105 protein-coding genes and 6 pseudogenes (1 of these 111 running past the window's edge) are annotated in these 115,343 nt (G+C 38.7%); 20 read left to right on the top strand and 91 right to left on the bottom strand.

Annotation, left to right across the window (positions count from 1 at the left end; translation table 11 throughout):
• On the top strand, window positions 1-528 hold the 3' portion of the coding sequence (locus tag HMPREF2984_RS08985; RefSeq protein ID WP_049533592.1) for a lactonase family protein. It extends 486 nt beyond the left edge of the window; the window shows 528 of its 1,014 coding nt (coding positions 487-1,014); the start codon falls outside the window, past its left edge; it ends in the stop codon at window positions 526-528.
• A 216-nt stretch (window positions 529-744) separates the two neighbouring features.
• Here the strand turns inward: HMPREF2984_RS08985 and ezrA are convergent, their stop codons facing one another.
• The 7 genes from ezrA to HMPREF2984_RS08950 form a co-directional block, all read right to left on the bottom strand.
• Window positions 745-2,469 carry a septation ring formation regulator EzrA gene (gene ezrA / locus HMPREF2984_RS08980; protein ID WP_070671176.1) on the bottom strand — a complete coding sequence of 575 codons (1,725 nt, stop codon included), beginning with the start codon at window positions 2,467-2,469 and terminating at the stop codon, window positions 745-747.
• Window positions 2,470-2,556: 87 nt separating this feature from the next.
• Window positions 2,557-4,503, bottom strand: coding sequence for a DNA topoisomerase (ATP-hydrolyzing) subunit B (gene gyrB, locus HMPREF2984_RS08975; RefSeq protein WP_003025329.1), 1,947 nt, complete (start codon window positions 4,501-4,503; stop codon window positions 2,557-2,559).
• Between the two features lie 12 nt (window positions 4,504-4,515).
• The gene (locus tag HMPREF2984_RS08970; protein WP_070671174.1) at window positions 4,516-5,079 is read right to left on the bottom strand and encodes an HAD-IA family hydrolase; all 564 of its coding nucleotides are present in this window, start codon (window positions 5,077-5,079) and stop codon (window positions 4,516-4,518) included.
• A 128-nt stretch (window positions 5,080-5,207) separates the two neighbouring features.
• Entirely contained in the window at window positions 5,208-5,756 is a 549-nt protein-coding gene (locus HMPREF2984_RS08965; RefSeq protein WP_057489594.1) for a DJ-1 family glyoxalase III, read from the bottom strand.
• Window positions 5,757-5,768: 12 nt separating this feature from the next.
• Window positions 5,769-7,001 carry an FtsW/RodA/SpoVE family cell cycle protein gene (locus tag HMPREF2984_RS08960; RefSeq protein WP_049533594.1) on the bottom strand — a complete coding sequence of 411 codons (1,233 nt, stop codon included), beginning with the start codon at window positions 6,999-7,001 and terminating at the stop codon, window positions 5,769-5,771.
• 47 nt (window positions 7,002-7,048) lie between these two features.
• Window positions 7,049-8,029 (bottom strand): YeiH family protein, encoded by a 981-nt coding sequence (locus HMPREF2984_RS08955; RefSeq protein WP_049533595.1) that lies wholly within the window; start codon window positions 8,027-8,029, stop codon window positions 7,049-7,051.
• Window positions 8,030-8,150: 121 nt separating this feature from the next.
• The gene (locus HMPREF2984_RS08950) at window positions 8,151-10,610 is read right to left on the bottom strand and encodes a bifunctional DnaQ family exonuclease/ATP-dependent helicase (protein WP_057489593.1); all 2,460 of its coding nucleotides are present in this window, start codon (window positions 10,608-10,610) and stop codon (window positions 8,151-8,153) included.
• A gap of 136 nt (window positions 10,611-10,746) precedes the next feature.
• Between HMPREF2984_RS08950 and HMPREF2984_RS08945 the strand changes: the two genes are divergently transcribed.
• Window positions 10,747-11,382: an MBL fold metallo-hydrolase gene (locus tag HMPREF2984_RS08945; RefSeq protein WP_003040025.1), complete on the top strand. Its 636-nt coding sequence runs from the start codon at window positions 10,747-10,749 to the stop codon at window positions 11,380-11,382.
• A gap of 92 nt (window positions 11,383-11,474) precedes the next feature.
• On the opposite strand, the gene ftsX is transcribed toward HMPREF2984_RS08945, so the two are convergent.
• The 4 genes from ftsX to HMPREF2984_RS08925 form a co-directional block, all read right to left on the bottom strand.
• The gene (gene ftsX / locus HMPREF2984_RS08940; protein WP_003039950.1) at window positions 11,475-12,401 is read right to left on the bottom strand and encodes a permease-like cell division protein FtsX; all 927 of its coding nucleotides are present in this window, start codon (window positions 12,399-12,401) and stop codon (window positions 11,475-11,477) included.
• The gene (gene ftsE / locus HMPREF2984_RS08935; protein ID WP_003025346.1) at window positions 12,394-13,086 is read right to left on the bottom strand and encodes a cell division ATP-binding protein FtsE; all 693 of its coding nucleotides are present in this window, start codon (window positions 13,084-13,086) and stop codon (window positions 12,394-12,396) included. Before ftsE ends, ftsX begins: the two co-directional genes overlap by 8 nt.
• Before the next feature lie 104 nt (window positions 13,087-13,190).
• Window positions 13,191-14,286 (bottom strand): peptide chain release factor 2 gene (gene prfB, locus HMPREF2984_RS08930; protein WP_100069422.1). Its coding sequence is split into 2 segments (ribosomal slippage): window positions 13,191-14,213 and window positions 14,215-14,286, totalling 1,095 coding nucleotides; the frame shifts between segments, so codons are not numbered across the junction.
• Between the two features lie 204 nt (window positions 14,287-14,490).
• Complete coding sequence (locus HMPREF2984_RS08925) at window positions 14,491-15,294, bottom strand: Cof-type HAD-IIB family hydrolase (protein ID WP_070671172.1); 804 nt, start codon at window positions 15,292-15,294, stop codon at window positions 14,491-14,493.
• A gap of 112 nt (window positions 15,295-15,406) precedes the next feature.
• On the opposite strand from HMPREF2984_RS08925, the gene HMPREF2984_RS08920 reads away from it, so the two are divergent.
• A complete protein-coding gene (locus tag HMPREF2984_RS08920) occupies window positions 15,407-16,264 on the top strand; it encodes a metallophosphoesterase (RefSeq protein WP_003040433.1) in 858 nt (285 codons plus the stop codon).
• Here the strand turns inward: HMPREF2984_RS08920 and HMPREF2984_RS08915 are convergent.
• From HMPREF2984_RS08915 to HMPREF2984_RS09810, 3 genes and pseudogenes are all read right to left on the bottom strand, one after another.
• A complete protein-coding gene (locus HMPREF2984_RS08915) occupies window positions 16,261-17,052 on the bottom strand; it encodes a DUF2785 domain-containing protein (protein ID WP_180363205.1) in 792 nt (263 codons plus the stop codon). The genes HMPREF2984_RS08920 and HMPREF2984_RS08915 overlap by 4 nt on opposite strands.
• A gap of 10 nt (window positions 17,053-17,062) precedes the next feature.
• Window positions 17,063-17,212 carry a hypothetical protein gene (locus HMPREF2984_RS09815; RefSeq protein WP_003028119.1) on the bottom strand — a complete coding sequence of 50 codons (150 nt, stop codon included), beginning with the start codon at window positions 17,210-17,212 and terminating at the stop codon, window positions 17,063-17,065.
• Window positions 17,213-17,386: pseudogene (locus HMPREF2984_RS09810) on the bottom strand (winged helix-turn-helix transcriptional regulator); the annotation flags it as partial.
• A gap of 196 nt (window positions 17,387-17,582) precedes the next feature.
• Between HMPREF2984_RS09810 and HMPREF2984_RS08910 the strand changes: the two are divergent.
• Window positions 17,583-17,873 (top strand): hypothetical protein, encoded by a 291-nt coding sequence (locus HMPREF2984_RS08910; RefSeq protein WP_003040284.1) that lies wholly within the window; start codon window positions 17,583-17,585, stop codon window positions 17,871-17,873.
• Window positions 17,874-17,958: 85 nt separating this feature from the next.
• Here HMPREF2984_RS08910 and HMPREF2984_RS08905 read toward each other — a convergent pair whose 3' ends face one another.
• Together HMPREF2984_RS08905 and HMPREF2984_RS08900 are read right to left on the bottom strand one after the other, a co-directional pair.
• Window positions 17,959-20,652, bottom strand: coding sequence for a cation-translocating P-type ATPase (locus HMPREF2984_RS08905; protein WP_059220552.1), 2,694 nt, complete (start codon window positions 20,650-20,652; stop codon window positions 17,959-17,961).
• A 367-nt stretch (window positions 20,653-21,019) separates the two neighbouring features.
• Window positions 21,020-21,406, bottom strand: coding sequence for a YwiB family protein (locus tag HMPREF2984_RS08900; protein ID WP_059220551.1), 387 nt, complete (start codon window positions 21,404-21,406; stop codon window positions 21,020-21,022).
• A 208-nt stretch (window positions 21,407-21,614) separates the two neighbouring features.
• On the opposite strand from HMPREF2984_RS08900, the gene HMPREF2984_RS08895 reads away from it, so the two are divergent.
• The 5 genes from HMPREF2984_RS08895 to HMPREF2984_RS08875 all read left to right on the top strand — a co-directional run bounded on the left by HMPREF2984_RS08895 (window position 21,615) and on the right by HMPREF2984_RS08875 (window position 26,665).
• Window positions 21,615-22,934, top strand: coding sequence for an HD domain-containing protein (locus HMPREF2984_RS08895; RefSeq protein WP_059220549.1), 1,320 nt, complete (start codon window positions 21,615-21,617; stop codon window positions 22,932-22,934).
• Window positions 22,924-23,733, top strand: a complete 810-nt coding sequence (gene yidA / locus HMPREF2984_RS08890; RefSeq protein WP_059220547.1) for a sugar-phosphatase — start codon at window positions 22,924-22,926, stop codon at window positions 23,731-23,733. The genes HMPREF2984_RS08895 and yidA overlap by 11 nt, the downstream gene beginning before the upstream one ends.
• On the top strand, window positions 23,733-24,947 hold the full coding sequence (locus HMPREF2984_RS08885; protein ID WP_059220546.1) for an aminoacyltransferase: 1,215 nt from the start codon (window positions 23,733-23,735) through the stop codon (window positions 24,945-24,947). The genes yidA and HMPREF2984_RS08885 overlap by 1 nt, the downstream gene beginning before the upstream one ends.
• 12 nt (window positions 24,948-24,959) lie before the next feature.
• Window positions 24,960-26,198 (top strand): aminoacyltransferase, encoded by a 1,239-nt coding sequence (locus tag HMPREF2984_RS08880; RefSeq protein WP_049533602.1) that lies wholly within the window; start codon window positions 24,960-24,962, stop codon window positions 26,196-26,198.
• A gap of 62 nt (window positions 26,199-26,260) precedes the next feature.
• The gene (locus HMPREF2984_RS08875; protein ID WP_049533603.1) at window positions 26,261-26,665 is read left to right on the top strand and encodes an ABC transporter ATP-binding protein; all 405 of its coding nucleotides are present in this window, start codon (window positions 26,261-26,263) and stop codon (window positions 26,663-26,665) included.
• Between the two features lie 91 nt (window positions 26,666-26,756).
• Here HMPREF2984_RS08875 and HMPREF2984_RS08870 read toward each other — a convergent pair whose 3' ends face one another.
• From HMPREF2984_RS08870 to HMPREF2984_RS08785, 17 genes are all read right to left on the bottom strand, one after another.
• Window positions 26,757-27,935, bottom strand: coding sequence for a TPM domain-containing protein (locus tag HMPREF2984_RS08870; protein WP_049533604.1), 1,179 nt, complete (start codon window positions 27,933-27,935; stop codon window positions 26,757-26,759).
• Window positions 27,936-27,952: 17 nt separating this feature from the next.
• Window positions 27,953-29,038, bottom strand: a complete 1,086-nt coding sequence (locus tag HMPREF2984_RS08865; protein WP_059220544.1) for a TFIIB-type zinc ribbon-containing protein — start codon at window positions 29,036-29,038, stop codon at window positions 27,953-27,955.
• A gap of 49 nt (window positions 29,039-29,087) precedes the next feature.
• The gene (locus HMPREF2984_RS08860) at window positions 29,088-30,422 is read right to left on the bottom strand and encodes an SPFH domain-containing protein (protein ID WP_070671170.1); all 1,335 of its coding nucleotides are present in this window, start codon (window positions 30,420-30,422) and stop codon (window positions 29,088-29,090) included.
• 452 nt (window positions 30,423-30,874) lie between these two features.
• On the bottom strand, window positions 30,875-33,493 hold the full coding sequence (gene alaS / locus HMPREF2984_RS08855) for an alanine--tRNA ligase (RefSeq protein WP_070671168.1): 2,619 nt from the start codon (window positions 33,491-33,493) through the stop codon (window positions 30,875-30,877).
• A 54-nt stretch (window positions 33,494-33,547) separates the two neighbouring features.
• The gene (locus HMPREF2984_RS08850; protein ID WP_180363947.1) at window positions 33,548-34,117 is read right to left on the bottom strand and encodes an LURP-one-related/scramblase family protein; all 570 of its coding nucleotides are present in this window, start codon (window positions 34,115-34,117) and stop codon (window positions 33,548-33,550) included.
• Window positions 34,118-34,254: 137 nt separating this feature from the next.
• Window positions 34,255-35,193, bottom strand: coding sequence for a peptidylprolyl isomerase PrsA (gene prsA, locus HMPREF2984_RS08840; protein WP_070671163.1), 939 nt, complete (start codon window positions 35,191-35,193; stop codon window positions 34,255-34,257).
• Between the two features lie 106 nt (window positions 35,194-35,299).
• Entirely contained in the window at window positions 35,300-35,983 is a 684-nt protein-coding gene (locus HMPREF2984_RS08835; RefSeq protein WP_070671162.1) for an O-methyltransferase, read from the bottom strand.
• Between the two features lies 1 nt (window position 35,984).
• Window positions 35,985-37,787: an oligoendopeptidase F gene (gene pepF, locus HMPREF2984_RS08830; protein ID WP_070671160.1), complete on the bottom strand. Its 1,803-nt coding sequence runs from the start codon at window positions 37,785-37,787 to the stop codon at window positions 35,985-35,987.
• On the bottom strand, window positions 37,739-38,770 hold the full coding sequence (locus HMPREF2984_RS08825; protein WP_070671158.1) for a competence protein CoiA: 1,032 nt from the start codon (window positions 38,768-38,770) through the stop codon (window positions 37,739-37,741). Before HMPREF2984_RS08825 ends, pepF begins: the two co-directional genes overlap by 49 nt.
• An 88-nt stretch (window positions 38,771-38,858) precedes the next feature.
• Complete coding sequence (gene celB, locus HMPREF2984_RS08820; RefSeq protein WP_070671155.1) at window positions 38,859-40,202, bottom strand: PTS cellobiose transporter subunit IIC; 1,344 nt, start codon at window positions 40,200-40,202, stop codon at window positions 38,859-38,861.
• Between the two features lie 39 nt (window positions 40,203-40,241).
• Window positions 40,242-40,748 carry a hypothetical protein gene (locus HMPREF2984_RS08815; RefSeq protein WP_070671153.1) on the bottom strand — a complete coding sequence of 169 codons (507 nt, stop codon included), beginning with the start codon at window positions 40,746-40,748 and terminating at the stop codon, window positions 40,242-40,244.
• Between the two features lie 23 nt (window positions 40,749-40,771).
• Complete coding sequence (locus tag HMPREF2984_RS08810) at window positions 40,772-41,089, bottom strand: PTS cellobiose transporter subunit IIA (RefSeq protein WP_003040460.1); 318 nt, start codon at window positions 41,087-41,089, stop codon at window positions 40,772-40,774.
• Window positions 41,090-41,101: 12 nt separating this feature from the next.
• Entirely contained in the window at window positions 41,102-43,093 is a 1,992-nt protein-coding gene (locus tag HMPREF2984_RS08805; RefSeq protein ID WP_070671151.1) for a BglG family transcription antiterminator, read from the bottom strand.
• A 60-nt stretch (window positions 43,094-43,153) separates the two neighbouring features.
• Window positions 43,154-43,468, bottom strand: a complete 315-nt coding sequence (locus tag HMPREF2984_RS08800; RefSeq protein WP_049513735.1) for a PTS cellobiose transporter subunit IIB — start codon at window positions 43,466-43,468, stop codon at window positions 43,154-43,156.
• 114 nt (window positions 43,469-43,582) lie between these two features.
• Window positions 43,583-43,822, bottom strand: coding sequence for a SemiSWEET transporter (locus tag HMPREF2984_RS08795; protein ID WP_070671149.1), 240 nt, complete (start codon window positions 43,820-43,822; stop codon window positions 43,583-43,585).
• A gap of 67 nt (window positions 43,823-43,889) precedes the next feature.
• Window positions 43,890-44,129, bottom strand: coding sequence for a hypothetical protein (locus tag HMPREF2984_RS08790; RefSeq protein ID WP_003040324.1), 240 nt, complete (start codon window positions 44,127-44,129; stop codon window positions 43,890-43,892).
• A gap of 13 nt (window positions 44,130-44,142) precedes the next feature.
• Window positions 44,143-45,579 (bottom strand): 6-phospho-beta-glucosidase, encoded by a 1,437-nt coding sequence (locus tag HMPREF2984_RS08785; protein ID WP_070671147.1) that lies wholly within the window; start codon window positions 45,577-45,579, stop codon window positions 44,143-44,145.
• A gap of 150 nt (window positions 45,580-45,729) precedes the next feature.
• On the opposite strand from HMPREF2984_RS08785, the gene HMPREF2984_RS08780 reads away from it, so the two are divergent.
• Window positions 45,730-46,143 carry a hypothetical protein gene (locus tag HMPREF2984_RS08780; RefSeq protein WP_180363946.1) on the top strand — a complete coding sequence of 138 codons (414 nt, stop codon included), beginning with the start codon at window positions 45,730-45,732 and terminating at the stop codon, window positions 46,141-46,143.
• A gap of 251 nt (window positions 46,144-46,394) precedes the next feature.
• Here HMPREF2984_RS08780 and HMPREF2984_RS08775 read toward each other — a convergent pair whose 3' ends face one another.
• The 3 genes from HMPREF2984_RS08775 to HMPREF2984_RS08765 all read right to left on the bottom strand — a co-directional run bounded on the left by HMPREF2984_RS08775 (window position 46,395) and on the right by HMPREF2984_RS08765 (window position 49,838).
• Window positions 46,395-47,564 carry an MFS transporter gene (locus HMPREF2984_RS08775; RefSeq protein ID WP_070671143.1) on the bottom strand — a complete coding sequence of 390 codons (1,170 nt, stop codon included), beginning with the start codon at window positions 47,562-47,564 and terminating at the stop codon, window positions 46,395-46,397.
• 76 nt (window positions 47,565-47,640) lie between these two features.
• Window positions 47,641-49,014: a DUF1958 domain-containing protein gene (locus HMPREF2984_RS08770; protein WP_059220530.1), complete on the bottom strand. Its 1,374-nt coding sequence runs from the start codon at window positions 49,012-49,014 to the stop codon at window positions 47,641-47,643.
• 116 nt (window positions 49,015-49,130) lie between these two features.
• The gene (locus tag HMPREF2984_RS08765; RefSeq protein ID WP_070671141.1) at window positions 49,131-49,838 is read right to left on the bottom strand and encodes a glucosamine-6-phosphate deaminase; all 708 of its coding nucleotides are present in this window, start codon (window positions 49,836-49,838) and stop codon (window positions 49,131-49,133) included.
• A gap of 306 nt (window positions 49,839-50,144) precedes the next feature.
• On the opposite strand from HMPREF2984_RS08765, the gene queA reads away from it, so the two are divergent.
• Both queA and HMPREF2984_RS08755 read left to right on the top strand, forming a co-directional pair.
• A complete protein-coding gene (queA, locus tag HMPREF2984_RS08760; protein ID WP_070671139.1) occupies window positions 50,145-51,173 on the top strand; it encodes a tRNA preQ1(34) S-adenosylmethionine ribosyltransferase-isomerase QueA in 1,029 nt (342 codons plus the stop codon).
• Window positions 51,174-51,183: 10 nt separating this feature from the next.
• A complete protein-coding gene (locus HMPREF2984_RS08755) occupies window positions 51,184-51,657 on the top strand; it encodes an arginine repressor (protein ID WP_003037450.1) in 474 nt (157 codons plus the stop codon).
• A gap of 142 nt (window positions 51,658-51,799) precedes the next feature.
• On the opposite strand, the gene HMPREF2984_RS08750 is transcribed toward HMPREF2984_RS08755, so the two are convergent.
• The 10 genes and pseudogenes from HMPREF2984_RS08750 to HMPREF2984_RS08705 form a co-directional block, all read right to left on the bottom strand.
• Window positions 51,800-53,134: a dipeptidase gene (locus tag HMPREF2984_RS08750; protein ID WP_049533616.1), complete on the bottom strand. Its 1,335-nt coding sequence runs from the start codon at window positions 53,132-53,134 to the stop codon at window positions 51,800-51,802.
• Window positions 53,135-53,158: 24 nt separating this feature from the next.
• Window positions 53,159-54,661, bottom strand: coding sequence for a YfcC family protein (locus tag HMPREF2984_RS08745; RefSeq protein WP_021001459.1), 1,503 nt, complete (start codon window positions 54,659-54,661; stop codon window positions 53,159-53,161).
• 237 nt (window positions 54,662-54,898) lie between these two features.
• Window positions 54,899-55,846, bottom strand: a complete 948-nt coding sequence (arcC, locus tag HMPREF2984_RS08740) for a carbamate kinase (RefSeq protein WP_070671138.1) — start codon at window positions 55,844-55,846, stop codon at window positions 54,899-54,901.
• A gap of 153 nt (window positions 55,847-55,999) precedes the next feature.
• Entirely contained in the window at window positions 56,000-57,016 is a 1,017-nt protein-coding gene (gene argF / locus HMPREF2984_RS08735; protein WP_003025410.1) for an ornithine carbamoyltransferase, read from the bottom strand.
• A 23-nt stretch (window positions 57,017-57,039) separates the two neighbouring features.
• Entirely contained in the window at window positions 57,040-58,269 is a 1,230-nt protein-coding gene (arcA, locus tag HMPREF2984_RS08730; protein WP_059220525.1) for an arginine deiminase, read from the bottom strand.
• Between the two features lie 308 nt (window positions 58,270-58,577).
• On the bottom strand, window positions 58,578-59,264 hold the full coding sequence (locus HMPREF2984_RS08725) for a Crp/Fnr family transcriptional regulator (RefSeq protein ID WP_003040250.1): 687 nt from the start codon (window positions 59,262-59,264) through the stop codon (window positions 58,578-58,580).
• 136 nt (window positions 59,265-59,400) lie between these two features.
• Entirely contained in the window at window positions 59,401-60,456 is a 1,056-nt protein-coding gene (locus tag HMPREF2984_RS08720) for a serine hydrolase (RefSeq protein WP_083312554.1), read from the bottom strand.
• Between the two features lie 214 nt (window positions 60,457-60,670).
• Window positions 60,671-60,999 (bottom strand): annotated as a pseudogene (locus HMPREF2984_RS08715) (hypothetical protein).
• A gap of 51 nt (window positions 61,000-61,050) precedes the next feature.
• Window positions 61,051-61,302: a hypothetical protein gene (locus HMPREF2984_RS08710; protein ID WP_022525199.1), complete on the bottom strand. Its 252-nt coding sequence runs from the start codon at window positions 61,300-61,302 to the stop codon at window positions 61,051-61,053.
• Between the two features lie 181 nt (window positions 61,303-61,483).
• Entirely contained in the window at window positions 61,484-61,768 is a 285-nt protein-coding gene (locus HMPREF2984_RS08705; RefSeq protein WP_070671136.1) for a bacteriocin immunity protein, read from the bottom strand.
• A 244-nt stretch (window positions 61,769-62,012) separates the two neighbouring features.
• On the opposite strand from HMPREF2984_RS08705, the gene HMPREF2984_RS08700 reads away from it, so the two are divergent.
• Together HMPREF2984_RS08700 and HMPREF2984_RS08695 are read left to right on the top strand one after the other, a co-directional pair.
• Window positions 62,013-64,166 (top strand): peptide cleavage/export ABC transporter, encoded by a 2,154-nt coding sequence (locus HMPREF2984_RS08700; RefSeq protein ID WP_142350458.1) that lies wholly within the window; start codon window positions 62,013-62,015, stop codon window positions 64,164-64,166.
• 10 nt (window positions 64,167-64,176) lie between these two features.
• Window positions 64,177-65,538, top strand: a complete 1,362-nt coding sequence (locus tag HMPREF2984_RS08695; protein WP_070671132.1) for a bacteriocin secretion accessory protein — start codon at window positions 64,177-64,179, stop codon at window positions 65,536-65,538.
• A gap of 273 nt (window positions 65,539-65,811) precedes the next feature.
• Here the strand turns inward: HMPREF2984_RS08695 and HMPREF2984_RS08690 are convergent, their stop codons facing one another.
• From HMPREF2984_RS08690 to rplK, 10 genes are all read right to left on the bottom strand, one after another.
• Window positions 65,812-66,417: a superoxide dismutase gene (locus HMPREF2984_RS08690; RefSeq protein ID WP_022525198.1), complete on the bottom strand. Its 606-nt coding sequence runs from the start codon at window positions 66,415-66,417 to the stop codon at window positions 65,812-65,814.
• A 70-nt stretch (window positions 66,418-66,487) separates the two neighbouring features.
• Window positions 66,488-67,525 (bottom strand): DNA polymerase III subunit delta, encoded by a 1,038-nt coding sequence (holA, locus tag HMPREF2984_RS08685; protein WP_070671130.1) that lies wholly within the window; start codon window positions 67,523-67,525, stop codon window positions 66,488-66,490.
• A gap of 81 nt (window positions 67,526-67,606) precedes the next feature.
• The gene (cvfB, locus tag HMPREF2984_RS08680) at window positions 67,607-68,461 is read right to left on the bottom strand and encodes an RNA-binding virulence regulatory protein CvfB (protein ID WP_003028203.1); all 855 of its coding nucleotides are present in this window, start codon (window positions 68,459-68,461) and stop codon (window positions 67,607-67,609) included.
• Between the two features lie 351 nt (window positions 68,462-68,812).
• Window positions 68,813-69,370 (bottom strand): ribosome recycling factor, encoded by a 558-nt coding sequence (gene frr / locus HMPREF2984_RS08675; protein ID WP_003028205.1) that lies wholly within the window; start codon window positions 69,368-69,370, stop codon window positions 68,813-68,815.
• A gap of 3 nt (window positions 69,371-69,373) precedes the next feature.
• Window positions 69,374-70,114 carry a UMP kinase gene (gene pyrH / locus HMPREF2984_RS08670; protein WP_003025453.1) on the bottom strand — a complete coding sequence of 247 codons (741 nt, stop codon included), beginning with the start codon at window positions 70,112-70,114 and terminating at the stop codon, window positions 69,374-69,376.
• 170 nt (window positions 70,115-70,284) lie between these two features.
• The gene (gene icd, locus HMPREF2984_RS08665) at window positions 70,285-71,472 is read right to left on the bottom strand and encodes an NADP-dependent isocitrate dehydrogenase (RefSeq protein WP_059220514.1); all 1,188 of its coding nucleotides are present in this window, start codon (window positions 71,470-71,472) and stop codon (window positions 70,285-70,287) included.
• 1 nt (window position 71,473) lies between these two features.
• Complete coding sequence (locus HMPREF2984_RS08660) at window positions 71,474-72,592, bottom strand: citrate synthase (protein WP_049533621.1); 1,119 nt, start codon at window positions 72,590-72,592, stop codon at window positions 71,474-71,476.
• The gene (acnA, locus tag HMPREF2984_RS08655; RefSeq protein WP_070671128.1) at window positions 72,589-75,258 is read right to left on the bottom strand and encodes an aconitate hydratase AcnA; all 2,670 of its coding nucleotides are present in this window, start codon (window positions 75,256-75,258) and stop codon (window positions 72,589-72,591) included. Before acnA ends, HMPREF2984_RS08660 begins: the two co-directional genes overlap by 4 nt.
• Before the next feature lie 233 nt (window positions 75,259-75,491).
• The gene (gene rplA, locus HMPREF2984_RS08650) at window positions 75,492-76,181 is read right to left on the bottom strand and encodes a 50S ribosomal protein L1 (RefSeq protein ID WP_003032116.1); all 690 of its coding nucleotides are present in this window, start codon (window positions 76,179-76,181) and stop codon (window positions 75,492-75,494) included.
• An 89-nt stretch (window positions 76,182-76,270) separates the two neighbouring features.
• Complete coding sequence (gene rplK / locus HMPREF2984_RS08645) at window positions 76,271-76,696, bottom strand: 50S ribosomal protein L11 (protein WP_003025466.1); 426 nt, start codon at window positions 76,694-76,696, stop codon at window positions 76,271-76,273.
• A gap of 161 nt (window positions 76,697-76,857) precedes the next feature.
• Here rplK and HMPREF2984_RS08640 point away from each other — a divergent pair, with 161 nt between their 5' ends.
• A complete protein-coding gene (locus HMPREF2984_RS08640; RefSeq protein ID WP_070671126.1) occupies window positions 76,858-77,211 on the top strand; it encodes a DUF3397 family protein in 354 nt (117 codons plus the stop codon).
• 44 nt (window positions 77,212-77,255) lie between these two features.
• Here the strand turns inward: HMPREF2984_RS08640 and HMPREF2984_RS08635 are convergent, their stop codons facing one another.
• The 4 genes from HMPREF2984_RS08635 to HMPREF2984_RS08620 all read right to left on the bottom strand — a co-directional run bounded on the left by HMPREF2984_RS08635 (window position 77,256) and on the right by HMPREF2984_RS08620 (window position 82,978).
• A complete protein-coding gene (locus HMPREF2984_RS08635) occupies window positions 77,256-79,607 on the bottom strand; it encodes an HAD-IC family P-type ATPase (RefSeq protein WP_070671124.1) in 2,352 nt (783 codons plus the stop codon).
• Window positions 79,608-79,954: 347 nt separating this feature from the next.
• Complete coding sequence (locus HMPREF2984_RS08630) at window positions 79,955-82,252, bottom strand: DNA translocase FtsK (RefSeq protein WP_059220506.1); 2,298 nt, start codon at window positions 82,250-82,252, stop codon at window positions 79,955-79,957.
• An 85-nt stretch (window positions 82,253-82,337) separates the two neighbouring features.
• A complete protein-coding gene (locus HMPREF2984_RS08625; protein ID WP_070671122.1) occupies window positions 82,338-82,547 on the bottom strand; it encodes a PspC domain-containing protein in 210 nt (69 codons plus the stop codon).
• A 119-nt stretch (window positions 82,548-82,666) separates the two neighbouring features.
• Window positions 82,667-82,978 (bottom strand): DUF2798 domain-containing protein, encoded by a 312-nt coding sequence (locus HMPREF2984_RS08620; protein WP_257362734.1) that lies wholly within the window; start codon window positions 82,976-82,978, stop codon window positions 82,667-82,669.
• A 359-nt stretch (window positions 82,979-83,337) separates the two neighbouring features.
• Between HMPREF2984_RS08620 and HMPREF2984_RS08615 the strand changes: the two genes are divergently transcribed.
• Window positions 83,338-84,141, top strand: coding sequence for a peptidylprolyl isomerase (locus tag HMPREF2984_RS08615; RefSeq protein WP_070671120.1), 804 nt, complete (start codon window positions 83,338-83,340; stop codon window positions 84,139-84,141).
• Between the two features lie 189 nt (window positions 84,142-84,330).
• Here HMPREF2984_RS08615 and HMPREF2984_RS08610 read toward each other — a convergent pair whose 3' ends face one another.
• The 9 genes from HMPREF2984_RS08610 to HMPREF2984_RS08565 form a co-directional block, all read right to left on the bottom strand.
• Window positions 84,331-85,872, bottom strand: coding sequence for an ABC-F family ATP-binding cassette domain-containing protein (locus HMPREF2984_RS08610; RefSeq protein ID WP_070671117.1), 1,542 nt, complete (start codon window positions 85,870-85,872; stop codon window positions 84,331-84,333).
• Window positions 85,873-86,194: 322 nt separating this feature from the next.
• Window positions 86,195-86,887: a 5'-methylthioadenosine/adenosylhomocysteine nucleosidase gene (locus HMPREF2984_RS08605; RefSeq protein ID WP_049533628.1), complete on the bottom strand. Its 693-nt coding sequence runs from the start codon at window positions 86,885-86,887 to the stop codon at window positions 86,195-86,197.
• Between the two features lie 51 nt (window positions 86,888-86,938).
• The gene (gene macP / locus HMPREF2984_RS08600; RefSeq protein ID WP_003039966.1) at window positions 86,939-87,247 is read right to left on the bottom strand and encodes a cell wall synthase accessory phosphoprotein MacP; all 309 of its coding nucleotides are present in this window, start codon (window positions 87,245-87,247) and stop codon (window positions 86,939-86,941) included.
• 10 nt (window positions 87,248-87,257) lie between these two features.
• On the bottom strand, window positions 87,258-87,809 hold the full coding sequence (locus tag HMPREF2984_RS08595) for an NUDIX hydrolase (RefSeq protein WP_049533629.1): 552 nt from the start codon (window positions 87,807-87,809) through the stop codon (window positions 87,258-87,260).
• An 8-nt stretch (window positions 87,810-87,817) separates the two neighbouring features.
• Window positions 87,818-89,197, bottom strand: coding sequence for a bifunctional UDP-N-acetylglucosamine diphosphorylase/glucosamine-1-phosphate N-acetyltransferase GlmU (gene glmU, locus HMPREF2984_RS08590; protein ID WP_070671115.1), 1,380 nt, complete (start codon window positions 89,195-89,197; stop codon window positions 87,818-87,820).
• A gap of 447 nt (window positions 89,198-89,644) precedes the next feature.
• Window positions 89,645-90,088, bottom strand: coding sequence for an ASCH domain-containing protein (locus HMPREF2984_RS08580; protein WP_049533631.1), 444 nt, complete (start codon window positions 90,086-90,088; stop codon window positions 89,645-89,647).
• Window positions 90,063-90,854, bottom strand: coding sequence for a GNAT family N-acetyltransferase (locus HMPREF2984_RS08575; RefSeq protein ID WP_059220491.1), 792 nt, complete (start codon window positions 90,852-90,854; stop codon window positions 90,063-90,065). Before HMPREF2984_RS08575 ends, HMPREF2984_RS08580 begins: the two co-directional genes overlap by 26 nt.
• A gap of 13 nt (window positions 90,855-90,867) precedes the next feature.
• Window positions 90,868-91,566 carry a 3-oxoacyl-ACP reductase gene (locus HMPREF2984_RS08570; protein WP_070671114.1) on the bottom strand — a complete coding sequence of 233 codons (699 nt, stop codon included), beginning with the start codon at window positions 91,564-91,566 and terminating at the stop codon, window positions 90,868-90,870.
• Entirely contained in the window at window positions 91,559-91,795 is a 237-nt protein-coding gene (locus HMPREF2984_RS08565) for a DUF2829 domain-containing protein (protein ID WP_059220488.1), read from the bottom strand. Before HMPREF2984_RS08565 ends, HMPREF2984_RS08570 begins: the two co-directional genes overlap by 8 nt.
• A 191-nt stretch (window positions 91,796-91,986) precedes the next feature.
• Between HMPREF2984_RS08565 and HMPREF2984_RS08560 the strand changes: the two genes are divergently transcribed.
• Window positions 91,987-92,190, top strand: coding sequence for a cold-shock protein (locus tag HMPREF2984_RS08560; protein ID WP_059220486.1), 204 nt, complete (start codon window positions 91,987-91,989; stop codon window positions 92,188-92,190).
• 144 nt (window positions 92,191-92,334) lie between these two features.
• Here the strand turns inward: HMPREF2984_RS08560 and HMPREF2984_RS08555 are convergent.
• The 16 genes and pseudogenes from HMPREF2984_RS08555 to HMPREF2984_RS08480 all read right to left on the bottom strand — a co-directional run bounded on the left by HMPREF2984_RS08555 (window position 92,335) and on the right by HMPREF2984_RS08480 (window position 107,533).
• A pseudogene (locus HMPREF2984_RS08555) lies at window positions 92,335-92,967 on the bottom strand (RpiB/LacA/LacB family sugar-phosphate isomerase).
• Window positions 92,964-93,424: pseudogene (locus HMPREF2984_RS08550) on the bottom strand (GNAT family N-acetyltransferase). The pseudogenes HMPREF2984_RS08555 and HMPREF2984_RS08550 overlap by 4 nt, the downstream one beginning before the upstream one ends.
• Before the next feature lie 12 nt (window positions 93,425-93,436).
• Window positions 93,437-93,865: a GNAT family N-acetyltransferase gene (locus HMPREF2984_RS08545; RefSeq protein ID WP_070671112.1), complete on the bottom strand. Its 429-nt coding sequence runs from the start codon at window positions 93,863-93,865 to the stop codon at window positions 93,437-93,439.
• A 59-nt stretch (window positions 93,866-93,924) separates the two neighbouring features.
• On the bottom strand, window positions 93,925-94,473 hold the full coding sequence (locus tag HMPREF2984_RS08540; protein WP_257362733.1) for a S41 family peptidase: 549 nt from the start codon (window positions 94,471-94,473) through the stop codon (window positions 93,925-93,927).
• 80 nt (window positions 94,474-94,553) lie between these two features.
• A complete protein-coding gene (locus HMPREF2984_RS08535) occupies window positions 94,554-95,942 on the bottom strand; it encodes an APC family permease (RefSeq protein ID WP_070671110.1) in 1,389 nt (462 codons plus the stop codon).
• Window positions 95,943-96,113: 171 nt separating this feature from the next.
• Entirely contained in the window at window positions 96,114-98,102 is a 1,989-nt protein-coding gene (locus HMPREF2984_RS08530; RefSeq protein ID WP_070671108.1) for an ABC transporter permease, read from the bottom strand.
• Window positions 98,095-98,862, bottom strand: a complete 768-nt coding sequence (locus HMPREF2984_RS08525; RefSeq protein ID WP_070671106.1) for an ABC transporter ATP-binding protein — start codon at window positions 98,860-98,862, stop codon at window positions 98,095-98,097. The genes HMPREF2984_RS08530 and HMPREF2984_RS08525 overlap by 8 nt, the downstream gene beginning before the upstream one ends.
• Window positions 98,863-99,292: 430 nt before the next feature.
• Window positions 99,293-99,685 carry a DUF3021 domain-containing protein gene (locus HMPREF2984_RS08520; protein WP_070671104.1) on the bottom strand — a complete coding sequence of 131 codons (393 nt, stop codon included), beginning with the start codon at window positions 99,683-99,685 and terminating at the stop codon, window positions 99,293-99,295.
• A gap of 12 nt (window positions 99,686-99,697) precedes the next feature.
• Window positions 99,698-100,135, bottom strand: coding sequence for a LytTR family DNA-binding domain-containing protein (locus HMPREF2984_RS08515; RefSeq protein WP_003030752.1), 438 nt, complete (start codon window positions 100,133-100,135; stop codon window positions 99,698-99,700).
• A 43-nt stretch (window positions 100,136-100,178) separates the two neighbouring features.
• On the bottom strand, window positions 100,179-101,042 hold the full coding sequence (locus HMPREF2984_RS08510; protein WP_070671102.1) for an ABC transporter permease: 864 nt from the start codon (window positions 101,040-101,042) through the stop codon (window positions 100,179-100,181).
• Window position 101,043: 1 nt separating this feature from the next.
• The gene (locus HMPREF2984_RS08505; RefSeq protein WP_070671100.1) at window positions 101,044-101,910 is read right to left on the bottom strand and encodes an ABC transporter ATP-binding protein; all 867 of its coding nucleotides are present in this window, start codon (window positions 101,908-101,910) and stop codon (window positions 101,044-101,046) included.
• A gap of 152 nt (window positions 101,911-102,062) precedes the next feature.
• Window positions 102,063-104,039: an FtsX-like permease family protein gene (locus HMPREF2984_RS08500; RefSeq protein ID WP_070671098.1), complete on the bottom strand. Its 1,977-nt coding sequence runs from the start codon at window positions 104,037-104,039 to the stop codon at window positions 102,063-102,065.
• Window positions 104,020-104,799: an ABC transporter ATP-binding protein gene (locus HMPREF2984_RS08495; RefSeq protein WP_022524390.1), complete on the bottom strand. Its 780-nt coding sequence runs from the start codon at window positions 104,797-104,799 to the stop codon at window positions 104,020-104,022. Before HMPREF2984_RS08495 ends, HMPREF2984_RS08500 begins: the two co-directional genes overlap by 20 nt.
• Window positions 104,800-105,001: 202 nt before the next feature.
• Window positions 105,002-105,760 carry a TraX family protein gene (locus tag HMPREF2984_RS08490; RefSeq protein WP_070671095.1) on the bottom strand — a complete coding sequence of 253 codons (759 nt, stop codon included), beginning with the start codon at window positions 105,758-105,760 and terminating at the stop codon, window positions 105,002-105,004.
• A 122-nt stretch (window positions 105,761-105,882) separates the two neighbouring features.
• On the bottom strand, window positions 105,883-106,863 hold the full coding sequence (locus HMPREF2984_RS08485; protein ID WP_070671093.1) for a sensor histidine kinase: 981 nt from the start codon (window positions 106,861-106,863) through the stop codon (window positions 105,883-105,885).
• Window positions 106,847-107,533, bottom strand: coding sequence for a response regulator transcription factor (locus tag HMPREF2984_RS08480; RefSeq protein ID WP_070671091.1), 687 nt, complete (start codon window positions 107,531-107,533; stop codon window positions 106,847-106,849). Before HMPREF2984_RS08480 ends, HMPREF2984_RS08485 begins: the two co-directional genes overlap by 17 nt.
• A gap of 93 nt (window positions 107,534-107,626) precedes the next feature.
• Here HMPREF2984_RS08480 and HMPREF2984_RS08475 point away from each other — a divergent pair, with 93 nt between their 5' ends.
• Entirely contained in the window at window positions 107,627-108,808 is a 1,182-nt protein-coding gene (locus tag HMPREF2984_RS08475) for a DUF2974 domain-containing protein (RefSeq protein ID WP_070671089.1), read from the top strand.
• A gap of 437 nt (window positions 108,809-109,245) precedes the next feature.
• Here the strand turns inward: HMPREF2984_RS08475 and metG are convergent, their stop codons facing one another.
• On the bottom strand, window positions 109,246-111,240 hold the full coding sequence (metG, locus tag HMPREF2984_RS08470; protein WP_049533658.1) for a methionine--tRNA ligase: 1,995 nt from the start codon (window positions 111,238-111,240) through the stop codon (window positions 109,246-109,248).
• A gap of 241 nt (window positions 111,241-111,481) precedes the next feature.
• On the opposite strand from metG, the gene HMPREF2984_RS08465 reads away from it, so the two are divergent.
• Window positions 111,482-111,742 carry a SemiSWEET family transporter gene (locus tag HMPREF2984_RS08465; RefSeq protein WP_003028309.1) on the top strand — a complete coding sequence of 87 codons (261 nt, stop codon included), beginning with the start codon at window positions 111,482-111,484 and terminating at the stop codon, window positions 111,740-111,742.
• Between the two features lie 362 nt (window positions 111,743-112,104).
• On the opposite strand, the gene HMPREF2984_RS08460 is transcribed toward HMPREF2984_RS08465, so the two are convergent.
• The 5 genes and pseudogenes from HMPREF2984_RS08460 to HMPREF2984_RS08440 all read right to left on the bottom strand — a co-directional run.
• Complete coding sequence (locus HMPREF2984_RS08460) at window positions 112,105-112,737, bottom strand: DUF421 domain-containing protein (RefSeq protein WP_003028311.1); 633 nt, start codon at window positions 112,735-112,737, stop codon at window positions 112,105-112,107.
• On the bottom strand, window positions 112,734-113,189 hold the full coding sequence (locus HMPREF2984_RS08455; protein WP_003028312.1) for a DUF3290 family protein: 456 nt from the start codon (window positions 113,187-113,189) through the stop codon (window positions 112,734-112,736). The genes HMPREF2984_RS08460 and HMPREF2984_RS08455 overlap by 4 nt, the downstream gene beginning before the upstream one ends.
• 189 nt (window positions 113,190-113,378) lie before the next feature.
• A complete protein-coding gene (locus HMPREF2984_RS08450) occupies window positions 113,379-114,014 on the bottom strand; it encodes an SdpI family protein (RefSeq protein ID WP_049533666.1) in 636 nt (211 codons plus the stop codon).
• Window positions 114,001-114,282 carry an autorepressor SdpR family transcription factor gene (locus HMPREF2984_RS08445; protein ID WP_049533669.1) on the bottom strand — a complete coding sequence of 94 codons (282 nt, stop codon included), beginning with the start codon at window positions 114,280-114,282 and terminating at the stop codon, window positions 114,001-114,003. The genes HMPREF2984_RS08450 and HMPREF2984_RS08445 overlap by 14 nt, the downstream gene beginning before the upstream one ends.
• Window positions 114,269-114,619 (bottom strand): annotated as a pseudogene (locus HMPREF2984_RS08440) (CPBP family glutamic-type intramembrane protease); the annotation flags it as partial. The pseudogene HMPREF2984_RS08440 and the gene HMPREF2984_RS08445, both read right to left, overlap by 14 nt.
• On the opposite strand from HMPREF2984_RS08440, the pseudogene HMPREF2984_RS09525 reads away from it, so the two are divergent.
• A pseudogene (locus HMPREF2984_RS09525) lies at window positions 114,602-115,272 on the top strand (transposase); the annotation flags it as partial. The pseudogenes HMPREF2984_RS08440 and HMPREF2984_RS09525 overlap by 18 nt on opposite strands.
• Window positions 115,273-115,343 lie beyond the last annotated feature (71 nt).

Here is a 115,343-nt window from a genome sequence, read left to right as displayed (position 1 = left end):
ACATATGAAATTAGTGATTATGGACGCCTAAATCGATTAGAGACTTATCATGCGACATCTGGCGCTGGTCCACGTCATATTGTGTTCCACCCTCACTACAAAATTGCTTATCTTATTTGTGAATTAAACTCTACTATTGAAGTTTTAATTTACGATGGAGATGGTCAATTTGAACGCCTGCAAACCATCTCCACTTTACCAGAAGACTTTTCAGAATTTAATGGAACAGCTGCTATTCGCCTATCTGCTGACGGTCGCTTCCTTTATGGCTCCAACCGCGGACATAATTCAATCGCTGTTTACAAAGTAGCAGGAGATGGAACACTTGAACTTGTAGAATTCGTACCAACTAATGGAAAAAATCCACGTGATTTTAATATTACACCAGATCAACAGTATATTATCGCAGCCCATCAAGACTCAGACAATGCGACTGTCTTCAAACGTGACCCAGAAACAGGAAAATTAACAGAATTATCACATGATTTCTTTGTTCCAGAAGGTGTTTGTGTTGCTTTTACTCATTAATCTCTTCTTAAGAGACTAATCCCAATCGCCTATGGTTGGGATTTTTTGTTGTCTATATGTCATCTTCCCAGATTCTATTCATTTGCAAGTAATTGTATTAGGGAGCACGACCGTCTGCTTTAGTCGCCAATTTTATACCGAACATCACGATACTGACGAAAAGAACATAATAAAAAGAGGCAAGGAAATGAAACCTTGTCTCTTTATTGTTTTAATTTAAAATCGGATATTTTCTCGCGTTTTTTCATACGATGTAACAAAACGATTGGTTACACCAGGTTCTACTACATCCAATGCTTGCGAGATCTCCTCAAACGATGCTTGATAATCAAACTCATTTTCAAAAATCTCTAGTGCACGGTTGAAGGCAGTTTGAACTCCTTCATCAAATGAACGATAGCGATTTGAATATTGTAACAATTGCTCTGTCAAAGTAGCATTTTCAACAATCCGGTAAGTCTCATTTTCCAGTTCATTCATATCATTTGTCAAAATCTCTAACATACGATTTACTGATTCAATATTGACACGATACTGTTCCAATTCTGCTACTAAAGCTTCTGTGTTATCACTTGCAGTAAAGAAAGTGGTCAGGAAGCTCCGTGGAATACCCGGCAAATTGCGTTTTTCCATATAACGCTTAATCGTATGCAATTTGTTGATATAAATATTAACTTTTTGCCGAGCATTGGCATCATCTTTTTCAATTTTAGCCAATTTTTCACTCAACACTAACTGCTCATCTTCAATTTCTTTCACACGTTTTTGAATGGTTTCAAGATTTTCTTGAAGAACAGAATAAGCTTGTTTTCTTTCTGAAGAATCTTCAATCGCTTCTAAAACAACATCATCTAAGCTAGAAAGTTCACTTTGAAGTCGACGAACATGATTCGTATCGCTTTCTGTCAAGAGATACAATTTTGAAAGGCGGGCAATCTCTGTTAAAAGATTTTGATTGTTTTCTTTTGTATGACCTAAATAACCTGGTAAACTATTAACTAATTTGACAACTACTTTATGTGACTTGATTTCACGATTAAACATGTCATATAAAGCATCCATTTCTTCTTGGATTTGCGTATTTTCATATTGTGCATTGTCCAATTCTAAACTGGCAATGTTTTCACTGTTGCGTTTCAAACTAGTATGCAGCTGTTGGAAGCGAGATTCAATATCAGTTTCAATAAAATGATAACCGGATTCCAGTAATTTGCGATGACCAGACTCCAAATCTTCCAACTGTTCTGGTAACTTTTGATCTAATTCTGATACAAGCTCTGGGATTTTTTCAACAATATGCGTTAAAGCAAGGATGTGATCTTCTGTTTTATCCAAAATTTCCGCTGCTTCAACAGGGTCTCCTGATGAGTTTAAAGTTACAAATTGAGAGAATTCAGATTGAATTTTTTCTAATTGCTTTTCAATCTCAGGAAGCGCTGAGCCATAACTTTCTGTATCATTTGCCACAGACACTTGTAACTTTTCAAATAAATCCAAAGCATGCAAGACACGACCGCTATTTTTAGACTCTTGTTTTTCTAATTCAGCAAGTGCATTGCGAATAGCAGTAATATCTTCTTCAATCAAGTCAATTTGGCTCTCAATTTTATCAATACCATGCTTTGCTTTTAGAAACCGAAACGAATTATTGTAACCTTCCGTTTCAAAGAGGTTATTTTCGATGTCTGCAAAAGAATTTAAAGAAAGGTCAACCCATTTTTGATTCCATTCACGAAAAGCCACTTGACTTTGTCCAATCAAATGCATGTTTTTAACCGCTTCGACTTCATCGTTTACAGGAAGATTATAAAGTTCTTCTTTGCGATCTTCTAACTTAGCAAGCAAGGCATCATTTCTTTTTCTTAATAAGACAGCAGTTATGTAAGCAACAATCAAGAGAACTGCTATCACTATAATTAGTACGATTAGTCCGTTAGACATGTAAAACTCCTTCAAAATATTACTTGAAAATAATCATGATTATTATATCATAATTTTCTTGGTAAATGTGAATTTTTTCAGATTTTTTTAAACGTCCAATGTACTATATACGGCGTTCTCTTCGATAAATTCACGGCGAGGTTCTACACGGTCACCCATTAGCATATCAAAAATCTTGTCCGCTTCTGCTGCATCATCGACTGAGACACGCGCCATTAAGCGATGTTCTGGGTTCATCGTTGTTTCCCAAAGTTGGTGGTCGTCCATTTCTCCCAAGCCTTTGTAACGTTGAATACTTGGTTTAGAACGCCCTTCAGAATAACGCTCCAATGCCAACTGTAGCTCTTCTTCTTGATTGGCTCCGGGCTGGATGTATTCTTTCACTTCACTGCCGACTTTCACACCATAAATAGGCGGTTGAGCAATATAGACATAACCTGCTTCCAAAACAGGCTTCATATAACGATAAATCAACGTCAAAAGAAGGGTTCGGATATGCGCACCATCAACATCGGCATCGGTCATAATGACTAATTTTTGATAACGAGCTTTGCTCACATCAAAATCCGCTCCAAAGCCTGTTCCCATTGCGGTAAAGAGACTACGAATTTCTTCATTGGCTAAAATTTTATCCATGCTAGCTTTTTCAACATTTAAAATCTTACCGCGAATTGGCAAAATAGCCTGAAACTCCCGATTTCGACCAGACTTGGCTGAACCACCAGCTGAATCTCCTTCCACGATAAACAATTCTGTTTCGTGTGGATCATTAGAGGAGCAATCTGCCAATTTACCTGGTAAGTTTGAAATTTCAAGACCTGATTTCTTGCGAGTCACTTCACGTGCACGCTTGGCTGCAATCCGAGCCTTGGACGCCAAAATTCCCTTTTCTACTATCTTCTTAGCAACCGCAGGATTTTCCAAAAGGAAATCTGAGAAAGCTTCGCTAAAGAGACGATTAGTAATTTTAACAACTTCACTATTTCCAAGTTTCGTCTTTGTTTGTCCTTCAAACTGTGGGTTAGGATGTTTTACAGAGATAACAGCTGTTAATCCTTCACGGACATCTTCACCAGTCAGGTTGTCTTCATTTTCTTTCAGAAGCTTATTTTTCTTGGCATAGTCATTGATGACACGTGTGAGCGCTGTACGAAAACCTTGTTCATGCGTCCCACCTTCATGAGTGTGGATATTATTTGCAAAACTCATGACTGTTTCGTGATAGCCTGTTGTGTACTGCATGGCTACTTCAACAGTAATATCATCCATTTCTCCGTCTGTATAAATCGGATTTTCAAAGATAACATCTTTATTTTCGTTGATATATTGGACGTAGCTGGCAATCCCGCCTTCATAATGGTAATCTTTTGTTTGCTCCAAACCTTCCCGTTTATCGGTAATAGAAATTCGCAGACCACGATTCAAAAATGCTAGTTCTTGCACCCGTTTATTTAATTTTTCAAAATCAAATTCAACCGTTTCTGTGAAGATTTCTGGGTCTGGTGTAAAATGAACAGTTGTTCCTGTGCGATCGGTCTCGCCAATAATCTCCAGATCCGCTACGACGTGCCCGCGACGGTATTCTTGAAAATGAATCTGACCGTTCTTGTAAACCCGAACATCAAGTTGAGTAGAAAGAGCATTAACCACGGAAGATCCGACACCATGCAATCCTCCAGATACCTTGTACCCGCCACCACCGAATTTTCCTCCAGCATGAAGAATGGTAAAGACAGTTTCTACCGCAGGACGACCTGTTTTTTCTTGAATATCTACAGGGATTCCACGACCGTCATCAACAACGGTAATCGAATTGTCTTTCTCAATAAATACTTGAATATGTGTTGCAAAACCAGCTAATGCCTCATCAATTGAGTTATCTACAATTTCCCAAACAAGATGATGCAGTCCTTCTTTTGAAGTTGAGCCAATATACATCCCTGGACGCATTCGGACAGCTTCCAAACCTTCTAAAACCTGAATTTGACTGGCATCATAATCCTGTGCTTGCAGTTCTTTATTTTCTTCTGACATACGATTCCTTTTCTATATTTTTATAAATTTCTTGAGATTTTCCATATCATCAAAGAGATAAGTTGCAAAGCCAGCTGATTGACCCGCTTCTGTGTCAATTGAGCGATCTCCGATGACTAACCCATTCTCAATCTGATACTTATCTTTTAAATACAGCATTGACTCAGGATTTGGCTTTCTCTTAAAACCACGATTAGAAGTCACCACTTCTGTAAAGTAGCCTGAAATCCCTGTTTTATCAAGAATCTCTAAAACCTGATCATTCCGATGAGAAATCAGAAAATTACGCCCTCCTTGTACAACGATATTTCTGAGCAAGTCTGCAGCACCTTCAAACAATACTGAATGAGCTAACTCTCTCGCTTCATTTTCTTTATAAGTTTGTAAAAAATGAGGGGTATTGGGCGCAAATTGAGCAATTGCATAAGGAGTTGAAATCTTTAGCGCCTTGTAAACATCATCATGGGCAGCTTGAATCCCAAAACCAGCTAACGTTTCTACAAATGCAGCCGTTGACGTCTCGTAATTATTGAGGAGAGTCCCCCCTAAATCCCAAATATAATCTTGATAATCCATACCTTTTATTATAACATATTTTTGTAAAAAATGGCTGTTAAAACAGATAGGAAAGCCTATTTTAGACATGAATTTTCATAAAAAAACTTACTTGGATCATTCCAAATAAGTTTTAGTATCATAGATAATCAATCACCATAAACATCATTGTAAAGCATCGCCGTTGCAAGCTGCTCACTGTCTCCGCCTAACTGATGAACCAACTCATAAGCAAAAGCTAGAGCAGTTGCAGGTCCTCGGCTAGTAATCACTTTCCCGTCAACAACGACGGTTTGCTTGATATAAATGCCAGAATCAATATCTGACTCGATACCATCGTAACAGGTAAACTGTTTGTCCTTTAAAATACCTGCACGATTGAGTGCAATCGGTGCTGCGCAAATGGCAGCTATCCACTTGCCTTCTTCCTGCATCTTTTGTAGAGCTGATATCAAACGATCATCATCTCGCAAATTGGTCGCACCAGGCATTCCTCCCGGCAGTACCACTAAGTCATAATCCTCTAACTTTCCAGCCCAAACCTTATCTGCTTGAACTGAAATACCATGAGAACCTGTTACCGCTTTTTCAAATCCAATCATGTCACATAGGATTCCTGCACGGCGAAGAACATCTACAACCGTCAATGCTTCAATTTCTTCAAAGCCATTGGCTAACATAACAGCTACTTTTGTCATTTTTCTTCTCCTTTATTTTAATCGTTTTAAAACCACTTTTTTACGTCTTTGAGGATAGCGTATCTTTTTTTCATCTGTGAGATTATTTTGATAGCTCATCGAAAGCAAGAGCCCGACCCCGATTAAATTACTAATAATGGAAGATCCGCCTTGGGAGATGAATGGAAGTGGAATCCCTGTCAAAGGCAAAATCCCTGTTACTGCTCCGATATTTTCAAAAATATGGAAGAGTAGCATCATGATGAAACCAGTAGAAATATAGGTATAAAATTGATTATTTGATTTCAGCGTAATTTTTAGCATACGATAGATCAAGAGCAAATACAAGGCAATCACAACTGTTGCGCCGACAAAGCCAAAATCTTCTGCAATAACCGTAAAAATCATATCGCTTTCACGCACAGGAACCAATAGATTGGATACATTAAACCCTTGTCCCCAGAGACCACCACTACCAATTGCTATTTGACCTTGTGCCTGTTGATAAGTAGTGGTTTGAGCGTAGTCAAACGGATTCAGCCAAGCCAAAATACGGTTGATCTGATAGGTTGGCATCCCAATTTGGTGCAAAAAAGCTCGCCCGTCTTTTGAAATGAAGATAAGTAAAAAGCCACCGCCTACAACCAGAATGGTCAAAACAACTGGTACAATAATTTTCCAAGACACACCTGATAAGAGGACAATTCCTGAAAAGATTGCGATAAAGACTAATGCAGTCCCTAGGTCGCTCTGCAATGCCAATAAAATCAGAACGGGTAAGGTATAAAGGGCTAACTCAAAAATCAGGAAGAAGTCCAATTTAACCGTTCGCTCTCTATCTTTATAACGCTGTAAAAAATTAACAACAACTCGTGACAACATCAGAATATAAGAAATTTTCATAAATTCAGATGGTTGAAACAAGGTCACATGTCCTATAGTCACCCAGTTTTTTGCTCCTGTTGAAGCGACTAATTCTGAACTATAAAAAATAAGTGGTAGCACCATCAATGCCAATCCGAACACATATAAGTATGGCGTGATTTGCCAAAGAAATTTTGTATTGAATAGCATGATAACCAGACTGATAACTGTCCCTAGAGCAATCCAGGCAATCTGCTGCCCTACAATTGGCCAAACGTTTTTTGGATAATCATGACTAACAGCAATATAAATGGCCATAACGCCAATGAAAAGCAAACAAAATACTGGTAATATTAAACTATAATCCACTCGCGAATCAATCGAGCGTTTTTGATAAGGCATATCTCCTCCAACATACGTAATAAATGTCAGTCACTTTTAAAGCACTTTTATGAGAAAAAGTATTGAATGATTAAGCTAGATACAGCAACCGCGAACCAAGCAAAGGCTCCTGTCAATAGTGGCGCTGCACCTGCTTTTCTAAATTGCCCAAAGGATACTCTCGCACCAATTCCAGCAAGAGCCATTGCCATGAGCCATTGTGACAAGAACTTCGTTGCAGGAACGAGCGAACTTGGAAAAATCCCAACACTAGTAACAATAGACGCCATGACAAACCACAAAATAAACCAAGGAAAAATTTTCTTTAAATTAACTTTTTGATGACTGCTTTTTGAGCGTACATATCGGACTCCTGCAAAGATAAGACAGGCTGGTACAATCATTAAAGCACGGCTAAGCTTCACAATCGTTGCTAAATCTCCTGCTGACTGACTGTAAGTATAACCCGCTGCTACAACAGATGATGTATCATTGATAGCTGTTCCTGCCCAAGTTCCAAATGTCGCATCATTCATATGCATCAAATGTCCCAAAAATGGGAAAATAAAGACCGCTAAAATGTTAAAGAAGAAAATTGTGGAAATAGATAAAGCAATCTCTTCATCTTTTGCTTCTAAAATCGGTGAAGCTGCTGCAATGGCAGAACCACCACAAATAGCCGTTCCAAATCCAATTAAAGTGGTTAGAACTTTACCCATTCCCAGCAGACGTCCTACCACATAAGCTGAAATAAAAGCAATCAGTATAGTTAAAATGCTAATTTTTAAAGAGGAGATGCCTGTAGCAGAGACACGGCCAATGGACATGCTGAACCCCAGCAAAATAATGGAATATTGCAGTAATTTCTTACCTGAATAAGCTAGACCAGCATGATAAGTCTTCTTTATATGAAAAAGATTATTAGCTAGAATTCCCAAAAGAATGGCAAAAACACTAGAGCCAATCAAGGGGAATAAATTTCCCAAAACCGTTGCTACTGCTGCTAGTACAAATGCAAATCTAAGTCCTGGAAGATATTTTTGATACATATTGAACCTTCTTTCTTTGTGTTTCTATTATAACAAAATTTAAAACTAGCAGCAGAGGAAATTACCATTTTTAGCAAAAAACTCAGTTTGCATTTTAACTGAGTCTTCTACTCTGCTGACGTTAAAGAGATTTCTTCCTCAAAAATTGCTCAATTTCTGTTGGAATTTTTTTCATACTGGTGACAGATATTGGAGCAATTTTTTCCAAGGCTGTCTGAATTTGCTGTCCATAACGTTTGGTTAACATGCGATTGTCTAAAATAACGACTGCCGACTGCTGCTCTTGGTGTCGAATTGTACGTCCTAAAGCTTGTTTCATGCGTAAAATCGCAACAGGCAAGCTATAATCATAAAAAGGATTCTTGCCTTCTTGCCGCAATTTGCGGTTGAGTTTTTGCGTAAAGAAATCGCTCGGATTATCAAATGGAATTCGTGTAATGACTTCAATCATTTGCTTCTGACTAGAGAAATCTGTTCCCTCCCAAAAACTGCCCGCCCCTAGTAAAATACTCGTTTCCCCTCTGTCAAAACGTCGTTTAATATTAGCCGCTTCACCATTCTTATACTGGGCTAAGTGTGGCAAGCGCAAACGTTCCGAAACAGCTAACAACAACGCTTTCGATGTGAATAAAACGAGAATTGGAACTTCCTGAGTAGCTAATTTATGAACCCATTTGACAATCAATTCTGCATAAGTGTCCACATCCAAGTCTACAACATTTGGAAAATTCTTATCCAACCATATTTTCTGCTGATGTTTCTGCTTTTGTGGTAACTGATAAAATGGCGCATTTTCAAAACCAAGTAAATGCGCTAAATGCACTTTTTTACTGATTTCAAGCGTGGCTGAAACGAATAAGACTTGAACTTCTTCAGGCAGCAAAGCTCGAAAATCTAGCACTTCTAGGCAAGCGGCTTCCAACATCGTCACTCGATAATCATCGAACTGCTCTTCTTTTAACCAGAACTGGTCATATTTTGTGGCAAAAATAGTGCGTAAATCAGCAAGAGTGCTTTGATCTAACTCTGATAAATCTTGTCGAAGTTTGGAACAAGTTTCTTTCGTTAGCTCATTCTTCTTGTAACATTGGAATTGTTCCATCGCATGAGTCAATTCAAATTGAATATCCTCTATTAACCGACGTTGCAAAATGGTACCTGTTGTTTCAAGTTCCGATTGAATTTGTTGCAAGCATTTTGTCATATTGAGGGATTTTCGAGAGAGATTTTCCAAAGCCAAAAACAACTTCTGAGCTTCATCCACAATCAAAAGCCGATTCTCCAGAATGGATTTATCATCTTCTAACCGCGTCAAAAAATAAGCATGATTGGTCACTAATACACGACTGCGTTTGGACTTTTCTTGACCTTTTTGCCAAAAATCTGCACCATAAAAGAGGGATTTTTTGCTCAATTTTCCATCATGAAGCACCTGTTGAAAATAGGTCTGATAGCGATGTCGTTGACCAATTTCATCCAAATCACCAGATTCTGTTTCTGTGAGCCAAACTAAAAGCAACATCTTGCAACGATTGACCAAACGATTGTCATCTACCCGCTGCAAACTGTCATAAAAGAAGTCAAGCTTCAAATAATTGGCAGGGCTTTTCAAGCTATGAACAGAAAGATGAAAGATTTCTTCTAACTTTTGTCCTTCATTTGCCACAATCTGGTCCTGCAACACTTTCGTAGGAACTGTTACCAGAATTTGCTTGCTCGTTTGAGCCAAAGCAGGAAGCAAGTAACCATAGGTCTTGCCTAAACCTGTCTGAGCTTGTAAAAAACTTGGTTGCTGACTTTTCAAAGCCTGTTCCACATCATGTGCAAACTCATCTTGTTCTTTTCGCTCCTCTAAATCCAGCAAATTGATGTTGTGAGTGAAATTTTTGGACAATTTCCTCGCTTTTTGGATTTTTTGACTTTTTCGAAGAAAAATTCCCTGCCACTTCATCAAATCACGGCAAGTTATGTCCGACATTTGGTTAAAAGCATCTTCTATCGCTAAGCGTGATTCGTAAATCAAACTATCCGAAAATTTCAACAAATACTCTACCAATTCTTTTGGAAGTTTTTGAATTTTTTCTTGTATTTTTAAAAATAATGTAGCCGTTGCTGAGGCATCTGCAAGCGCTGTATGCGCATGTTTCAAAGGAATGTCTAACTGTTCACATAATATTCCTAGATTGTATTTTTCAAACGTTGGGAAAAAGACTTGCGCAAGCTCTACTGTATCTACCCTCGGAGTCACTAATTCAAATCCTTCCCAAAAGAGGGCTTCTGCTAATAAATTAGCATCAAATTTCACATTATGAGCCACAAAAATGGCATCCTCAATCAACTCATAAATCTCACGAGCTACTTGAGAAAAGTCTGGCGCCCTTCTCAATCGCTTGTCTGTCAATCCTGTTAATTGGCAAATATGAGAATCCAGCTTCTCATGAGGATTCACATCGGTTTCATAAGTTTTAACAATCTGACCATTTTCAATCAGCACAATCCCGACTTGAATAATCTTGGCGTTGCTGCTGGCACTCGTTGCCTCTAAATCCACCACAGCATATTTTCTTTTTTCTTGTGTCATATTAGAAAAATTATACCATAAATCCAACTATTTCGTATCACGTTTTATTCCTTATTTTCCCTTGATAAATAACTTAATATTTCTTTTATGTCATTTTTCATATTTTTTGCTAAACTATGAAGTGAAAGGAGTTCTCATGATAACGATTCATAAAACTTTAAACGCTCAAGCATACGAAAATACTTATTATTTAGAAAATGAGCATCATCTTATCGTAGTTGATCCAGGTAGTGACTGGGATAAAATTGTAGCAAAAATCCAAGAAATCAATAAGCCAATTACAGCTATTTTGCTGACCCATACTCATTACGATCATATTATGAGTGTTGATTTAGTTCGTCAACATTTTGGACATCCACCTGTCTATGTCTCTGAAAGTGAAGCAACTTGGCTTTACACTCCGGAGTATAATCTATCTGGACTAGCTCGCCACCAAGATATTGATAACATCATTCTCCAGCCTGCCGATGTCTTTTTTGACTATCATAGTCCTTACAGTCTAGATGATTTTTATTTTTACGTCGTACCAACACCAGGACATTCAATCGGTGGTGTTTCAATCATCTTTCCTAACGAGCACTTTATTTTAACTGGCGATGCTTTATTCTGCGAATCAATTGGTCGAACGGACCTCTATACTGGAAATATAGAACAACTCATTTCTAGCATCAAAAACGAGTTGCTGACCTTGCCTGATTATGATGTTTACCCTGGTCATGGTCCTCAAACCACCATTGTTCATGAAAAAATGTTTAATCCATTTTTGCATTAAAAAAGCCCTAAATGAACTGCATCTCAAAAGTTAGATTTTTCTGTCTAACTTTCGGATCAGGGTTCAATAGGGTTTTTATTATCACTTCTTTTTTAAATTTTCAAGAATCGTCTCATTGAGAGAACCGAACCAAATGCTCCGATGATAATTCCTACTACAAAAAGGAAGGAAATCATCAATGGAATAAAGGTTTTGGGTACAATCATTGAAAGATTTTGACTAGCAAGAGATGGATTAAATGACTTATAGGCCATTTCGTAAATAAAATAGACCAAGCCAGCTGGAACAACTGCTCCAAGCAAGCCAATCCAAGCTCCTTCTAACAAGAACGGACCTCGAATGTAACTGTTTTTTGCTCCCACCAGACGCATAATTTGAATTTCACGACTGCGCGAAATAATCGTAATCCGAATAGTATTTGAAATCAAGAAAACAGCAATAAAGACTAAGAGGAGCGCTCCTACAATTCCCCACGTACGGATAAAATTAGCTAACGCAAAAATACGTTTTGTATTGGCTCCACCGTACTCTACTTCAGAGACCCCTTCCACTTTCTTCGCATTGTTTGCTACAGAGGTAACGTATTTGGGGTCAGTTGTATCGACAATATAAGCGTCATGCAGGGGATTGGCATCTCCTTCAAAGAGTTTCCAATCTTTACCCATGACTTCTGTTAGTTTCTTTAATTGTTCTTGCTTGCTAGAAAATGTTACTGATTTCACATTTGACATTTTGTTGAGGGCATCATATACCTTATGGTAGTCCTCATTTTTGACTGTTTGACCTTCTTTTGTAATGGTCTCTTCATTGTCCGCTGTATCTGGTCGCATATAGACCATAACCCGCACATTATTTTCAATATCTGTTGCTAGCTTCGCCGTGTTTAAAATGACTGACACAAAGATTGCGACTAACCCTAGTGTAATCATCACGGAGCTGATTGCAGCAACTGTCATCCAACCATTTCGCTTCAAACTTTTGAGCGATTCAAGCAAGTGACTTAAAAATCTACTATTCATCGTATCCGTATTCTCCTTTTGCTTCATCACGCACCACACGACCATTTTCGATGGCAATAACGCGGTGACGCAAAGTATTTACAATTTGGCTATTGTGGGTCGCCATTAGAACAGTCGTCCCTTGCAGGTTAATTCGCTCCAGTAGATTCATGATTTCCCACGAATTATCTGGATCCAAATTTCCTGTCGGCTCATCGGCAATCAAAACTTTAGGATTGTTCACAATCGCACGTGCAATAGCAATCCGTTGTTGCTCACCACCTGATAACTCATTTGGAAAAGAGCGAACTTTATGTTTCAAACCAACCAAATCCAGCACTTCCATAACACGCTTTTTAATATTGCGACGACGCTCACCAATAACTTCCATGGCGTAAGCGATATTTTCATACACCGTCTTTTTGGGTAGCAATTTATAATCTTGGAAAACGACGCCAACATTACGACGCAACATTGGAATATCACGTTTTTTAATTTTAGCAAGATTAAAGCCAGCAACTTGCAGACTTCCCTTATCAACTTTCACTTCACGATACAATAATCGAATAAAAGTTGATTTCCCAGCTCCAGAAGGTCCTACAATGTAGGTGAATTCTCCTGGCTCTACTTCAATGGACACACCACGCAGGGCTGTTGTCCCGTTGTCATATTTTTTGACAACATCTCTCATTTCAATAATTGACATTTATTGTTAAGAGTTCCTTTCGTAAGATAGTTGAGGGAGTGGGAGAAGTGACCATGATTGCATTGCAATTATAGTTGTCTATGCCACTCTCGTAAATTTAATATTTAGTTTAACCGCCATTTCAAGTAGGCATCGATGAAGCCATCAATATCTCCATCCATGACTTTGTCGACCTGTGCGACTTCAAAGCCTGTCCGATGATCTTTGACCATCGTGTAAGGAGTAAAGACATAAGAGCGAATTTGACTTCCCCAAGAAATTTCTTTTTTGTCTCCCTTTAAGGAATCCACTTCAGCTGCTTTCTTTTCTTGCTCCATTTGGTAGAGTTTCGCTTGAAGCAATTTCATTGCCCGATCACGGTTTCCATATTGTGTGCGGTCAACAGTGGATTGTGTCACAATTCCCGTTGGTATGTGGGTTAAACGAACACCAGTTGAAACTTTGTTGACATTTTGTCCGCCGGCACCACCGGAACGGAAAGTATCCATCTTGATGTCTTCGTCTCGCACCTCAATTTCAATCGTGTCATCCAACTCCGGCATGACTTCCACTGAAGTAAAAGAAGTGTGACGACGTTTAGCTGAGTCAAATGGCGAAATGCGTACCAATCGATGAACTCCCATTTCAGACTTCAACAAACCATAGGCATGAGGACCCTCAAAAGACAAGGTAACAGACTTAATCCCCGCTTCATCTCCCGCTTGATAGTCCAATACTTCAACCTTGAAACCATGAGCATTGCCAAAGCGTGTATACATCCGCAGCAACATATCCCCCCAGTCTTGAGCTTCTGTTCCACCAGAGCCTGGATGAATTTCAAGGATAGCATTGTTATTATCATAAGGTTCCGACAAGAGGAGTGTCATTTCATAGCTGGTCATTTTTGTTTCCAACTCTGCTAATTTTTCTTCCAACTCTTCCTGTACAGAATCATCCTCCGCTAAAAAATCAAGCAAAATCTCTGATTCGTCAAATAAATCAGCCATTTGCTGGAAGTTATCATAGGTTTGCTTGAGTTCGTTTAATTCTTGAGATGTTTTTTGCGCCGCAATATTATCATCCCAAAAATCAGGTTCTGTCATCTTATTTTCTAAGATTGCAATTTCTTCTTCCAGGCCTTCTAAGTCAAAGAGACCCCCTGAAAGAAGCTAATTTTTCACGATTTGCGTCAATTTTTTGACGAATTTCTGAAATATCCATACTTACCTCTTTTCACATATCATTTTATTATATCACAAGTCAGTATTTTTTTCTAATTTCTGACAGAGTCCAATAATAGTTATTGTATAAAATTTCTAATTCTGAATCAAGAAATTTCGTTCTTTGTTACATGATTGTTAGATAGGTTGCCGTCTGGCTAAAAATATTAAGAGGTTAGATACGTCAAAATGACATTCATGATAGTCACCTCTTTACAACCTTTCGCTCTAGAATTTCTAAAACGCCTGATTCTTGATCGCTTAGTGCTTGATACATTGCTGTTTTCTTGACCTTTTCAGGAGTATTTGCCATCGCATAGCTGTGACCTACATAAGCTAGCATTTCTAGGTCATTTCCACCGTCGCCAAAAGCCATCATCTCCTGTGGTGAAATATCAAAATGCCGATTAAGGAATTCAAGAGCAGAGCCTTTATGAACACCTCTTTGAATAATATTAATTGAACCGTGTCCGCTTGAAACTGCCTGAACGAGTTGACCAGTAGCTTGATTCAACTTTTCAAGAAGTTGGTTTGTTTTTTCTTCTGGCACCAATAAGGCTAATTTGACAAAATCATCTTCTGGCAAATCCTGAAAATTAGAAATTTCTTTCAATGCATGGTAATAAATTGCAATTTCTTCTTTGTACTGTTTGGGTGCTGACTTGAGCAAATAAGCAGAATGAAGTCCGCAAAGAGTTGTTGCATTTTCTAAGTCTCCTGACACAAGCACATCTAAAACTTTTTCAAGCTCTGTTCTAGCAATTTTTGCTTCTCGTAATAGCTTATCACCCTCAAAAATTAGTGCTTCATTTTCTGAAACAATGATCAACTCCTCCTGATGTTTTGGAAAAAATGAAGCCAGTTGAGCATACTGATTGCCTGAAATGACGACCACTTTTATGTCTTTGTCTTGCAATGCTCTATAAATTTTCTCAAAGCACTCCACATCATAGGTATTGTCAGAGCGAAGAAATGTACCGTCTATGTCAAATGCTACTAATTTTATCATCTGCAGACCTCCACTTACTTCTATTTTACACCAAAAGGCTTAAACTTTCCTACGATTTCTGACGAAAATGTTTATTTCTTTCATTCTACCTTAATTATGCTACACTAGGAGCATGACAAATTTAGCATTTATGAGCGATCTTCATTTGGATTCAAACCAATTTACCGATGAAGACATCACCATTTTGATTGATTTACTAAAAAAGAAAAAAGTTGACCACATTCACTTTGCAGGGGATCTGTCTAATGATTTTGAACACATTAGTTTGCCTTTTTTACAAAAACTCAAAAAATCCTTCTCCGTTTCTTACAATTTAGGCAATCATGACATGCTAGGAATGACTGAAGACGACATTCAACAGCACAATTTCAATGTACAATCATTTGGACCGACTCAGTTTATTAGCCTAGCAGGTTGGTATGACTATGGCTTCGTTCCTGAAAAAACACTTGAAGAACACAAACGAACCAAGCAATTTTTCTGGTTTGATAGACGATTGAACCGCAACACTGATGACCCTATACTCACTCAACAGACCCTAGAACAACTTGAGAGAATTTTGGCTTCTCTGAATGGTCCTATTATCCTAGCTATGCATTTTGTTCCTCACAAAGATTTTCTTTACAATCACCCTTATTTTCAGCGCTTTAATGCTTTTCTGGGCAGTCAAGCCTTTCATAATCTCTTTGTCAAATATGGTGTGAAAGATGTTATCTTTGGTCATCTTCACCACCGCCACTCCGCTCGAATGATTGACGGTGTCTGCTATCATACAAGACCTCTTGGTTACATCCGCGAATGGCAGTTGACCCAACAATTCTTCGAGGATTATCCTCAATACAAAATATCTCAAATGTACCGTCTCCACAAACGCTATAATGCAGTAAAAAACTTATCTCTTTTCCAATCATATAAGAAAAAGCACCTCCAAAAAGAACTAGAAGATGCACTTATCATTTTTGATATTTAGTACGAAAACAACTGAATAGCTTCTCTTAGCTCGTCTGAGAGAGCTTTTTCTTTGTCTAACTGAAGATAAACTTCTAACAAGCATGAACGAGCATTAGAAAATTGTAAGAAGTCTGTTGAATTTTTTAGTGGAAAGTCAAGTGAAGTTAACCAAGCTGCAACTCTGGTTTGTGAGAGTCTATCATTTAAAACAGCCTGATAGATGACTCGTGCCAAACGCCAGTCCTCATCACTGATAAAACGCCAATTCACTCTTTTAAAAATCTTTTCTAATACTTGTAGAACTTCATTTACTCGTGTTATAGGAAAATCTGGGTGACAAATAATCTCAACTAAAAGATCTGCACCATGAGCAAAGGCATGAACCCAACCATATTCTTCAGAATAGCCAGTCCTATCATTTTCATACAGCAAATAAGACATTCCTTGTTCAAATAGAGCCATTCTTTGCTGACTAGAAAGTCTTTTAAAATAAAGTGAATTTTTCTTAGCATCCGCATTTAGCAAATTAGCTAATAATAAAGCCGTAAAAGATCGAGTCAGAGTCGCTTGACCAATCTCTTCTTTTTTATACAAGAGTCCTTGTCGTTTTAGAGCCTCAATCGCTACAAAATCAAACTGTTCCTTTGTAAATAGTTGCTCTTGTATGGCTCTAGCTAGAGTAACAAAAATTAACTCATCTCGTATTTTATAATCAGGATGACCGATATAATCTAACATCCAAAGAATTTCTTCCCTTTCATAACGCACTTGATTATCAAGTAACTTCTGCTGTAAACTATCTTTTATTCTTACCATTTTATTCCTCGGCTAAGATGAAGAACTCACCATCCTGTTTAGGAAACTGTCCACAAATACTATTATTAATATCATCAGGCGCTAAATACTTTTTTGACCATTGACATATCATTTCAAAAATTGGTATCACAGGCTCTGCTTTTTCTGTCAACTAATAAGTAACGCGCATAGGGATTTTATTATATTGTCGTCTTTCCACCATATTATTTTGCATTAATTCTTTCAAAGTTCTAGAGAGAACAGTATCTGTAATATCTAGCATTTCTGCTTTTAGTTCATTATAGCGCAATGAACCTTTGATAAAAAGAATACAAATAATGCGCGAATTCCATTTTCCTCAAAAGATATCTAACCCATACTCTAATGGACAGCGGAGTTTTCTTTCGATTTTTCGTTGATACATATCTGCCTCCTTACAAAATAGTTAGTTACTCACTAATTTGGTAACGTATTGCATTTAAAATAGCACTATTTTATAATAAATTCAAATAAAATGAAAGGAGACAAGGAGACTTAATACTATGTCTCAAGTTAAAGCACATTTACAAATCACTCTAGATATTTCGGATGAAAACCGTCCCGCCGCAGCGAAAGTTTATAATGACTATCGCAAACCATTTCTAGATACTATCGAAGGTGCTGTGAGCAAGAACTTACTTATTCGCACAGAAGATGTGCAAGTTTTACATGGTTTTGACTCTGTTGAGCACGCTCAAAATTATCTACAAAGTGATATGTTCAAAAATGATGTTTTTGTTGGACTTCAACCACTTTGGAAACAAGATCCAGATGTTCGTATTTATGGCTTGTAATAAGGACTTAAAATTGTCGTATTCACGGCAATTTTTTATTATAGTTTGACAATTAAAAAAGCCACCCAAAGATGACTTTTCTGTCTTAAATGGCATTTTTATCCATTCCTAATTTACGTTGAACAAATTTAACAATTTCCACGATGATAATCATGGAGAAACTTCCAATGAGAACGGCTGCCCATTGTGAAAAGTCTAATTTTGTTACATGGAAAATTCCTTCTAGTGGCTCAACCAAAATGGTAGAAGCCAATAAAATGAATGAAACAAGAATAGACCAGTTGAAAGTTTTAGATTTGAACGGCCCAACTGTTAGAAGTGATTGATAAACAGATTTTACATTAAAGGCATGGAAAAGCTGGATTAGTCCAAGCGTTGCAAAGGACATGGTCAACGCATCCGCATGAATGGCTCTCATGTCACCAACATGGACAGGATTCATCAAAGCATAAGCATAAACACCGAGTACCAAAGCACCTTGCAAAAGCCCTTGATAAATAATCGAACTCATGACGCCACCTGAGAAGAAGCTAGACTTACGACCACGCGGTTTATGAGTCATCACACCTGGCTCAGCAGGTTCAACCCCCAGAGCAATAGCTGGGAAAGTATCTGTCACAAGGTTAATCCAGAGAAGATGAACCGGCTGCAGCACATCCCAGCCAAAAAGAGTTGCAAGGAAAATCGTCAACACTTCTGCTGTATTGGCTGAAAGCAAGTATTGAATGGTCTTTTGAATGTTAGAGAAGACTTTCCGTCCTTCCTCAACAGCCACGATAATCGTTGCAAAATTATCATCAGCCAAAATCATGTCAGAAGCACCTTTCGACACTTCTGTACCTGTAATCCCCATTCCGATACCGATGTCGGCTGTCTTCAAGGCTGGTGCATCATTTACACCGTCACCTGTCATAGCAACCACCTTACCTTGACGTTGCCATGCTTTAACAATCCGCACCTTATGCTCAGGAGATACACGCGCATAGACAGAATATTGACCAACAACTTTTTCAAACTCTTCGTCTGACAATTCGTTAAGCTCAGCACCAGTCATGACATGGTCTTTACTATCATCATTGATAATTCCAAGGCGTTTAGCAATAGCCTCCGCTGTGTCTTGGTGGTCACCTGTAATCATAATTGGACGAATACCTGCTTCTTTAGCCACTCGAACAGCTTCAGCAGCTTCTGGGCGTTCAGGGTCAATCATCCCAATCATACCTGTGAAAATTAAATCATTTTCAAGATTTTCAGATGTTAAGTTTTCTGGAATTTCATCAATAATTTTATAGGCACCAGCTAAAACACGCAAAGCCTGATGGGCCATACCTGAGTTATTTTCCTTAATTAACTGAGTCGTTGCCTCATCAATCGGCGCAATATCGCTTGCCTTGTCACGAGCCACACAACGTTTTAAAAGTTGATCTGGCGCACCTTTTACAGCAACCAAGAATTTACCATCTGGCAAAGGATGAATGGTTGACATAAGCTTACGATCAGAATCAAATGGCAATTCTGCGACACGAGGATATTTCTCTAAGAAAGCTTTAACATCATACCCTTTATCAAGTGCATACTGAACAAAGGCTGTTTCTGTTGGGTCACCAATGAGTTTCCCGTCTTGGTCAATTTTAGTATCATTAGCAAGTACAACGGAACGTAGCAACGGTAAGTCGAGTCCAAGGTCAATATCTTGTTTTGCTTCATGCAAACTGCCGTCATAAAAGACTTTTTCAACCGTCATCTTGTTCATGGTCAAGGTCCCCGTCTTATCAGAAGCAATAATTTCAGTCGAGCCAAGCGTCTCAACTGCAGGGAGCTTTCTAACAATGGAATTTCTCTTCGCCAAAACTTGTGTGCCAAGTGCCAATACAATGGTCACAATAGCAGGAAGTCCTTCTGGAATCGCTGCTACAGCAAGTGCGACTGATGTCATCAATTCGCCCAGCGGGTCTTTTCCTTGAACGAATACGCCGACCACAAAAGTGATTGCTGCAATGATTAAAATCGCATAGGTCAGCACTTTTGAAAGACCATTTAGATTTTGCTTGAGTGGGGTATCTGTTTCATCAGCATTTTGGAGCATACCAGCAATATGACCGACCTCTGTAAACATACCTGTATTGACAACGACACCCATTCCACGTCCATACGTGACGTTTGAATTTTGGAAAGCCATATTGATGCGGTCGCCAATACCTGCATCAGCAGCTACATCAACAGTCAAATGTTTTTCAACTGGAACGGATTCACCAGTCAGAGCCGCTTCTTCAATTTTTAAAGAATTTGCCTCTAAAAGACGCATGTCGGCAGGAACCACGTCCCCCGCTTCAAGCATAACGATGTCTCCAGGGACTAGTTCTTTTGAGTCTATTTCTGTCACATGTCCGTCACGCAGCACACGCGCAGCTGGACTAGACATGGATTTGAGCGCTTCAATCGCTTCTTCTGCCTTTCCTTCTTGGTAAACTCCAAAAATAGCGTTAATGATGACAACGGCTAAAATAATAATGGCATCCGCAATATCTTCACCACCTGAAGTCACAACCGAAAGAATAGCCGCAATCAGCAAAATAAGAATCATCAAATCCTTAAATTGCTCGATAAATTTCATCAGAAGAGATTTTTTCTCTCCCTCATCCAGTTCATTGCGTCCGTATTCATTTAAACGCTTAGCGGCTTCATTGCTTGATAAACCTTGCTCAGAAGTTTCTAAATTTTTTAAAACTTCCTCCGAACCTTGCGTATAAAACGCTTGGCGTTTTTGTTCTTTTGACAAACTATTTCCTCCTTTGATCCCTTTTTGACAAACAAAAAGAGACCTGTTTATTGCAACAAGTCTCGCTGTTTCATACAAGGCCGGAAATTGCTTTCGTATTGACGACCTTGTAACGGATATCCCGCTAGCTACTCCCTTGAGTGTTTTTATTATACCAAATTCTTCAATTTTTTCAAGCAAAAAAAGTTCAATTTCTATCTATTTTGCCGAACAGATAACAAGACGCAATAAATAAAATAATCGCTATGACGATTGTTCCTGCTAGGTCAAAGAACCTATCGCCTCTCGTTATAAAAAAACAAATAAATCTACTGAGAATGAAAATAGCCGCGGTCACTAAACTAGGAAGGATTCTTTTCATATCTTTCTATCTCCACGAAATTTCCATTTGATAATCCGCAAAAGTTCGCTCGCCGTCAGGCGTTCTCAATTGATAATGAAGTTCAAGTGTCTGCTTTTTCAAATCAACTTGGTAATGGCTTGTTTTCGTGATAAATTGCTGCATGCCTATTGGTGTCGGAATCCCAACCAAAGCTTCTCCCTCTTTGATAAATCGCATCAAGGATTTAGGAGTGGAGAAGCGTGTCATGACCAGTTCTTCATCATGAAACTTCAGCACAACCTTCTCTCCTTCTTCATTTTTAAACAATAAATAATGATAAGCGCCTTTTTGAGTCCAATCTACATCGTAACTTTGGTCAATTTGCTCTACTTGCTCATCTATTTGAATTCGATTTTGGATTCTAAGTTTCACTCTTCAAATTTCCTCGTCTTCCTATTTCTTTTTTCATTTTAGCAGAAAATCAAAAATATTTCTCCCATTTTTTCTTATACTTTTATTTTACCATAGCTCTGAATGGGAGAATTTTTGAATTAAAACAGCAAGTTTGAATCGCTATTTTAAGAGTTTATAGACTACTTTGTTATTTGGACTGCTAGACGAGATGTGGTATAATAGAGCCATGATTGAAAAAGTATTTCGTGATCCCGTCCACAATTACATTCATGTGGATCACCAAGTCATCTATGATTTAATAAACACCAAAGAATTTCAACGACTGCGCCGCATTAAACAGTTAGGAACTTCCGGCTATACTTTTCACGGAGGCGAGCACAGCCGTTTTTCGCATTGCCTCGGAGCATATGAAATTTCAAGACGAATCACAAAGATATTTGACGAAAAATATCCAGAGGTTTGGGATCGTCATGAAAGCTTACTTGTCATGGCAACAGCGCTCTTGCACGATGTAGGTCACGGTGCTTATTCACATACTTTCGAGCGTCTCTTTGATACTGACCACGAGGAAATTACACGCCAGATTATCACAAACCCTGAAACAGAGATTAACCAAGTTCTCATTCAAGTTTCGCCTGATTTTCCGGAAAAAGTAGCCAGCATTATCAATCACACCTATCCAAACAAACAGGTGGTGCAGCTCATTTCCAGTCAGATTGATGTCGATCGCATGGACTATCTCTTGCGAGATTCCTACTACACAGGCGCTTCTTATGGGCAATTTGATTTAACACGGATTTTGCGCGTTATTTGTCCTGTTGAAAATGGTATCGCTTTCAAACGCAATGGTATGCATGCCGTGGAAGACTATGTCGTCAGTCGCTACCAGATGTATATGCAGGTTTATTTTCACCCTGCTAGTCGGGCAATGGAAGTGCTCTTGCAAAACTTGCTCAAGCGAGCGAAATTTCTCTACGCAAAACAGAAAGACTATTTTGCGCTCTCTTCTCCCAACCTTATTCCTTTCTTTGAAAAAAGAGTGACTTTAAAAGATTATCTTGCTTTGGATGACGGCGTGATGAATACTTATTTCCAGGTCTGGATGACAAGCCCTGATACGATTTTATCTGACTTGGCACAGCGTTTCATCAACCGCAAAGTCTTTAAATCCATTATTTTTTCAAAAGAAAATGAGAAATATCTGAATGTTATGCGGGATTTGGTTGCAGAAGTCGGTTTTGATCCTGACTACTATACCGCTATTCACCGCAATTTTGATCTGCCTTATGATTTTTATCGTCCAGATGTCGAAAAACCACGCACTCAGATTGAAATTATCCAAAAGGATGGTAGCCTCGCTGAGTTATCCACTTTATCCCCTATCGTCGAAACATTAGCAGGTACAAGGCATGGCGACAACCGTTTCTATTTTCCAAAAGAAATGCTAAAAGAAGCTGGACTTTTTAGTGAAAATAGTAAGACTTTCTTGTCGTATATCAAAAACGATCAATTTATTTATGGAGAATCACACGAACATGAACATTAAACTAATTGCCGTTGACATTGACGGAACTTTATTAAACAACAAAAGAGAAGTCACATCAGAAGTTTTTTCTGCTGTACAAGATGCCAAAGCTGCTGGAGTAAAGATTGTCATTGCAACCGGACGTCCCATTCCAGGAGTGAGAAATTTGCTCGAAGAATTACATCTAAATGAGCCAGGTAATTATGTCATTACCTTCAATGGCGGGCTGGTTCAAGATACAGTCACTGGGGAAGAATACATCAAAGAACCTTTGTCCTATGAAGATTATCTGGATATCGAATGCCTCAGTCGCAAGCTAGGGGTTCACATGCACGCTATCACTAAAGACGGTATTTATACTGCTAACCGTAACATTGGAAAATACACCGTTTATGAAGCTGGGCTGGTCAATATGCCAGTCTACTACCGCACTCCAGAAGAAATGGTAGATAAAGAAATTGTCAAAATCATGTATATTGACGAACCAGAAATTTTGGATCAAGCAATCGCCAAACTTCCAAAAGAATTGTACGACAAGTACACACTCGTGAAATCTGCACCTTTTTACTTAGAAATTGTCAAAAAAAATGTCAACAAAGGAGCTGCAGTCGTGCATCTGGCAGAAAAATTAGGATTGACAAAAGAAGAAACTATGGCGATTGGTGACGAAGAAAATGATCGTTCTATGCTAGAAGTCGTGGGAAATCCTGTTGTAATGGAAAATGGAACCGATGAACTGAAAAAAATCGCCAAATACATTACCAAATCAAACGATGAATCCGGCGTTGCATACGCTATTAGAGAGTGGGTTTTAAACTAATGTACACTTATAAAATCGGAATTTCTGCTCAAGAACACGATGATTTTGTTAAGGCAAGTTCTCAAACCAACTTGCTTCAAAGCGCTTCTTGGGCAAAGGTCAAAGATAATTGGGACAATGAACGAATTGGCTTTTACAAAAATGACCAATTAGTGGCTTCTGCTAGCATTCTCATCAAGCCTCTACCGCTCGGTATGACTATGCTTTATATTCCTCGCGGTCCTATTATGGATTATCATGATCAGGAATTACTGCAATTTGTCCTGAATTCCTTGAAACAATTTGCTAAAACTAAAAAAGCTCTTTTTATCAAGTTTGATCCGAGTCTTTTCCTCGTGCAGGCTCAAATTGGAGAAGACAGAAAAGAACAGCAAGAAACACTTGACGTGATTCAAAATCTCCAGAAAGCTGGAGCGATTTGGGTGGGACGGACAGAATCACTTGATGAAACGATTCAACCACGTTTTCAAGCAAATATTTATAAGGACAATTTCAGCGAAGAACTTTTATCGAAGAGCACACGTCAAGCCATTCGCACCGCACGCAACAAAGGTATTCAAGTCCAATTTGGTGGCAAAGAGCTTTTGGATGATTTCTCTGCTTTAATGAAAAAAACAGAGAATCGGAAAAGCATTCATCTACGCGGGCAGGATTACTATCAAAAACTGCTGGATACTTATCCTGAGCATTCCTATATCACACTTGCAAGCATTGACTTAAACGAGCGTCTGGAAAGTCTCCAAGCTCAAAAAGTTAAGGCTGAAAAAGAAGCCAGCAAGTTCACTGAAAAAACTAAGCCCGGTAAAATTGAAAATAACAAGCAAGAACAAAAACGACTGCAAGAAGAAATGAATTTCTTGTCAGAAAAAATAGCACAGGGAACAACCAATGTTCCTCTCTCTGGAACATTGGTTCTAGAATATGGAGCTACCTCTGAAAATATCTATGCTGGAATGGATGAAGAGTACCGCCGCTACCAGCCAGCTCTCCTCACTTGGTATGAAACAGCAAAGCACGCCTTCGACCGTGGAGCGGACTGGCAAAACATGGGCGGTGTTGAAAATGATTTAGACGGCGGACTTTATCACTTTAAGTCCAAGTTCAATCCAACTATTGAAGAGTTTGTCGGAGAGTTTAACTTGCCAACCAATCCACTCTATCATCTCTCTAACCTTGCTTATACTTTGAGAAAGAAATTCCGCAGCAAACACTAAGAAAGGAATCGTATGACATTCAGACAACTTAGTCAGGAAGAATTTGTAAACCATAGCGCGTCTTGCGCTCAACGTTCTTTTATGCAAACAGTAGAAATGGAAAAGCTCTTAGCGAAACGCGGTTTTACTTGCCAATATGTCGGTCACACAAATGAACTTGATGAAGTGACTGTTTCAGCTGTGCTCTACAGTATGCCCATGACAGGCGGACTTCACATGGAAATCAATTGCGGTCCTGTTTCAACAAATCCTCACGACCTGCAACACTTTTACCGTGAACTCAAGACCTATGCCAAAGAAAATGGTGCTTTAGAGCTAGTTGTCAAACCTTATGAAACTTATCAAACATTTGACAGCAATGGACAGCCTACTTCGCTCGAAAAAACAGAATTGATAAAAGATTTGACAGACTTAGGTTATGAATTTGATGGCTTGCAGACAGGTTATCCAGGTGGCGAACCTGATTGGCACTATGTCAAAGATCTGGCAGGTCTTACCGAAAAAGACCTCATCAAATCCTTCAGCAAAAATGGCAAATCAACCGTCAAAAAAGCGAATACTTTCGGCATTCAACTAAAAAAATTGAAGAGAGACGAATTAAATATTTTCAAGGAAATCACTTCTGCCACCTCCGAACGTCGTGAATATAGCGATAAATCATTAGATTATTATCAAGATTTCTATGATGCTTTTGGCAATCAAGCGGACTTCATGATTGCAACGCTTAATTTTCAAGATTATTTGCAACATCTGCAACATGATCAAGAAAAACTAAAACAAAAAATTCAAAAATTAAAAGCGGATTTAGAAAAAAATCCTCAGTCAGAGAAAAAACACAATCAACTGCGTGAATTCTCTAGCCAATTTGAAAGTTTTGAAACACGCAAAGCCGAAGCGCAAGAATTGATAGATAAATATGGAACAGAAGACCAAGTTCTTGCAGGCAGCCTTTTCCTGTACACACCACAAGAGGCAACTTACCTCTTTAGTGGTTCCTATCCTGAATTTAACAAATTTTATGCTCCAGCGCTTCTCCAAGAATACGTCATGAAAGAAGCTATCAAGCGAGGTATTCCTTTTTATAATTTTCTTGGTATTACTGGAATTTTCGACGGGTCTGACGGCGTTCTCCGTTTCAAACAAAACTTCAATGGTTACATTGTTCGTAAAATGGGCACTTTCCGCTATTATCCACAGCCATTAAAATTTAAAATTCTCAGTTTGATTAAAAAACTGCTACGGCGCGCTTAAAACTCTCAAACAGCTTTTTGAGAGTTTTTAAATATTCGTATTTTAGATAGGACTTATCAAATATGCTGAAACGATTTATTTCAAAAAAACTACTAGCGATTTACTTTCTGTTTATCGTGCCGACATGGATTGATTCAGTTTTAAACCCAACGCTCGTTCGGATGATTATTGATAATTTTCAAACGAAAAATCTAAAAATTCTCTGGCAAATCTTGATGTTGGGAATTCTTGGAAATATGCTGATTGTCTTAGGTTTGGCAGGCAAACGCTATTTCTATGCAAAAATCATTGCAGACTTCAATACGAATATAAAAGGAAAGATGTTTGCTACTTTTTTGTATAAAAGTCAACTGTCAAATGAAGATATTCTTTCTGACTTGGAAAATGATGTAAAGCAAATTGATAGTTTTTACCATTCCTCGTTGAATTCCCCTAGAAATAAAATTATTGTGGACAACATCGTTTGAAAATTTTAAAATTCGCCCCGTTGTAAAATAAAGTGTAATAAAAAGGCCAGCATAACTATCCTGACCTTTTTAAACTTCCACTATTATCCATCTAAAAACTTCCGCCACTACCCCCGTGACTTCTGTCTGAGGAAGATGTATGTGTACTACTACCCCCAGAATCACTGGAGCTGCTAGGCTCCGGTTTTGCTTTCTTATCTACATTTGAGTAGAGGAAGAATTCTTGAGCATTGGTAATCTGGAGACTATTTTTCTTGATGTAATCAGCGGCTCCGGTTTTATAATAAACAGATTTGAGCTGACCTTTCATTCCTGTTACGATGAGAAAGGCGAGACCAAAGCCGATAGCCAATGCTCCTGGAATCCAGTACCAACTTAAGGGCTCCTTAGGGAGATTTTTTACATCATAAGGCTGTCCTTTTCGTGCTTGAGTGAGGAAATCATCACACTGCTCAGCGTAGGTTGTAAAAGCAGCATTGTAGTCACCATCTTTTAAATCAGGTAAGAACTGCTTTGATAGGTAGTCTAAGCCAGCATCGGTAAAAGCAGTGATGCCGTAGCCCGTCGTTGAAATATGCCACTTCCGTTCTGCCATACTGATTAAGAAAAGCACCCCATCGTGGTTTTTTCCTTGACCGTAGCCATTGTAGTCGAAGTAGTCATCTGCGAAGTCTTGGGCGCTCTTTCCTTCCAGACTCTTGACGGTCACAACAACGACATCGCATTTTTGGCGCTGACTAATGTCTTTGAGCTTTGCTAACAGGGCCTTTTCTTGCTTTGGCTTCAGCAAATCAGCATCATCTACAAGTAATTTATTAGCTGATGTATCTAGCAATTTGACTACCTTATTGAGATAATATCGAACACCACTATAGTTGTTTTTCCCACTATCAAAAGCTTGCCAAAGTATGTCATCACTCTTTGCGCCTAGCTTTTCTTTAGCGTTTCCAGCATAATATAGGATCCATTCATTTTTTTCTTTATCAACAGCAAGGAGAATACCTTCAGCTGTGCCTGCAGATTCTTGATAAACCTTTTCAGCATAGGCCAAAATACCACCTTCACCTACTGATTTTGCTGCCAAAAAGTAAACTTTAAAATGATATTGTTCTTCAATAGCTTTAGCCGCTTTGTTAATCTCTGTTATTTCCTTGCTTGAAAAGGCTGAGACTTCATCACGAATATAGTTGGTTTCTTCTGCACAGACAGTCCCAATCATGAGAAAGGAGAGAAGAAGAGTTGTCAGTAAAATTATGAATTTCTTCAACATAATCTTATCCTCCCTTCTTACAGTAAGTGAATCATCCATACAGCCGCATAACTAACTAAACTTGCCGCCACGCCCAGTCCAATTAGCCAACGTCTATAAGCTTGCTTGTCTAAGGGCAAATCTCCGACGAATTTACCAGTCTGACCATTCATCGCAAAGACAAACTTTTTGCCCTTCCAAGTCGTATTTAAGAGCCAAACTGGATAGAGAACATACTTAGTTGAACCATTTATCAAGCGAATATTCGAAGATTCTGGGGTAACAGTAGAAAACCCCGTAACTGTGTCTTCAAAGGCTTCCTCCGTGCTTTGCTTGACACGGTTGTTAGCATGAGTAATGCTCTCCTCGGCTCCGACATCATATTTATCTGCTAGGTATCCTGCTAGGTAAGCTGTCTGAAAATCAACAGCTTCTGAAAAATCAAAGGGTTCAATGGATTCCATTAATTGATCATCCAATTTACTTGAACCGTCTACTGGGATATGTTCAAACGCTAACTGACCGGAACGAATAACTGAAAAATAGCTTGTTTCGGTATAGTCATACTCACTATCACTCCATGTTCTAATCCTGCTTGCTTTATAATGAACATCCGCATCTGCTTCTGTGTCAAAAAGCCAGAATGGAACATAAACCCCCTTTACTTCATCAATATGATTTTGGTCTTTAAAAACTTTTGGCAAGAGACGTTTCCCCATGAGATGCTTATTCAGACTCGCCTTTGCTGCCTTTTTATCTAATTTGAATGGAATCACATAATCTGGCTTTAAATCACCAGCAAAACGTCCCATCATAACGACAGGATTATCGCAGAATGGACAGGAAGTGGCTGCTGTTGACTCGTCAGCAACAATTTCACCACCACAAGATTTACAGACATAAACTGACAGTTGATCAATCTCGCCTGTATCCCATTCACCACCAGCTTGCGTACTCCAAGTCATATTTTCATCGGTCTGGGTTTTTAATTGTTCATCCAATTCCTTCAAACTTGACATATCCAATTCGGAATCACAATAAGGACACTTCATTTTCTGAATTGAACTATTAAATTCAAGAGCACCACCACAATTTGGACATTTATATTCTTGTAAATCAGCCATGATGATCTCCTTTCTACTGTCATCGAACTATGAGATAGTTAGAAAAGTTTTAAACAAGGTCATTTTCATCAAAGATATTGCCACATTCAGGGCAGAATTTAGGTGGATTATAAGCATCTTCTGGTTGCCAGCCACAATTGCTGCAACGGTATTGACGGCGGGTTTCTGGTTTCGGTTGACCACAGTTTGAACAGAATTTACCATTATTGATAGTCCCACAAGTACAAGTCCAGCTGTCACTCACAGGTTTTGGTGAACCGCATTCAGGACAGAATTTACCTGAAGCTTCATGTCCATTTGGACAAGTCCATTTATCCGTAGTAGTTTGGGTTTGAGAGGCTGCACTCGCTGTTTGCGTTTGCTGACTAGCGGCCTGCTCTTGTCCCATCGCAAAAAGATTTTGAGCATTCATACCGCCTGCGCCCGCTGCCATTCCTACTCCCATAAAGCCAGTCATCGCACCACCTGGATTTTCAGCCGCTGCTTTCATAGCATCTGCCTGCGCACCAACTAAGGTAGCCGCTGCCATGGTTGGATCCTTCATAATAGCCACACGTTGAGCCTGCTTAATCATTTCAGCATCTTCGTCTGGAAGAGTTACTGAACCAAGAGCTACACTAATGACTTTCAAGCCACGCAGTTCTCCCCATTTGCTAGAGAGCGCTTCATTCATGGCATTTTCAAGTTCTGTATTGTGGCTAACGATTTGATTTGGTCGCAATTCTAAATCAGACAATGCAGCGAATGCTGGTTGAAGAGCACTGATAAATTCTGTTTTCAGTTGTGATTCTAACTCTTCACGCAAATATTCTTTTTCCACATTGCCACAGACATTGGTATAGAAAAGAAGTGGGTCTGCAATCTTATAAGAATAAACACCAGAGCAACGGACAGAAACATCTACATCTAAGCCGATTTTTGAATCCACCACACGAAATGGAATTGGGTTTGGTGTGCCAAACTTATTATCAATCAGCTCTTTTGTATTGAAATAGTAAACACGTTGATCTTTGCCTGTATCACCACCATAAGTGAAACGTTTTCCAATTTGTTTAAAAGTTTCCTTAATGGAATTGCCTAAATTACCTGTAAAAATACTAGGCTCGCTAGACGTGTCATAAGTGAATTGACCAGGCTCGGCACAGACTTCAACAATTTTTCCCTGCTCGACAATCATCATACACTGACCGTCTGCAACAGCAATTCCAGAACCATTCGAAATAATGTTGTCGCTGCCCTTCGTATTAGATGAACGTCCAGATACTTGCTTTTGTCCTTTGACCACCATGACAGACTTGTCCATGGCATCACAGTAAAAGAATTCTTTCCATTGATCAGCCAATACGCCGCCTACGGCACCAATTCCTGCTTTAATGAGTCCCATAAGAATCTCCTTTCTCTCTTTAAAAAACATGTTTCCTCTACCTTAAACTGTACTACTAAACGACATCATCTCCTTTGTCATAAATTTGTGAATTTTTACAAAAAATCATACGCTAACTAGCAATATCTGTCTTTTTATCGCAACACGATTAGCTGTATGAAAGCGCTTTATCTTCAAAACCATTTTACCATATTTTTATAAAATTGTAACTATCAAAAATATAAGTGAATCGTAAGGAAATTGGAATAACTATCTTTTTCAGTCAAAAAATCTTTATAAAACACCACAACCTAATCGTACAAATAAAAAAACGAATAATTCCGATGTTCTGACTAACAGAATATCGAAACTGTTCGTTTTTTGTATGATTTTTATGCAACTCTCTTAGAATTCATTTTTTGAAATCCTTGTAGAGCCAAGCACAGATCTATCTCGCTTAAAGTAATATGACATTACAATTTTTCAGGAACAGCTGCAAGTAATTCTTGAATAGCTGCTTGGTTGCTTCCTCCAGCCATAGCCATATCTGGTTTACCACCACCACGACCATTTACGATTGGAGCAAGTTCCTTGATTAAATTGCCAGCGTGAATATCTTTTGTCTTGCTAGCCACAAGGACATTCACTTTTTCACCAATAGCTGCCACAAGGACAAGAACATCTGAATAGTCTTTTTGTTTCCAAGTGTCTGCAAAAGTGCGTAGAGCACCTGCATCAGACACAGAAACTTGGCTGGCAATAAAGCTGTGTCCATTAGCTTCCTGAACATTCTTGAAGACTTCACCTGAAGCAGCGGCTGCTGCTTTTTCTTTCAGTTCAGCATTTTCTTTTTGCAATTGACGAAGTTGTTCTTGCAAAGCCTCAACTTTACGCGAAACTTCTTTCATTTGCGGAACTTTCAAAGTTGTTGCGATATCTTTCAAAGCATCTTCTTCTTCACGGTAAGCTTCAAACGCTTCTTTGCTCGTCACGGCGAGGATACGACGAGTTCCTGAGCCAATTCCTTCTTCCTTGACAATCTTGAAAAGACCAATTTCAGAAGTATTCTTCATGTGAGTACCACCACACAGCTCAATAGAATAATCTCCAATTGTCACCACACGAACTTCTTTGCCATATTTTTCACCGAAGAGAGCCATTGCTCCCATTTCTTTAGCCGTATCAATGTCTGTTTCAATCGTTTTGATGTCAATGGCTTCCCAGATTTTTTCATTGACTTCTTGCTCAATGCGACGTAGTTCTTCTGCTGTAACTGCTTGGAAATGAGTGAAGTCAAAGCGAAGAAATTCTACTTCATTAAGAGAGCCTGCTTGCGTTGCGTGTTTACCTAAAACATTGTGAAGAGCCGCATGAAGTAAGTGTGTCGCTGTGTGATTTTTCATAACACGGTGACGACGATTGTGGTCAATTTCAAGCTTATATTCTTGGTTTAGCGTGAGTGGTGCTACCACTTCTACCGTATGGAGCGGTTGTCCATTTGGGGCTTTTTGAACATCTACAACTTGGGCAATGAGTTGACCTTCAGAGTCAAAAATGTGTCCATGGTCTGCCACTTGTCCCCCCATTTCAGCATAAAATGGTGTCTCTGAAAAAACAAGGTAAGCCTTCCCAGTTGAAACTTCTTCAACTTCTTCGTCAGCTGCCACAATCGCAACCAACTTCGCAGATAAAGCCTCTTTTTCATAGTTAAAGTGGCTTTCAGCTGTAATGTTTTGCAAGGTTTCATTTTGCATGCCCATAGAGCCACCTTTAACAACACTAGCCCGTGCGCGTTCTTGCTGCTCTTTCATAGCAACTTCAAAGCCTTCGCGGTCTACTGTCATACCAGCTTCTTCAGCAATTTCTTCGGTCAATTCTACTGGGAAACCATAGGTGTCGTACAGTTTAAAGACATCCGTTCCTGAAATAACAGACTGTCCTTTTGCCTTTAACTCTTCTACAATGCTTTGTGCAAAGTGTTGACCTGAATGAAGCGTGCGAGCAAAGGATTCTTCTTCACTTTTGATGATTTTTTCGATAAAATCTTGCTTTTCAAGCACTTCTGGATAATAGCTTTCCATAATCTTTCCAACAGTTGGAACGAGTTTATAAAGGAAAGGCTCATTGATCCCTAATTTTTGACCATGCATCGAAGCACGACGGAGCAAACGACGCAGAACATAGCCCCGTCCTTCATTTCCTGGAAGAGCACCATCCCCAATAGCAAACGACAACGAACGGATATGGTCTGCAATGACCTTGAAGCTCATATTATCTCCGTCTGGATTATAATTCTTACCGGATAATTTTTCTACTTCGCGGATAATTGGCATAAAGAGGTCTGTTTCAAAATTTGTTTTTGCCCCTTGGATGACAGCCACTAAACGCTCTAAGCCTGCACCCGTATCAATATTTTTGTGAGGCAACTCCTTGTATTCACTTCGTGGAACAGCTGGATCAGCATTGAATTGAGACAAAACAATATTCCAAATTTCAATGTAACGATCATTTTCAATATCTTCTGCAAGTAAACGAAGTCCTTGATGTTCAGGATCAAATGCTTCCCCGCGGTCAAAGAAGATTTCTGTATCGGGCCCAGAAGGTCCTGCACCAATTTCCCAGAAATTGTCCTCAATTGGAATCAAATGACTTGGATCGACACCAACTGAAATCCAACAATTGTAAGAATCATGATCGTCCGGATAATAAGTCATATAGAGCTTATCTTTCGGGAAATCAAACCATTCAGGGCTAGTTAAAAGTTCAAAGGCCCACTCAATTGCTTCATCACGGAAATAATCACCAATAGAAAAATTTCCTAACATTTCAAACATGGTATGGTGCCGCGCTGTTTTTCCGACATTTTCAATATCGTTCGTCCGAATCGCTTTCTGCGCATTGGTAATCCGTGGATTTTCTGGAATAATAGTCCCATCAAAATACTTCTTTAACGTTGCAACCCCAGAATTAATCCACAGCAAGGTCGGGTCATTGACTGGTACTAGACTAACAGACGGTTCGACAGCATGACCTTTTGAAGCCCAAAAATCTAGCCACATTTGGCGTACTTGAGCACTTGATAATTGTTTCATTTTCTTCTCCTTAAAACATTTCTCTAACTGATTTTTCTATTGCCCATGTGAGTTTTAAGAACTACTTTCAAAAGCTTCTACATAGTCAATAGCCACACACAATGAAATCACTAAATCCGCGTAGGCATCTTCATAAACCACAACTTGATAAGTGGACATCAGGTGCAAGAGCTCTTTTGAAATCTCTGCAATCACTTGCCCCTGCGCATCCAGCAGACGAAATTCCAAATCCCAGATATTCCCTTCGATGCGCAGACCTAAGTTATCAAATTCATATTTATCTCGTAAAAAAGTAAGCTTTTTACGGATATAAAAACTCGAACCATTGCGCAATTGAATTTCAAATTGAGGTAAGAAGGTTAGCACAGTCTTTTGAATTTGGCTGACTACTTCACCCTTGTCATCATAAATCGTAAAGGTTTTGGGAATTTTTAAAAAGCTCCCCTCCACTTGATACTCAATGTTTCCACGATCGTCTTTGATGTCAAACTTCTCACCACCAAAGCGAAATTTTTGTTTTACAAGATAGGTCTTCATGACGATTCCTCGCAAAAAGACAAGTCCACTAGACGAAGGGCGAAAAACCGCGGTACCACCTTCATTCAATGAACTTGTCATTCTCATTATGTATGCAATTTTTTCTCTGAGTAGCATGATTTTAGCTCTCACATGGCTTGCAGCACCGCCAATTCTCTGGGCTAAGAGATCAAAAATCAATTCTCAATAGATTTATTATACTCGCTTATGAGCATTTCGTCAACTTATTTTGATGAAGATGACGAGTTAGATGTTGATTTGTTATCTGACTTAACATATTGTGAGAATAGACTTTGGAAAGCTTGATCTTTCACTTTAATATTGGCTGCTTGTAATTCTTTGGCAACAATTTTTTGGATAAAGGTTTGATCATTTTGCTTTTGTGTCAAGATAACATTTTTCAGTTGTTTCTTGTAGTCTTTCCAATTCGCTGATTTTTCAGACTTACTATTTAGTTTCACAATATAATAACTTGAAGAATAAGTTGATGATTTAACGGTGATAACATCCGAAATACCGTTTGCTTCAAGGGCAAAAGCCGCTTTTTTAACAGCATCTGGGATATCTGTCGAAGCTGAGTCAAACTTCACTTCCCCACCCTTATCTTTGGTCTTGGTATCCGTAGAATTTTCCTTAGCAATTTGTCCGAAATCAGCACCTTCAGCTTTGGCTTTCTCCAGCACTTCCTTTGCCTTGTCTTGACTGTCAACTTTGATGATTTGAGCAGTCACTTCTGGTGTATAAGATTCGTATGCTTTTTTATAATTTGCATCTGTCAATTCTTTTTCAGCTGCTTTTTTGACAGCATATTCGACCAATTTATTGGTTCTGATTTGTTCACGATAAGTATCTTCCGTCAATCCTGCTCTTGCCAATACTTGTTGGAAAGCAGTTCCGTAAGTGCTCTTACTCTTATTGAACGTTTCATTGACTTCTTTTTCTGTAACATGTTTACCATAGCTCTTTTCAAAAACTTCTTGAATGGTCATATTGAGAAGTACTTGTTGAGCGGCTGCATTATTTTTCACTTTGTTATAGAAATCATTGACAGTGATTGTATTTCCTTTCATTGTGATAATATCTTTACCACCAGCTTGCGAGCACGCCGCTAATGTTACAACTGACAAAAGCGTAATAGCTCCTGCTAGAATTTTTTTCTTCATTATGAAAACTCCTTTTTTTAATTCACTTTCTTATTGTACCATAAAATAGATTTAATATCTTAAATTTTCCTAAAAACTTTGAAAGTTTAGGAAAATATTAAGAATCTCATTCTTTTCTAATCATTAGAATGCCGTCACCAAGAGGCAACAAAGTTGCAGTCAAGTCAGGTTGATCTAGTGTTTTATCAAATAATTGGTGCAACCCTCGATAAATCGTTCGTTGACCTCGACGCACTTCCTTAATGTCTTTCACTATATCACCACCCTGAAAAACATCATCTATGATGATAATCCCTCCTGAAGCAAGGCGCTTCAGAACTTCCGGCAGAAAGACAACGTATTTGGACTTAGCAGAGTCCATAAAGACAAAGTCATAGCAATCTTTCAAACTAGGAAGAATATCCATTGCGTCACCTTCCAGCAATGTAATTTGCTTGCGCTTATCAAACTTAGCAAAGTTCGCTTTAGCAAGAGCAATCATTTCTGGATTGCGATCAATCGTTGTAATTTGAGCCTGCGGTGCATGTTCTGCTATTAAAAGAGCTGAAAAGCCAATGGCTGTTCCAATTTCCAAAATCTTTTCTGGCTGTAAAGTTTCTAATAGAAAACGAAAATAGGCAACTGTTTCATGAGGAATAATGGGAATATTTTCTGCATGAGCAAAAGTTTCGAGCTCTTTTAAAGAGCCCGAAACTTGTTTTTGCCGTGTCCGCATAAAATCGACGATTTCTTTTTTGACAACGGGACGACGCATATTGTGATTAGCATTTTTACTATAGGATTTGACCATTTTATGCCAGTCCTAACTTTTCTACGAGTGCTTCAAATTCATCAAGACGACGCTCAAAGACTGCAAAGGCAGCATTGAGATAGTCTTCTTTTTCCATATCTACACCAGCTTTTTTAATGACATTTAGCGGATAATCAGAATTTCCTGCTTTCAAGTAGTTGAGATACTTCTCTTTATCTTCTTGCGTTCCGTTAACAATCTTATCAGCTAAGGCAGAAGCAGCTGAGAAACCGGTTGAGTATTGGAAAACATAGTAATCATAGTAGAAATGCGGAATCCGTGCCCATTCGTATTGAATTTGTGGGTTGTCCTCTTTCGTCAAACCATAATATTTTTCATTCAAATCTGCGTACAAATCATTCAAAAATTCACTCGTCAAGACTTGACCTTCTTGGTCAGCTTTGTGAATGGCATGTTCAAACTCGGCAAATTGAGTTTGGCGGAAAACAGTTCCACGGAAACCGTCCAAGAAATGATTCAGAATCGCAAAGCGGGTTTGATCGTCATCTACTTCTTCCAATAATTTCTCCGTAAGGATATTTTCGTTGGTCGTAGAAGCAATCTCAGCTAAGAAAATAGAATAATCTCCGTAAACGTACGGCTGATTTTCACGAGTGTAGCTGGAATGCATGCTGTGACCTGTTTCATGAACCAACGTGAAAAGATTGTCCAACGTATCTTGCCAGTTGAGTAACATAAAAGCATTGGTATCGTAAGAACCACCAGAATAAGCCCCAGAACGCTTGCCTTGGTTTTCATAAACATCAATCCAACGATCTGAAAAGGCTTCTTTTACTCGACCTAGATAATCTTCTCCAAGGATAGCTAAGACTTCTTCTGCTTTCGTCAAGGCTTTCTTATAAGTAAATTTATAATCTGCTTCTGATAATGGTGTGTAGAGGTCGTACATTTTCAAATCAGAAAGACCTAAAATCTTTGCACGTAGCGCAATATAGCGATGTAAGAGTGGCAAATGTTTGTTGACCGCAGACACTAAGCTATCATAAACACTTTCTGGAATAAAGTTAGCAGACAAAGCAGCTTCACGCGCAGAAGAAAAATTACGAACTTTGGCATTGTAATTATGAACTTTAACATTCGTTTGGAGTGTCTTAGCATAAGTGTGTTGGTATTGCTCATAGACGCTGTAAAGCGCTTCATAAGCTTCCTTGCGGACTGTACGATTTTTCGACTCCACTAGACTGATGTAATTTCCGTGCGTCAATTGCACTTCATTTCCTTCTTCGTCGTGTACGGTTGGAAAGACAATATCGGCATTATCCAAGATTCCAAAAGTATCACCCGCAGCACTAAAAATTTCACTAGCTCCTGCCAACAATTCTTCCTCACGTTGAGAAAGGATGTGAGGTTTCTTTTGCAGTAGCTTATCAAAGAAATGCTGATAGATTTGCAATTCGGGCTTTTCAGCTAAGAAAGTCTGATATTGCTCGTCTGTGATTGCCATAAATTCTGGTTCATAGAAAGCAAATGCCTGTCCGAATTCACTATAAATAGCCATACCCTTGGCTTGGTATTCTTGATATTTTGCCACGCACGTATCTTGGTCATTTTTCATGTGAGCATAGGAATAGAGCTTTTCTATGCGACGCATTAAGTCCAATTGGATTTCTGTTGTTTTTAAAAGGCTATCAGCCGAATCCAAAAGATGACCTGCTAAGCTGCTGGCTTCTTTTAATTCTTTTGAAACTTGACTTAACTCTGCCTCAAAAGCTTCATCTGTTGGGAAAATCGTTGTTAGGTCCCAAGTGTATTTTTCTTCAATTTCATTTCTTTGTTTTGCCATAAAATTTCCTCCGTCCTTCCTATTCTATCATAAATATTGCCAAAAATCTTTGCATAAAAAGCTGGGGGATAGAGAATTTGGAGATTTTTATTTTTTTCTTTTTCATAATAAGCTGAAAATTGCTGATAATAAGGCGTGAGATCCTGAAAAATCTGGCAGAAAGTGCTGGAACGAACAGGTTGAACCTGCGGATAAAAGTCATTAGCTGTTTTGGTTAATAAATTATCACCCGCTTGGTACAATTCTGCTTGCAATTTCATCCATTTGGGCTGCTGATAGTAGAGCTGCTGACGCACATAACGGCAAATATTTTTATCTTCTTTTGCCAGAAAACTCGTCATCTCCTGCTTGCAGAATGGCTGAAGAAAGATGTCTAAAAGATTTCCTTTGCCAAAAGTAAAAATTTTTTCCTTATACTGCGCCTTGCCATGCAAATCTTCATGAATCAAGTATTTAAGCCTCAAAAGCTGTTTTTGTTCGTCCAATTCCCACAGATGAAAGCCCATATTTTGACTAAAATAGAGAAAATCCTTTTGTAAATTGGTCAAGGCATTTTTCAGCCAAAGTTTCTTTCCCAAGAGCCAAAGAACGCGATAGCCATACTGACGATAACTGTCCGTACGCTCTTTTAAGCGTTTTTGACTAAGCGAACTGCATTGAACTTCAAGTGCAATTTGTTTTTCAACTAACAAATCTGCGATTTGCTGCAATTCTGGTAAATAAGCTTCCACTTGAATCGCATGACTAGACTTTCTAGCCCAAGTAAACAAAGTAGCTTTCAGATTTAAGTGTTCTGCACTTTCATTTTCCGTAGAAAAATGGCAGTTTTTCAAGGAAATATGGGCAAAATGTGCTCGTATCACCTTGCCATTCTTAAATCGTACCGCTTCCTTGCAAACCGGACAGAGAAATCTATCTAGCGGATTTATCATATCTTCCACAGCATTTAGTAGTTTCCCATCTTCTTGACAAGCTATTAACATAGATTATTTTCTCCTTTTACTGAAATTATTCGCAAAAAAGAGAAACTTCCGAAAAAGTTTCTCAAATCTTTTATAAGGGGAAACAAATTTATTGAATCGCTTCAGCACTATTCATTTCTTCTTTGTACAACTTAGTATCATACATCTTAATAAATGGATACCAAATTACAAAGGCAGCCAGAGCACAGATAAGTGCAACTACAAAGGCACCAATATTACCACCTGAACCAACGTAAGCTCCAATACCAATAGGTGTTGGCCATGGTGTTTGGGCAATCGCTTTACCAGCTAGTCCAAGTTGAACAGACCAGTAACCAATGGAAGCAGAGACGATTGGAGCCAAAATAAACGGAATGGTTAACATTGGATTATACACAATTGGTAGACCAAAGATAAGGGGTTCGTTGATGTTGAAAATAGCTGGCCCCATTGAAGCTTTGCCCAGCATGCGCAGCTGATCTGATTTTGCACGGAAAGCGATGTAGAAGCAAAGCAGTAAAGTCGCACCAGAACCACCGATCGTTACATAAGAGTTGGTAAATTCACCTGCATAGGCAATGAATTTGCCGTCAACGTTTTGTGCCATATTAGCAAGCAAAATTGGATTAACCAGTCCCATAACGATATTCGCACCATGAATACCGACAATCCAAAGAGCATGAACCAATAAGTAAATCACAACAATACCTAGCCATGTGTTAGTGATATGACTAACAAAGGCAAACGGAATTGCAATAACTTTATAAATATCCGTACCAAATAGGATAAAGATACCGTTAATGACAAGTACTGCAAATGCAATGACAAATCCTGGAATGAGAGCTGTAAATGAACGAGCAACTCCTTCTGGAACAGCTTCGGGCATCTTGATGACCCAATTCTTCTTCACACAAAGGCGATATAGTTGTACAGCGAGAATGGACATCAGAATCGCAGTAAACATACCTGATGTAGACAGACGTGTCAAACTATCTCCGCCAACAGTCCAGCCACCAATTGTTGTTTTTCCTGTAACGGCTGAAATCACTCCTTTTGAATAAGTTAATTCAGGAATGGTCAAAAAGTAAGCAAATACCGCTAACAGACCACCATTTAGTGGATTGAGATTGAGCCCCTCTTCTTCGACATAAATTTTTGTGTATTCATATCCAATAACAACAGCAAAGTAGAGAGACAAAATCCCCATTGTACACTTATAAGCTAGCAAGTAGAGAGCTTGAATCTTATCAAATGAATTTGCCCACAAATCAACAATAAATTGAAGATTAAAGGCCTGCGGTATAACACTAAGAACCAAGAAGGCAGACCCTACGATTGTAAAGGGAATGCTGGCCATCCCGGCAGCAACAATAGCACGAACAGGACGCCAAGTAGAGACTTTCCCCATTGGTCCCATGAGGTACTTTTCTAGAAATTCAAACAATTTATTCATAATTTATCCTCCTATGATGTTTGAAATATGGTTTCTAAACTAACGTTGAACAGTTGCAATATATTCTTGAATGCGCTTATATTGCTTGTCTGTATGGTGATGAATTCGACTTAATTTTCTTAGCATGAGAATAGCTAAAAGTAGCCCCAATGAAAGTACAACAGTTAAAACGGTTACAGTGGTTGTACTAATCGAAAAAAATGGAAAGAGAAAATGATACTGTCCCGCAAAAACAAGCAGCAGTAGCAAAACATTTGCTAAGGCAGAAACATTGTAAAAGAACCGCGTTAATGTCGCTTCTTTTTGATGAACGGTGTACATTCGTGTTTGTTCCCACATTGCTAACGCTGCAAGAATCGTTAGCAACAAAGGCAACAGCAAAACTAAGCCAGCATTAGAAAGATACAACATGAGCATCCAATACAGATTGGCAAAGAAGAAAAAGGCTGTTACATAACGAACTGAAAAGTAGCGTGTATAGTACATATTTTTAATTGCTGTTTCTTTTCGTCTTGCTTCTAGTTCTTGTTTCTCTTTTTCAGTCATATCTACTCCTCCCACCTCTTCTTTTACTTTTCAACCTTCCGATAAAGGCTGAGCATTTCAAGTGCCACTTCACGCAGTGTCATAGTTGTCATCAAATGATCCTGAGCATGCACCATAATGATTTCAATTTTGATTTCTGTTCCACTTGCGTATTCTTGCAGCAAGTTTGTTTGTGCATGATGTGCTTCCAATAGCTCTGTATTGGCAGCTTCTAACTTTTCAGCCGCTTCATCATAGTGTCCTTCTCGCATATCAGCGAAAGCTTCGTGAACCGTTGTCCTTGCTGAACCACTGTGCAAGATAATTTCAAAAGCGGCCACCTGTAATTCTTCCTGATTCATAGACAATCTCCTTTACTTTATTTTTAAAAATAACTGTTTAAACTCTGCAAATGACTGACAATCCAAGATCTGTTTTTGCAAGTCAGGCTGCTCTAACAAATCCACAATCTTAGATGTCAACGTCGCCATTCCTTCATTCCCATAGATAGCTGGCGATGGAAGAAAGATGAGCCGAATATGAGGATTTTCTTCATTCCACTGAAGACCGTTTTTTACAATAGCGACACCGATTTTATGATGTTTAGCAATCGGTTTAATCGGATGCGGCACCGCGATTTGCTCTGAGAAAATAACCGAACTCATTTTTTCACGCTGCTCCATTAAATCCTGCATACAAGAAACAAAATCCTGCTCTTCACCTTGTCCCATTTGGATCAGTAACTCTTGTAAGATGACCTCTTTTGTCGCATCTTGAGTAAGAACAAAACAAGCGGAGGAGAAATAGTCATCAAAGATTTTTTCTTCATTTTGATCCACCATTACTGCTGTTTCTGGTATCAAAGAACTTTCTACAGGTTTCAGCTGAGCCATTTTATGTTTTATCTCTTTTAGCTCTTCTGAATTTAAAAAGATGCTGACTGTAAAAACAGGAACACTGAAGACCAGATTGGATAAATCAATAGATGAAATGATAAAATCAATATTTTTCAGACGTTCATCACTCAACTCATAATAGCCAATTACATCCACAATGTGGACTAAGTTACCCAGCTCATTATCAATGCGATTTTTCAGCATTTGCGCTGATCCGTAGCCCGTTGCACAAATCACCAAGATATTAAACTTTTGCTTTTCCTTTAACCGCTCCAAGGCAGCCATGAAATGCAGGGCGATGTAGGAAACTTCATCATCAGACAAGTTTTCCTTAGAAAAAATTGGCATGGCCTGCAAGAGCTCTCTTGTCATCGCTAAAACAGATGAATACTGCTGCTGAATGTCCTTTAAAAGAGGATTTTCCAGCACTACATGATTTTGCAAACGTACAAGTAAGGTAACTAAATGCGTGACAACTCCCTCAACTAACTGGAAGTCATGTTGAAATTGATAATCCTTGACATGCTCGACCTGCTCTAATGCTTCTAGTAACTGCCTGCGGATTTCTTGGTTTATATCCTTCTTTGCATATTGATTATCTTGGCAAGAAGCTTTAGAAATCAAGTGCAAGGTGATATAGTCCACTTCCTCCTTTGGAAATTCCAGTCCTGTCGCCAGATACACTCTATGTAAAATTTTCTCCGCAATTTTTCGCTCTACCAGATAATTTTCTTGATTCCAATTTTCAATTTGATTGATTTGAAAACCTTCTGCAATTCGTTTAAAAGAAAGAGCGATGTGAATCACCAAGTTTTGAATGACAAAATCTGATAACTTTAAGTATCCTTCGCGACATTCATCTAGCACAATAATCGTCAATTCTTCTAAACTGATTTGCTGACCAGGAACTTCAATCGTGATGTAATTATGCAAACTTTGAAAGAAATTATCACGGAAAAAATAATCCATGATAAATCGACGCTTGTTGCGCTCACTTCCCTTTACATAAACACCTCGATTAGCTTTACTTTCGATTTGTAAGTCATACTTTGCCAAGTCTTTTCTGATTTTCTTAAAATCCGCTGACAAAGTTGACCGACTGACAAATAATTCTTCTGCCAAGTTGTCAAAATAAAGCTTCTCTTGCTCAAAAAGCAATTTGTTTAAAATGTAATTGTAACGATCTTCTATATTTTCAGTCTTAGCAGCATTTACCTCGGTCAATAGTTCAGCCTGTATAAAATCTTGACAAAGGGCTTTATCTTGCAGTTCTAATTTATAGCCATAACCTTGCTTAGCAATAATTTTCCAGCCTGTTTCATGAGGATTCCAGTCCATCAAGGATTTCAGATAAGTTCTTATCGTACGATCAGAGCAAGACAGCTGACTGGCTAACTCCTTACTCGTCATATAGTGATTTTTGTTCTCCAATAAGGATTGCAGAATCAATTTTTCTTTCTGATGTAGCAATACAGTTCTCCTTCCACATCTGTCTGTAAGAACTATTTTATCCTTTTTTGCGCTGAAACTTTAAATCTTTTCCAAGATGAGATTTGCCATTTTTTCAATTCCCATTGGAATTGGAATATAAGCTTGTGGTGGAATTTGTACAATAGGCTTTCCAACCTTTGCACCTGCTTCTTCAAATTGTTTAAAATACATCTTTGTTTGCGGGCTGATGAGATAGAGGTCATATTCGGCAGCAGCAATCGCTTTGCCGCCTTCTGTCGCACTAACAGCATCTACTTCAATATCATGCCCCTTCCCCTTTAAAAATTCCGTTGTTTTCTTTGCCATCAAAGAAGATGACATACCTGCTGCACAGATAATCAATGCTTTAGCCATAAGATTTTCTCCTTATAAATAAAATTTATTTTATAAACTCATTATAGATGAAAACGATTACAATATCCATCTCATTTTTTTCCGTAGTGAAACGGAAAAATTTCCCTTTTGCTTTTACTTGTATTTCAGTTTATAGTAGAGAATAGTCCCTGATAAAACCAAAGACACGCTATTTGCCATAATCAAAGGCAAATCGTCAATCACCAAACCATGGAACAGCCACAAAGCAATTCCAACAACCTGCATCAGATACATGCCAAGCGCAATAGACTCTGTATCCTTGGTTTTAATGACTTTTATTACCTGCGGTAAAAAAGCAAAAGTAGTTAATATCGCTGCTATACTTCCAATCATATATGTTCCCCTTTCATAAAAACGAGGCTAGGAAAATCTAACCTCGCTCTTTTATTATCTACGCAGTCTAAAAAAGATTTGTCAGCCCTGGAAATTTGGATAAAACCAGAACATCTTTCTTTTCCAAACCGTAAGCAGACATTATCAACTCTTGAATCTTCACATCATTGATGTCACTGTCTACGACAAAACCGTCTGCATTTTTCAACTTAATGGTTAAATGCTGGGTGATAGCTGGATTGGCAGCCAAGTCTGGCACAGCGACTCCTTTAGAAAATTTGATGACATAGGTTATTCTTTTACTCATGATAATCTCCGATTTAGTCTACTGCTGCTCCATTTGAAGCTATCACTTCCTTATACCAAGCAAAAGATTTCTTAGGCGAACGCTCATAGGTTCCATTTCCCTCATCGTCCTTGTCTACATAGATGAAACCGTAACGTTTGCGCATTTCACCGGTACCTGCAGACACCAAGTCGATACAGCCCCAAGGTGTATAACCCATGAGGTCAACCCCGTCTTCTACCACAGCCTTTTTCATTTCCCGTATATGGGCGCCCAAATAGTCAATCCGGTAATCATCATGCACCATACCGTCTGCTTCCACTTTGTCAATGGCACCAAAACCATTTTCTACGATAAAGAGCGGCAGGTGATAATGATCGGTGAACCAGTTGAGAGCACAGCGCAGACCTTCTGGGTCAATCTGCCAGTCCCATTCTGAAGCCTGAACATAAGTATTCTTGACCAGGTCCTCGGTTTCCACATAGTCAAAGTAGGGATTGTTTTCCCGGTGGGAATCAATGGCAAAGGACATATAGTAGCTAAAGCCGATGTAATCAACAGTTCCAGCCAGCAAATCTTCCTGATCCTGCTCGGTAAAATCAACCTTTATACCTTTTCTTTCCCAATATTTAAGAATATGTTCTGGATAGAGACCGAAAACATGGACATCTGCAAAATAATAACGCTTTTGCATGGCTTTCATAGCCATGAGGACATCCTTAGGATTGCAAGTAGCTGGATAAATCGGACACATGGCAATCATACAGCCAATTTGGAAGTCGGGATTGATTTCATGACCGATTTTAACTGCTCGTGCAGAAGCCACCAATTCGTAGTGAGCTGCCTGATACATGATGGCCTCCCGGTCATCTCCTTCTTTGTAGACAATCCCGGAATTGGTGAAAGGAGCAAAATCTTCTTGGTAGTTGGCTTGATTGTTGATTTCATTGAAGGTCATCCAGTATTTGACCTTGTCCTTATAGCGCTTGAAGACGACTTCTGCAAAGCGGACGAAGAAATCAATAACCTTGCGGTTCTTCCAACCACCATACTCGGTTACCAAATGATAAGGCATTTCAAAGTGAGATAGAGTAATGACCGGTTCAATCCCATATTTGAGGCATTCATCAAAAAGATCATCGTAGAACTGCAGACCGGCTTCGTTGGGCTCTTCTTCGTCTCCCTTAGGAAAAATCCGCGTCCAAGCGATAGAAGTTCGGAAGCACTTGAAGCCCATTTCTGCAAAGAGAGCAATGTCCCCCTTATAACGATGATAAAAATCAATTGCTTCATGATTTGGGTAATATTTGCCCGGCAACACTCCTGCCGTAATTTCACGCGGAACCCCGTGGCGAGCTGCTGTCATCACATCAGCCACACTAATGCCCTTGCCACCTTCTTGCCAACCACCTTCCAGTTGATGAGCTGCAACTGCTCCGCCCCAGAGAAATCCGTCTTTAAATGTTGACATGTCTAAAATCCTCCTGATTTTGATATTTTTATTATACTCCTAAGAAAACGCTTTTAAAATTCATATTTTTGCCACAGCAATGCGGAAAAATGATAGAAATAGATTCAAAGTTTGTGAAAGTGCCTGCTTTTCTACTCATTTATTTCTATAATGAAGAAAAAGAATATAAAATCTACATCATGTTTCTCTATCCAAGAAAGGGCGTCTCATTCAGCTATGATTACAAATTTCTTCAATGTTTACAAAAAATCTTTGAGTTATATACCTATTATTGCTATAACTTGTTCGATAATAGCCTTTTTAGTATACTTTTTGCCCATTGATTCACGCCCGCTTTCTCTCTCCCTCTTTACTTTTCCTTTTAGCTTACCTCTTTTCTTTCAGAAAAAGAAAGTTTCTACTTTTATCTTTGCTGGTTTTATAGACGGTGTTTTAAAAACAGGACTTTTTCTACTTGGTATTAAGCCTTTTAATATTGCACTTTCATTTTTAGCCGTTTATGGATGTATCAGCCTGATTGCCTGTGTGTGCCTCTTTCTATTTAGGAAAAAAACAAAAGAGTAAAACAGAACTAAAATTTGAAAATTTTTAATTCTGTCTCACCCGTAAAGTTACTTAATAATCTCTTAGACTGTCAAAGTGGGGAATGACGCAAACGACGTTTTTGTCAAAAGTGCTTTTTCGAGCTTAAAAAGCAAACAACGTTAAGACTTGCTTCATGAGCCTTATCCGGCAACTAATTTGTCATTGCTTTATTATACAATATGCCATGAAGCTGGAGACTTTCGTCCCAGCTTTTTTACACGTCTCTTGCTTTAGCCAAATAAGTTTTGATTCTTTCGCTCTGGAATTTTTAAAAACGCTACAAGAATAATAACAGCAATCATAACACCAGCTAAGAAAAAGCTCATCATTTCATAGCCAGACTGGTCTATCAAATCGCCTGCAATATTTTGAATAAGAATGGTTCCCAAATTTCGGGCTGTTTGAACAAGTGCAATGGCTGTCACCAGATATTTCTCATCTACTAAGTTAGCAACAATCTTCAGGGTCACCATAATCAGCAACATGCCTGTGGCGTGCTTGGACATCAAAGTCAAGAGAATCTTGGAGGTAAGCCCCAAATCCAACCCATAAATTACATACTGTAAAAGCAAAATTCCCAAAGGAATGTAGAGCAATTTTTTAATTGGAATCTTATCCATAAAAAGATAAGAAAAGAAAATTAAGGGCGACTCACAAATCACAGAAATAGCTACCACAGTTGTTGCCATATTGACACTTAAACCGCTGTGCTCTAACATAGAAGGAATATAAGTATGCCCTGTATTTCCCACTCCAGAATAGAGCGCTACAATAACGAGGTAAAACAAATATGTTTTATTTTTAAAAATCTGTCCAATATAGGAATCATTTTTCGTTTGTTTAGTCTTTTTGCGAGGTTGATCGTGTTTCGGATCAATCCCTAGTACTCCAAAAATGCTCACACACATCATGCCGATAAACACAATGAAAATCGCTTGAGGAGAGATGAATTTATAAATCAAGCCTGCCAATTGCGAACCCATTGCATAACCAAAAGTGCCCCAGATACGGATTTTCCCATAAGTATAAGGACTTTGAGCCGCCAGCACATCCATAACAGGGTTGACACCATTTACCAACATTAAAACAACACTATACCAAATCGTCAGCAGTAAAAGATTATTGGCTTGCATAAAAAAGATTGCCCCCAAAATAATCAGAAGGAAACTATAAATGGTTACTCTTTTAATGCCAATCATATCATTTAAAACACCCATAATAGGCTGCACAATCATAGAAGAAAAGAACGAAGCAGAAACAACAAATGAAACTTGACTAGCTGAGTACCCCTTATCCAACATATAAACAGAAATTAAAGTTGAAAACAATGAGTACGATAAAAAATAAAAATTATACATTAAAAAATAAGCGAAATAGCTATTCTGAAATTTCCTAAACATGATTTTCCTTCTCCCTAAAAAGGTGACAAAGCCCGATTGGATAAATCAATCGAGCTTTCTATTCTGCAATGAGTGATTAACGTTTCTGACGACGAGATAGTTGTGTATCGTTAGTTGTACGCTGTTTTCTTCTTTGCTTACGTTTTGTTGCTTCAAAAACGACAATGAGCAAAAGAATGAGCAACGGAACTGCGACCAGAATGTGATAATCTAAAAAGAATCGCTTCAAACTTTTTCCACTAGACTTTGCTGTTGCAGTTTTTACAGTTGACTTAGCTGTACTGTTCTTAGTTGTTCTTCCTTTTTCTGTAACATGTTCTCCGTTTGAAATGAGCGAAGAAAGTTGTTCCAAACCATTCTCGTTTTTCAATACTCCATTTTCCACAACCGTTTTTGCTGCAGTTCCTTTTTTCACTGTGGCATAGAAATCTTTTGATAATTTATAGGTTTTTCCATTGATTTTTCGCTCACCAGCATTAAAAACTTTTTTATATTCATAATCAGCATAGGCTTTTTCGATCAAAGCATTCCCAAATGGGTGACGATAATATTCTCCATCTTGATCAGCCCAATTTCCAACTCCCATGACAACACTAATCAAACGCTGATTACCTCGTTTAATCGTTGCGATGTAATTAAAGGCTCCTCGTGGACTTGACCCTGTCTTTAAACCTTCGACGCCTTCAATGCCATATTTGGCACCGGGAAGTGAGTAATTATAGGTTTCAAAGGTTTCTTCATACGGCGTTCCCTTTTTCACCGTTACGACTGGTTTATTGGTGTAATTTAAAATATTTGGATAATTCTTGACGAAATGGTATCCTAAAATGGCTAAATCGCGCGCTGTTGTCTGATTAGCTGCGTTGTTATCATACCGTTGTGGAGTATACAAGCCTTTGAAAGAAACAGCTGCAGCTCCGCTAGCATTGAACCATTTTGTATTGGTCATACCCAATTCTTTTGCCTTGGCATTCATCATATCCAAAAATGTATCTGGATCATTGTTAGATAAATAATTGGCTAACATGACAGTTGTCGCATTTGAAGATGGAACAGCTGTCATCGTAATCAATTCAGAAACAGTATAATCTACTCCTGCCACAATTTTATTGTTGGAAATTTCGTAAATTTTGGCAATTGCTTCATCACGTGGTGTTGCTTTGATAACTGTATTTTCGCTCAACTTTCCTTGCTGAATTGCTTCAAAAACTAAATACAAGGTCATCAATTTGCTCATACTGGCAGGATCACGAACTTCATCAATATTGTCTTGCCAAAGAATGTTTCCCGTATTAGCATCTACAATCAAGGACGATTTAGGTCGATTGATTGGATTGATCTTCTCGTTTGGATACATTTTTTGTGCCATATCAACCAACTCATCTGCGCGAGCAGCAGTTACTCCCACATACAACACAAAAAGACAAATAATAGCTAACAGCTTTTTCACTAGAATCCTCCTAAGTTTTCACTTATCTTCTAGTATAACACACTTTATTCATAAGATAACGAACTTTTTCCAAAATGTCAAAAAACCTACCTAAAAATTAGATAGGAAATAGATGCTTATTTTTTCAAAATGCTTAAAGCTTCTTTATCTGCGATAATGACAACATCTTCATGTTTTTGAAGGACGCTTCCTGGTAGTTCTTCTGTAATCGGTCCTTCCACGGTTCCTGCAATCGCTTTTGCTTTTGAAGCACCATAAGCAAATAAAATAATGGACTTTGCATTGAGAATATTTTGAATGCCCATTGAGTAAGCTTGAGTTGGCACATCTTCTATCTTGTCAAAGAAACGAGCATTGGCTTCAATGGTTGATTGCTCCAAATCCACTACATGAACCGTGCTATCAAAGCTCGTCCCTGGTTCATTAAACCCAATGTGACCATTTGTGCCAATTCCTAAAATTTGCAAATCAACAGGATTCTCTGCCAGAACGTGATTGTAGCGTTTGATTTCTGCTTCCGCATTTTCTGCAACACCATTTGGCAAGAAGCTTTCCTTAAATGGTTTTTTATCAAACAAATGCTCCTGCATGAAATAGCGATATGACTGAGGATTTTCTACACTTAGCCCGATGTACTCGTCCAAATTCACACTTGTTAAATCTGTCAAGTCAAGATTACTTTCAACAATTTGCTCGTAAAAACTTAAAGGACTGCTCCCCGTCGCTAAACCTAACGTTTTAGCTCCTGTCGCTAATTTTTCTTTTAATAATTCAAAAGCTACTCTACCACCGTCTACTTGATTTTCCACTTGAATAATTCTCATCGCTAAACTCCTTTTCCTTATTTAATTACATTATATGGTATAGACCAATTTTTGTCAAGAGAATTTATTCCTTTTTAAAGAATACGAGCTTGTTTGCAAGAAAAATCGTGTTATAATAGAAGAATGTTAGTCTATTTATTCTGTTTATTTTTGTTAGGAGTTGCTTTTGTCATAACTGCACTCCTTCTCAAAACCAAGCGAATGTGGCATTATACCTTACTGATTTTAGGTATTTTACTCATGTGCCTGCCACTTGTTGCTTCTTGTTATTCATTATGGATTTTATTTACAGCTTAAGGAGAATGTATGAATACTGCTGACTTTGACTTTCATTTACCAGAAGAGTTAATCGCACAAACACCTTTAAAAAAGCGAGATGCTTCTCGCCTTTTAGTAGTCAATCACGAAACTGGTCAAATGGAAGATACTCACTTTGATGCCATTATCGACCAATTAAATCCCGGAGACGCTTTGGTTATGAATGATACGCGCGTCTTGCCAGCACGCCTTCATGGTGAAAAACCTGAAACAGGCGGACATGTTGAATTACTACTGTTGAAAAACATCGCAGGGGATGATTGGGAAGTGCTAGCGAAGCCAGCCAAGCGCTTAAAAGTCGGAGCAGCTATATCTTTTGGCGACGGACGCTTAACAGCAACTGTTTTAGAAGAATTAGAACACGGCGGACGAATTGTACGTTTCCATTACCAAGGCATTTTCTTGGAAGTGCTTGAAAGTCTGGGCGAAATGCCATTACCGCCTTATATTCATGAAAAGCTAAAAGACCGTGAGCGCTATCAGACTGTTTATGCTAAAGAAAATGGCTCAGCTGCTGCTCCTACTGCCGGGCTTCATTTTACCAAAGAGCTGCTGGCTCAGATTGAAGCCAAAGGTGTGAAATTAGTCTATCTGACGCTTCATGTTGGGCTAGGAACCTTTCGTCCTGTCTCTGTAGATAATGTAGACGAACACGAGATGCACTCAGAATTCTATACATTGTCTGAAGAGGCAGCTAACACGCTTCGACAAGTCAAAGCTAGCGGAAAACGTGTCATAGCTGTTGGAACAACTTCTATCCGTACGCTGGAGACAATTGGCTCAAAATTTAATGGGGAAATCAAAGCTGACTCCGGCTGGACCAATATCTTTATCAAACCTGGCTACGATTGGAAAATAGTAGATGCCTTTTCTACCAATTTCCATCTTCCCAAGTCAACTCTCGTCATGCTCGTTTCAGCCTTTGCAGGTCGAGAATTAGTACTCTCTGCTTATCAGCATGCCATTGATGAAAAATATCGCTTTTTCAGTTTTGGCGATGCCATGTTTATAAAATAATAGGTGAAATATGAATAAAATTGAAAGTCGTCATCGACTCATTCGCTCGCTTGTCCTAGAGAAAAAAATTCACACACAACAAGAATTACAAGATTTGCTTTCAGCAAATGGCGTTACAGTGACGCAATCCACACTTTCTCGAGACATTAAAGCTTTGAACTTAGTAAAAGTACACGAAGCAGATATTTCTTATTATATTATCAATAGCATGGCACCTTCACGCTGGGAAAAACGGCTGCGTCTCTATATGGAAGATGCCTTGATTATGTTGCGTCCTGTTCAACATCAAGTTGTCATGAAAACTCTTCCTGGATTGGCACAATCATTCGGCTCTATCTTAGATGCTCTAGAATTTTCCGAAATTGTCGCAACGGTCTGCGGTGATGATGTCTGCTTGATTATCTGCGAGGACAATCAAAAAGCACAAGACTGTTTTAACAAATTAAAACAATTTGCACCCCCGTTCTTCTTTAGTAAAGATTAAAAAGCTATGGCTGGATTTTTATCCAGTCGTAGCTTTATTTTAGTTAGTAATACCGTATTGTCTTAATAATTAACTACTAGCCAGGTGAAAAATGAATTCTTGTACAATTTACAAGTTCATTCTCACTTCTACTTTCTTCTAACTATTCTACAGCTAAGCGATAAATCGTTTTAGCATAGATATCCATTGCTTTATACAAATCCTCAATCACAGTTCGTTCATTAGCTTGATGTTCTGTTTGCAAAGCACCAGGGAAAAGTGCACCAAAGGCCACGCAATTTGGCATGGTGCGAGCAAATGTAGCACCACCAGAGGATACAGCAGGACTGTCATCATTGGTTTTTTCTTTATAGACAGCCATTAACGTGCTGACCAATTCACTATCAAGCGGCACATATAATGGTGCAAGATAGTCAAACTCTTCATAACGCAATTGATATTTTTCAGCAATTTGGCTTAATTCTTGTACTAATTTATTTTTGTCTGCAAGAACTGGAATCCGCATGTCAATCCGAATTTCAGACTTGTCTGGATTTATGGTTAATCCAGAGATATTGAAGGACAAGGTTCCTGAAGGCTCATCTGAAATTTCACCAAACAAGCGGCTGCCTGTGGCATCTTCCCCAACTACTTCAGCGATAAATTGAATGGCAGAGTGTTGAACAAGCGGATTTAGTCCTGTAGTCAAACGTACAATGGCGTTCACTCCTTCAGCCGCATCTTTTGAATGCTTAGGAACACCGATGACAGTGACTGTATCGCCTGACCGTTCATATTCAAATGTAGCTTTTTTTAACTCTGCTTCTAACGAATCTGCTAAATTTCCCGTATAGCTTGCTTTTGCAGGTACAACATTAAAGGCTTCTCCTGCCTCGATAGCAAGCGCTTGTGAACCAGGACCATGCAATTTAATTTGCAGCAATCCTTTTTCGGCATAGGTTAATGGAAAAGATGAGTCAGGCGCAAAACCAAGTGTTGCTGTTTCTTCTAGCTCATTGTAACGAGCCATACAGCGCCACAGCGTTTCTTCGTCTGTACCATAGATAAAACGAATCCGTTTGTTAAATGTCACACCCGCATCCATCAGTGCTTTAACAGCATAAAGTGCAGCTAGGGACGGACCTTTATCGTCCTGAACCCCACGCCCATGTATCCAACCATCTTTTATCGTCGCTTCAAATGGAGGAGTTTCCCAATCAGACAAATCTCCCGCAGGAACAACGTCTAAATGGCAGAGAACGGCCAGGAGTTCTTCTCCCTGACCGATTTCTGCATATCCATAATAGCCTTGAGGATCAATGTAAGTTTTAAAACCTAAACTCCTAGTGATCTCTAGCATTTTTTCTAAGACGTTTTGAATAGATTGTCCGAAAGGTGTTCCGTTTTCTCCTTCATTAAGAACTGATGGGTAGGAAACGATTGTTTTCAGCGATTCTAAATAATCAGACTTAATTTCTTCAGTTAAAAATTGTTTCATAAAGAACACCTCGTTATTTTCCTATTATAAGAACGTTCCTAAAATAAGAAGTAGAATACTTACTACAAAGATTCCTGCAACCAATTTTGCAACGAATTTCCACCAAGTACCCAAATCAATACGTCCAAGAGCAAGTGCCCCCATAACGATACCAGATGTTGGAGTAACAAGGTTCAAAAGACCAGAAGCAGATTGGTAAGCGGTGATAATCAAACTTGCTGGAACGTTGACGAATTTTCCAAGAGGTGCCATGATACCCATTGTTGCACTGGCAAGACCAGATGTTGATGGGATAAGGAATGACATTGGCAGATAGAAAATGTAAGTCAATACGATAAATACTTGAGATGATAGACCTTTCAGTCCTACTTCACCCCAGTGAAGGATTGTAGCTGTAATCATACCGTCGTTCATGATAACTTGAATACCACGAGCAACAGCTACGATAAGCGCAACACTTAGAAGATCAGCCGCACCATTGATAAAGACAGTGATAAAGCGGCTTTCTTTCATGCGGTAAACAAAACCAATGATGATACCCATTACCATAAAGAGCATTGCCCCTTCTGGGAAGTACCAAGTACCCAAAGCAGATGTTGAACTACCAACAATCTTACCAATGAACGGAAGTCCAACCAACCATTTATTGAAACTTTCAAAAATAGTTACCTTCAAGTCTGTCCATGGAATGAAACTCATAATCATGAGAACAAAGGTCAAGACAAAGAGTACCAACACTTGTTTTTGTTTCTTGCTAAGAGTGGATTCTACATTAGCAACTGCATCTACATTAAAGTGCTTCAAATCTTCTTCACGATGACTGTAAACCAAAGATTTTGTAGGATCTTTTTGAATCTTATCTGCATAACGATATACGAAATAAGTACCTAAAGCTGTCATCACAACAAAGAAGATTAACCGAAGAACGATACCGTCACCAGTACCTACACCTGCTGTCGCAGAAGCTATACCTGTAGCAAATGGATTCAGAGTAGAAGCCAAACATCCAATTTGAGAACCAAGAAGGATAATAGCTACCGCGGTCAAACTATCAAATCCTACTGCCATCATAACTGGCACAAGAAGTGGATAGAAAGCCATGGTTTCTTCACCCATACCATAAGTGGATCCGCCAAGAGCAAACAGAGGCATCAAGACTAAAATCAACATCTTTTCGCGGCCTTTGTACTTCTTCACGATAGAAGCAATCCCTACATCAAGGGCACCTGTTTCATTGACAACACCAAGGAAACCACCAACCATCAGAATAAAGAAGGCAACATCAATTGCTGCTGAAGTTGGTTCTTTCCCAAGCATAGCACGAATTGGAGCCATTAAGACATCCCAAATCCCTTGCGGATTTTGAGCAACAGTCTTATAGGTTCCTGTAATTAGATTACCAGACTTATCAGCATCATATTGACCAGCTGGAATAATCCAGGTCAATACTGCCATAATGGCAATGATAATCATCAAAACGGTATAAGATGACGGCATCTTAAACCCTTTTTTTGCTTTTTCACTCATTTGTTTTCCTCCTAAATGTAACAAATTGTAAAAATTTAACCGAATCCCATTTTCAGAAAGCGCTTCCTTTGACTATATTTTAACATATTCATCTGGAAAAAACTAGTAATTTCCAAAAAAATTATCATTTTACAACAGTAAAATAGATCAAAAGAAAGCAAATCTAAAAATAGGAAACACTAACATTGTTTTAAAAAGTTTTATTACAGTCTTAAACTTATAAATGATAACACTCTGTTATCCCTTTTCAATAATCGTTCCGCTTTCAGACTCAATTAAAGCACCTAAGTTTTCAAGAGAAGTAATGACAGCTTCGCCTTCTGGTCGATCATTTACAAAGGCAATAGCTGCTTGCACTTTAGGCAACATACTTCCTGGTGCAAACTGTTCTTGCTTGATGTATTCTTCAAGCTGAGCTACATTAACACGCTCTAACTTGGTTTGGTCTGGTTTATTATAGTTGACATAGACATAATCCACACCTGTCAAGACAATGAAAAGATCTGCTTCGACCAATTCAGCCAGACATTGTGAAGCAAAGTCTTTGTCAATTACTGCTTCTACGCCGGCAAGATGACCGTTGTCTTCCTTGATAACAGGAATGCCGCCACCACCAGCAGCCACAACGACATGTCCTGCATTGATGAGTGTACGAATGGTTTCAATTTCTTTGATTCCAACTGGTTTTGGTGAAGCAACCACTTTTCTCCAGCCACGTCCAGCATCTTCTTTGAAAGTAGCTCCACTCTTTTCAGCTTCTGCTTTTGCTTCTTCTTCTGTGTAGAATGGTCCGATTGGTTTGCTCAAATTTGTGAAAGCTGGGTCGTTTTTGTCAACCACGACTTGTGTCACAACAGAAGCCACTTCTTTTTCAATACCTTCTTCACGTAAAGCATTTTGAAGAGCATTTTGCAACCAGTAGCCGATACTTCCTTCTGTCATTGCAACGAGCGAATCAAGCGGAAACGCTGGGTTTTTTTCAGAATCTGCCGCTAAATGTTGCAATAAAAGATTTCCAACTTGCGGTCCATTTCCATGAGTGATAATCAAGTCGTCACCATTTTTAATCAATTTTACAAGATGACTTGCTGTTTCTGCTAATGCTTCTTGTTGTGCTTTTGCTGACGGATCAGATGAAAGGATGGCATTCCCTCCCAAAGCCACAACGATTTTCCGATTTGCCATAAATAATGAGCCTCCTTAGAGTTATTCTTGTATTATGTTTCTATTTTAGTATTTAGTAATAACAATAGAAACGAGCACTATTAAAAATGAGGACTGGACTAAAGCTATTAGTCGCAGCCCTCATAGCTGTTGGTAAACGGTTTTGGTTTTAAATTATACTTTTGGAATATAAAGATTACCAAGGGTTGCTGCCATAACTGCTTTAATAGTATGCATACGGTTTTCAGCTTGGTCAAATTGGCGAGCGTATTTGCTGCGGAATACTTCGTCAGTTACTTCCATTTCTTCAACGCCGAATTTTTCAGCAACATCTTTACCATAGACAGTATTTGTATCATGGAAAGCTGGTAAGCAGTGCAAGAAGATCAAATCTTCATTGTCAGCTTTCTTAACCAAGTCCATATTTACTTGGTAAGGTTTCAAAAGGGCTACACGTTCTGCAAATTTGTCTTCTTCACCCATAGATACCCAAACGTCTGTGTAAAGGACATCTGCACCTTTAACAGCTTCATCTGCATTGTCAGTAATTAAGACATGTGCGCCACTTTCTTTCGCATATCCTTCTGCCAATTTCACGATATCTTCAGCTGGGAAGAGTTCTTTTGGAGAGAAGATGTGCACATTCACACCGAGGATAGCACCTGTTACAAGAAGGCTGTTTGCAACGTTATTGCGTCCGTCACCACAGTAGACAAGAGTCAAGCCTTCCAAACGACCAAAGTTTTCTTGAACTGTCAAATAGTCAGCTAACATTTGAGTTGGATGCCATTCGTCTGTCAAACCATTCCATACAGGGACACCTGAGAATTCTGCTAATTCTTCTACCATGCGTTGGCTGAATCCGCGGAATTCAATTCCATCAAACATACGTCCCAATACTTTAGCAGTATCTTCAGTAGATTCTTTCTTGCCCAGTTGGATATCGTTAGCTCCTAAGTATTCTGGATGAGCACCAAGGTCAATCGCTGCTGTTGTGAAAGCTGCACGAGTACGAGTTGAAGTTTTTTCAAACAAGAGAGCAATATTTTTACCTGCTAAGTAATGATGTTCAATATTGCGCTTTTTCAAATCTTTCAAATGAGCTGCTAAACCAATAAGGTATTCTAATTCTGCACGTGTAAAATCTTTTTCTGCCAAGAAGCTGCGTCCTTGGAACACTGAGTTTGTCATTCTAATTATTCCTCTTTCTAATCTTAAAGTTCTTCACGTTCAAATGGCATTGACATACAACGAGGTCCACCACGACCGCGAACCAATTCACTTCCGCGAATCTTAATCAAACGAAGTCCATATTCTTCAAGAATCTTGTTGGTAACAACGTTACGGTCATATACCACTACCACACCTGGAGCGATTGTAAGAGTGTTTGAACCGTCGTTCCATTGTTCACGAGCAGCTGCAACAGCATTTCCGCCACCGCAACGAATCAAATGAACTTTGTCAATACCAAGATTCTTAGCTAACAATTCAGCCAAATCGCCTTTTTCTTCTGCAATATGAAGTTTTTCATTTTCATAAGTAACAGAGTAAACGCGAAGATCGCCTTCAATTTCTGGGTGAATCGTGAACTTGTCATAGTCAACCATTGTGAAGACTGTATCTAAGTGCATGAATTTACGATTATTAGCAAATTCAAATGCAATCACTTTCTTAAAGCCAACATTCTTCTTAAAGATATTGACCAAAAGTTTTTCAATAGATGCTGCGTCTGTACGTTGTGAAATACCTACTGCAAGGACATCTTTAGAAAGAACGAGTTCATCTCCACCTTCGATACGAGTTGTTTCTTCACGGTTATAAACCAATTCAACATTGCCACCATATACTGGATGGTATTTGAAAATATATTTACCATAAAGTGTTTCACGATTACGTGTATCTGAGTACATATGGTTCAATGACACAGCATTACCAATTGTAGCAAATGGGTCACGTGTGAAGTACAAGTTTGGCATTGGGTCAATAGCAAATGGATAGTCGGATTCTACCAAGTCTGTCAAGCCTTTAGCTTCTTCAGGAATTTCTGGCAATTCTGCTTTTTGGAAACCTGCCATTGTCTTTTCAACCAATTCAAGGTTGTCTTCTATACCATGAAGAATGTCGCGAATGGCAACTTTGGTTTGTGCCCCACGGATATTTGCTTCATCAAGATATTCTTCAATAAATTCGTTACGAATTTCTGGAGAAGTCAATGATTCAGCGGCCAACTTTTCAAGGTAAAGAACTTCAATACCTTCTTTACGAAGAGCGTCTGCAAAAGCATCATGTTCTTTTTGAGCGTCTTCCAAAAATGGAATATCGTCAAAAAGCAGACGTTCCAAGTGATCCGGCATCAAGTTTTCCAACTCTTTACCAGGACGATGTAGCATAACTTTTTTCAGTTTTCCTATTTCTGAGAAAACATGAATAGGATGTGTAGACATCTTATGTCCTCCTCTTTTTCTTTGTGACTTAAGTTTCCTTAAGTTCTATTTACATGTTATATTGTAATATCTTTTGTTTGCGCTTTCACAATCAATTGTACATTCAAAATGCCAAATCCTTTGCTTTTTTTAAAAGAAATTCTAATATTATTTCAAAATAAAACGCTTTCTATAAATATTTTATGCATTTTATTGGTTTTATGAATAATTATTTTTTAGAAATTAATCAAATTCTTAAGCTCATATTTGTCTAAATGAAAAAGAGGGCAAGAAATTGCGTTTTCTACTACAATTCGCCCTCTTTTGCATTACATATCTTCAAAATATTTTAAAAAGTATTCTTTATTCAAAAAGATAAGTTTCTTACGATGATATTGAATAATGTTTTCTTCTGTTAATTTTTTCAACACTTGATTAACTGTTTCACGAGTAGTTGCACCTAGTTTAGCTAGTTCTTTCATACTAAGTGCAAAAGGAATATCATCTCTATCTTGGCAAAAATCAATACACAAGATAGAAATCGCTTGGATAACTCGCTCTGTCGCACTCGCTAAAACAGAATTTCGCAAGCGTAATTCATGGAAACGCAAAATATTCGATAACTTATGTGTAATGAATAACGTTTGCTTTATAGTTTGCTTAGAATAATATTCATACAAGTCAACAGGAATCGAAAAGTATTCTAAATCTGTCACAGAAATCCCAGAATAATGATAATCTTTATCTTCAAACATACCACCATAAGGAAACATGGTATTTTCTTTCACATAATCAATGTAATTAAATGAATCTGTCTGGTCGTACTGTTCAATCCGAACATAGCCTTTATAAATCAAAAAAAGTCGCTCTCGTTTGTCTCCAGAAAAGAAAATAATTTGTCCTTTTGGTACTTTACGAAATTGAATCTCAACCGCTATTTTATCAAAATATTCAACTGGTAAATTTTCAAAAGCAGGATGTTCCCTAATGTAACGATAATGCTCTTTGTTAATCATGATATCCTTGTGATCCTTTTTTTACATTCTGCTCTTATTATAACACAAAAGGGCTTCAATCTTAAAGAGAGCCCTTACATTTTTCTGAAATTTGTTCTTTTTACAACGTGTCCTTTGCCACATAAATATATGTATCTTAATTCATATTCACTCGATGCCATTCATTGATGACATAGGCCAATTGCCCAACTTGCGTAATACCAACACCGCTGATTTCATCACTCTCTGAAGTCGTTCCTCCCAGTCCTGCTGTATAAAGGGCAATCAAATAAGGCTTTCCCTCACACACAACTGCGTCTACATTTAATGCCTCTGCAACATAACCTGGCTTTTGGTAGATTGGAATGTCTCTTACATATCGTTTATAGTATTCATTTGGAAAAGACTCACCGATATAATACAAAATATCTTTATATTTTTCCTGATGTTTCCAAAGATAATCCAACACCTGAATATAATAATCCGTCGTTGTTTGATTCTGTTGGTTGATTGTCTTAATATCGCCCTTTCCTTTTCCATAGCGCTGATACATCGTATAGGCTTTATCCAAGCCACCTAAGCGTTCCGCTAAAGCATAAGCAGGTGTATTTTCAGAATAGAGAAGAGAGTATTCCTGCATCTCAGGAATGTTCATTGTCCCATTAAATGCCGCTACGTAATTATTGTGTTCACCGATATATTCATAGCGAGTATGTGTAATATCAAACCGCTCGGTCAGTGATAAATTTCCCTTTTCTACCTCATCAACGACCAACATATTTAATGGCAATTTGTAAGTTGAGCCTGCTGTCATCGGCTGCGTCTCATTCATAGCATAGGTTTGCCCACTCGTTAAATCCTTATAAGAAAATGCAACTTGTGAATGTTCAATACCCATTTCATCAAGATAAGCCTGTACAACTTGAACCAAATTTAGATTGGCATAATCATAATACAAACCATAGGCACCCATTACCGGCAAATCAGCTTCCATGACCTTCTGCTTTTCTTCCATACTTTTTATTGGAACACGAGTGGCTGGTTTTGACTCTTTTGACGGACTTTTTTTCTTTTCTTGACTAACTGTGTAACTTTTAGCTACCTTCGTATGATGTGGCTTTCTAGCTTGCCCAAAGTGCACAGCACTTAACACCAACACACCACACATCATAAAGCAACCAAGCAAACAAAGAATTATTGTCTTTTTACTCACGCACTTCTCCTAACTTATATACCTCATTATATAGGAAGAATGAAAAAATGACAAGATATGATAAACAGAATCATCAATTATTTTCAACTTCCTTTATTGTATATATACAGTATAAAGTAACAATTCTAGTTCATTTAAAATAAGCCTGAATGGTAGCTCTGATCCCTTGAATGGTAAAACTATCTCAGCTAGTCTGCTAAAAAGTGATAAAAAATCAATTTATTTTAAAATTTTCTTGAACATGATACTCTTTTTCAAATGTTTTTTGAGAGACGACTCGGTGATTGGTTACATCCAAATAATCATCAATATACCCTAGCACATACATGCCATAACCAGCAAATCCACCGCCTACTGTTCCAAGTGCGCCAATTTTTAAATTTTCTAGCGTAGAAGGATTTAGTCCTGCCATTAAAATCCGAAGATGATCATCCAACCAATATAAATAATTTTAGCAAAAGCTTCTTTCACCCAATCAGGCTGTTCAGTTTCTTTGCCAATTTTCCAAACATCAGCTACTTGATTTTTATATATTGCTTTCATGGTATTCTCCACTTTTTGATTTATTCTTACCTTAATAAAAGTCTTCCATTTTTATAGGATAAATTGAGGTAAAAAATATAAGCAAACAATCATCACTACAACCGACAACATAACAGCCGACAGCAATGTGAGCCTCTCATTAAACTTCAATATTTTTATGCAGATAAATGTATAGACTGAACTCATCACATAAGTCGCAACAATAGCATAAAGCTGCTTTAAATCGTGTGACCAATAGTCTAAAAGCAAGGTTCCTATTAAGCCACCTAAAATCCATAGTTGTAGTTTCTTTAAATAAGTCATATATTCCTACTTTCTAATCATCTCATCTTTTACGTTTCCAGTACATCATTTCACAGACGTAATTAATCATATCACTAAGAGATTGCTATTTATTGTTACAAATCAAACTGTCTATATGAAGCAATGAAAAAGTTATTATTCGTGTTCTAATACATTTTTATATAGGTTTGTATTAGCTAGGTTAAAATATATACCGTATATTTAATAGATTTCTTAACCTCTTCAGTTGATTAGATTGAGCTTCTGGCAAACGAATATTCTTCTCAATCAGCTTTTGAGAAAGAGCAAGATTCATACGACTTAATATAAATGGAGTTGCTATTTCCTGCTTTTTCAACTCTTCACGATAAGATAACAAGACTTTCTTCAAATCGGGATTCGTCAAATTTGAAAGCAGATCGTCAACAATAGTGATTGCTTCATCTCGTCTCTCTTTGCCACCTGAAAACCAGTTTATCTCTACCATCAGATTTTCCTCTTTCAATTTATAAAATTGACTTTTAAAATTGTTCAATTGAAATTATCTTGAACATAATTTAAATATAACCATTTTCTTGGTTTTGTAAACATTAAATTCTTAAACAGTAGCTTTGACATCTTGAATGGTATTTTTTAATCATTTAAGACATCAGAACGACCATTTAAGATTAAAATGCTCTTTTTCTTGCGCTTTTTGAGAAAATAACATTACAAAACGAAAGGAAAACATTATAGTGAATTTAAAAAAATCGTTTGTGCCGCAAATAGATGCTAGAGATTGTGGTATTGCTGCTCTGGCTTCCATTGCTAGATACTATGGTTCAAATTATTCTTTAGCACACTTGAGAGAGCTCGCAAAGACAGACAAAGAAGGGACAACTGCACTTGGAATTGTCAAAGCAGCAAAAGAAATGGGCTTTGAAACCCGACCAATCCAAGCAGATATGACATTGTTTGAAACAGAAGAGCTTCCCTATCCTTTCATCGTACATATCAACAAAAATGGCAATCTTCAGCACTATTATGTCGTTTATAAAAACGAGAAAAAGCACTTGCTTATCGGTGATCCTGATCCAACTGTCAAAATAACTAAGATTAGCAAAAAACAATTTGCAAAAGATTGGACTGGTGTTGCTATCTTTCTCGCACCGAAACCTAGCTATAAACCTCATAAGGATAAGAAGAACGGGCTTGCTAGCTTTTTACCACTCATCTTTAAACAGCGTTCTTTGATTTTTTATATTGTCTTAGCTAGTTTGCTCGTGACCCTCATCAACATTGTGGGCTCCTATTATCTGCAAGGTGTTTTGGACGAATACATCCCAAATCAGATGAAATCAACTCTTGGGATTATTTCAATTGGGCTTATCATTGCCTACATCTTACAGCAAATGATGAGTTTTTCAAGAGACTACCTGCTAACAGTTCTCAGTCAACGATTAACAATTGATGTGATTTTGTCTTATATTCGGCATATTTTTGAATTACCAATGTCCTTTTTTGCGACGAGACGCACTGGGGAGATTATTTCTCGTTTTACAGATGCCAACTCCATTATTGATGCTCTAGCTTCAACTATCCTGTCTCTCTTTCTTGATTTGTCCATTGTGATGATTGTCGGCAGTATTCTTTTACTGCAAAATGCCAATCTCTTTTTACTCACCTTGCTTGCAATTCCTATCTACGCTCTCATTATTTTTGCTTTTATGAAGCCTTTTGAAAAAATGAATAACGATGTTATGCAAAGCAATGCTATGGTAAATTCTGCCATTATCGAAGATATCAACGGAATTGAAACCATTAAATCTTTAACCAGCGAAGAAAGCCGTTACCAAAAGATTGATAGCGAGTTTGTTGATTATCTGGATAAGACTTTCAAATTAAGTAAATATTCTATTATGCAGACAGCACTCAAACAAGGAGCACAATTTATTTTGAATGTGGTCATTCTCTGGGTTGGAGCTTCTTTAGTCATGTCTCAAAAGATTTCAATTGGTCAGCTGATTACTTTCAATGCTCTCCTTTCATACTTTACTAGTCCGCTTGAAAGTATCATCAATCTTCAAACCAAACTGCAATCAGCTAAAGTTGCCAATCATCGACTGAATGAAGTTTATCTGGTAGAATCCGAATTCAAAACCAAGCAAGTCCTTACGGAGAAAAAATTCTTAGCTGGAGACATTACTTTCCATAACGTCTCCTATAAATACGGCTTTGGACGAGATACTTTATCAGATATTAGTTTGACTATCAAGAAGGGAGATAAAATTAGTCTTGTCGGCGTCAGCGGTTCGGGAAAAACAACACTTGCTAAGATGATTGTTCATTTTTATGAGCCTTATCAAGGGCAAATTCGCCTCAATGGAAATGAACTCAAGACGATTGACAGGAAAGTTCTTCGGCAATATATCAACTACCTGCCTCAGCAAGCTTACATCTTTAGCGGTTCCATTCTAGAAAACCTCACATTAGGAGCCAATCAAGCAGTTTCTCAATCAGACATTCTTCGTGCTTGTGAAATTGCAGAAATCCGCTCAGACATTGAACAAATGCCTCTGGGATACCAGACAGAATTGTCTGACGGAGCTGGATTATCTGGTGGACAAAAGCAACGAATTGCACTTGCACGCGCTCTGCTGACGAAATCTCCTATTCTCATTTTAGATGAAGCAACGAGTGGATTAGATGTTTTAACAGAGAAAAAGGTCATTGATAATCTCATGAAATTACCCGACAAAACCATTATTTTTGTTGCTCATCGTCTCAGCATTTCAAAGCGTACAAATCAGATTATTGTCCTCGACCAAGGAAAAGTGATTGAAACTGGTTCTCATACTGAATTGATAGGAAGAAAAGGTTTTTATTATCATCTATTTAATAAATAAGGAGTAAATTATGAATCCCAATCTGTTTAAAAGTGCAGAATTTTATCATCGAAGATACCATAACTTTGCGACCGTTCTCATTCTGCCTTTGGCATTCTTCGTTCTATTTCTTGTCCTCTTTTCCTTTGTCGGGCAAAAAGAAGTGACTGTCAAATCCATTGGCGAAATCACACCAACGAAAGTCATTGCCATGATTCAGTCAACCAGTGACAATACGGTTCTGACCAATCATTTAGCTGAAAATAAGACCGTCACCAAAGGAGAGTTGTTGGTTCAATATGCAAAAAATATGGAAGCTTCCCAACAAACAGCCATTGAAACGCAACTTGCCACTTACCAGCGCCAAAAAGCAGAATTAGAAACATTAAAGAACAGTTTACAGCAGGGAACAAATCTTTTTACAAACAAAGATGAGTTTGGCTATGCCAACACATTTAACAATTTTATCAAACAATCAGAAGATTTAACTATCGGCATTTCAAAAAATAATTCCGAAGTTAGTAAACAAGCTTCTTTAACCAACCATACGATTGCTGCTATTGATGATCAAATGAACGAATTAACAAAACAAATGAATGATTATCATGAACTGTATCATGCCATTTCTAGCAACGCTTCAAATTTGCCCCAAAATAATCCTCATCAAGCAACCTTTAACCTATATAAAAATGAATATCAAGTCAAACCTGATCCGTCAACTACAAATCAATACCTATCTCAGATTAATACGAATATATCCAACCTCAAATCTTCCCTAGCCAATCTAAACATTCAAAAAGCTGGTACTGGAACTGCAACAACCTATGATAATAGCCTTTCGACTAAAATTGAGGTGCTTCGCACACAATTTATCCAAACAGCAGACCAACAGTTAACAAGCCTTACGACCCAAATTACCGATTTGCAAAATCAATTGAACCAAGCAAATGCTCAACTTCAAAATAATCAACTGACTGCTCCCGAAACAGGGATTCTTCATATCAGCAGTGCGCTCAAAGGGAAGTCTTTACTCCCCAAAGGAACGGAAATTGCTCAGATCTATCCAGATATCACGAAAACAAAAGAAGTTCTTATCACCTATTACGTGCCTTCAGCCTATATGACCAATTTAAAAAAGGGACAAACTTCCCGACTTATCTTAGAAAAAATTGGAAATCAGACAATCACTATTATCGGTAAAATTAATAGCATTGACACTTCTGCTACTGAAACAAAACAGGGAAACCTGTTTAAAATCACTGCAAAAGCTTCCGTATCTAAAAAAGATAGCCAGATCTTGAAGTACGGTTTGCAAGGACGAGTAACGAGTGTCATTGCGAAAAAATCATTCTTTCATTACTACAAAGATAAACTGCTCAATAATGTCGAATGACTGTTTAAGGATTTTACTCATCAGAAGATTGTCTTATATGATAAGACATTTTACAAAGAGGAAAAATTATTATTGTCGGAGAAAATATTGATTATGAGCTATTATTTAAAAATCATTATCTCGTTTTTGGCGTGATTGACAGAACAAACGATCATTCTCTGAATTTCCTCAAACAACAAATCTGGTTTTATTTGGAAGAAATTTATAGGTAATTTTACTATAACAGAAAAAACGAACCTTATCAGATTCGTTTTTTCTATCTCATTGCACACCTTATTTTGCTGCTACGTACAATTCATTGACCTTGTTCCAGTTGATGACTGAAAAGAAGGCTTTGATGTAATCTGGACGAACATTGCGGTATTTCACATAGTAGGCATGTTCCCAAACATCAATTCCTAAAATTGGTGTCTTTCCTTCAGAGATTGGTGTGTCTTGATTAGCAGTTGAAGTCACTTCTAATTTGCCGTCTGGATTGACCACTAGCCAAGCCCAACCTGAACCAAAGCGACTTGTCGCAGCTGTTGTAAATGCTGCTTTGAAGTCCTCAAATGAACCAAATGTTGCTTCAAGGTCTGCTGCTAATGCTGCTGACGGCTCTGTCTTTTCTGGTGTCATCAATTCCCAGAAAAGAGCATGGTTGAGATGACCACCACCGTTATTGATAACAGCTTGACGAATATCCGCTGGAATGGTTTCTACATCTGACAAAAGTTGCTCCAAATCCTCACCGATTTCAGGGTGTTTTGCCAGAGCCGCATTTACATTATTGACATAAGTATTGTGGTGTTTGTCATGATGCAAGTGCATCGTTTCTTCATCAATATACGGTTCCAAAGCGTCGTAAGCATAAGGTAAATCAGGTAAAATAATTGCCATTGGTTTGTTCCCCTTTTTCAGTTTATATGAAAATGATAACGTAGACCAACAAAATTTTCAACTTATTTGCTTATAAGTTGTGGGTAGCAATCTTTAATAAAGCCAAGTCAAAGAGGTAACCTTTCTCATAAACTCCAGACTTGATTTGGTAATCTGTTTCAATCAAGCAAGATAGAGACTTTTGTAAAATTTCCAAGGATAACGAGCGCATATCACGTAAGGCATATTTGATTTGAAAAGGATTCACCTTTCGCCCTAAATAATTGGACAAGTCTGCTACAATCTGACTTTCGTTACGTCCATTTTCAAAGAGGATTTTCACTTGCGTAAATATCCGAAACTGGCCCAACATAATCGCAATCAGCTTGATTTCGTCTTCACCTTGCAATGTCAAGTCTCGCACCAGGCTTCTTGCCGCATCTACCTTTTGCTGCAAAATCATCTGAGTCAAGTCAAAAATATTGTCCTGCAAAGTCTTTGGAATCGCTTCAGCAATGTCATCACTTGTAATGATGCCATCTTTTTTATAGTCCTTTAAAAAAGCTAGGTTTTTGCTGATTTCACTAAAATCGAAACCAGACTTAATAAGTAATTCTTCTAAAACTTGCGAACGAAGTTCTAACCCCTGTTCTTGAACTTGCTTACTAAAGTAGGTGCGTAATTCTTGTTCTTTGGGCTCACTTGCTTCAAACACTTTGCCATCCCGTTTGATCAGCTTTACAATTCGTCGTTTGCTGTCCAACTTCCCTTCTGCAAAAATGACCAATTTCGTTGTATCTGCAGGATTCTCCAAATATTGCTCAAAAGATTTTAGCTCAGCATCCGTCAAATAGCGTTTTTTAGCTGTTGTCACATCCAAAAAATGATCCAAAATGACGATCTTCTCTTCAGAAAAGAAGGGCAAACTCACTAGATCAATCTCCACATCTGGATAAACGGCTTCTTTCATATCAAAGTAAGCCATATTTAAATCTGCAGCATCATATTGAATTTGACGTAAAAATTGTGATTTCATCAATTCAAATTGCCCTGTATCATCACCAGTCAAAATTGTCAGATTAGGTAAATTTGTCACATTTACTGTTTTAATCTCTTCAATCGCTAACACAATGACCTCCTTTTATGAGGTTTCTTTTCTAACATACCTTTTATTCTATCAAAAATCTTAAAAATAAGATAGATTAGTATCTCAAACCAACTCCGTCCCAGTCACATCCTGCTTAATCTTACCAGCTTTCATGAGTCCACCAAGAGCTTTCTTAAACTGTCCCTTGGAAATACCGAAAGTAGCCTTGATGTCCTCCGGAGCTGACTTATCATTGAGGGTCATGAAGCCACCATTGGTCTCCAGATAAGTCAGAATCATCTGGGCGTCATTTTCCAGCATCTCAAAAGAGCGAGGTTTGAGCGAAAGGTTTAAAGTCCGATCCACCTCTCTAAAACCAATGACACGCGCATCCAAGACCTGACCTAAACGCGGCTCTGTGTAACGCTCGCTGGGGTGGATAAAGCCCAGCATATTATTTTCAGGCAGATAGACAAAGGTTCCAGATAACTTCAAACGATAAACAATAGCCGGCCAATTTTGATTTTGCATATTATTATAAGCTGGACGAGCTAATTTCTGGAAATCTTCTTGGTAGGCTAAAAGCCCCCAAATGCGATCTTTTTTGTCTACATCCAGACGAATATAGAGGCAGTCGCCTTTTTTAGGCCAAAGTTCTTTTATTTCTGGCAAAATGTCAAGAGACACTACAATTTGCTTATCTGGAAGTCCTGTGTCAACAAAAACACCTAAGTCCTTGCGAACATCAGTCACTGTTCCCCAGCCAAAAGTCGTCTGGGTCGCTGTTACATCAAGAGTCGTCAAGCGAAGTTTCTGCTTCATGTCGCTGTAGGCAAAGCCCTTGACCGATTCGCCCAACTGATGCTTACCCTCTTCTTTAGCTAAAGCATACGTTTGCCCGTCTTTTTGGACAAAGTAAAAACGATCATTTTCATCGGTTACAAGACCTGTTATAAATGTTGCAAGATTTGTATTCATTTTTTATCTTTCTATCGTTTGAAGTAGATATGAAACATGTCTTCCCACTTCAAAAGAAGAAGCTGGAACAAAAGTGTTCAGCTTCCTTTGTTTATATAGTTATCATTCTAAGACGCAGTAGTTTGGAGAAACTATGTTGACTTTAGTCGATTAGAGTTTCCCATACACAATTAATGGCACTTTAGTGCCTAATCAATCACTGCTGAGTGAGCTCTAACTCATTGATCAATCAACTTTTACAGCCCTACTCGACTTTACGGAGATGGGACGACAAAATCAAGTTTCTAGGAAACGACTGATTTCTGTCCCATTCTCTTTGCTTTCTATTTTTTACTACATATAGAGAAAAGCTTACACTTCAATCAATTCTTTTTCCTTGCTGGCAGTCATTTCATCAATATGCTTAACTGCTTCATCTGTCACCTTTTGAATATCTTTTTCAAGTGTTTTCAATTCATCTTCAGTAATTTCTTTTGCTTTTTCTTGCTTTTTAGCTTCATCCATGGCGTCACGGCGGATATTACGAATAGCAATTTTAGCATTTTCGCCGACTTTCTTCACTTCCTTAGCAAGATTACGGCGAGTTTCTTCTGTCAAAGCAGGAATAACCAAACGAATAACTGTACCGTCACTCGCAGGAGTAATACCAAGGTCAGAAGCATTGAGTGCATGCTCAATATCCTTGATAGAAGATTTGTCAAACGGCGTCACCAAAAGGACACGCGCTTCAGGAATCGTGATAGACGCGATTTGATTGAGTGGAGTTTCCACTCCATAATACTCAACTGAAATCCGATCCAAAAGGCTGGCGTTCGCACGACCAGCACGAATGCTGCCAAATTCACGCGCTAAACTTTGGTGTGATTGTGTCATTCTTTCTTTCGCTTTTTCTACAATTGCATTTGCCATAAATTATTCCTCTTCTTTTTCTACATTATTTGAAACGGTTGTTCCGATTTGCTCACCAAAGACAACGCGTTTGATATTACCAGGTTCGTTCATATTAAAGACAACAAGGTCAATGTCATTATCCATTGAAAGAGTTGAAGCTGTTGAATCCATGATACGAAGACCTTTGTTAATCACGTCACGGTGAGTTAATTCATCAAATTTCACCGCAGTCTTATCTTTCTTAGGATCAGCGTTATAAACGCCGTCTACACCATTTTTTGCCATAAGAATTGCATCAGCTTCAATCTCAGCCGCGCGAAGGGCAGCTGTTGTATCTGTTGAGAAGTAGGGAGAACCAACTCCAGCACCGAAAATAACGATACGTCCTTTTTCCAAGTGTCGCAGAGCGCGTCCACGAATATAAGGTTCTGCTACTTGCTGCATAGCAATCGCTGTTTGTACGCGCGTATCCACCCCCACTTGTTGAAGTGAATCCGCCATGACCAAGGCATTCATGACTGTTCCTAACATTCCTGTGTAGTCAGCCTGCACACGATCCATTCCTGCTTCTGCCGCAGGCTCTCCACGCCAGAGATTTCCACCGCCGATAACAAGGGCGATTTCAATACCTAAATCATGTACTTCCTTGATTTCCTCTGCCATTTTTTGAACGGTTGAAATGTTAATTCCGATCCCTTTCTCACCAGCAAGAGCTTCACCTGATAATTTGATTAAAATACGTTTATATTTCGGGGCCACCATTTTTATTCTCCTTATTTTATCTGTACTATTTTACCATATTTTGAGATTTTTATATAGTCAAATTCTGTAAAAAATAAAAATTTCGAGAAAAAAGTAACACTCACAGGATTTAAAAAAACTCCATCCGAAGATAGAGTCCCACGATTTGTTTCATGTGTAAAAATCAGAACCTAAGCTAAAAAATCTAATAAAACCTGAGTGAAATCACTCGTTGAAAGCGCAGGAACACCTTCTATCTGACTAGCAAAATCATCTGTCATCTTTTGAAGTGCTAACGCTTTTTCAATCGCTTTTATAATAACTTGCGCAGCTTCGGACCACCCAATGTAATCAAACATCATGCAGGCAGACAACAAGAGTGAACAAGGATTTGCTTTATTTTGATTTGCGATATCAGGAGCTGTTCCATGCGTTGCTTCAAAAATAGCATGACCTGTTTCATAATTGATATTAGCTCCAGGAGCAATACCAATGCCACCAACTTGAGCAGCCAGAGCATCACTAACATAATCTCCATTCAAATTTGTCAAAGCTACTACTTGAAATTTTTCAGGATTTAATAGAATTTGTTGTAAAAAATTATCTGCAATCACATCTGTCACAATCAATTTCCCAGCTGCTAATTCCTTTGCAAACTCCTTCTCTGCAAGCTCATAGCCCCATTTTCTGAAACCACCTTCTGTAAATTTTTGGATATTCCCTTTATGAACCAGAGTTACGTTTTTTACATTGGCAGATAGAGCATAATGGATCGCTGCACGAATCAACCGTTCACTTCCTTGGCGTGAAATTGGTTTAATGCCAATAGCACTCGTCTTCGGAAAACGAATTTTATCAATTCCCATTTCCTTTTGTAAAAATTGTATCACTTGTTGAGCCTCATCAGACTCACCTTCCCATTCAATTCCTGCATAAATATCTTCGGTATTTTCACGAAAAATTGTCATATTCGTCTTTTTAGGATGTCGTAGTGGGCTAGGAACGCCCGCAAAATACCGTACGGGACGTACACAAGCGTAGAGATCTAGTTCTTGACGCAAGGCAACATTTAAAGAACGAATGCCACCACCAACAGGAGTTGTAAGAGGACCTTTAATCGCAACTAAATGATGCTGGATTGTCGTTAAAGTCTCTTCTGGCAACCATTCTCCTGTCAAACGAAAGGCTTTTTCTCCCGCCAATATCTCTTTCCAAAAAATCTTTCTACTGCTTTTATAAGCTATCTCCACTGCTTTATCCAAGACAAGCTGTGCATTTTCCCAAATGTCATGCCCAATTCCATCACCTTCGATGTAAGGGACAACGGGATTATCAGGAACTAGCAACTGCTTATTCACAAGACGAATTCTTTCTGCCATTTTATCTCCTCCCAATAGGAATATAATGTAAATTTTGAGCGCCAACATAATGAGAGCGAGGTCTAATCAACTTATTATTTTTGCGTTGCTCTTGAATGTGAGCAATCCAGCCAGATACCCGACTCATTGCAAAAATCAATGTATAGATACTACTGTCAATACCTAAAACATGATAAACCGTTGCTGAGTAAAAATCTACATTCGGTATTAAATGCTTGGTGTGCTTCATATAACGTTCGATTTCTTCTGAAATCTGGTACCAAATTTCTTTTTCTGTCCCCTTTGTCAATTCCTCTGCCATTTCTCGCAAATATTTTTCACGAGGATCCTGTGTTTTATAAACACGATGACCAAAGCCCATGATTTTTTCATGTGAGGCTAATTTTCGATCCAAATATGCATTCGTATCGCCCTCTGCTTTAATTTCCTTTAACATGTCAAAGACGAATTCATTGGCTCCTCCATGAAGTGACCCTTTTAAAGCGCCGATTGCCGCCGTCACACAAGAATAAATATCGGTTAAAGTGGAAGCACATACCCGCGCTGCAAAAGTTGAAGCATTTAGCTCGTGATCTGCATGAAGAACCAGAGCACGATTGAAAGCTTGAATTTCTAATTCTGTTGGTTCCTGCCCATTTAACATATATAAAAAGTTCGCTGCAAATTCTAAATCTTTTCTCGGTTCAATCGGAGTTTGTCCCGATCTCAACCTTGTAAATGTTGCAATGATCGTTGGAATCTTAGCCATCAATTGAATACTTTGTTCATAAGTTGCTTCTAGAGATGTCTCTTCGGCATGGATATTATAAACTCCTAAAAGACTAACTGTAGAACGCAATACACTCATTGGATGCAGATGCTTGCGCGATTGGATGAGAATACATTGTTCCACTGCATCACTAATGGCATAATTGGCACGTAAATCGTTCACAAAATGTTTCAATTCAATCTGAGTTGGCAAATGCAAATTCCAAAGTAGGTAAATGACTTCTTCAAAACTTGCATTATTCTCCATCAATTCGGAAATATTATAGCCTGCATAAGAAAGAGTATCATCTATAATCTGACTGATACGAGTCTCACAGGCAATCGTATCTTTTAAACCATTGCTTTGTGTCATTGTTTCACCTCTTGCAATTTCTTTCTAACCACCATTGGTAAAATCCCTCCATTTTCATAATAACGAATATCCGCGTCTGCATCAAAACGAAGACGTGCTTTAAATCGTGTGATTCGATCGCCTTCTTTTGCAATAACCGTTATGATTTGCCCTACCTGTGGCTCTTTCGGCAATTGAATATCAAACGTTTCTTTTCCAGTTAATCCAAGATTTTGAGCATTTTCGCCGTCCAAATATTGAAGAGGAAGAATGCCCATCATGACTAAATTGGAGCGGTGAATTCTTTCAAAACTTTCAGCTAAAACCACTTTAACACCCAAAAGATTTGCTCCTTTAGCTGCCCAATCACGACTAGAACCCATACCATAATCGCGACCTGCCAAAATAATCGTATCCACTTTTTCTTTCTTATAACACATAGCAGCCTCATAAATCGGCATCAGTTCACCCTTATACTTTGTATAACCACCAAGTTTTCCAGCTGCTAGTTCATTTTTTATCCGAATATTGGCAAAGGTGCCTCTCATCATCACTTCATGATTCCCGCGACGACTACCATAAGAATTAAAGTCTTGATAGCTTACACCATGTTCCTCTAAATATGATGCTGCTGGACTATTTCTAGCAATATTTCCTGCTGGAGAAATATGGTCTGTCGTAATTGTATCTCCAAATTTTGCTAAAACAGCTAGATTTTTCAACGGTTGAATGCTTGTATCATCTTCCAAGCCATCAAAGTAAGGAGGATTTTGTATATAAGTAGAAGCTTGATTCCAATGATAGATTTTCGATTTTGTCGTTGGAATTTGATTCCATTTTTCACTATCAGTAAAAACATGCTCATACTCTTTTTTAAACAAACTACTGGTAACGTATTTTTGTACATAATCTGCTACCAAATCATGATTTGGCATAAGATCCATGAAGTAAACAGGTAGTCCATTTCTATCATATCCAAGCGGTTCACTTGTTAAATCAATATTTGTATTCCCAGCTAAAGCATAAGCGACCACCAGTGGCGGACTGGCTAAAAAATTTGCTTTAACCAAAGGATTGATTCGTCCTTCAAAATTCCGATTACCTGATAAGACTGCACTAGCAAGTAAATCCGTATCCGTAATTGCTTTTGCCACTTCTGGTAACAAATTTCCAGAATTGCCAATGCAAGTGGTGCAGCCATATCCAACAACATTAAAACCTAATTTGTCCAGATAGACTTGGAGACCACTCTCCTTCAAATAAGCCGTAACAACCTTACTGCCTGGTGCAAGTGACGTTTTGACTGTTTTTGAAACACGCAATCCTTTTTCCACAGCACGTTTAGCTACTAAGCCTGCCGCCATTAGGACATACGGGTTGGAAGTATTGGTACAACTAGTAATTGCTGCAATAGCGACATGACCCGTTTTAATTTCTTCTTCATAATCGTCAAACAATACCGTCGCTGTTTTCCTCAATTCCTCTCTCGGCAAACCAAAACCTCGAACACCCGCTTCTCGGATAAGACTCGCTTGAAATTCTTGCTTAGCATTTGTCAATTCAATTAAATCCTGTGGCCGTTTGGGACCAGAAATACTTGGAACAATGGTGGATAAATCAATCTCAACAACTTTTGAATAAATTGGCTCCACTTTTTCATCATAAAATAGATGATTCTTTTGAGCATAGAGCTTCGTTAACGCAATATGTTCTTCTTTCCGATTTGTTAGTCGCATATAACGAAGTGTCTCTTCATCAATAGGAAAGTAACCGCAGGTTGCTCCATATTCTGGCGCCATATTTGCAACTGTTGCGCGGTCTGCCAAACTAAGTGTTGCTAGCCCTTCCCCAAAATATTCCACAAATTTTCCAACTACATTTTCTTGTCGTAATCGTTGCGTTACTTTTAAAGCTAAGTCTGTTGCCGTTGCAATCTTGGGCAATTCCCCAACTAAGTGTACACCAATCACTTCTGGAATCGGAAAATAGGAGGCTTCTCCCAACATAGCAGCTTCTGCTTCAATTCCTCCAACTCCCCAACCAAGAACCCCTATTCCATTGATCATTGTTGTATGACTGTCTGTTCCAAACATTGAATCTGGATAAAGCATGCCGTCTTTTTCAATAACAACATCACTAAGGAATTCAATATTAACTTGGTGAATAATCCCAGTTGCAGGTGGAACTGCACGATAATTATCAAAAGATTGCTCAGCCCATTTCAAAAATTCATACCGCTCATTATTACGTGAAAATTCTTTTGTTATATTTTCTTTCAAAGCAGTCTCACAGCCATAACAATCAACTTGCACACTATGGTCAATAACTAAATCCACAGGAATTTCAGGATTGATAAGCTCTGGGTCTCCCCCATTTGTTACAACTGCATTGCGCATACTTGCCAAGTCAACAACAACTGGTACTCCCGTAAAGTCCTGTAAAATAACACGACTTGGTTTAAAGGGCACTTCACCTTTCGGTTTAACAGCTTGATAGTGCATTAGATTTTCTATGTGATGTTTTCTTACAGCATCACCATCTTCTTTTCGCAACAGACTTTCTAATAACATGCGAATAGAATAAGGAAGACTGTCTAAGTTTCCACCCATATCTAATGCCGCTTTTTCGAGATCAATATAGCTATATTCTTGATTTCCTTGATATAATATAGATTTGTATCTTACCATGAGAAACCTCCCGCTAGGAATAATTATTTTATATTATACAATTTTACGAAAATTCATGCAATAGTTTTTATAAAAATATGTAATAAGATATAACACTAAAGAATTTTATTTTAAATATGTATCTCCCTGCAAATTTTATTCCAAATATAAAAAGCGATGAATTTCATCAATCCAACGCTTTTGATTTTATCAAAAGAAAAACTCCATCCGAAGATAGAGTTTTAGATTCTAAATTAAAGTGTGTTAACATCAACCTTAATACCCACACCTTGAGTAGTGGTGATAGTAAGATTTGTCATGTAAGTTCCTTTTACTGTAGCCGGTTTAGCTTTTGCAATCACATCGTGGAATGCTTTGAAGTTTTCAACCAACTTATCAGCATCAAATGAAACTTTACCAATGATAGCTTGTACGTTCCCTGCACGATCAGCACGGTAAGTAATTTTACCGCCTTTAGATTCTTCAACCGCTTTAGCAACATCCATTGTTACGGTACCAGTTTTAGGGTTTGGCATCAAGTTACGTGGTCCAAGGATACGTCCAAGACGTCCAACAAGTGCCATCATATCAGGTGTAGCAATTACGACATCAAAGTCAAGCCAGCCACCGTTGATTTTTGCAACGAGGTCATCTTCACCAACGAAGTCTGCACCAGCAGCTTTTGCTTCTTCTGCTTTTGCACCACGTGCAAAAACAAGCACACGTTGGGTTTTACCAGTTCCGTTTGGAAGAACCATTGCACCACGGATTTGTTGATCCGCTTTTTTCACATCAATGTTCAAGTTATAAGCAACTTCTACAGTTGCGTCAAATTTTGCAAAGTTTGTTTCTTTTGCAAGTGCTACAGCTTCTTCTACGCTGTATGCTTTTGTGCTGTCGATTTTTTCAAGAGCAGCACGAAGTTGTTTGCTTTTTTTAGCCATTTTCTATTCTCCTTGTAAGTGGTTCAATCGATTTTCATCTCCCACGTCCTTCTCGTCTGATGAAGTCTTGCGGGTTTGGGTGTTATTGATTAGTCAACAACAGTGAATCCCATAGAACGAGCAGTACCTTCGATCATACGCATTGCAGACTCAAGGTTTGCAGCGTTCAAATCTGGCATCTTAGTTTCAGCAATTTCTTGTACTTGTGCACGAGTAACTGTTGCAACTTTTGTTTTGTTTGGTGTACCTGATCCTTTTTCAACACCTGCAGCTTTTTTCAAAAGAACAGCAGCTGGTGGTGTCTTTGTTACGAAAGTAAATGATTTATCTTCGTATACAGAGATGACAACTGGAATAATCATGCCAGCTTGATCAGCTGTGCGAGCATTGAACTCTTTCGTAAATCCCATGATGTTGATACCAGCTTGACCAAGCGCAGGACCAACTGGTGGAGCTGGAGTAGCTTTACCAGCAGGGATTTGCAATTTTACAAGTTTTTCGACTTTTTTAGCCATTTTTAAATCCTCCTTTGTGGTTTTGGCGGTAACGTAATATTTTTACCTCCCACAAGTATGCTTATGCATACTTTTTTATTATACACTAAACCTGCTAAATTGCAAGAAAAAACACGAAAAATTTTTCTATCTTTCTCCAGTTTTTATGGTAAAATAAACTTATGACATTATTAAAAATCGCATCTATTTTATTTATCTTTTTAACCATTATTTTAACCATTATTATCACTAAATTATTTCGCCTGAAACGGTTTGGCTTGAATTTTGCGGATCTGGCTTTTCCACTTTTTGTGTTGGAATTCTATATCATCTCTGATAGAACTTTCTACCACAGTCTCTTGCCAGAATTGGCGTTAGCTCTCTCTGCTTTAGCAATTGCTATCACTGTCTACTTTCTTCGAGTTAAACGCAGTTTTTACTATCCTAAGTTCTTTAAATTTTTCTGGCGAGCTGGTTTTATTTTGACCTTCTTTCTCTACCTCGCCATGGTGATTGGCTTATTTTTAGCAAAATAATAAAAAATATCGGACAGACTCATCTGCTTCCGATATTTTTATATTTAATATTTTGTTGAGAACTTATCAAATAGAGCAAATAACTTATTTGTTATGAATTGGAACAATCTCATAAGTGATTCTAACATTAAGGAGAGAATGACTGTGAGGATAATGGTAATCGGTGAGATTTTGGATAACAAAAAGATCGAGTGAAATAACAAGCCTGAAATCACCAAACCGATGATGTTAAAGAGTACGACAATGGTTTTCATTCGATTGAGCGGCTGAATAAGCTTGATGATGATAATGAAACCAACCACTGCTAATAAGATAACAGATGATGTCGCAACTTCTTGCGTGGATAATCGAAAAATCCGGCCACAAACCATGACAATCAAAACGGCTAGTAAATCAACAAAGGCTGCTGGTATGGCATTCTGTAAAACCGTTCTGATAAAACGCCCTCGAATGCGCTGCTTGTTAGGCTCCAAAGCTAACATAAATCCGGGTATGCCAATAGTGAATGCACTAATCAAGGAAACTTGTGATGCCTGCAAAGGATAGGTAAAAGCAAACAAACTAGATAAGATAGCAAGGGAAATAGAAAAAATATTTTTCACAAGAAATAAACTAGCGGAACGCTGAATGTTATTGACAACCCTACGTCCTTCTGTCACAATATGCGGCATATGCGAAAAGTCAGAATCCAGCAAAACAACTTGTGCAATCTGCTTGGTAGCATTGTTGCCAGACTCCATAGCAATGCTGCAATCTGCAGTCTTCATTGCTAAAATATCATTTACACCGTCACCTGTCATTGCAACTTTATGTTGATTAGCTTGAAGTGCTTGGACTAATTTTTGTTTCTGTTGAGGGGTCACTCGACCAAAGACCGTATATTTTTCAACTGCTTGAGTGATTTTTTCATCAGTATCCAAGTTTTGCGCGTCTACATAATTTTCTGCATGAGGAATCTCTGCCTTGGCAGCCACTGCAGCAACTGTGACAGGATTATCTCCTGAGATAACTTTGACTTCCACACCTTGAAGAGCAAAATAGGAAAAGGTTTCAGCTGCATTTTCTCGAATTGGATTTTCTAATAAGATGAAGAGTAGGGGTTCTACTATTTGAGTCAAATCACCTGTAAATGGCTGATTTTTTGATTCAGCAAAAACAAGAACGCGTGAGCCGCTTTCTGCATATTGTTGAAAATAGCTGCGATATTCTTCCAACTTTTCTTTTAATACAAACTCTGGAGCACCTAAAATAAAATTGCCTTCTTTGAAAGAAATAGCACCAAACTTGGTCTTTGAACTAAACGGAAGGGCCTTCACTACGGTCCAAGCCTTTTCTACTACTTCTGAAGCAAAAAAGTCTCGAATTGCTACAATCGTTTCATTTTCATCTGGACTTGCTGCCAAATATTGTTTAAGAGCTTCCTGTGAGGCATTATTGTCTTGCTGAACAGAGAGTACTTGTGCAACTTCCATCGTATTTTCCGTAATGGTTCCTGTCTTATCTACACACAAAACATCTACACGAGAAAGAGACTCAATCCCCTTCATACTGTTTAATAAAACCTGCTGTCTTGCTAGACTAGCTGCTCCCAAAGCCAGCGCTAGAGTCATCAAAAGATAAAGCCCTTCTGGAATCATCCCAATAATAGCTCCTACCGTGGAGACAATACTAACTTGAAAACTTTCGTGATTGGTCACATAACTTTGGAAAAATAGAAGAAGCCCTAAAGGAATAATCAAAAATCCAATCACTTTAACCAAATTATTGACCGAACGTACCATTTCAGATTCTTCTTTTCCAGAGACTTCTTTTGCTTTCAACGTCAGTTGATTGATATAGGATTCATCACCTACTTTTTCCAAGCGAGCATAGGCTTTACCAGATACGACAAAACTGCCTGACATGACAGTATCATCTATTTGCTTTGCGATTTCATCTGCTTCTCCTGTCAACTGTGATTCATTGACTTTCAATTCACCTGATACAATCTTAGCGTCTGCATAGATTTGGTCTCCTGTCGAGAAAAGAACGATATCATCTTGTACTAAATCTTTTGTCTCTAGTTGGATTTCTTTACCGTCTCGCACTGCAATCGCTGTGTAGTGATGAAGTAACTGCATGTTGCTCAATATTTTGCGCGCTCTAAGCTCTTGAACAATTCCAATCAAAGAATTGATAATAACAATAGGTAAAAAAAGTAAATTATTCCATGATTGTACAATAACTAGCAACATAGCAAGGACAAAAAATATAAAATTAAAATAAGTAAACACATTCGACTGAATGATTTGCCAAGTTGTCTTCTCCGTACTAACCGTTACTTTATTGACGAAGCCTTTTTGAATTCGTTCTTCAACCTCTTGTTGGCTAAGCCCTGTGTATATCTGTTCTGACATATAGCCTCCATTCACAAATCATATTAATATTCTATCAAAAAAGTCCGGTTTAAGTCATAGAAAACTTACAGAATTGAAAAATGTGAGATTTTCCATACCTTTTCTACAAAACTTTCAAAATAAAACAGCTACAGAAAAAGAGGCTGGGACAAAAGTCCTTAACCTCGTCAGATTTTTATGAGTTTCTTGCAAGTCGCAGTGATTGAGTGGGTTCTATGCGGTTGATAAATCAACCTTTATAGCCCTACTCAACTGTGCGGGGGTGGGACGACAAAATCAAATTTCTTCGAAATTACCGATTTTTGTCCCACTCCCAAGGATGTTACATTTTTTAAACAGCACCTATTTTAGTTATTCAATAAAACTTTTCTTGGCTTGGTGCCTTCTGCTGGACCGATGACACCTGCAGCTTCTAGCTCTTCCATCAGTCGAGTCGCACGATTAAATCCGACAGACAATCGACGTTGGAGCATTGAAGCACTCGCTTTTTGAGTTTCTATGACCAAAGCCTTGGCTTCTTCAAAGAGTGGATCACCTTGTTCACTCTCACTACCTGAATCCATGTCATTCTCAGATACTTCGCCTGGGTCAAAATTATCATCATAGTCTGCTTCGGCTTGATTCTTAACAAAAGTGACAATGCGCTCCACATCTTCATCAGAGATGAACGATCCTTGCAGACGAACAGGATGATTTTCATCAATCGGCTTAAAGAGCATATCCCCACGTCCCAAGAGTTTCTCTGCACCATTTTCATCTAGAATCGTTCGGCTATCAGTTCCGCTAGAGACAGCAAAAGCAATCCGCGAAGGAACATTTGCCTTGATGAGCCCAGAGATAACATCAACAGACGGTCGCTGAGTGGCCAAAATCATGTGAATACCAGCCGCTCGAGCTTTTTGTCCCAAGCGAATAATGGCGTCTTCCACTTCTTTGCTGGCTACCATCATAAGGTCTGCCAACTCATCCACAATGACCACAATCAAAGGAAGAGGAACTTGTTTATATTCTGGTTGACTAGCATTGTACTCGGCTACTTTGGCATTGTAACCTGCAATATTGCGAGCACCAACCTTAGAAAAGAGCTCATAGCGATTTTCCATTTCATCGACCACTTTTTGCAAAGCCCGACTCGCTTTGCGAGGATTGGTCACAACAGGGATCAGTAAGTGGGGAATATCATTATAGACAGACAATTCGACCATTTTAGGATCGACCATCATGAACTTGACTTCATCTGGTCGTGCTTTCATGAGAATACTAGCAATAATACCGTTGACTGCAACGGATTTCCCTGAACCAGTCGAACCTGCTACTAGCAAATGAGGCATTTTTGCCAAATCAAATGTCCGAACGGAGCCATTGACTGCTTTCCCCAAAGGGATTTCGAGTAATTTCTTGTCGTCTGTCTTAGACTGCTCCCAGAGCTCACGGAAAGTAACCGTCGCAATCTCGGAATTCGGAACTTCAATTCCGACTAGAGATTTTCCCGGAATAGGTGCTTCAATCCGCACATCTTTAGCTGCCAAAGCCAGAGCTAAATCATCAGCCAGATTGGAAATGCGATTGACCCGCACTCCGACAGCTGGCTTGACCTCGTACTTAGTCACAGACGGTCCGATTTCAGCACGTTCAACGCTAGCACGAATGCCAAAGCTAGCAAATGTTTCTTCTAAAATCTTGATATTTTCGCGAACAATTTTCTTTTCTTTGGATTGATTTTTAGGCTTGTCTGGCGCAAACAAATTGATTGTTGGCAGTTTGTAATCTAAACTTTCTTTGGGGGTGAAATTAACCTCAACATCTTCATCTGTGTTATCTTGCTGCTCTTCTTTGTGTTGTTTCTCAGACAAACTCTCATCATAATCATAAATTTCTGGTTCTGCTTCTTCAAACTGAATCGGCGTATGAGCTAAGACCTCATCATCTAAAATTTCTCCCGTTTCGGGATCAATTTGTGGCTCGTCTTGCTCTACTTGAATAGCACTCATCGCTGCTTGCGCAGCTTTTTCTTCTTTTTCGATAAAACGTTGCTGACGCCTTGCTTCTCGCTTTTCACTCCAAGCATGATAGATTTCACTTAATTTTTCAAAAATATCATAAATCGAATACGGACTGATGAGTAGCACCCCTAGCAATATTAAGAGGAGCCCGATAAAGTAGGTGCCAATATTTGAAAATAAAAAGGCTATAGGAGTATAGAGTGTCGCTCCTAATAAACCGCCACCAGCAAAAGCACTGACTTTAACAGCTGTCAAATCCGTTAAAATCCGTGACAAGGTTGTACTTAGAACCTGTCCTTTTAAATTTAAAACATTTACAAAATAAGCTTGAAACATAAGCAGCAAGCCAATAAAAATACTGAAAAAGCCTGATTTATACCCTTCATGCTTATTGACCCACTTAAAAAAGAAAAGATAAATGAGACTGGCTATAATAACTACATAAGCTAAACTTCCTACCAATAAGCGAATGAGATTGTAAAGAGTGATCCCAACGGCACCCCATTTTAATGCTGCAAAAAGAAGCAAAAAAGCTACTCCGAAAGTTATCAACATCCTCCGAATGGCCTTTTGCCGTTCTAACTCTGCTTTTGTAGGTCGTCTCGTTGTCCGACCTTTTTTACTATTTTTCTTACTTGCCATAACTTTTATTATACCATAAGTCGGACACTAATCCAATGAAAGAAAAAAGCAGAAAATCAATGTTCCTGCTTTTAAATAATAATCTTTACTTCCAAATCACATCACCATCATCATTATCTACTGGTAAAACAAACCACAAAATCAAATAAGGGATTAGACCGATTCCATATACAAAAAATGCTACTCCCCAGATCAGTCGTACAATGGTAGGATCTATGTCAAAATAATTTGCTACGCCTGCACAGACACCTGCAATTTTCTTATTCCGCACATCTCTTGTCAATCGTTTAGCCATTCTCTATCCCTCCTTTATAAATCTATTATAACATAAATTTTTTACCACTAAATAAATATCATAAAGAAGTTCCATAATCTGGTTGACAGATATTATCGGCAGCAAGATTAAAAAAGTTGCTATTGCAGTTGACCTAGAATAAAGCGAGAAATTGGTCCAACAATCAAAAAATTCAAGGGAAAAGCCACAATAAAATTGGTCAACAAAGCTCCAAAGTAATTGGATACTGAAAGCGGCACGCCGTTAAAAAGCATACCATAAAGAGACATCAATGAAACCATAATCAGAACCATACCACCTGAAACAACGAGGATCTTCTGCCAAGGTTTATGGCGTTCTGTTAAAAATTTAAAAGCAACTCCCTTTACAACTGGTCCCGCTACAAGTAAATCTAAGAGAAAAGCGATAATCAATCCAGGAACATATCCCATTGCTAGATGAGCCCATGAAAATATCCTACAACGGACAGGTTCCAAATGCTCATTCCAAATACCATCATGCTACACATAAAGGCTGTAAAAAATAATGATTCCTTAAAATTCTTCGGCATAAAAACTCCATTTCTTTGTTGATAAACGCTATTTTAGCACAAAAAATTTTTTCTCGTAAGCAAATTTACAAAACTTTTCATAAGAAAATGTTTTCATACTTTGAACGATTGAACTATCTTTACATCAAAAAAGTAGCCCGATAGTGCCTTTCAGTTAGCATGGACAAACTCTCAAAAGGTTTGAAAAAGGCTTTTATTTATAGTAAAATGTGAATAGTTCAACATTCAGAAAGGAAATCTATGAAAAAATTACTTATCTTAGGACTGACTGCTGGTTTATTTTTGACAGGCTGTACAAACTTACAAAGAGCTATTAGAGGAAATGACTATGTAGACTCCAGCCTTGCTTCCGAATCCAGCTCAAGAGCAGCGGAAAAACAAAAAGAAGAGCAAAAAGCTGCTTTGAGCGATAAAAATGCTAACTTTCCACAGCTGTCTGACAAGGTCGCTGACGATGAAGCGGAAGTGAAAATAACCACAACTGAAGGTGCTATTTCTATGAAGCTTTTTCCAAAATATGCTCCACTTGCAGTTGAAAATTTCTTAACGCATGCTAAGGAAGGTTATTATAACGGCGTGACTTTCCACCGTGTCATTAAGAACTTTATGATTCAAACAGGAGACCCTAAGGGAGACGGTACTGGTGGTGAATCCATTTGGAAAGGCAAAAATTCTAAGATCGACTCTGGAAGTGGCTTTAAAACAGAGATTTCGTCTTATCTCTACAATATCCGTGGCGCATTAGCCATGGCTCGTTCTTCCAATCCAAATTCCAACGGTAGTCAATTTTTCATCAACCAAAATACCAAGGACAGTTCTAATCAGCTCTCTAGTACAACTTATCCTGAAAAAATCATTGAAGCCTATAAAAAAGGTGGAAATCCAAGTTTAGATGGAAATTACACTGTCTTTGGGCAAGTCATTTCTGGCATGGAGGTCGTGGATAAAATCGCTGCTACCGAGACTGGCGAAAACGACAAACCCAAAAAAGAAATCAAAATTGAGAAAATTGAAGTCATCAAGGACTATACATTTAAGAAATAATCACAAAACGAGTCTGGGCAAAAATGTTCCAGACTCGTTTACTTTCTAGAATAAAACTCATTGAGTGGTCTCTAATGTGCTGATGCTATCAGCTTTTACAGCCCTACTCAACCTTACGGAGTGGTGGGACGACAAAATCGATTTCTTACGAAATACTGATTTTTGTCCTACACCCCGTTTTCTTTACGCCTACGTTAATTGATTAAAATCCCAAATCTGATCTACCCATCCTTTGTAGAAGTCAGGCTCATGGCAGACCATGAGAATACTGCCTTTGTATGCTTGAAGAGCGCGCTTGAGCTCATCTTTGGCATCCACATCGAGGTGATTCGTAGGCTCATCCAGTACTAAGACATTATTTTCTCGGTTCATGAGGAGACAAAGTCGAACCTTAGCCTGCTCACCTCCTGAGAGAACCTGAATCTGGCTTTCAATATGCTTGGAGGTCAGCCCACAACGAGCCAGAGTAGCACGAACTTCCGCTTGATTGAGTGACGGGAAAGCATCCCAAACAGCTTCCAAAGGGGTCTGGCGATTACCACCAGCTGTCTCCTGCTCAAAATAGCCCAATTCCAAATAGTCTCCACGCTCTACTTGACCAGCAAGAGGAGGAATGATTCCAAGCAAACTTTTTAAAAGAGTTGTCTTCCCGATTCCGTTGGCTCCGATAATGGCAACTTTCTGATTGCGCTCAAAGGTTAGATTAAGGGGCTTTGTCAAAGGACAATCGTAACCAATTTGCAACTCTTCTGCTTGAAAAATAAAGCGCCCTGGTGTACGAGCTATTTTGAAGCCAAAAGAAGGCTTAGACTTCTCACCCTGCAATTCAATCAGCTCCATTTTGTCTAATTTTTTCTGGCGGGACATAGCCATATTGCGGGTAGCCACCCGAGCTTTGTTGCGCGCTACAAAGTCTTTTAAATCAGCAATTTCCTTTTGCTGGCGCTCGTAAGCTGCTTCCAGCTGAGATTTCTTCATCTCATAAACTTCTTGGAATTGATAATAATCACCAGAATAGCGGGTCAAGTTTTGATTTTCTACATGGTAGACGATATTGATTACATCGTTTAAGAAAGGAATATCATGGGAAATGAGCACGAAAGCATTTTCATAATTTTGCAGATAGCGCTTGAGCCAATCAATATGCTCTGCGTCCAAATAGTTGGTAGGCTCATCTAAGAGCAAGATGTCTGGTTTTTGAAGGAGAAGTTTTGCTAAGAGCACCTTGGTTCGTTGACCTCCAGAAAGAGCGGTGACATCCGTTTCCATACCGTAATCCATAACCCCTAAAGCACGGGCCACCTCATCAATCTTAGCATCTAAAGTATAAAAGTCTCGACTTTCCAATCGCTCCTGCAATTCACCCACTTCTTCCATAAGGACATCAATATCAGCTCCGTCTTCTGCCATAGCTAGATATATCTCATTGATTCGAGACTCAGTCTTGAAAAGTTCATCAAAAGCCGTCCGCAACACATCACGCACGGATTGACCTTCTTTCAACACAGCGTGCTGATCTAAGTAACCAGCTGTCACATACTTGGACCACTCAACCTTGCCTTCATCTGGCAACAATTGACCAGTTACAATGCTCATAAAGGTGGATTTCCCTTCACCGTTTGCTCCAACTAAACCGATATGCTCACCCTTAAGCAAGCGGAAAGATACATCCTCAAAAATAGCCCGGTCACCAAAACCGTGGCTCAAATTTTTCACTTCTAAAATACTCATTCTTATAAAACTTTCTGATTTATTGGGCGTGAGACAGAATATGCACTTCAAAAATTATATCATCTTCTTGGTCAAATTGGCAAGGACAGAAAAAATAGTCTGGAATAACAGTATTCCAGACTCGATAAAACTCAATGCACTTTAGTTGAATACCTTCTAATGTGCTGATACTATCAGCTTTTTCAGACTTACTCAACCTTGCAGGGCTGGGACAACAAAATCAATTGCTGACAAAACGCTGATTTTGTTCCATTCTTATTTCACAATATTAAACAGCCAATGATAAAGCCAAGCTCTCCATCTACAACTGCTAACTCATTCTTTAAACTAATTCTTTCAAAAACGCTATCAAGGTCTCAGCTGACCGCCTGCCAGCTTCATGGATAAATTCGTCAAAGCTGATATTTGCGTCATGAGAAGCTGTATCACTCATGGCACGAATGACCATAAAAGGCAGACCGATAGAATGGGTTGCTTGCGCAATGGCTGCTCCTTCCATTTCTACTGCTAAAACATCTGAAAAATGCTGCTTAATGGCTTGAATCTTGTCTTGTCCCGCAATAAAACTATCTCCTGTTGCAATCAAGCCAACGCGACTTGTCTGATGTGTCTTTTCTAAAAGCTTCCTCATCTCAGAAACCAAATAGCGGCTCGCTTCAAAATACAGTGGCTGGCGCGCCATTTGTCCGTATTCATAGCCAAAAGCTGTTACATCTACATCGTGGTACACTAGCCGATCAGCCACTACAACATCGCCGATTTGCAAACCTTCAGCTACCGCACCAGCAGAACCTGTATTGATGACAGCCGTCACTTTAAACTCATTGACCAAAACAGCCACACTCATAGCAGACATGACCTTGCCGATCCCGCTTTCGACCAGCACAACTTCATGACAACCGATACTTCCCGTATGATAAACATGTCCCAAACGTAAGTGCTTTTCGGCATTTTCCAAGTTTTCCACTAAGATTTTTAGTTCCTCAGGCATGGCCGCAATAATTCCGATTTTCATGTTTTCCTCTCATTCTATCACAAAAAAAGCGAAAGTCGAGCTTATCGCTTTTTATAGCCAAATAATAGCAGCAATCAAAGCAATCAAAAGCAGAACAATCCAAAATAGAATTTTGTTTAATTTCGCTTGGAATACTCCGCGTTTTGCATTTTCAATGCGTCGGCTTTTGGTCACCGTTGGTTCTACATCAATTTGCAGCGTATCTTGATTGAAACCGCTAGTTGGAGAAGAATCACCAAACTGACTTCTAGTCGTTTTTAAAATTTTGGTTTCTTCCTCATCATGCAAAGGTGGACCTGAAATATCTTCACCACGATTTGCCCTTTCAATCATTTCATCTGTTAATAAAGGTCTTCCCATGAGCGTTCCCCTATCTTCGATTCATTTTCATTTCCCAATATTGGAGTGCAATAATGGTTTTTGCATCACAAATATCACCACTAGCAAGGAGAGCTTTCGCTTCTTCCAATGTCACTTCATAGAGTTCTAAGGTCTCGTCCTCATCTTGTGGACGAGGGTTTTCAACTTTTGTCAAATGGCTAGCGCTATAAAGTCTGATTCGCTCATTGCAAAAGCCAATCGCCGAATAGAAATCATAGAGCAATTCCAATTCACCTGTATAGCCGGTCTCTTCTTCCAATTCACGTAAAGCTGCAGCCTCAGGATCCGCATTTTCACCAACCTCTAACTTTCCAGCTGGAATTTCATAAGAGGTTGCTTCAATAGCTTTGCGGTACTGCTTAACCAAAATCATTTTATCTTCTGGTGTTAGCGCGATAACTGCCACCGCTCCATTATGGAAAATCAAATCACGGTAAGCTGTTCCTTTTCCTGCTGGCAACTGAACTTCGTCTTTTACAAGTTTAAAAATAGGACCTTGGTAAATTTCTGTTCGTTTTAGTGTTTTTTCTTCAAAATCCATAGCAATTCCTACTTATTATCTGGATGATGCGGCAAGCGTTTAGCGTATTCTTCTTTATTGATCTGACGACCACGACCAAGAGCAATCGCATCAGCTGGCACATCCTTGGTAATAGTTGAGCCTGCACCTACAAGAGAATTGTCCCCAAGTTCTACCGGCGCAATAATGGTCGAATTAGAACCTACAAAGACATTGTTCCCAATGACGGTCTTAAACTTGTGCTGTCCGTCATAATTAACTGTAATTGTTCCAGCGCCAAAATTGACATTCGCACCCACTTCAGAATTACCAATATAGGTCAGATGCCCAGCTTTGGTATTTTCACCGATAGAAGAACCTTTCACTTCAACGAAATTACCAACATGTACATTTTTAGCAAGGCTTGAATCTGGGCGAACATGAGCGTAAGGTCCCACCGTTACACCGTCTGCAACTGTAGACTCTTCAATCATCGAATTGGTAATAACCGTTTGTTCACCAATAACAGAGTCAACAATATACGTACCATTTGTCAGAACGCTGCCTGCGCCAATTTTCGTTTGACCTTTCAAGGTAACATTGGCTTCAATTTGTACTTCTGGTTCAATATGTACGTCTACATCAATATAAGTCGTTTCTGGATTTACAAAACTAACGCCATTCACCATGTGAGCTTGATTGATTCGACGACGCATAATTCCTTCGGCAGTCGCAAGAGCTACACGGTCATTGACACCAAGACTTTCATCAAAGTCTTTCAGAGTATAAGCGCCGACTTTTTCGCCATTCTCACGGAAAATGCCGATTACATCTGTGATGTAGTATTCTCCTTGCGCATTGTTGGTATTGATATTTTTCAGGGCTTCAAAAAGACGAGCGTTATCAAAAATATACGTTCCTGTATTGATTTCTTTGATTTGCTTTTCAAAATCCGAAGCATCCTTTTGCTCCACAATTTTGATCACTTCTTCCTGCTGATTACGGACAATCCGTCCATAACCAAATGGATTTTCCGCTTCTGCTGTCAAAATCGTTGCAACATTTTTGTGGTTGACATGAAAATCAATCAGATTTTTCAAGCTTTCTCCTGTGATTAAAGGAGTGTCTCCTGCAATGACTAATGTTTGCCCTGCCAAACCTTCCAGCACAGGCTCAGCCATCATCACAGCATGACCGGTTCCTAATTGCTCCGTTTGACGAACAAACTCTGTCTGCCCTGCCAATACCTGCTCCACCAGCTCTGCCTTATGTCCAACTACTGTCACAGTCTTTTCAGGTGCGATAGCAGCAACACTTCTAAATACATGTTCTAACATTGAAATTCCAGCAACTTTGTGAAGCACTTTGGGTAAATCTGATTTCATGCGAGTGCCTTTCCCAGCTGCTAAAATAACTGCATAGTTTGTCATAAATCGTCTCTTTTCTCTAAGATGTCACTACTATTATATCATTAAACCAAAATTTTTTAAATGAGGAATTAAAAAAGAAATAGAGCGTTCGGCTGTCTATTCCGAATAAATCTGTCTGAAAGTTCCCCAAACCTTTCTAGAGAAGACCCTTTTCATGGAAAAATACCTTTTTCTTCTCAAAAAAACCATTTCCCACAGGAAATTTTGTTTTTTGCTCCTAAAAAGTCCAGAATACATGAAAAAGTTCGCGGCTTATCAAAAAAAACAAATCCTCTATGTGAAAATTCGGATTTTGCTACAAATGGGCACTTCCTCCATGAGAAATTTGTCTCCTTTTATCTGGGAGAAGTCAGAATCCATGGTTATTCTTGCCAGTTGTCATAGGAGGCTGGGAAAAAACCTTGTTTGTGTTGGATTTTTTCTGAGTGAATTATAAGGCACAGTCTTCTAATCTATCGGATAAACCTTGCAAAACTCCTCCAAGACCACACTTGTCTCCTCTGAGAAAGCTAAGCCGGCTTCAGCCATCCATTCCGTGAAGAATTCCTCATGCACCTTCCGCCAATAAGCCAAAGATTTATCTCCCTCTCCTTCTTTAAAAGCGTGCTCTGCAGACACTTGATTGAAAGGGACAACCGCTACCTTGGTCACTTTAATGATACAGACAGCTTGACCCTGACCGTCTAAAATCACATCAAAGGTTCCTGCTTGAGGAATCGGCTCGCCATCTATCTGATACAAATCGTAGACCGAAGCCGTCGCAGTCTTCTCTCCTTTCAAAACTAAATCCGCCAGCTGATCTGGCTCTACACCAAATGCCCAGGCGTCTATTTTGTCGCCGATTGCGGGGTTGATTGTTTTGTATTCATTCCATAATTGTTCTGGGGTCATGGTTTCTCCTATCTGTTACTGATTTCAACTCATAAGCTGGATAAGCTCCTAAACATTGATAACCTAGCTTCTCAGCTATTTTCTTTGAGGCTTCATTGTGGGCGTCCCAGAGCGGAAAAACGCCGCATTGCAGGGATGCCAAAATCATCTTCGCCCCAAGAACAGTAGCTAAACCTTGCTGTTGATAAGTCGGTTTTGTTGCAATCTCAATTTCAATGGCTTTTTGGTAGACAAGTGCTGTCGAGACCCCAGCGACGATTTCCTGACCCTTCCGGATCACAAAGCCAAAAGCTCCGCCTTCTTGAAAGTCTTTAAAAGTTGCAAAATTCCCCTGCAAATCCTGAGACCATTCTTCCTGAGCTAGTTCTTGATAGGTTCTTTGATTAATTGCCTCCATACAGAACTGCTCCGATAACTGCTCCACGATGTTTTTCAAAACCTTGTCATCAAAATCTGCCTCATCTTTAAAAGCATAACGGGTAAAAGGAGATAAGGCTGGACAAGAGGACAAGCAGCCTTGCCAAGAAGCCTCTTCAGATATGAGAATGCGGTAGTCTGGCTTACAAAAGTCCCTATAATCCGCCAGTAATGCCATATCTGCCTGCCCAGCCAAAAAGAGAAAATCTCCTTGTTCATACAAAACGGCAGTCTCGTCTTCATTTGTATAAAACTGCCCTAACTTCGCCTTCAAACCATATCTCACCATGTTCTTTTGCCAATGTTGGAAACATTCCTGCAGTCTTGGCTCAATGCTCACTGCTTTCATTCTACTTGCCTCTTCACTTCAAACTCCAGCCACCGTCAATCTTGACAATCTCGCCCTGCATGGACTGAGCTTTTCCCGAGGCGAGAAAGAGGGTCAACTCGGCAACTTCTTCTGGTTCTATCCAACGCTTGATGGGAGTTTCGTCTGCTACCCATTGGGCTAAGCCTCCCAGCTCAAAGTCCGTTGCTGTCATACTTGTTTTAACTGCGCCCGGTGCAATCCCAAAAACCTGCACTCCCTGCTCCGCATAATCCAGTGCCAACTGCTTGGTAAATCCTGCCAGAGCATGCTTGGAAGAAGTGTAAGCATGACCACCACCGCCAGCTAAGCTAGATGCAATTGAGCACATATTGATGATGATGCCTGATTGTTTCTTCAGCATCTGCGTCAGATAATAACGAGTTAGCTCTACTGGTGTTACATAGTTAATCTCGAAAATTTCTTGGATCTCCTGAGCAGTCTGCTCCAGTAAGGGCTTGTAGTCATCCAGCACTCCAGCTGTATTACAGAGGACATCTATCTGGGGACACCAGTCAAAAACTGACTGAAGCGCCAGCGTTAAATCTTGTTGAAGAAAATGAAAATCTCCTGTCAGGTTTGGTTTTTTAGACTGGTCTACACCATAGACGTGCCAGCCATTTTCCAAAAAGAGCCGTGCCTGTGCTCGTCCAATCCCTGAACTGACTCCCGTCACCAATACTGTCTTAGTCATGAACTTCCACCCAGTCATCTGCTAAGACATCACAAGGAGTCGGACTCCACATGGAAAAGCCTTCTCCCTCGCCTGACACGTTGATGAGAAAGTACGGAGTCACTTCAAGCGCCACTCCGTTCTGCTCAATACTGTCAAAAAGCTGGACATAATTCTCAGCACCGCCCCAGCCTATGCGGACATATTTCTTTTTGGCTTTCAAACCCGGTAAAATTTCTTCAAATGTCATGATATACCTCTTTCTGCTTTTCATATTACTAGTATAGCAAAATATATTGCCAATCGCTGGCTTTTCCTTGCTTCTTATTCTTTCTTCTGTTAGACTAGCAAGAGTAAATGAATTTTGAGTGAGTATTTTTGTTTTTCATCTTTACTTTTTCTATTTTTTACGCAACATTTTAGAGAAAGGAAGTAAGATGTATGACACAAGGTACAGTAAAATGGTTCAATGCTGAAAAAGGTTTCGGCTTTATTTCACAAGAAAACGGACCAGACGTTTTTGCTCACTTTTCAGCGATTCAATCCGACGGATTCAAATCACTGAATGAAGGTGACAAAGTAATGTTTAACATTGAAGAAGGTCAGCGCGGTCTTCAAGCAGTCAATATTACAACATTAGCATAAAACAAGACAAGACTGGAAATCCCAGTCTTGTCTTGTTTTAAAATGACGTTATAATGTCAAGCTCAATTTTTACCATAAACAGTCAAAATTGCAAAGATAATGAAATGTGTAGGGACATCTACTTAGTACCTCCGCTTTTTCATTTCACTTTATACCTATTTTTGCTTTCAGCAAACGGATGAACTCTTCATTGGTTCCATTCGTTATAATAGCATTCATCACTATCTTTCTTTGCAACAATTTAGTGAAAGTATCAGTTGGAAGTTGTTCTACTAATTCTTCCCAATTGCGTTTCGTTAAACGGTTCAAATCCTTTAGGGCACTTGCTTCCAACCTTTTTCTTTCCGCTTCATTTTCAGGATAGCCCATACCAAACTCACCATCAAATAATTTATCCAATGTATATTGCAGGTTCAATTCTCCTTGCCAACCAAAATTCAACCCTAATGGCAGGGAAGCAACATTTCCTCCATTGATTCGTCCAAAGAGGAAAACATCTTGTGGGGTCTCTATATAGCCACACAAAAGACCTGGTAAACTATTACAGGCAAGCATCATACCTTGACCAGAAGAGCAACCTGTTACAACACACTGCTCCACTTTCTATTAAGAGACTAATCATCATCGCTATCTCAACATAAGAATACTGCTCGTTCTCCTCCTCGAAAATACCAAAATTCAGCACTTCGTCAGACGATTGGACTGCTTTTTTACAGATTCAAATAGCAACGAATTCATATTTCTTCGAGTGGTTCCTTGGATAACCGCAACTCTCATTTCAACTCCTTTTCCATTTTGACAAAAAGGTAACTATCGCCATTGCTTTCCTGAGGCTGCCGCCCAATCACGTTGAAACCACAGCGAAGATAGAGCTTTTGAGCTCTGTGATTAAAATCTGCAACTGAGAGAGTTAGGCTTTTTACTGAGATATTTTTTCAATAAACTGCAGAATGGTTTGTAAAAACTCTTCCCCTTGACCTTTACCACAATACTCTGGCTTCATCCCTAAACCTAGCTCTTGCTTGTCTTTGCCAACTGGAAACAAGCAAAAAAAGCCATATAATTCATCATTTTTGAGAATTTGATAATAGTGATTGCCACGCGCTTCAGGAGATAAAATTTCTTCATAATCCTCAGGATCCGCTTGCATATCATAAAAGCTATAAATTCCTTCATAATGCCAATTATTAGCAATTTCTTCTGCATTACTTTGCCTTAATGGTTCAATCTTCATAGATATCATTTCTCAAAATTCCCAATAAAAACGTTTCTGATCAGCTTTTTCCTCACAACCCAATTTTCGATAAAACTCATGAGCCTTCATTCGTGAAATACCAGAGTTTATTCGAATACCTGTGTAACCAGCTGCCACGCCCTCTTCACGAATAGCCTGCATCAAAGCTTTGCCATATCCCTGCCCTTGAAAATATGGAGCAACAGTCAAAGCCAGCAAATTGAGCAAAGACGGAAAATATAAGCAATCATAGCTAGCTGCGTGGGCACAGCCGACAATTTGACCTGCTGCATTTTCAGCTACCAAGATAAAATGATCAGACCTATCCAATAGCTCTGATAGTTTCTGACGAGTTTCTATCAAGCCAAAATCATAGCCGAGAGCAGTTGCATTGATTTCCTGAATAGCCGCTGCATCTGAAAGTTCTGCAGATCGTATCATATTCGCACCTCTTTTTCTTTCTATTATAGCAAAAAACAGCGGTAATCACTATTTAGAGATTATTTCGATATTTGCTCTAGTAACCAAGTTCTAGCATCATTCAATGGTGTGGTTGTAGCAATATCTGGCTCGATTGGAGTATTTTCATAACGATTACCCTTTCGGTCAATAATCCGAGAGACTGTCAGCTGAATTGTTGCCCCGTCATAAAGAGAATAAACCATATTTCCTGTTGTATAGCCAGCTGTTGGCTTGCCAAAAATTTTAACGTTTGGTAAGCCTTTGAAAGCTAATGTCGTCATTTCACCAGAGCTAGCTGTATTACCATTAACTAGAATTGCTATAGGAATTGTTTTAGAACTATTCTTTTCTTCTGTCTGCTTGCTTGCCAATATTTGTGATAAAGTAGTACCTATTTTTTGCCCATTTGTATATTCAAATTGAAAGAGAGTTCCATTAGGCAAAATAGCAGCTAATCCACCAATCATAGGATACATATTGCCACCGCTATTATTCTCAAAATCCACAATTACTCTCTTGTAAGTTTCCTTCGTCAATGCCTGATGTAGCATTGTACGATAAGCTTTAGCCTCTTTCTCGTTTCCCATAAATGGAAAAATAGAGCCAATTGCCTTAGCTCTATCTTACAATTTACAATTATTTCTTACATTTTTGTAAGGTAAACTCATCAATTGATTTCCGAATGTTGGTAGCCATAGATAAAATAGATAATTGTTCCAACTAGTAAGGCAAGCCCGAATGCTAGCCAAGTATCAGAGCCATACTGGGTCATGAAAGACAGGCAGATAATAATGGATAAGACAGGCGTCAGAGGTACCAAGGGAGTTTTAAATTCCCCTGCTTGAGGAAGTCCTTTATCCCTGCGCAACTTCAAAATAGCCACTGCTAACAAAATCAGATAAGCCAAGGTGCAGATGTTTAGAAAGGATGCGATACTGGCTAGCGGAAAAATACCAGCACACACTGCTGCAGCTATTCCTACCAAAATCGTTGCATTTTTCGGAACTCGACTAGTGGCGGTTAATTTCCTGAAAGACTTTGGCAATAAACCGTCACGCGCAATGCTGTAAATCATACGCGACAGAGCATAAGTCATGGAAATGCAGACAGTAATCAAAGTCAAAATAGCCACCACTGACACATAATTAGCTGCCCAGCTAAGTCCCGCACTGCGAAGCGCAAACGCGACAGCATCTGCCACATCTAGCTTGCTGTAGTGGACAATCCCTGTCAGAACCAGTGTCACCAATATATAAAGTACCGTTACAATGGACAAAGATAGCACAATTCCTCGTGGAACATTTTTTTGTGGCTCCTTAATCTCGTCCACTGCCATAGAAATAGACTCAAAACCCAAAAAGGCAAAGAACATCAGAGAGGCGCCAGCCATAATTCCAACATTGCCACCATAGAGTTTACCAAAGCCAAACGGAGCAAAATGAGACCAATTTTCAGGCTTAATAAAGAAAATCCCTACAAAGATAAAAAGGGCAAGCGCCGAAAACTTCAAGATAACCAAAGCGGAATTAAATCGCAGAGCTGCTTTGGAATTTAACAGCACTACACCAGTCACAAATACCAAAACAAGAATCGGCAGTAAGTCTACATAGGTTCCCGCTTGCGGATTAAAGGTTCCGTTGAGTGGATTTGGTATACTTAAACCAAATCCACTCAACAAGCCTTTCAAATAGGATGCCCAACCAGAGGCAACGCTAGATACCGCCGTCATAAATTCCATAATAGTCAGCCAGCCTGCTATCCAAGCTGGAAACTCACCAAGGACAGCATAGAGATAGCTATAAGCACCTCCATTTGCAGGAATTCTTGATGCAAATTCTGCATAAAAGAAAGCAGAAATACTCACGCAAAGAGCAGAAATAATAATCGAAATTACCAAAGCGGGACCAGCTAAAGTTGCAGCCGCCGTTCCGGTAATCGTGAAAATCCCCGTTCCCACCATAGCGCCAATTCCTAACAAAATCAAATCAAGCAATCGTAAATGACGACGCATGCCAGTCCGAGCTCGACTGACATCTTTTTTCCGAAAAATATTCATCCTAAACTCCAATTTATTAGATTGAATTATTCTACCATAAAAGCAATCAAAAAGGAATCCGACAGACTATTTTTTATGAAGGAAATTAAAACAGGAGTAAGATTTGACTTACTCCTGTTTTAATTACTATGTCAATAACATTTTTCATTATGCTTATCACTAATCTCCAACTTACATCGACACAATTCTACGATAACTGCGTGATGTGATGAGAAAGACAAGTACATAAACGATAAAGAAAACAGCACAAACGCCAAGCGTAACTTCCAACATCAATGTAGCATTTAAGACACCCAGAACTTTCAGCATAAGGCTCAGCATATGATAAGCAAAAGCCAGATGAACAAAGGCAAAGATGAGTGGCAAGAAGAACACCGTCAGAATTTGCTTGCGAATGGTTCGCTTGGTCTGCTTTTCATCCAGTCCCACCTTTTGTAAAATCACAAAGCGATCACGGTCTTCATATCCTTCTGAAATCTGTTTGTAGTAAATTACTAAAACCGTTCCTAGCATAAAGACAATAGATAGGAAAATTCCGATAAAGAAAACCCCACCGAGCATGCTCATGATTTCCTGCATACCTTGGATTCTTGTATAACCATACACACCGGCATTATCGGGGAGCGTCGTATTGAACTGTTTCAACTTCTTCTGATAAGTTGTATCCAAATCCCCTTTTTCCTTATCAGAAGCCTTAATATTCAATCCACCATATAATTCTGTATTAATTGTGTAGTGCTCCTTTTGTGCATCTACTATCTTTTGTGGATCATTAACAACCATAAAAAGTGACTGCGGTACAACGATATTATACTGATCCGCGACATTTCCAAGAACAAAGTCATCTTTTAAAAGTTCTTTCACTGTTAATTCTTGCTCAATCAGCTTAAGAGGTTGATCTTGCCTTACAGATATTCCTTTTGCAAAGATGGCTGTCTCATTGTCTTTTAAGTCCAACGTTTTGCCAGTCATCTTTTGATAATCAGCAGCTGAAAACAGAAGAATGTAAGCTTGTGGAGAAACTCGTGTTTCTCCTTTTGGATAAATGTCAAGCTGATTACTGTCTTGTTTTTTAATTCCCATAGAATAATATTGATAGGCATTTTTCTTAGTAACTTTTAGATGATTTTCATTTGCAAACTCTGTCAATGCTTGTTCCAATTGGGCAGCTGATACTTCTCTTCCCTTTATAGTATAGTCTTGAGGATACATCGCTTTTTTCAAATAATCAGCACCTGCATAAATGTTGATACCACCAGCTAAGGTGACTAAGACCATGGTTGACAAAATCGAAATCGTTGCTAAGCCAATCGCATTTTTCTTCATCCGAAAAATGAGATTAGAGACAGAAATCATATTGTTTGGTCGATAGTAATATCGTTTATTTTTCTGGAGCAACTGCAAAAATACCGTAATCCCTGCATTGAACAGCAGATAAGTCCCTAAAATAACAAAAAGAACCGCTACGAAAAATACAAAAATCGCTGTTATTGGGTTTTGAACACTGAGTGCTAAATAATATCCATAGACTAAAGAGGCCATACCAATAACTGTTTGGAGGAGGAGAAAACGTCCTTTTTTCTCACCACTATTTGTCTCTTTTGCCATTTGTAATGCATTCAAGCGCATGATGCGCCAGCCATTAACAATAAGCAAGCCCATAAAAATAAAGGCATAGGTGGCTACAACAAAAATCAAAACAGGCAATTGGAAAGTAGAAACCAAGACAACTTTAAACCCCATCAATTTCAATAAAAAGGCATAAATCAATTTGTCAAATATGATACCGAATCCTAAACCAATGGCTACAGTCGTCAAACCTAGAATCAAGAGTTCAATGAACACCATCGTAAAAAGATGACGTTTGTTAAGTCCTAACATTCCATAGAGTCCCAGTTCTTTCGAACGATTTTTCATGACAAAGCTATTGGCATAAAAAACGATAATCGTAGCAGCAATTGTCACGATAACCACTCCAAGAGCTAAGACAAACACCATAGACTTTGCCCCCTGTATTTTTTGCAAATGGGGATTAAAGGCTAAAGAATTAAAAATATATGAAATAGCGACGACTAAACAAGTTGCCAAAGCAAACGGGTAGTACAATCTGCGATTTTTCACTAGGTTAGAAACCGCTAGTTTTCCTGCTAATCTAAACACCTTGACTCACCTCACTTGCCATAACCGTTAAGGTATCTGAAATCTCTTGGAACATCTGGCGCTCGGTCTTATCTCCTCGGAAGATTTGATTGTACAAAATTCCGTCCTTGATAAATAGTACGCGCTTAGCACGGCTTGCCGCCGAAGTCGAATGTGTTACCATAAGGATCGTCTGTCCGCGGTCATTGATGTCATCAAAGACATCTAAAAGCGCTGCAGACGACTTAGAGTCGAGCGCACCTGTCGGCTCGTCTGCTAGCAGAATTTCTGGATTGGTGATAATAGCACGCGCCACTGCCACCCGTTGCTTTTGACCACCTGAAATTTCATAGGGAAACTTTTCCTGCAATTGGTTAATCCCCAGTTCATTACAAGTCGTGACCAACTTTTGCATCATTTCTGTGATCGGGCGGCGTGACAGAACGAGCGGCAAGAGAATATTGTCCTTGACCGAGAGCGTGTCTAACAGATTGAAATCTTGAAAAACGAAGCCTAATTTTTCCCGACGGAAGCTCGAAGCCTGACTGTTTTTGATTGTGGCGGTGTCCGTACCATTGAGAAAGACGCGTCCTTCAGTTGGCTTATCCAGCATGGCAAGAATATTTAGCAGAGTGGATTTCCCAGAGCCAGATTCCCCCATAATGGCGACATAATCGCCCTCATCTACTGTAAAATGAACATCTTTCAGTGCTTCCACTTGATTGCCTTGAAAGCGGGTTTTGTAAATTTTCTTCACGTGTTGTACGTCTAATAGTGTCATCATTTTCTCCTAACAAATTCTTATATATCTATCATACTGAAAAGAAAAGCAACTTTCCATACTTTAACCTTTCATTTTTCACTTTTATCTTACATTTTTGTAAGATTGATGAACATGATTTTTTAATTTATCCAATCTTTTAATGACTATACTGCAACCAGAAATAGTATTGACTAGAAGCACAGCCGATTTTTGTCTTTTCGATTTCTTCTTTGGAAATTTTTTCAGTTTTTGGCATTGATTTTTACTTTAATAAAATTGCTTTCATGCTCTTTCTCCTTTATTTTCTTTACACTTATATCATACAAAAATCGCTAAACAGCTGCCATAACATAACCTTTCATTTGAGCCTTAAAAACTTACATTTTTGTAAGAAAAAAGGCTTGGACAAATGTGTCCCAGCCCTTTGGATATAACTACAAGACCTAAGCTATTCTTTTGCACGATTTCTGAGTGCTTCATTGATTTTCTTTGTTTTTAGATAAATATCTAAGCGAACAAATAGCCCAATTAAAATATAAATAACAATGAAATCTAGCCAAAATTCAGCTCGCACAAGATTGAAGGCCCAGCCATTATAAATCATCATCACACAAACTACAATTAAAGTTAGGCAAAAATGAATCGTTAACTGTAGCAAATAAGAAAAACGTTCAATTTCAAACAGCAAGGAAAACAAGCCAATCAAAGCACTCATTATCAAGATACTGATGATATTAGCGGTTGTCGCTTGGGATTCTTGGATCTGAATAGCTAAGACAAGTAAATAAGCTAAGGAACCAGTGCGCAGACCTGCTAGCATAGACACTACAATTTTTTTCATGTTTGTTCCTTTCTACAAACCGAGATAATCCATCAACAATCTGACGTATTTTCGACTGACACTTGACTTAATTTTGTTTGTCAATCTAGCCGTCATATTCCCTGAAAAGCTATCCGATAATGATAACAAATGGTCAATATTGATGACAGCGTGTTTTGAAATTTGAATAAAGTTCTTACGATTAACCCGACTTTGAAAATGTGTGAGTGTTTCGGTCGTCGCATAGATACCATCCACACAATACACCATCAATGTTGTCTGATTGATGTCTGCCAAAATAATCTGATCCGTCTTTACCATGACAATTTTATCATCTGTTTTAATGGGAATAGCATTCACATAAGACGACTTGTACTGATGTAAATATTCAAAAATTTCTTTGGCTTCAGCTTCTAACTCGTCCGCTTGAATCACAACAAGTGGATCATTTGAAGGAATGGTTGGATTCATTTTGAATTTAGTCTGCAAAAAATTTCTCTAACTTTCTATCAATTTAAGCAGTTTTAGTCCACCGATTGGTAGCAAGCTGTTGGATTGTCCAAATGACAAGCAAGGTAACTAAAACTACTACAACTATATAGTATGTTTCTTTCATTGTCAATAGAGATTCCCACTTTAATTGAATGCCCATCATCTTTTCAAAATAATCTTGCGCTGCTGTATTATGATGAAAAGCAGTAGCTAAGCTATCTTTCATCATTACTTGTCTAAAGAGAGAAGCAATATATGTGGAGGGAGTACATTTCATTATCGTTTGAGCAAATGACGGAAGAACCCCTATTGGAATATAGGTTCCAACTAAGAAACCAGAGGCAGCTCCGATAATCGTTGCTAGCTTTCCAAGCGTATCTACTGATTTGAAGTGATTCACAAGAATACCATTGAAAATCGAACATAAGAGTGCATTGAGCACCATAATAAGGAGGATTTGAGGAAGCAAAGTCAAATCAACGACAATCTGATCGTCCCAGATAAAGTAGCCTTCCATGACAGTAAACATGATGATCTGCATCAAAAATCCAATGATGGCAGTACTCAGAAGGTAACTGATAGACAAGCCCCAGCGTCCCAAATCTGTCAGAACTAGGTCTTGTGTTACGTTACTTTCTCTATCTTTCGCTAGTTGGGAAAAACTCGAAAAGGTTGTGGTTAACCCTGTAATGGCAAGCGTTCCACCAATCAACCACGAATCCAATAACTGATTGGTATGAGGGACTTGACTCCAAGAGGTCTTGATATTTGCTTTCAAAAAAACTAAGTACAATATAAAGGAAATCATGGCTCCAAGAAGGGATAAAACCACTCCACTACGATTACGAAAATATAGTAAAAAATTTCTTTTAATGATTATTATCATTTTAACGTACCTCTCTTCCTGTCAACGCCATAAAAGCATCGTCCATTGTTCCTGGTCGAAATTCAAATTGTCGAATAAAAGAGCGACCACACGTTAGAATCTCTAAAGCCTTTTCTGTCGTTTCTGGGTGAATCAACAGTTCATTCACTCTTACTTCCTCAAAAGGAATCTCTTCCTTCAAAATTTCTTTAAAATCAGCAGTATCGGTCACGAATACCTTGAGAAAATTCTGAGCATACTGCTCTTTAATCCGATTAGCAGAGCCTTTAGCAATCACTTGACCGTGATCCACAATATAAATCATATCTGCATCATCTGCTTCATCTAAATAATGAGTGGTTAAGATAACCGTCATCTTCTCTTTTATTTGCAACTGGTGAATCAGCTCCCAAATGGCTTTCCTAGTTTGAATATCTAAACCCGTAGTTGGTTCATCAAGAAAGAGAATATCTGGGCTATTCAGCAGAGCACGGGCAATATCCACTCGTCGTTTTTGTCCACCTGATAAAGTCCCATATAATTGCGTTGAGAAATTTTGCAATCCCAATTGATTCACTAAGTTATCAACTTTTCCTTTATCAATATCCTTATATTGACCTGCTCTGATTTCTAAATTTTCTTGCACCGTTAGCATATCATCTAAAACACTGTTTTGGAAAACAACACCTAATTTAATGGGGTTATCATACAGTATCTCTCCTGCCGTAGGTTGCAAAAGCCCTGTCAACATTTGAATCGTTGTAGACTTTCCAGCACCATTTGGTCCTAAAATAGCGGTAAAACTTCCTGTTTCAATCTGAAGATTCAAATCATTCACAGCTTGCTTATTATCATAGACTTTGCTAAGATGGCGTGTTTCTAGTAGCATAACGTTCCTCCAATAATTTATTTTACGAACTTATCATACTCCTCACTTTTAAAAAAATCTCGCACTTTTGGATAAGAGGTTCTACTAACTAGATAAGAAGTCAGATTTACAAGATAAAAACCACTCGCCAAAAGACGAATGGTTCAAAATACTTATCGTGCTACAATCTTTTGGTAGCTTCTGGAGGTTATCACAAACACTAAGATGTAAACTAAGAGGAAGACACCGCAAGTGGCTATTGTTGTTTGAATGAGTAACGGCACATTTGTTGCACCTAAGAGAGCTACAATCAGCTGCAACATATGAAAAGCAACAGCGATATGAAGAAAGGCAAAGATAAGTGGTAAGAAGAAAACTGTTAAAATTTGTTTGCGAATCGTTGCTTTCGTTTGCTTCTCATCCAGTCCGACTTTCTGCAAAATGATAAATCCTTCACGATCTTCATAACCTTCTGAAATTTGTTTGTAATAAATCACAAGAACTGTCCCAAGCAGGAAAATCGTAGAAAGGAAAATTCCGATAAATAGAAGAGTCCCAATCACACCCTGATATTCTTTTTCAATGTGATAACGCTCAGAAAGACTGATATTGCCACTTTCCTGACCTTGTTGCTGAAGAGCATTGAAAATACTTTCTTGGAGATCAACCTGTTTATTGGAAGATTGGATACCGATGTAGTAAGTATAGAAAGATTTCAGACCGACTTGACTGGGATTATTGACAACCATATACATGTTTTTTTCTGATACCATACCAGATGTATTGACAATCTTGCCATGTGCAAAATCCGTTGTCAAATACTCTTTGATATTCCACAATTTTCCATTGATGGTAAGAGCTTGCTTTTGATTGATTTGAAGATTTTTTGCATATAGAAGTGCTTCATTATCAGCCAAATCAACGGTTTTTCCTGTCATTTTTTCGTACTCTTGACGACTGATGACAAGGAGAGGAGCAATCATATTTTGAACTTCTTCTACACTTAGTCCATCCGTCGTTTCGGCAATAGTCAGCTGATTGCCATTGATTTTTGAAATCATAGAAAATTGATAACTATAATTTTCATACTTGGCATCTGTCAAGCCTTTTTCCCGTGCTACTTCTTTGACTGCTTGTAAAATTGCTGCATTTTTATCCGTCTTTGCGCTTGTAACCATGATATTATAATCCTTTGGATACAAAGTTGTCAGATAGTCTTTCCCACCCACATAGATATTAATAGAGCCAACCAAGGTCACCAGTAGCATGGTTGAAAGGATTGAAATCGTAGCTAAGCCTGCAGCATTCTTACGCATACGAGAAATCAAATTAGAAACAGAAATAAAATTCTGCGTTTTATAATAGTACTTCTTTCTTTTCTTTAAAAATTGCAAAAGCGTAATCGTTCCAGCGTTAAAGAGGAGGTAGGTTGCTAAAACGACCATGAGAACTGCGATAAAAAAATTCAAAATCGCAGCAACTGGTTTCTCAACTGTGAGTGCGATATAATAAGCCGCAGCCAGAAATCCTAACCCCACAAGTGTCTGTAAGCCAAGAAATCGTCCTTTTTTCTCCCCAGCCTTCTTTTCTCTCATCAAATGAAGCGAGCTGTAACGAAGCAGGCGCGTGGAATTTAAAAAGAGAATTAGCGCAAAAGCCACACCCAGACTAGCTAAAACGGTGAAGATATTCGACCATTGGAAAGTTGAGGCAATCACTACTTTCATTCCCATAAATTTCAGTAAAACTGCAAAAAGCAATTTGTCTAAAAGAAAACCCAAGCCAATTCCAAGTCCGACAGTCACTAAGAAAAAGTAAAGCATTTCAAAGAAAGTCATCAGCAGCATGTGCCGCTTCTCCATTCCTAAGATACTGTACAAACCAAGCTCCCGTGAGCGATTCTTCATGACAAAACTATTGGCATAGGTGATAAGGATAAGAACTGCAATCTGAACGACCCAAATCCCAAATTGCAGGGTCATACGAGCCGCCGAACCGCCGTAACTAGCTTCTAGATTTGGACTGTAAGCGAGCGATACGAAACTATACAAAATCGCTGTTGCCACAATCGTTGCTAGAGCAAATGGATAATACAGACTGCGATTTTTTATCAGGTTTGAGACTGCTAATTTATTCGTTAGTTTGAACATAACCACTCACCTCACTTGCCATAACCGTTAAGGTATCTGAAATTTCTTGGAACATCTGCCGCTCTGTTTTATCGCCTCGGAAAATTTGATTGTACAAAATTCCGTCCTTGATGAACAGTACTCGCTTAGCTCGGCTTGCCGCCGAAGTCGAGTGCGTTACCATAAGAATCGTCTGTCCGCGGTCATTGATGTCATCAAATACATCTAAAAGCGCCGCAGAAGACTTAGAATCGAGCGCCCCTGTTGGCTCGTCTGCCAGCAAAATTTCTGGATTGGTGATAATAGCACGCGCTACTGCCACCCGCTGCTTTTGACCACCGGAAATTTCATAGGGGAATTTTTCCTGCAATTGGTTAATCCCCAGTTCATTACAAGTAGTAACCAACTTTTGCATCATTTCTGTAATCGGTCGGCGTGACAGAACGAGCGGCAAGAGGATATTGTCCTTGACCGAGAGCGTGTCTAACAGGTTGAAATCTTGAAAAACGAAACCTAATTTTTCCCGACGGAAGCTCGAAGCTTGACTGTTTTTAATCATCGCTGTATCCGTGCCATTGAGAAAGACGCGTCCTTCGGTTGGCTTGTCTAGCATGGCAAGAATGTTGAGCAGAGTGGATTTCCCAGACCCCGACTCACCCATGATAGCGACATAATCACCTTTGTCCACCGTAAAATGAATGTCTTTCAGTGCTTCTACTTGGTTGCCTTGAAAGCGAGTTTTGTAAATTTTCTTCACATGTTGTACGTCTAATAGTGTCATCATTTTCTCCTTTTAAAATCCAAAATATAACTGTTGCGCTGATTGACTCACTTCATAGCCAAATTGCGCTTTTTCAATATCTTTTAACACTTGGTTGAAGCAATTGCTTGTCTTGTTTCAATAAAATTTTACCATATTTATCCTCAGCTTTCTTTTTCCAATCTTCCTATTGTAGCCAATTCATCATCGTCCAATTTTTCATCTACTTGTGTACGAGGTAAGCGATACATGTAATCAACCATAAATGTGCTGGATAAAAGATATAAAAGAAATACTTGCTCCACTTGGTCGCAGGACCGCGCTCACCATTATAAAGTGAAATGAAAGGCAGTACTGTAATAAAGAGCCAATCTGAATTATAAAACATCATTAACAGCGTGTCACTCCATGACGGATAAATCTGAATACTCATACAAAATAGGACAACCGTTAAAATACCATACAGAAGATTGCGTAGGTTTTTCTTTTCCCTGCAAGTATAGGTAATCAACATAAATGGAATAATGACCATACCACCTTCTATCACAAAACCAGCAAGCAAGCAAACAACAATGCCTAAGATAAAGCGAATAGGCTGGCGTTTAATGTCAACTGGCTTGCTCGTTTGGTTTATGCCAAAAAAGATATTGAGGACAAGTACACCGCAAGCCAAGGTTAAGAAAATATTATTATATATCTGAACTCCTTTAGACTGAAACAGCAAATTGAGAATCGTATTTCCGACAAACATGATAGCTGACCATAAAAAGAGGCGTATATTATAAAGCAGACGACTTCGAGTATATAAGAAGCCTTCGACCGCTGCAAATGCAAACCAAACTGCTACGCAGCGTGTTAAAGCATGAAAAATGCTCGCCCATTCGCCTGACAGTAAGCCTGGTATTTTTTCAAGGTGATCAAAGACCATTAAAAAAGCCATTAAGAGCTTGAGCTGAAAAGCGTTCAATCCTTTTGTTTTCATGACTGTCTCCTCTGTTAAACATCATTCATTTTCTAAACTTATGATACAAAAAAAGAAAGGCTGCTACCATAACATAACCTTTCATTTTTAGAGGCTAACCTTACAATTTTGTAAGATTGCATTTATTCAAACAATAATTTCTTTTCTTTAAAAGTAATCATAATGGTTGTGCCCTCACCGACCACCGACTGCAAATGCAACTCATGCCCCAGTTCATCCGCAATTTTCTTAGATAAATAGAGTCCCAAACCGGATGACTGGTGCGTTAGACGCCCATTGTAGCCGGAAAAGCCACGCTCGAATACACGCAGAAGATCCGCATCCTGAATCCCTAAGCCAGTATCTTTCATATACAAGGTATCTTCCTTAAAGAAAATTTCAATACCACCTTGGCTGGTGTATTTGAGACTATTTGAGAGTACCTGTTCTAAAATGACGACAAACCATTTTTTATCTGTAATAATGGTGTGATTCAAATCATGCAAATTTAGACGAAGACCTTGCTGAATAAAGAAAATGGCATACTTTTTGACAACATCTTTGACCAAGTCTTCTATATTTTCTCTTTTCACGACTAAATCATCATGAAAACTTTCCAACCGCAGGTATTGCAAGACTAAGTTTGTATAAGAATCAATCTTAAACAGTTCTTGCTCTAACTGATTTTTCAGTGTCTGCTCTTGTAAATCCTCCACCAAGAGTTTGCTCGCAGCAATCGGCGTCTTGATCTGGTGCACCCAAAGTGTATAATAATCTAATAGATCACTCTGCTTTGCTTGATGCTGTAATTGCAGCTCTTTTTTGTCCTTTTCTAAAGTTTCGATTTTGGAGAAAAGTAATGTTTCCAAGGGAGTTTTTACTTGACTTTCTCCATATAAAACAGCGCGACGAAAAGTTTGATATTGTTTAACAAAGTCAAAGACGAATCCTATCAAGCTAACCAAGAGCAAGAGCAACATGACATACCGTAAAACAGCACGTTCACTTTCAAAAAGGTAAAAAAAAGCAAACAGTAGACTATAAAAAATAAGTAGCAACAAACATAAAAATTGACGCGAGCGGAAGTAATATTTGAAAAATAGACGCTTATTCTGATGATCCATTGGTTAATCCGTAGCCTATACCTTTCTTTGTTTCAATGAAATTCTTGAGACCGACTTCTTCTAATTTTTTCCGCAACCGTGCCACATTGACCGACAAGGTATTGTCATCAATGAAAAAATCACTATTCCAGAGCTCTTTCATCAGGTCATCACGCGCGACAATACTGCCAGAATGCTCAAACAGCACGCGCAAAATCTGAAATTCATTTTTGGTCAAGGTAATGACTTCACCTTCATAAACCATATCCATGGACTTGAGATTGAGAATAACTCCATGATATTCCAGTAAGCTTTGATCCGTTCCAAACTCATAAGACCGCCGCAACAATCCTTGCACTTTAGCAAGAAGGACATTATTGTCAAATGGTTTTGTGACAAAATCATCTCCACCCATATTGATTGCCATGACGATATCCATTGCTTGGTCTCTTGATGACAAAAACATAATGGGCACTTTAGAAATCTTGCGAATTTCTTGACACCAGTGGTATCCATTAAAGAGAGGCAAGCCGATGTCCATTAGCACTAGATGCGGCTCTTCCTTGACAAAACTCGTCAAGACTTGCATGAAATCCTCTACTGCAACCACTTCAAATCCCCATTGCTCCAGCATTTTTTTGACTTGTTGGCGAATGACGGCATCGTCTTCTACTAATAATATCTTGTGCATTCTATCCCTCATTTCCGCTTTCTTTCTCTATTATAACAAAGACTTGGGAAAATATGCTATACTAACAATAGATTTTCAGAAAAGAGAGCCTTTATGGGAAATATTTTTAACTATTTAGAAGATGTACAATACGACAGTATCTACAATCAGCCCTTTACAGAGCTGGATATTCTGCTTTTGACCGAGATTACGTATCTAAACTATGACACAATCGTCACGGACGGTCTTGACCTGCAAAAAGCCAGCCGTTTAACTGATGTGCCACAATATATGCCCCAAGAAAACTCCATGATGAATACCAAACACCGCTTGGCACTCTTGCAGCAGGCAGCAAGTGTCAAACGCTATAAGAACATCAAACTCTTAGGTTATGTGAATGATATTGACTTAGATGTGCAAAAACAATTTGCTGCTATGACTTATAAGATTGATTTGGATACCTTCGTCATTGCTTTTCGCGGAACGGATGATTCCATTATCGGTTGGAAAGAAGATTTTCACATGACTTATATGGAGCATGTCCCTGCGCAGCAAACTGCTGTACGCTACGTTCAAAAGGTCATGCAGGCATTTCCAACAGCCACCTTTATCTTGACCGGACATTCCAAAGGTGGTAATCTAGCGACTTATGCTAGCAGCCAAGTAGAGCCTTCTTTGCAAGATAGAATCAAGCAAATCTACAGTTTTGATGCTCCAGGATTAAACCATACGATTATTGAAACAGAGGGTTATCAAAGCATTGCTTCAAAAATCAAACGCTACATTCCTCAAGGCTCTATCGTCGGGATGATGCTGGAAACGCCTAAGCAAGCTCACATCGTTAAAAGCGTAGCCATTGGTGGAATTGCCCAGCATGACACTTTCTCTTGGCAAATTGAAAATGAGCACTTTGTCTTACTTGACACGCTCAACCCAGACAGCATTCAGACAGACAAAACTCTAAAAGAATGGGTGGAAACTGTTCCTGATGACGAGCTCAAAGATTTCTTTGATGTCTTTTTCGGTCTCATTTTAGACGCTCAGATTACGTCCATTGATGAATTTTTCCAACCCAACAGTATCAAGAAAGTGCTAACTATCGTCCAAAATGCCCACGCCCTTACCGAGCAAGAAAAAGAAATGCTGAACCGCTTAACTCGGCTCCTCATTTCAATCCGTTACCAAGCTTGGATTGATGATTTTAAAACACCCAACCCAGCCACTTTTATGACCGATATGCGGGGAAATTGGGCGAGCCTGACGGAGAGATTTTCATTTTTAAATAAAGATGAATAGTACATCATCATGTTTTATACTACAAAAGGGAGTCCTGTCTCACTCCCTTTTTTTAACTACTACTCAAATAGGTCGTCCGACCCTCGGATGAAGTAAATCTATTTTCGTGAAGGTTGTCCGACCCTCAGACGGAGCAAACTTCTTTTCAGGCAGGCTATCCGAGCCTCAGACGAAGTGAACCACTTTTCAGGCAGACTGTCCGACTCTCGGACGAAGTGAACTACTTTTTAGGCAGGCTATCTGACCCTCGGACGAAGTGAACTACTTTTTAGGAAAATTATCCGACCCTCAGACGTGGGGAAACAATTCTTAGATAAGCCGTTGATGTAGGTAATAGACTACCAATTTCTTTTATTCCATTGACCGGAACGATAAACAAAGCGAGGCTGAGACATTATTGTCCCAGGCTCATTTTTAATTCTAATCTTCCTGTGGGCTCACCCAATCAAGCTACCATTTGGTACATTTTGATCTACTGTGAGCAGAGTTAGTTGATTACCATATTCTGCTGAGAGGATCATGCCTTGGCTGATACGTCCCATCATCTTGCGTGGTTTGAGGTTCGCTACGATTTGGACTTTCTTGCCAACCAATTCTTGCTCGTTTGGATAGTATTTAGCAATCCCAGACAGAATTTGACGATCTTCGCCGTCTCCCGCATCCAAGCGGAATTGAAGCAATTTATCAGAACCTTCAACTTTAGAAACTTCTTTAACCTCTGCGACACGGAGTTCTACTTTGTCAAAATCGTCAAACTTGATTTCCTTGCGGTTGAGTTTGAGTTCTACTTCTTCTGGCTCCCATTCCTTTTCAATGGCTGGCTTATTAGCTTCCATTTGCTCCTTGATATAAGCAATTTCTTCTTCCATATCTAGACGTGGGAAGATTGGCGTGCCTTTGGCAACTACTTTGACACCTGTCGGAAGTCCTGCTAAATTTAGATTTTCTAGGTCAAAATCTGCCCCTAAACCAAGCTGTTCCATGATGGCATTTGATGTGGTCATCATAAATGGCTGAATGAGGTGAGCCACCACGCGCAGGCTGGCTGCCAAATGCGCCATAACCGCTGCTAAGTCATCACGTTTAGCTTCATCCTTAACCAATACCCACGGAGCTGTCTCATCAATGTATTTATTGGTACGAGAAATAATATTCCAAACCGCTTCAAGGGCGCGTGGATAATCCACAGCATTCATTTGTTTGTGGTAGATTGCGATATTTTCTACTACTACTGCTGCCAAGTCCGCATCAAATTCTGTCACATTCTCTTTATAAATCGGCACTTGACCGTCAAAATACTTGTTAATCATGGCAACCGTGCGGTTGAGGAGGTTACCGAGGTCATTGGCCAACTCATAATTAATGCGCCCAACATAATCTTCTGGCGTGAAGGTTCCGTCAGAACCGACCGGCAAACTGCGCATGAGATAATAGCGAAGCGGATCAAGTCCGTAGCGTTCAACCAACATTTCTGGGTAAACGACATTTCCTTTAGACTTGGACATCTTACCATCTTTCATGACAAACCAACCGTGGGCAATCAGACGCTCTGGCAATTTCATATCCAACATCATGAGCATAATCGGCCAATAAATGGAGTGGAAGCGCAGAATGTCTTTGCCAACCATGTGGAAGACTGTACCATTCCAGAACTTATCAAAGTTGGCATGGTCATCTTGACCATAACCAAGAGCTGTTGCATAGTTGAGAAGGGCATCAATCCATACGTAAACCACGTGCTTAGGATTGGAAGGTACCTTTACCCCCCAAGTAAATGAGGTACGCGATACAGCCAAATCTTCCAAGCCTGGCTCAATAAAGTTCTTGATAATTTCATTCATACGGCCATCAGGCTGAATAAAATCTGGATGGGCATGGAAAAATTCTACCAAACGGTCGGCATATTTACCCAAACGCAAGAAGTAAGATTCTTCTGAAACCCATTCCACTTCGTGACCTGACGGAGCAATTCCCCCTGTCACCTTGCCGTTTTCATCACGGAAGACCTCTTCTAACTGACTTTCTGTAAAGAATTCCTCATCCGAAACAGAATACCAACCAGAATACTCACCTAGATAAATATCATCTTGCGCCAGAAGACGTTCAAAAACATCTGCTACTACTTTTTCATGGTAATCATCCGTCGTACGGATAAATTTATCGTAAGAAATATCAAGAAGTTTCCAAAGTTCCTTAACACCAACTGCCATGCTGTCAACATAGGCTTGCGGTGTAATACCTGCTTCTTCCGCTTTCTGCTGAATCTTTTGACCGTGCTCATCAAGCCCTGTCAAATAAAAAACATCATAACCCATGAGACGTTTGTAACGAGCAAGGACATCGCAAGCAATGGTCGTATAAGCACTCCCAATATGGAGCTTACCGCTTGGATAGTAAATTGGCGTTGTAATATAAAAATTCTTTTCAGTCATAGCTTTTCCTTTCAAGGCAAATGAAACCTCATATTTGATAACACTTTATTATAACATATTACATAGTTTTTTAAATAAAAAATAGAGTTGATTTATGCTACACTCATAGTTATTAGTATATTATTCTTGCTTAAATTTTATGATTAGTATAAAATAGTGATATTGCATTAATTGTTTTACATTAATTTAGTTATAAATGAATTCTAGTTTTCTACACTACATTTTATGAGAAATTATATAAATGGACGAAAAACGAATGAAAATGATAGGATGGATGGCAACATTCATGTCTGTCATGATGTATGTATCTTATATACCACAAATTATGGATAATTTAGCTGGACATAAGGGAAACTTTATCCAACCTTTGGTAGCTGCAATTAACTGTAGCCTTTGGGTTTATTATGGTTTGTTTAAAAAAGAACGCGATTTACCACTTGCTGCTGCAAATGCTCCAGGTATTGTATTTGGATTTATTACTGTACTAACAGCAATGTTCTAACCCTGATTGAATTCTCTTACTGTCCTATCTGACAGTAAGGATTTTTGTTGACAGTTCTTACAAGAATAGAATTACAAACAAAAATTCTGATTTACTCAAAAGCAAAAGCTCTATCTGAATGGACTAGTCAGATAGAGCTTTATTTTTTATATTTGTACCATTTTAGAAAAAGATTTTTTAATATTCCTTTGCTATCTTTAATGCTATCTGTCTTTTAACTATAATTTCAACAGCAGCTTCATTTTTCACCTTTTTATTTCAAATAAGCTTCACAGCTCCTTTATCTTGATTTCTCTGCAAGATTCCTAGCAAAATCTCCTTTTCTATTTTTTGCTTTTATCTATTCAAAAAGGAAAATACTCTTAATACGTCACAACGCTCAAGTTACCACTTTCATATTCTGCGATGAAGATATTAGAAATATCAGTATAGCCTTCCTTAGCGAGCCTCTCGATTAACCATTCTTCTGTTTTGTCAATAGACTCTAAAATATCAATCTGGACAACACCGTCTGTGATAATGGGGTATTTCGGATTTTCTTCACCTGCCTGTACGACAATAAGCTGACCGTTTTGTTCCATGACTGCTCGTTTAACTTGCTTTAGTTGAAAAATTCCTTGACTACGCAACTTCAGAGCCACATCAGCCGCTGAAAGGCCAACGGAGCGGCAAGCTTCAGGGCTCAACTTCCCGTGCTGAATCAGGGTAGTCGGTTTACCATCAATCAAATGCTTGACTGCCCGAACATTGTTATTGAGCCATTTTAGAGTCAAGACCAAGATCGTCCACATAATGAGGATGATCGCATACTGGAGAATGTTAATAGAACTATTGTAAATCACCCCACCAATAATACCACCTAGAACATAATTTTGAATCTGGTCGATCGCGGAATTAGGTGCCAGATTTCCTTTTCCTGTCACATTGATAACAAACACGAGTGAAAACAGCCCCAACGCTAATTTAATCAAGATTTCAAGAAAATTCAATGTCATTTTTTAACCTCCACTAATTTGATATCTGTTGTCTTACGCAATTTAATTTTTTCCAGTAAGTACTTATCTGGCTCACTGCCACTCATAGCTCGATAAAAATCTTTTCCAACTTTTAAAATTGCTCCATCCGTCGCAGCTGAAGTGTTAACATAAACCTCTGACTTATCTACTCCCAAATCTTTTGAAATAACTTCAATAAAATGAAGAGAAGTTTGGAACTGGTTATTAGAGGCTTGATTGGTCTGAAAAGTGCTAATCCCAATCAGAACGATAGCAATCAAAGACAAAATGGAGATAATCGCCAATTCACGAAATTTCGAATCGCGCTTATTTCGATAAGCCTTAAAAGCAAAAAAACCTGTCACAAGTAACAACAAAATAGAAAGTCCAACCGTCACCCAGTTTTGCTGCCTGATTTGACTCAAAACATAATCATAAGAATAAAATTTCATTTTTTCTCCCTCTATTTTCTCGGCCTATTCTAGAAAATTTTTCAATATTTTTCAATATTTCTAGAAATCGTATTTTAACAAGATAATAGGAGCGAGACAAAAATCAGCAACTTAAAGAGTTCAATTTTGTCGTCCCGCTCCCACAACGATAATTAGACTAAAAAAGTTTCAAGCTAAACAGCAAATGAATCAGTGTATCCTTTTAGATAACCAGTAAGAATAAATCATTGGCACTCTAATCATAATGATTAGAGTAAAAACAAGCACGAACGTAACTGCAATCTGAACGAAACCATTAAAGAAAATGATAATACCACCAATCACCCAAATTTTACCAGCCAGGCGGTGTGTTCGTATCCAATTATCATCATTATCCAAAGTCCATGGGAAACGTATACCAACCGTATAATTGCGACGAGTTTTTGGCATGTAATTCCCAATAGCAATAAATAGAACTCCTAAAAACATACCATTCATCAAAGCATGATTAACTGCATAACCCAAGGCTTGCGCGTAAATAGCTGTCATGACTAAACAAGATGTCAAAGGAATAATCCAATAAACCAGATGCCACATTTTCAAGCTAATATTCTTAGATTTAGGATCCTTGCTAGTCACAAATAAACAAAACCAATGTATAAGCAGCAGAAAACTAGGAATACCAAAAACTGTAAACCCTCGACTACTGAATCCATTTACTTGATTCGAAAAATCAAAATGCGTTGCCATCGTTTCTGGTAGCCGATCCCAAAAGAAACAACCCACAAGCACAGGCAACAGAATCATAACAGTTGTTAGTCCTAATATTTTTTTATTCATTTTCATCTCTTTTACTTCCTTTCAAGTCTGCTAACCACACCATCATATCCTCCAACACAGACGTATTGAGTTCATAGTAAATAAAGTTTTTCTCCCGTGTTTCCACAACCAAATCCGCCTGCTTCAAGACATTGAGGTGGTGCGAAATGGTGGCTCCTGTCAATTCAAACTGGTCTGCTATTTCCCCAGCAGACATCTTGTCCATTTTTAACAAATCTAAAATCTCTCGTCTCACAGGATGAGATAGGGCCTTGAAGGTATTAGTAAAACTCATGAGTTTCCCTCTTTTCTTTTTGTAAAATGGCTAGCGCTAAACACAAGAAAGGTAAAACTGCCAGAAGTCCTGTGGGTGTCGGACCTAGAATACGCAAGGCTAATGCTTTTTCTGTTGGCAATTGAAATAAAAGACCCACGCCAACAATGGCATTAACAGCACCGTGCAAGAGTGCTGGAGCCCAGATAGAATTCGTCTTTTCCATCACCCAACTTAATAAAACGCCTAAACTAAAACAAAAAACAAACATTGCAAGCGATCCCAGCCAAGGATATGCAAAATAAGTTAGTCCATAATTATATCCCTGCAAATTAATCGGCAGATGGCCAAATACGACTTCCAGAAACCTTCTAAAATCCCTTATCTGGAAACAGCGGGATACAAAACCCTTATCCGACTCAAAAAGCGGCGCTTTCGCTGTAAGAACTGTGGAAAAATGGCTGTCGCCGAAACCTCCCTCGTCCAGAAAAATCACCAGATTGCCTCTGCAGTCAAACAGAAAATCGCTCAATTACTGGTTGAGAAACAAGCCATGACCGATATTGCCCACAGGCTCTCGATCTCAACTTCAACCGTCATTCGCAAGCTCAAGGAATTCAAATTTGAAACCAACTGGCAGAGACTGCCAGAAATCATGAGCTGGGATGAGTATAGCTTCAAGAAAGGGAAGATGAGCTTTACCAGCTTCTGCTCTTTCACTTTCAGGAAAAGCAAGCTAATCATTTCTTCGATCTGATTGAGGAGGTTATTTCTGATGTTCACCCAATTTTTCAAACCGTCTTTCGGACTTTCCTGAAGGACAGAGACAAGATTCTCAATGCCTTGGAACTGCCCTACTCCAACGCCAAGCTGGAAGCGACTAACAATCTCATCAAGGTCATTAAGCGAAACGCTTTTGGATTCAGGAACTTTGACAACTTTAAGAAACGCATTCTCATCGCTTTGAACATCAAAAGAGAGAGAACGAATCTCGTCCTCTCTCAATCTTAGCTTTTCATCAACCCACTACAGTTGACAAAGAGCCTGCTTTTTTTGATAGAATCGAGACATTATTGTCCCAG

It is taken from the genome of Streptococcus sp. HMSC066E07, from assembly GCF_001814695.1.
In the GTDB taxonomy this organism is placed as follows: Bacteria; Bacillota; Bacilli; order Lactobacillales; family Streptococcaceae; genus Streptococcus; species Streptococcus hominis.
This window is presented reverse-complemented; position numbering and strand designations above follow the sequence as displayed.

Coding starts and splice junctions, on each gene's coding strand:
- ezrA (WP_070671176.1), bottom strand. CDS start 2,469: ATGTCTAACGGACTAATCGTACTAATTATAGTGATAGCAGTTCTCTTG.
- gyrB (WP_003025329.1), bottom strand. CDS start 4,503: ATGTCAGAAGAAAATAAAGAACTGCAAGCACAGGATTATGATGCCAGT.
- HMPREF2984_RS08970 (WP_070671174.1), bottom strand. CDS start 5,079: ATGGATTATCAAGATTATATTTGGGATTTAGGGGGGACTCTCCTCAAT.
- HMPREF2984_RS08965 (WP_057489594.1), bottom strand. CDS start 5,756: ATGACAAAAGTAGCTGTTATGTTAGCCAATGGCTTTGAAGAAATTGAA.
- HMPREF2984_RS08960 (WP_049533594.1), bottom strand. CDS start 7,001: ATGCCTTATCAAAAACGCTCGATTGATTCGCGAGTGGATTATAGTTTA.
- HMPREF2984_RS08955 (WP_049533595.1), bottom strand. CDS start 8,029: ATGTATCAAAAATATCTTCCAGGACTTAGATTTGCATTTGTACTAGCA.
- HMPREF2984_RS08950 (WP_057489593.1), bottom strand. CDS start 10,610: ATGACACAAGAAAAAAGAAAATATGCTGTGGTGGATTTAGAGGCAACG.
- HMPREF2984_RS08945 (WP_003040025.1), top strand. CDS start 10,747: ATGATAACGATTCATAAAACTTTAAACGCTCAAGCATACGAAAATACT.
- ftsX (WP_003039950.1), bottom strand. CDS start 12,401: ATGAATAGTAGATTTTTAAGTCACTTGCTTGAATCGCTCAAAAGTTTG.
- ftsE (WP_003025346.1), bottom strand. CDS start 13,086: ATGTCAATTATTGAAATGAGAGATGTTGTCAAAAAATATGACAACGGG.
- HMPREF2984_RS08925 (WP_070671172.1), bottom strand. CDS start 15,294: ATGATAAAATTAGTAGCATTTGACATAGACGGTACATTTCTTCGCTCT.
- HMPREF2984_RS08920 (WP_003040433.1), top strand. CDS start 15,407: ATGACAAATTTAGCATTTATGAGCGATCTTCATTTGGATTCAAACCAA.
- HMPREF2984_RS08910 (WP_003040284.1), top strand. CDS start 17,583: ATGTCTCAAGTTAAAGCACATTTACAAATCACTCTAGATATTTCGGAT.
- HMPREF2984_RS08895 (WP_059220549.1), top strand. CDS start 21,615: ATGATTGAAAAAGTATTTCGTGATCCCGTCCACAATTACATTCATGTG.
- yidA (WP_059220547.1), top strand. CDS start 22,924: ATGAACATTAAACTAATTGCCGTTGACATTGACGGAACTTTATTAAAC.
- HMPREF2984_RS08885 (WP_059220546.1), top strand. CDS start 23,733: ATGTACACTTATAAAATCGGAATTTCTGCTCAAGAACACGATGATTTT.
- HMPREF2984_RS08880 (WP_049533602.1), top strand. CDS start 24,960: ATGACATTCAGACAACTTAGTCAGGAAGAATTTGTAAACCATAGCGCG.
- HMPREF2984_RS08875 (WP_049533603.1), top strand. CDS start 26,261: ATGCTGAAACGATTTATTTCAAAAAAACTACTAGCGATTTACTTTCTG.
- HMPREF2984_RS08870 (WP_049533604.1), bottom strand. CDS start 27,935: ATGTTGAAGAAATTCATAATTTTACTGACAACTCTTCTTCTCTCCTTT.
- HMPREF2984_RS08865 (WP_059220544.1), bottom strand. CDS start 29,038: ATGGCTGATTTACAAGAATATAAATGTCCAAATTGTGGTGGTGCTCTT.
- HMPREF2984_RS08860 (WP_070671170.1), bottom strand. CDS start 30,422: ATGGGACTCATTAAAGCAGGAATTGGTGCCGTAGGCGGCGTATTGGCT.
- alaS (WP_070671168.1), bottom strand. CDS start 33,493: ATGAAACAATTATCAAGTGCTCAAGTACGCCAAATGTGGCTAGATTTT.
- HMPREF2984_RS08850 (WP_180363947.1), bottom strand. CDS start 34,117: ATGAGAATGACAAGTTCATTGAATGAAGGTGGTACCGCGGTTTTTCGC.
- prsA (WP_070671163.1), bottom strand. CDS start 35,193: ATGAAGAAAAAAATTCTAGCAGGAGCTATTACGCTTTTGTCAGTTGTA.
- HMPREF2984_RS08835 (WP_070671162.1), bottom strand. CDS start 35,983: ATGGTCAAATCCTATAGTAAAAATGCTAATCACAATATGCGTCGTCCC.
- pepF (WP_070671160.1), bottom strand. CDS start 37,787: ATGGCAAAACAAAGAAATGAAATTGAAGAAAAATACACTTGGGACCTA.
- HMPREF2984_RS08825 (WP_070671158.1), bottom strand. CDS start 38,770: ATGTTAATAGCTTGTCAAGAAGATGGGAAACTACTAAATGCTGTGGAA.
- celB (WP_070671155.1), bottom strand. CDS start 40,202: ATGAATAAATTGTTTGAATTTCTAGAAAAGTACCTCATGGGACCAATG.
- HMPREF2984_RS08815 (WP_070671153.1), bottom strand. CDS start 40,748: ATGACTGAAAAAGAGAAACAAGAACTAGAAGCAAGACGAAAAGAAACA.
- HMPREF2984_RS08810 (WP_003040460.1), bottom strand. CDS start 41,089: ATGAATCAGGAAGAATTACAGGTGGCCGCTTTTGAAATTATCTTGCAC.
- HMPREF2984_RS08800 (WP_049513735.1), bottom strand. CDS start 43,468: ATGGCTAAAGCATTGATTATCTGTGCAGCAGGTATGTCATCTTCTTTG.
- HMPREF2984_RS08795 (WP_070671149.1), bottom strand. CDS start 43,822: ATGATTGGAAGTATAGCAGCGATATTAACTACTTTTGCTTTTTTACCG.
- HMPREF2984_RS08790 (WP_003040324.1), bottom strand. CDS start 44,129: ATGAGTAAAAGAATAACCTATGTCATCAAATTTTCTAAAGGAGTCGCT.
- HMPREF2984_RS08785 (WP_070671147.1), bottom strand. CDS start 45,579: ATGTCAACATTTAAAGACGGATTTCTCTGGGGCGGAGCAGTTGCAGCT.
- HMPREF2984_RS08780 (WP_180363946.1), top strand. CDS start 45,730: ATGAAGAAAAAGAATATAAAATCTACATCATGTTTCTCTATCCAAGAA.
- HMPREF2984_RS08775 (WP_070671143.1), bottom strand. CDS start 47,564: ATGTTTAGGAAATTTCAGAATAGCTATTTCGCTTATTTTTTAATGTAT.
- HMPREF2984_RS08765 (WP_070671141.1), bottom strand. CDS start 49,838: ATGAGAATTATTCAAGTGGAAAATCAAGTAGACGGTGGTAGAGTAGCT.
- queA (WP_070671139.1), top strand. CDS start 50,145: ATGAATACTGCTGACTTTGACTTTCATTTACCAGAAGAGTTAATCGCA.
- HMPREF2984_RS08755 (WP_003037450.1), top strand. CDS start 51,184: ATGAATAAAATTGAAAGTCGTCATCGACTCATTCGCTCGCTTGTCCTA.
- HMPREF2984_RS08750 (WP_049533616.1), bottom strand. CDS start 53,134: ATGAAACAATTTTTAACTGAAGAAATTAAGTCTGATTATTTAGAATCG.
- HMPREF2984_RS08745 (WP_021001459.1), bottom strand. CDS start 54,661: ATGAGTGAAAAAGCAAAAAAAGGGTTTAAGATGCCGTCATCTTATACC.
- arcC (WP_070671138.1), bottom strand. CDS start 55,846: ATGGCAAATCGGAAAATCGTTGTGGCTTTGGGAGGGAATGCCATCCTT.
- argF (WP_003025410.1), bottom strand. CDS start 57,016: ATGACAAACTCAGTGTTCCAAGGACGCAGCTTCTTGGCAGAAAAAGAT.
- arcA (WP_059220525.1), bottom strand. CDS start 58,269: ATGTCTACACATCCTATTCATGTTTTCTCAGAAATAGGAAAACTGAAA.
- HMPREF2984_RS08725 (WP_003040250.1), bottom strand. CDS start 59,264: ATGATTAACAAAGAGCATTATCGTTACATTAGGGAACATCCTGCTTTT.
- HMPREF2984_RS08710 (WP_022525199.1), bottom strand. CDS start 61,302: ATGACTTATTTAAAGAAACTACAACTATGGATTTTAGGTGGCTTAATA.
- HMPREF2984_RS08705 (WP_070671136.1), bottom strand. CDS start 61,768: ATGGTAGAGATAAACTGGTTTTCAGGTGGCAAAGAGAGACGAGATGAA.
- HMPREF2984_RS08695 (WP_070671132.1), top strand. CDS start 64,177: ATGAATCCCAATCTGTTTAAAAGTGCAGAATTTTATCATCGAAGATAC.
- HMPREF2984_RS08690 (WP_022525198.1), bottom strand. CDS start 66,417: ATGGCAATTATTTTACCTGATTTACCTTATGCTTACGACGCTTTGGAA.
- cvfB (WP_003028203.1), bottom strand. CDS start 68,461: ATGAATACAAATCTTGCAACATTTATAACAGGTCTTGTAACCGATGAA.
- frr (WP_003028205.1), bottom strand. CDS start 69,370: ATGGCAAATGCAATTGTAGAAAAAGCGAAAGAAAGAATGACACAATCA.
- pyrH (WP_003025453.1), bottom strand. CDS start 70,114: ATGGTGGCCCCGAAATATAAACGTATTTTAATCAAATTATCAGGTGAA.
- icd (WP_059220514.1), bottom strand. CDS start 71,472: ATGGCAGAAAGAATTCGTCTTGTGAATAAGCAGTTGCTAGTTCCTGAT.
- HMPREF2984_RS08660 (WP_049533621.1), bottom strand. CDS start 72,592: ATGACACAAAGCAATGGTTTAAAAGATACGATTGCCTGTGAGACTCGT.
- acnA (WP_070671128.1), bottom strand. CDS start 75,258: ATGGTAAGATACAAATCTATATTATATCAAGGAAATCAAGAATATAGC.
- rplA (WP_003032116.1), bottom strand. CDS start 76,181: ATGGCTAAAAAAAGCAAACAACTTCGTGCTGCTCTTGAAAAAATCGAC.
- rplK (WP_003025466.1), bottom strand. CDS start 76,696: ATGGCTAAAAAAGTCGAAAAACTTGTAAAATTGCAAATCCCTGCTGGT.
- HMPREF2984_RS08640 (WP_070671126.1), top strand. CDS start 76,858: ATGACATTATTAAAAATCGCATCTATTTTATTTATCTTTTTAACCATT.
- HMPREF2984_RS08635 (WP_070671124.1), bottom strand. CDS start 79,607: ATGTCAGAACAGATATACACAGGGCTTAGCCAACAAGAGGTTGAAGAA.
- HMPREF2984_RS08630 (WP_059220506.1), bottom strand. CDS start 82,252: ATGGCAAGTAAGAAAAATAGTAAAAAAGGTCGGACAACGAGACGACCT.
- HMPREF2984_RS08625 (WP_070671122.1), bottom strand. CDS start 82,547: ATGGCTAAACGATTGACAAGAGATGTGCGGAATAAGAAAATTGCAGGT.
- HMPREF2984_RS08620 (WP_257362734.1), bottom strand. CDS start 82,978: ATGGGATATGTTCCTGGATTGATTATCGCTTTTCTCTTAGATTTACTT.
- HMPREF2984_RS08615 (WP_070671120.1), top strand. CDS start 83,338: ATGAAAAAATTACTTATCTTAGGACTGACTGCTGGTTTATTTTTGACA.
- HMPREF2984_RS08610 (WP_070671117.1), bottom strand. CDS start 85,872: ATGAGTATTTTAGAAGTGAAAAATTTGAGCCACGGTTTTGGTGACCGG.
- HMPREF2984_RS08605 (WP_049533628.1), bottom strand. CDS start 86,887: ATGAAAATCGGAATTATTGCGGCCATGCCTGAGGAACTAAAAATCTTA.
- macP (WP_003039966.1), bottom strand. CDS start 87,247: ATGGGAAGACCTTTATTAACAGATGAAATGATTGAAAGGGCAAATCGT.
- HMPREF2984_RS08595 (WP_049533629.1), bottom strand. CDS start 87,809: ATGGATTTTGAAGAAAAAACACTAAAACGAACAGAAATTTACCAAGGT.
- glmU (WP_070671115.1), bottom strand. CDS start 89,197: ATGACAAACTATGCAGTTATTTTAGCAGCTGGGAAAGGCACTCGCATG.
- HMPREF2984_RS08580 (WP_049533631.1), bottom strand. CDS start 90,088: ATGACCCCAGAACAATTATGGAATGAATACAAAACAATCAACCCCGCA.
- HMPREF2984_RS08575 (WP_059220491.1), bottom strand. CDS start 90,854: ATGAAAGCAGTGAGCATTGAGCCAAGACTGCAGGAATGTTTCCAACAT.
- HMPREF2984_RS08570 (WP_070671114.1), bottom strand. CDS start 91,566: ATGACTAAGACAGTATTGGTGACGGGAGTCAGTTCAGGGATTGGACGA.
- HMPREF2984_RS08565 (WP_059220488.1), bottom strand. CDS start 91,795: ATGACATTTGAAGAAATTTTACCGGGTTTGAAAGCCAAAAAGAAATAT.
- HMPREF2984_RS08560 (WP_059220486.1), top strand. CDS start 91,987: ATGACACAAGGTACAGTAAAATGGTTCAATGCTGAAAAAGGTTTCGGC.
- HMPREF2984_RS08545 (WP_070671112.1), bottom strand. CDS start 93,865: ATGATACGATCTGCAGAACTTTCAGATGCAGCGGCTATTCAGGAAATC.
- HMPREF2984_RS08540 (WP_257362733.1), bottom strand. CDS start 94,473: ATGGGAAACGAGAAAGAGGCTAAAGCTTATCGTACAATGCTACATCAG.
- HMPREF2984_RS08535 (WP_070671110.1), bottom strand. CDS start 95,942: ATGAATATTTTTCGGAAAAAAGATGTCAGTCGAGCTCGGACTGGCATG.
- HMPREF2984_RS08525 (WP_070671106.1), bottom strand. CDS start 98,862: ATGACACTATTAGACGTACAACACGTGAAGAAAATTTACAAAACCCGC.
- HMPREF2984_RS08520 (WP_070671104.1), bottom strand. CDS start 99,685: ATGAAAAAAATTGTAGTGTCTATGCTAGCAGGTCTGCGCACTGGTTCC.
- HMPREF2984_RS08515 (WP_003030752.1), bottom strand. CDS start 100,135: ATGAATCCAACCATTCCTTCAAATGATCCACTTGTTGTGATTCAAGCG.
- HMPREF2984_RS08510 (WP_070671102.1), bottom strand. CDS start 101,042: ATGATAATAATCATTAAAAGAAATTTTTTACTATATTTTCGTAATCGT.
- HMPREF2984_RS08505 (WP_070671100.1), bottom strand. CDS start 101,910: ATGCTACTAGAAACACGCCATCTTAGCAAAGTCTATGATAATAAGCAA.
- HMPREF2984_RS08500 (WP_070671098.1), bottom strand. CDS start 104,039: ATGTTCAAACTAACGAATAAATTAGCAGTCTCAAACCTGATAAAAAAT.
- HMPREF2984_RS08495 (WP_022524390.1), bottom strand. CDS start 104,799: ATGACACTATTAGACGTACAACATGTGAAGAAAATTTACAAAACTCGC.
- HMPREF2984_RS08490 (WP_070671095.1), bottom strand. CDS start 105,760: ATGAAAACAAAAGGATTGAACGCTTTTCAGCTCAAGCTCTTAATGGCT.
- HMPREF2984_RS08485 (WP_070671093.1), bottom strand. CDS start 106,863: ATGGATCATCAGAATAAGCGTCTATTTTTCAAATATTACTTCCGCTCG.
- HMPREF2984_RS08480 (WP_070671091.1), bottom strand. CDS start 107,533: ATGCACAAGATATTATTAGTAGAAGACGATGCCGTCATTCGCCAACAA.
- HMPREF2984_RS08475 (WP_070671089.1), top strand. CDS start 107,627: ATGGGAAATATTTTTAACTATTTAGAAGATGTACAATACGACAGTATC.
- metG (WP_049533658.1), bottom strand. CDS start 111,240: ATGACTGAAAAGAATTTTTATATTACAACGCCAATTTACTATCCAAGC.
- HMPREF2984_RS08465 (WP_003028309.1), top strand. CDS start 111,482: ATGGACGAAAAACGAATGAAAATGATAGGATGGATGGCAACATTCATG.
- HMPREF2984_RS08460 (WP_003028311.1), bottom strand. CDS start 112,737: ATGACATTGAATTTTCTTGAAATCTTGATTAAATTAGCGTTGGGGCTG.
- HMPREF2984_RS08455 (WP_003028312.1), bottom strand. CDS start 113,189: ATGAAATTTTATTCTTATGATTATGTTTTGAGTCAAATCAGGCAGCAA.
- HMPREF2984_RS08450 (WP_049533666.1), bottom strand. CDS start 114,014: ATGAAAATGAATAAAAAAATATTAGGACTAACAACTGTTATGATTCTG.
- HMPREF2984_RS08445 (WP_049533669.1), bottom strand. CDS start 114,282: ATGAGTTTTACTAATACCTTCAAGGCCCTATCTCATCCTGTGAGACGA.